This window comes from Paucilactobacillus vaccinostercus DSM 20634 (assembly GCF_001436295.1).
GTDB classification, from domain to species: Bacteria; Bacillota; Bacilli; order Lactobacillales; family Lactobacillaceae; genus Paucilactobacillus; species Paucilactobacillus vaccinostercus.
The window spans coordinates 57,672-173,014 of record NZ_AYYY01000061.1; the positions used below are offsets into that span (position 1 = coordinate 57,672).

At 45.3% G+C, this 115,343-nt stretch carries 110 protein-coding genes, 1 pseudogene and 1 other annotated feature (2 of these 112 cut by a window edge); of the genes and pseudogenes, 71 read left to right on the forward strand and 40 right to left on the reverse strand.

Annotation, left to right across the window (positions count from 1 at the left end; translation table 11 throughout):
- Positions 1-4: the 5' end (the start) of an NADP-dependent oxidoreductase gene (locus FC26_RS09160; RefSeq protein WP_157061185.1), read on the reverse strand. It extends 1,016 nt beyond the left edge of the window; the window shows 4 of its 1,020 coding nt (coding positions 1-4); its start codon is at positions 2-4; its stop codon lies off the left edge, out of view.
- A 415-nt stretch (positions 5-419) separates the two neighbouring features.
- Here FC26_RS09160 and FC26_RS09165 point away from each other — a divergent pair, with 415 nt between their 5' ends.
- The 4 genes from FC26_RS09165 to FC26_RS09180 all read left to right on the forward strand — a co-directional run bounded on the left by FC26_RS09165 (position 420) and on the right by FC26_RS09180 (position 2,284).
- Complete coding sequence (locus tag FC26_RS09165; protein WP_057779878.1) at positions 420-1,172, forward strand: class I SAM-dependent methyltransferase; 753 nt, start codon at positions 420-422, stop codon at positions 1,170-1,172.
- A 27-nt stretch (positions 1,173-1,199) separates the two neighbouring features.
- Positions 1,200-1,514, forward strand: coding sequence for a cupin domain-containing protein (locus tag FC26_RS09170; protein WP_057779880.1), 315 nt, complete (start codon positions 1,200-1,202; stop codon positions 1,512-1,514).
- A 15-nt stretch (positions 1,515-1,529) separates the two neighbouring features.
- Positions 1,530-1,859: a cupin domain-containing protein gene (locus FC26_RS09175; RefSeq protein WP_057779881.1), complete on the forward strand. Its 330-nt coding sequence runs from the start codon at positions 1,530-1,532 to the stop codon at positions 1,857-1,859.
- A 104-nt stretch (positions 1,860-1,963) separates the two neighbouring features.
- Positions 1,964-2,284, forward strand: a complete 321-nt coding sequence (locus FC26_RS09180; RefSeq protein ID WP_057779884.1) for a thiamine-binding protein — start codon at positions 1,964-1,966, stop codon at positions 2,282-2,284.
- Positions 2,285-2,397: 113 nt separating this feature from the next.
- Here the strand turns inward: FC26_RS09180 and FC26_RS09185 are convergent, their stop codons facing one another.
- From FC26_RS09185 to FC26_RS09200, 4 genes are all read right to left on the reverse strand, one after another.
- Complete coding sequence (locus FC26_RS09185) at positions 2,398-3,567, reverse strand: DUF2075 domain-containing protein (RefSeq protein WP_057779886.1); 1,170 nt, start codon at positions 3,565-3,567, stop codon at positions 2,398-2,400.
- Between the two features lie 125 nt (positions 3,568-3,692).
- Positions 3,693-4,280, reverse strand: coding sequence for a sugar O-acetyltransferase (locus FC26_RS09190; RefSeq protein WP_235809500.1), 588 nt, complete (start codon positions 4,278-4,280; stop codon positions 3,693-3,695).
- A 211-nt stretch (positions 4,281-4,491) separates the two neighbouring features.
- Positions 4,492-5,502 carry a LacI family DNA-binding transcriptional regulator gene (locus FC26_RS09195; protein ID WP_057779888.1) on the reverse strand — a complete coding sequence of 337 codons (1,011 nt, stop codon included), beginning with the start codon at positions 5,500-5,502 and terminating at the stop codon, positions 4,492-4,494.
- Between the two features lie 107 nt (positions 5,503-5,609).
- The gene (locus tag FC26_RS09200) at positions 5,610-6,293 is read right to left on the reverse strand and encodes an EAL domain-containing protein (RefSeq protein WP_057779890.1); all 684 of its coding nucleotides are present in this window, start codon (positions 6,291-6,293) and stop codon (positions 5,610-5,612) included.
- Between the two features lie 700 nt (positions 6,294-6,993).
- Between FC26_RS09200 and FC26_RS13235 the strand changes: the two genes are divergently transcribed.
- The 6 genes from FC26_RS13235 to FC26_RS09230 all read left to right on the forward strand — a co-directional run bounded on the left by FC26_RS13235 (position 6,994) and on the right by FC26_RS09230 (position 12,406).
- A complete protein-coding gene (locus FC26_RS13235; RefSeq protein ID WP_083483809.1) occupies positions 6,994-7,137 on the forward strand; it encodes a ketopantoate reductase family protein in 144 nt (47 codons plus the stop codon).
- 364 nt (positions 7,138-7,501) lie between these two features.
- Positions 7,502-8,164, forward strand: a complete 663-nt coding sequence (locus FC26_RS09210; RefSeq protein ID WP_057779893.1) for a Crp/Fnr family transcriptional regulator — start codon at positions 7,502-7,504, stop codon at positions 8,162-8,164.
- 3 nt (positions 8,165-8,167) lie between these two features.
- On the forward strand, positions 8,168-8,884 hold the full coding sequence (locus FC26_RS09215) for a nucleoside phosphorylase (RefSeq protein ID WP_057779895.1): 717 nt from the start codon (positions 8,168-8,170) through the stop codon (positions 8,882-8,884).
- A gap of 17 nt (positions 8,885-8,901) precedes the next feature.
- The gene (gene pnuC, locus FC26_RS09220) at positions 8,902-9,624 is read left to right on the forward strand and encodes a nicotinamide riboside transporter PnuC (RefSeq protein ID WP_057779897.1); all 723 of its coding nucleotides are present in this window, start codon (positions 8,902-8,904) and stop codon (positions 9,622-9,624) included.
- Complete coding sequence (locus FC26_RS09225; protein ID WP_057779899.1) at positions 9,624-10,829, forward strand: phosphopentomutase; 1,206 nt, start codon at positions 9,624-9,626, stop codon at positions 10,827-10,829. Before pnuC ends, FC26_RS09225 begins: the two co-directional genes overlap by 1 nt.
- A 209-nt stretch (positions 10,830-11,038) precedes the next feature.
- Positions 11,039-12,406, forward strand: coding sequence for a hypothetical protein (locus FC26_RS09230; protein ID WP_057779901.1), 1,368 nt, complete (start codon positions 11,039-11,041; stop codon positions 12,404-12,406).
- A 76-nt stretch (positions 12,407-12,482) separates the two neighbouring features.
- Here the strand turns inward: FC26_RS09230 and FC26_RS09235 are convergent, their stop codons facing one another.
- The gene (locus FC26_RS09235) at positions 12,483-13,199 is read right to left on the reverse strand and encodes a sulfite exporter TauE/SafE family protein (RefSeq protein ID WP_057779903.1); all 717 of its coding nucleotides are present in this window, start codon (positions 13,197-13,199) and stop codon (positions 12,483-12,485) included.
- 204 nt (positions 13,200-13,403) lie between these two features.
- Between FC26_RS09235 and FC26_RS09240 the strand changes: the two genes are divergently transcribed.
- The gene (locus FC26_RS09240) at positions 13,404-14,543 is read left to right on the forward strand and encodes a GGDEF domain-containing protein (RefSeq protein ID WP_057779905.1); all 1,140 of its coding nucleotides are present in this window, start codon (positions 13,404-13,406) and stop codon (positions 14,541-14,543) included.
- Positions 14,544-14,604: 61 nt separating this feature from the next.
- Here FC26_RS09240 and FC26_RS09245 read toward each other — a convergent pair whose 3' ends face one another.
- The 4 genes from FC26_RS09245 to FC26_RS09260 all read right to left on the reverse strand — a co-directional run bounded on the left by FC26_RS09245 (position 14,605) and on the right by FC26_RS09260 (position 19,739).
- Complete coding sequence (locus tag FC26_RS09245) at positions 14,605-15,738, reverse strand: chloride channel protein (RefSeq protein WP_057779907.1); 1,134 nt, start codon at positions 15,736-15,738, stop codon at positions 14,605-14,607.
- Positions 15,739-15,961: 223 nt separating this feature from the next.
- A complete protein-coding gene (locus FC26_RS09250) occupies positions 15,962-17,371 on the reverse strand; it encodes a C69 family dipeptidase (RefSeq protein ID WP_057779909.1) in 1,410 nt (469 codons plus the stop codon).
- Between the two features lie 235 nt (positions 17,372-17,606).
- Complete coding sequence (locus tag FC26_RS09255) at positions 17,607-18,290, reverse strand: SGNH/GDSL hydrolase family protein (RefSeq protein WP_235809501.1); 684 nt, start codon at positions 18,288-18,290, stop codon at positions 17,607-17,609.
- Positions 18,291-18,326: 36 nt separating this feature from the next.
- Positions 18,327-19,739, reverse strand: a complete 1,413-nt coding sequence (locus FC26_RS09260; RefSeq protein ID WP_057779911.1) for a sugar porter family MFS transporter — start codon at positions 19,737-19,739, stop codon at positions 18,327-18,329.
- Between the two features lie 447 nt (positions 19,740-20,186).
- Here FC26_RS09260 and FC26_RS09265 point away from each other — a divergent pair, with 447 nt between their 5' ends.
- The 3 genes from FC26_RS09265 to FC26_RS09275 all read left to right on the forward strand — a co-directional run bounded on the left by FC26_RS09265 (position 20,187) and on the right by FC26_RS09275 (position 24,337).
- Entirely contained in the window at positions 20,187-21,245 is a 1,059-nt protein-coding gene (locus FC26_RS09265) for a PfkB family carbohydrate kinase (protein ID WP_057779912.1), read from the forward strand.
- A gap of 231 nt (positions 21,246-21,476) precedes the next feature.
- Positions 21,477-22,778, forward strand: a complete 1,302-nt coding sequence (locus FC26_RS09270; RefSeq protein WP_057779915.1) for a glycoside hydrolase family 28 protein — start codon at positions 21,477-21,479, stop codon at positions 22,776-22,778.
- Between the two features lie 26 nt (positions 22,779-22,804).
- A complete protein-coding gene (locus FC26_RS09275; protein ID WP_057779916.1) occupies positions 22,805-24,337 on the forward strand; it encodes an MFS transporter in 1,533 nt (510 codons plus the stop codon).
- 267 nt (positions 24,338-24,604) lie between these two features.
- On the opposite strand, the gene FC26_RS09280 is transcribed toward FC26_RS09275, so the two are convergent.
- Entirely contained in the window at positions 24,605-25,417 is an 813-nt protein-coding gene (locus FC26_RS09280; protein ID WP_057779918.1) for a helix-turn-helix transcriptional regulator, read from the reverse strand.
- 227 nt (positions 25,418-25,644) lie between these two features.
- Between FC26_RS09280 and FC26_RS09285 the strand changes: the two genes are divergently transcribed.
- Positions 25,645-26,493 (forward strand): GRP family sugar transporter, encoded by an 849-nt coding sequence (locus tag FC26_RS09285; protein ID WP_057779919.1) that lies wholly within the window; start codon positions 25,645-25,647, stop codon positions 26,491-26,493.
- A 245-nt stretch (positions 26,494-26,738) separates the two neighbouring features.
- Here FC26_RS09285 and FC26_RS09290 read toward each other — a convergent pair whose 3' ends face one another.
- Positions 26,739-27,923 carry an MFS transporter gene (locus FC26_RS09290; protein ID WP_057779920.1) on the reverse strand — a complete coding sequence of 395 codons (1,185 nt, stop codon included), beginning with the start codon at positions 27,921-27,923 and terminating at the stop codon, positions 26,739-26,741.
- Positions 27,924-28,137: 214 nt separating this feature from the next.
- Between FC26_RS09290 and FC26_RS09295 the strand changes: the two genes are divergently transcribed.
- Positions 28,138-28,710 carry a uracil-DNA glycosylase family protein gene (locus FC26_RS09295; protein ID WP_057779923.1) on the forward strand — a complete coding sequence of 191 codons (573 nt, stop codon included), beginning with the start codon at positions 28,138-28,140 and terminating at the stop codon, positions 28,708-28,710.
- A gap of 104 nt (positions 28,711-28,814) precedes the next feature.
- Positions 28,815-29,582, forward strand: coding sequence for a Cof-type HAD-IIB family hydrolase (locus tag FC26_RS09300; RefSeq protein ID WP_057779924.1), 768 nt, complete (start codon positions 28,815-28,817; stop codon positions 29,580-29,582).
- 69 nt (positions 29,583-29,651) lie between these two features.
- Here FC26_RS09300 and FC26_RS09305 read toward each other — a convergent pair whose 3' ends face one another.
- On the reverse strand, positions 29,652-30,188 hold the full coding sequence (locus FC26_RS09305; protein ID WP_057779925.1) for a PadR family transcriptional regulator: 537 nt from the start codon (positions 30,186-30,188) through the stop codon (positions 29,652-29,654).
- A 121-nt stretch (positions 30,189-30,309) separates the two neighbouring features.
- On the opposite strand from FC26_RS09305, the gene FC26_RS09310 reads away from it, so the two are divergent.
- The 6 genes from FC26_RS09310 (at position 30,310) to pepI (ending at position 35,836) form a co-directional block, all read left to right on the forward strand.
- On the forward strand, positions 30,310-30,846 hold the full coding sequence (locus FC26_RS09310; RefSeq protein ID WP_057780314.1) for a phenolic acid decarboxylase: 537 nt from the start codon (positions 30,310-30,312) through the stop codon (positions 30,844-30,846).
- A gap of 134 nt (positions 30,847-30,980) precedes the next feature.
- On the forward strand, positions 30,981-31,679 hold the full coding sequence (locus FC26_RS09315) for a DUF2087 domain-containing protein (RefSeq protein ID WP_057779927.1): 699 nt from the start codon (positions 30,981-30,983) through the stop codon (positions 31,677-31,679).
- Positions 31,680-31,690: 11 nt separating this feature from the next.
- On the forward strand, positions 31,691-32,056 hold the full coding sequence (locus FC26_RS09320; RefSeq protein ID WP_057779929.1) for a GIY-YIG nuclease family protein: 366 nt from the start codon (positions 31,691-31,693) through the stop codon (positions 32,054-32,056).
- A 1-nt stretch (position 32,057) separates the two neighbouring features.
- Positions 32,058-32,723, forward strand: coding sequence for a CatA-like O-acetyltransferase (locus FC26_RS09325; RefSeq protein ID WP_057779931.1), 666 nt, complete (start codon positions 32,058-32,060; stop codon positions 32,721-32,723).
- Positions 32,724-32,898: 175 nt separating this feature from the next.
- Complete coding sequence (locus tag FC26_RS09330) at positions 32,899-34,875, forward strand: elongation factor G (protein ID WP_057779933.1); 1,977 nt, start codon at positions 32,899-32,901, stop codon at positions 34,873-34,875.
- 82 nt (positions 34,876-34,957) lie between these two features.
- Positions 34,958-35,836 (forward strand): proline iminopeptidase, encoded by an 879-nt coding sequence (pepI, locus tag FC26_RS09335; RefSeq protein WP_057779936.1) that lies wholly within the window; start codon positions 34,958-34,960, stop codon positions 35,834-35,836.
- 35 nt (positions 35,837-35,871) lie between these two features.
- Here pepI and FC26_RS09340 read toward each other — a convergent pair whose 3' ends face one another.
- The gene (locus FC26_RS09340) at positions 35,872-36,990 is read right to left on the reverse strand and encodes a GGDEF domain-containing protein (protein ID WP_057779938.1); all 1,119 of its coding nucleotides are present in this window, start codon (positions 36,988-36,990) and stop codon (positions 35,872-35,874) included.
- Between the two features lie 357 nt (positions 36,991-37,347).
- On the opposite strand from FC26_RS09340, the gene sufB reads away from it, so the two are divergent.
- Entirely contained in the window at positions 37,348-38,751 is a 1,404-nt protein-coding gene (sufB, locus tag FC26_RS09345) for a Fe-S cluster assembly protein SufB (protein WP_057779940.1), read from the forward strand.
- 43 nt (positions 38,752-38,794) lie between these two features.
- Here sufB and FC26_RS09350 read toward each other — a convergent pair whose 3' ends face one another.
- From FC26_RS09350 to FC26_RS09360, 3 genes are all read right to left on the reverse strand, one after another.
- Positions 38,795-42,214 (reverse strand): DEAD/DEAH box helicase, encoded by a 3,420-nt coding sequence (locus FC26_RS09350; RefSeq protein WP_057779942.1) that lies wholly within the window; start codon positions 42,212-42,214, stop codon positions 38,795-38,797.
- Positions 42,215-42,369: 155 nt separating this feature from the next.
- Positions 42,370-43,920 (reverse strand): MFS transporter, encoded by a 1,551-nt coding sequence (locus FC26_RS09355; RefSeq protein ID WP_057779945.1) that lies wholly within the window; start codon positions 43,918-43,920, stop codon positions 42,370-42,372.
- Positions 43,921-43,983: 63 nt separating this feature from the next.
- Positions 43,984-44,319 (reverse strand): ArsR/SmtB family transcription factor, encoded by a 336-nt coding sequence (locus FC26_RS09360; RefSeq protein ID WP_057779947.1) that lies wholly within the window; start codon positions 44,317-44,319, stop codon positions 43,984-43,986.
- Between the two features lie 175 nt (positions 44,320-44,494).
- Between FC26_RS09360 and FC26_RS09365 the strand changes: the two genes are divergently transcribed.
- On the forward strand, positions 44,495-44,773 hold the full coding sequence (locus FC26_RS09365) for an autorepressor SdpR family transcription factor (RefSeq protein ID WP_057779949.1): 279 nt from the start codon (positions 44,495-44,497) through the stop codon (positions 44,771-44,773).
- On the forward strand, positions 44,760-45,404 hold the full coding sequence (locus tag FC26_RS09370; protein WP_057779951.1) for a DUF1648 domain-containing protein: 645 nt from the start codon (positions 44,760-44,762) through the stop codon (positions 45,402-45,404). Before FC26_RS09365 ends, FC26_RS09370 begins: the two co-directional genes overlap by 14 nt.
- A gap of 58 nt (positions 45,405-45,462) precedes the next feature.
- On the opposite strand, the gene FC26_RS09375 is transcribed toward FC26_RS09370, so the two are convergent.
- The gene (locus tag FC26_RS09375; RefSeq protein WP_057779956.1) at positions 45,463-46,539 is read right to left on the reverse strand and encodes a DNA glycosylase AlkZ-like family protein; all 1,077 of its coding nucleotides are present in this window, start codon (positions 46,537-46,539) and stop codon (positions 45,463-45,465) included.
- Positions 46,540-46,691: 152 nt separating this feature from the next.
- On the opposite strand from FC26_RS09375, the gene FC26_RS09380 reads away from it, so the two are divergent.
- From FC26_RS09380 to FC26_RS09390, 3 genes are all read left to right on the forward strand, one after another.
- A complete protein-coding gene (locus tag FC26_RS09380) occupies positions 46,692-47,363 on the forward strand; it encodes a TVP38/TMEM64 family protein (protein ID WP_057779959.1) in 672 nt (223 codons plus the stop codon).
- Between the two features lie 145 nt (positions 47,364-47,508).
- Positions 47,509-49,377: a heavy metal translocating P-type ATPase gene (locus FC26_RS09385; RefSeq protein WP_057779960.1), complete on the forward strand. Its 1,869-nt coding sequence runs from the start codon at positions 47,509-47,511 to the stop codon at positions 49,375-49,377.
- Positions 49,378-49,438: 61 nt separating this feature from the next.
- Positions 49,439-49,780, forward strand: a complete 342-nt coding sequence (locus tag FC26_RS09390) for an ArsR/SmtB family transcription factor (protein WP_057779964.1) — start codon at positions 49,439-49,441, stop codon at positions 49,778-49,780.
- A gap of 69 nt (positions 49,781-49,849) precedes the next feature.
- Here FC26_RS09390 and FC26_RS09395 read toward each other — a convergent pair whose 3' ends face one another.
- On the reverse strand, positions 49,850-50,827 hold the full coding sequence (locus FC26_RS09395; RefSeq protein ID WP_083483811.1) for an aldo/keto reductase: 978 nt from the start codon (positions 50,825-50,827) through the stop codon (positions 49,850-49,852).
- 115 nt (positions 50,828-50,942) lie between these two features.
- Between FC26_RS09395 and FC26_RS09400 the strand changes: the two genes are divergently transcribed.
- The 3 genes from FC26_RS09400 (at position 50,943) to FC26_RS09410 (ending at position 53,907) form a co-directional block, all read left to right on the forward strand.
- Positions 50,943-51,359 carry a MerR family transcriptional regulator gene (locus FC26_RS09400; protein WP_057779966.1) on the forward strand — a complete coding sequence of 139 codons (417 nt, stop codon included), beginning with the start codon at positions 50,943-50,945 and terminating at the stop codon, positions 51,357-51,359.
- A 148-nt stretch (positions 51,360-51,507) separates the two neighbouring features.
- Positions 51,508-52,842 carry a branched-chain amino acid transport system II carrier protein gene (brnQ, locus tag FC26_RS09405; RefSeq protein WP_057780318.1) on the forward strand — a complete coding sequence of 445 codons (1,335 nt, stop codon included), beginning with the start codon at positions 51,508-51,510 and terminating at the stop codon, positions 52,840-52,842.
- Between the two features lie 222 nt (positions 52,843-53,064).
- Entirely contained in the window at positions 53,065-53,907 is an 843-nt protein-coding gene (locus tag FC26_RS09410; protein ID WP_057779967.1) for a histidine phosphatase family protein, read from the forward strand.
- 171 nt (positions 53,908-54,078) lie between these two features.
- Here FC26_RS09410 and FC26_RS09415 read toward each other — a convergent pair whose 3' ends face one another.
- Positions 54,079-54,645 (reverse strand): TetR/AcrR family transcriptional regulator, encoded by a 567-nt coding sequence (locus tag FC26_RS09415; RefSeq protein WP_057779969.1) that lies wholly within the window; start codon positions 54,643-54,645, stop codon positions 54,079-54,081.
- Positions 54,646-54,790: 145 nt separating this feature from the next.
- On the opposite strand from FC26_RS09415, the gene FC26_RS09420 reads away from it, so the two are divergent.
- The 11 genes from FC26_RS09420 to FC26_RS09470 all read left to right on the forward strand — a co-directional run bounded on the left by FC26_RS09420 (position 54,791) and on the right by FC26_RS09470 (position 64,086).
- On the forward strand, positions 54,791-56,308 hold the full coding sequence (locus FC26_RS09420; RefSeq protein ID WP_057779970.1) for an MDR family MFS transporter: 1,518 nt from the start codon (positions 54,791-54,793) through the stop codon (positions 56,306-56,308).
- Positions 56,305-57,048 carry a DUF4811 domain-containing protein gene (locus FC26_RS09425; RefSeq protein ID WP_083483812.1) on the forward strand — a complete coding sequence of 248 codons (744 nt, stop codon included), beginning with the start codon at positions 56,305-56,307 and terminating at the stop codon, positions 57,046-57,048. Before FC26_RS09420 ends, FC26_RS09425 begins: the two co-directional genes overlap by 4 nt.
- Positions 57,049-57,170: 122 nt before the next feature.
- On the forward strand, positions 57,171-57,779 hold the full coding sequence (locus tag FC26_RS12580; protein WP_157061167.1) for a helix-turn-helix transcriptional regulator: 609 nt from the start codon (positions 57,171-57,173) through the stop codon (positions 57,777-57,779).
- 126 nt (positions 57,780-57,905) lie between these two features.
- Positions 57,906-58,748, forward strand: coding sequence for an SDR family NAD(P)-dependent oxidoreductase (locus tag FC26_RS09435; protein ID WP_057779971.1), 843 nt, complete (start codon positions 57,906-57,908; stop codon positions 58,746-58,748).
- An 85-nt stretch (positions 58,749-58,833) separates the two neighbouring features.
- Positions 58,834-59,391, forward strand: a complete 558-nt coding sequence (locus tag FC26_RS09440; protein ID WP_057779973.1) for a sugar O-acetyltransferase — start codon at positions 58,834-58,836, stop codon at positions 59,389-59,391.
- 14 nt (positions 59,392-59,405) lie between these two features.
- The gene (locus tag FC26_RS09445; protein WP_057779974.1) at positions 59,406-59,909 is read left to right on the forward strand and encodes a MerR family transcriptional regulator; all 504 of its coding nucleotides are present in this window, start codon (positions 59,406-59,408) and stop codon (positions 59,907-59,909) included.
- Positions 59,910-60,145: 236 nt separating this feature from the next.
- Complete coding sequence (locus tag FC26_RS09450; protein ID WP_057779976.1) at positions 60,146-60,484, forward strand: hypothetical protein; 339 nt, start codon at positions 60,146-60,148, stop codon at positions 60,482-60,484.
- A 172-nt stretch (positions 60,485-60,656) separates the two neighbouring features.
- The gene (locus FC26_RS09455; RefSeq protein WP_057779978.1) at positions 60,657-61,379 is read left to right on the forward strand and encodes an ABC transporter ATP-binding protein; all 723 of its coding nucleotides are present in this window, start codon (positions 60,657-60,659) and stop codon (positions 61,377-61,379) included.
- Positions 61,379-62,530, forward strand: a complete 1,152-nt coding sequence (locus tag FC26_RS09460) for an ABC transporter permease (protein ID WP_057779980.1) — start codon at positions 61,379-61,381, stop codon at positions 62,528-62,530. Before FC26_RS09455 ends, FC26_RS09460 begins: the two co-directional genes overlap by 1 nt.
- Before the next feature lie 13 nt (positions 62,531-62,543).
- Positions 62,544-63,191 carry a TetR/AcrR family transcriptional regulator gene (locus FC26_RS09465; protein WP_057779982.1) on the forward strand — a complete coding sequence of 216 codons (648 nt, stop codon included), beginning with the start codon at positions 62,544-62,546 and terminating at the stop codon, positions 63,189-63,191.
- 166 nt (positions 63,192-63,357) lie between these two features.
- Positions 63,358-64,086: a DUF554 domain-containing protein gene (locus tag FC26_RS09470; RefSeq protein ID WP_057779984.1), complete on the forward strand. Its 729-nt coding sequence runs from the start codon at positions 63,358-63,360 to the stop codon at positions 64,084-64,086.
- On the opposite strand, the gene FC26_RS09475 is transcribed toward FC26_RS09470, so the two are convergent.
- A complete protein-coding gene (locus FC26_RS09475) occupies positions 64,070-64,975 on the reverse strand; it encodes a LysR family transcriptional regulator (RefSeq protein ID WP_338045569.1) in 906 nt (301 codons plus the stop codon). The genes FC26_RS09470 and FC26_RS09475 overlap by 17 nt on opposite strands.
- A gap of 138 nt (positions 64,976-65,113) precedes the next feature.
- On the reverse strand, positions 65,114-65,659 hold the full coding sequence (locus tag FC26_RS09485) for a DUF1697 domain-containing protein (RefSeq protein WP_057779989.1): 546 nt from the start codon (positions 65,657-65,659) through the stop codon (positions 65,114-65,116).
- Positions 65,660-65,902: 243 nt separating this feature from the next.
- Between FC26_RS09485 and FC26_RS09490 the strand changes: the two genes are divergently transcribed.
- The 4 genes from FC26_RS09490 (at position 65,903) to FC26_RS09505 (ending at position 68,797) form a co-directional block, all read left to right on the forward strand.
- The gene (locus FC26_RS09490; RefSeq protein WP_420835226.1) at positions 65,903-66,763 is read left to right on the forward strand and encodes a GRP family sugar transporter; all 861 of its coding nucleotides are present in this window, start codon (positions 65,903-65,905) and stop codon (positions 66,761-66,763) included.
- A 48-nt stretch (positions 66,764-66,811) separates the two neighbouring features.
- Positions 66,812-67,402 carry a pentapeptide repeat-containing protein gene (locus tag FC26_RS09495; RefSeq protein WP_057779993.1) on the forward strand — a complete coding sequence of 197 codons (591 nt, stop codon included), beginning with the start codon at positions 66,812-66,814 and terminating at the stop codon, positions 67,400-67,402.
- 82 nt (positions 67,403-67,484) lie between these two features.
- On the forward strand, positions 67,485-67,787 hold the full coding sequence (locus tag FC26_RS09500) for an ArsR/SmtB family transcription factor (RefSeq protein ID WP_057779995.1): 303 nt from the start codon (positions 67,485-67,487) through the stop codon (positions 67,785-67,787).
- Between the two features lie 62 nt (positions 67,788-67,849).
- The gene (locus tag FC26_RS09505) at positions 67,850-68,797 is read left to right on the forward strand and encodes an alpha/beta hydrolase (protein ID WP_057779998.1); all 948 of its coding nucleotides are present in this window, start codon (positions 67,850-67,852) and stop codon (positions 68,795-68,797) included.
- Between the two features lie 92 nt (positions 68,798-68,889).
- On the opposite strand, the gene FC26_RS09510 is transcribed toward FC26_RS09505, so the two are convergent.
- The 5 genes from FC26_RS09510 to FC26_RS09530 form a co-directional block, all read right to left on the reverse strand.
- The gene (locus tag FC26_RS09510; RefSeq protein WP_191978890.1) at positions 68,890-69,564 is read right to left on the reverse strand and encodes a YoaK family protein; all 675 of its coding nucleotides are present in this window, start codon (positions 69,562-69,564) and stop codon (positions 68,890-68,892) included.
- Positions 69,565-69,691: 127 nt separating this feature from the next.
- The gene (locus tag FC26_RS09515; protein WP_057780002.1) at positions 69,692-70,219 is read right to left on the reverse strand and encodes an LbetaH domain-containing protein; all 528 of its coding nucleotides are present in this window, start codon (positions 70,217-70,219) and stop codon (positions 69,692-69,694) included.
- Between the two features lie 19 nt (positions 70,220-70,238).
- Positions 70,239-71,141, reverse strand: coding sequence for a quinone oxidoreductase family protein (locus FC26_RS09520; protein WP_057780004.1), 903 nt, complete (start codon positions 71,139-71,141; stop codon positions 70,239-70,241).
- A 136-nt stretch (positions 71,142-71,277) separates the two neighbouring features.
- Positions 71,278-71,739 carry a MarR family winged helix-turn-helix transcriptional regulator gene (locus tag FC26_RS09525; RefSeq protein ID WP_057780006.1) on the reverse strand — a complete coding sequence of 154 codons (462 nt, stop codon included), beginning with the start codon at positions 71,737-71,739 and terminating at the stop codon, positions 71,278-71,280.
- A gap of 67 nt (positions 71,740-71,806) precedes the next feature.
- Positions 71,807-72,676 carry a LysR family transcriptional regulator gene (locus FC26_RS09530; protein WP_057780007.1) on the reverse strand — a complete coding sequence of 290 codons (870 nt, stop codon included), beginning with the start codon at positions 72,674-72,676 and terminating at the stop codon, positions 71,807-71,809.
- A gap of 126 nt (positions 72,677-72,802) precedes the next feature.
- On the opposite strand from FC26_RS09530, the gene FC26_RS09535 reads away from it, so the two are divergent.
- On the forward strand, positions 72,803-73,282 hold the full coding sequence (locus FC26_RS09535; RefSeq protein ID WP_057780010.1) for a YbaK/EbsC family protein: 480 nt from the start codon (positions 72,803-72,805) through the stop codon (positions 73,280-73,282).
- Positions 73,279-74,157 carry a DMT family transporter gene (locus tag FC26_RS09540; protein ID WP_083483814.1) on the forward strand — a complete coding sequence of 293 codons (879 nt, stop codon included), beginning with the start codon at positions 73,279-73,281 and terminating at the stop codon, positions 74,155-74,157. Before FC26_RS09535 ends, FC26_RS09540 begins: the two co-directional genes overlap by 4 nt.
- Before the next feature lie 375 nt (positions 74,158-74,532).
- Here FC26_RS09540 and FC26_RS09545 read toward each other — a convergent pair whose 3' ends face one another.
- The 5 genes from FC26_RS09545 to FC26_RS09565 all read right to left on the reverse strand — a co-directional run bounded on the left by FC26_RS09545 (position 74,533) and on the right by FC26_RS09565 (position 81,096).
- A complete protein-coding gene (locus FC26_RS09545) occupies positions 74,533-76,383 on the reverse strand; it encodes a sensor domain-containing diguanylate cyclase (RefSeq protein WP_057780014.1) in 1,851 nt (616 codons plus the stop codon).
- Positions 76,384-76,773: 390 nt separating this feature from the next.
- A complete protein-coding gene (gene nhaC, locus FC26_RS09550; protein WP_057780016.1) occupies positions 76,774-78,174 on the reverse strand; it encodes a Na+/H+ antiporter NhaC in 1,401 nt (466 codons plus the stop codon).
- A 504-nt stretch (positions 78,175-78,678) separates the two neighbouring features.
- Entirely contained in the window at positions 78,679-79,860 is a 1,182-nt protein-coding gene (locus FC26_RS09555; RefSeq protein ID WP_057780018.1) for an amidohydrolase, read from the reverse strand.
- Positions 79,861-79,865: 5 nt separating this feature from the next.
- On the reverse strand, positions 79,866-80,327 hold the full coding sequence (locus FC26_RS09560) for a threonine/serine exporter family protein (RefSeq protein ID WP_057780020.1): 462 nt from the start codon (positions 80,325-80,327) through the stop codon (positions 79,866-79,868).
- A gap of 1 nt (position 80,328) precedes the next feature.
- Positions 80,329-81,096 carry a threonine/serine exporter family protein gene (locus tag FC26_RS09565; protein ID WP_057780022.1) on the reverse strand — a complete coding sequence of 256 codons (768 nt, stop codon included), beginning with the start codon at positions 81,094-81,096 and terminating at the stop codon, positions 80,329-80,331.
- A gap of 460 nt (positions 81,097-81,556) precedes the next feature.
- Here FC26_RS09565 and FC26_RS09570 point away from each other — a divergent pair, with 460 nt between their 5' ends.
- Entirely contained in the window at positions 81,557-82,747 is a 1,191-nt protein-coding gene (locus tag FC26_RS09570) for an aminotransferase-like domain-containing protein (RefSeq protein WP_057780024.1), read from the forward strand.
- Positions 82,748-82,810: 63 nt separating this feature from the next.
- On the opposite strand, the gene FC26_RS09575 is transcribed toward FC26_RS09570, so the two are convergent.
- Positions 82,811-83,680 carry a LysR family transcriptional regulator gene (locus tag FC26_RS09575; RefSeq protein ID WP_057780026.1) on the reverse strand — a complete coding sequence of 290 codons (870 nt, stop codon included), beginning with the start codon at positions 83,678-83,680 and terminating at the stop codon, positions 82,811-82,813.
- Positions 83,681-83,787: 107 nt separating this feature from the next.
- On the opposite strand from FC26_RS09575, the gene FC26_RS09580 reads away from it, so the two are divergent.
- From FC26_RS09580 to FC26_RS09595, 4 genes are all read left to right on the forward strand, one after another.
- Positions 83,788-84,291: a GNAT family N-acetyltransferase gene (locus FC26_RS09580; RefSeq protein ID WP_057780028.1), complete on the forward strand. Its 504-nt coding sequence runs from the start codon at positions 83,788-83,790 to the stop codon at positions 84,289-84,291.
- A 163-nt stretch (positions 84,292-84,454) separates the two neighbouring features.
- Positions 84,455-84,952: a GNAT family N-acetyltransferase gene (locus FC26_RS09585; RefSeq protein WP_057780030.1), complete on the forward strand. Its 498-nt coding sequence runs from the start codon at positions 84,455-84,457 to the stop codon at positions 84,950-84,952.
- A 200-nt stretch (positions 84,953-85,152) separates the two neighbouring features.
- Positions 85,153-85,602 (forward strand): GNAT family N-acetyltransferase, encoded by a 450-nt coding sequence (locus FC26_RS09590; protein WP_057780032.1) that lies wholly within the window; start codon positions 85,153-85,155, stop codon positions 85,600-85,602.
- A 310-nt stretch (positions 85,603-85,912) separates the two neighbouring features.
- On the forward strand, positions 85,913-87,130 hold the full coding sequence (locus FC26_RS09595) for an MFS transporter (protein WP_083483815.1): 1,218 nt from the start codon (positions 85,913-85,915) through the stop codon (positions 87,128-87,130).
- Positions 87,131-87,179: 49 nt separating this feature from the next.
- Here the strand turns inward: FC26_RS09595 and FC26_RS12780 are convergent, their stop codons facing one another.
- On the reverse strand, positions 87,180-87,356 hold the full coding sequence (locus FC26_RS12780; protein WP_157061169.1) for a hypothetical protein: 177 nt from the start codon (positions 87,354-87,356) through the stop codon (positions 87,180-87,182).
- An 81-nt stretch (positions 87,357-87,437) separates the two neighbouring features.
- The gene (locus FC26_RS09600) at positions 87,438-88,004 is read right to left on the reverse strand and encodes a TetR/AcrR family transcriptional regulator (RefSeq protein WP_057780035.1); all 567 of its coding nucleotides are present in this window, start codon (positions 88,002-88,004) and stop codon (positions 87,438-87,440) included.
- 171 nt (positions 88,005-88,175) lie between these two features.
- Here FC26_RS09600 and FC26_RS09605 point away from each other — a divergent pair, with 171 nt between their 5' ends.
- The 4 genes from FC26_RS09605 (at position 88,176) to FC26_RS09620 (ending at position 93,711) form a co-directional block, all read left to right on the forward strand.
- On the forward strand, positions 88,176-90,839 hold the full coding sequence (locus FC26_RS09605) for a YhgE/Pip domain-containing protein (protein ID WP_057780037.1): 2,664 nt from the start codon (positions 88,176-88,178) through the stop codon (positions 90,837-90,839).
- A gap of 61 nt (positions 90,840-90,900) precedes the next feature.
- Positions 90,901-91,641: a peroxide stress protein YaaA gene (yaaA, locus tag FC26_RS09610; RefSeq protein ID WP_057780039.1), complete on the forward strand. Its 741-nt coding sequence runs from the start codon at positions 90,901-90,903 to the stop codon at positions 91,639-91,641.
- 54 nt (positions 91,642-91,695) lie between these two features.
- Positions 91,696-92,640, forward strand: coding sequence for a zinc-binding dehydrogenase (locus FC26_RS09615; RefSeq protein WP_057780040.1), 945 nt, complete (start codon positions 91,696-91,698; stop codon positions 92,638-92,640).
- Positions 92,641-92,751: 111 nt separating this feature from the next.
- Positions 92,752-93,711, forward strand: coding sequence for a zinc-binding dehydrogenase (locus FC26_RS09620; protein WP_057780042.1), 960 nt, complete (start codon positions 92,752-92,754; stop codon positions 93,709-93,711).
- 27 nt (positions 93,712-93,738) lie between these two features.
- On the opposite strand, the gene FC26_RS09625 is transcribed toward FC26_RS09620, so the two are convergent.
- Positions 93,739-95,562 carry a GGDEF domain-containing protein gene (locus FC26_RS09625; protein ID WP_057780044.1) on the reverse strand — a complete coding sequence of 608 codons (1,824 nt, stop codon included), beginning with the start codon at positions 95,560-95,562 and terminating at the stop codon, positions 93,739-93,741.
- 297 nt (positions 95,563-95,859) lie between these two features.
- Between FC26_RS09625 and FC26_RS09630 the strand changes: the two genes are divergently transcribed.
- Together FC26_RS09630 and mtlA are read left to right on the forward strand one after the other, a co-directional pair.
- Positions 95,860-96,540 (forward strand): EAL domain-containing protein, encoded by a 681-nt coding sequence (locus FC26_RS09630; RefSeq protein ID WP_057780046.1) that lies wholly within the window; start codon positions 95,860-95,862, stop codon positions 96,538-96,540.
- 25 nt (positions 96,541-96,565) lie between these two features.
- Positions 96,566-97,726 (forward strand): annotated as a pseudogene (mtlA, locus tag FC26_RS09635) (mannitol-specific PTS transporter subunit IIC); the annotation flags it as partial.
- 269 nt (positions 97,727-97,995) lie between these two features.
- Here mtlA and FC26_RS09640 read toward each other — a convergent pair.
- Complete coding sequence (locus FC26_RS09640) at positions 97,996-99,618, reverse strand: ABC-F family ATP-binding cassette domain-containing protein (protein WP_057780050.1); 1,623 nt, start codon at positions 99,616-99,618, stop codon at positions 97,996-97,998.
- Between the two features lie 223 nt (positions 99,619-99,841).
- Here FC26_RS09640 and FC26_RS09645 point away from each other — a divergent pair, with 223 nt between their 5' ends.
- From FC26_RS09645 to FC26_RS09660, 4 genes are read left to right on the forward strand one after another with little or no spacing between them, the layout of a single operon-like run.
- Positions 99,842-101,359: a hypothetical protein gene (locus FC26_RS09645; RefSeq protein WP_057780324.1), complete on the forward strand. Its 1,518-nt coding sequence runs from the start codon at positions 99,842-99,844 to the stop codon at positions 101,357-101,359.
- Positions 101,352-102,347, forward strand: a complete 996-nt coding sequence (locus tag FC26_RS09650; RefSeq protein ID WP_057780052.1) for a hypothetical protein — start codon at positions 101,352-101,354, stop codon at positions 102,345-102,347. Before FC26_RS09645 ends, FC26_RS09650 begins: the two co-directional genes overlap by 8 nt.
- Before the next feature lie 13 nt (positions 102,348-102,360).
- A complete protein-coding gene (locus tag FC26_RS13105) occupies positions 102,361-105,477 on the forward strand; it encodes an SbcC/MukB-like Walker B domain-containing protein (protein WP_057780054.1) in 3,117 nt (1,038 codons plus the stop codon).
- On the forward strand, positions 105,470-106,309 hold the full coding sequence (locus FC26_RS09660) for a DUF2399 domain-containing protein (RefSeq protein WP_057780056.1): 840 nt from the start codon (positions 105,470-105,472) through the stop codon (positions 106,307-106,309). The genes FC26_RS13105 and FC26_RS09660 overlap by 8 nt, the downstream gene beginning before the upstream one ends.
- Positions 106,310-106,342: 33 nt before the next feature.
- On the opposite strand, the gene FC26_RS09665 is transcribed toward FC26_RS09660, so the two are convergent.
- From FC26_RS09665 to FC26_RS09675, 3 genes are all read right to left on the reverse strand, one after another.
- Positions 106,343-107,665: an MATE family efflux transporter gene (locus tag FC26_RS09665; RefSeq protein WP_057780058.1), complete on the reverse strand. Its 1,323-nt coding sequence runs from the start codon at positions 107,663-107,665 to the stop codon at positions 106,343-106,345.
- Positions 107,666-107,700: 35 nt separating this feature from the next.
- Positions 107,701-108,783 carry an Ldh family oxidoreductase gene (locus FC26_RS09670; protein WP_057780060.1) on the reverse strand — a complete coding sequence of 361 codons (1,083 nt, stop codon included), beginning with the start codon at positions 108,781-108,783 and terminating at the stop codon, positions 107,701-107,703.
- A 53-nt stretch (positions 108,784-108,836) separates the two neighbouring features.
- Positions 108,837-109,074 (reverse strand) — a binding site (T-box leader).
- A gap of 105 nt (positions 109,075-109,179) precedes the next feature.
- The gene (locus tag FC26_RS09675; RefSeq protein WP_057780062.1) at positions 109,180-110,016 is read right to left on the reverse strand and encodes a YitT family protein; all 837 of its coding nucleotides are present in this window, start codon (positions 110,014-110,016) and stop codon (positions 109,180-109,182) included.
- Between the two features lie 141 nt (positions 110,017-110,157).
- Here FC26_RS09675 and FC26_RS09680 point away from each other — a divergent pair, with 141 nt between their 5' ends.
- The 7 genes from FC26_RS09680 to FC26_RS09710 all read left to right on the forward strand — a co-directional run.
- Entirely contained in the window at positions 110,158-111,054 is an 897-nt protein-coding gene (locus FC26_RS09680) for an EamA family transporter (protein WP_057780064.1), read from the forward strand.
- 13 nt (positions 111,055-111,067) lie between these two features.
- Entirely contained in the window at positions 111,068-111,883 is an 816-nt protein-coding gene (locus FC26_RS09685; protein ID WP_057780066.1) for a MerR family transcriptional regulator, read from the forward strand.
- Positions 111,884-111,943: 60 nt separating this feature from the next.
- A complete protein-coding gene (locus FC26_RS09690; protein WP_057780068.1) occupies positions 111,944-112,630 on the forward strand; it encodes a DUF554 domain-containing protein in 687 nt (228 codons plus the stop codon).
- Between the two features lie 226 nt (positions 112,631-112,856).
- On the forward strand, positions 112,857-113,519 hold the full coding sequence (locus FC26_RS09695) for an EAL domain-containing protein (RefSeq protein ID WP_057780070.1): 663 nt from the start codon (positions 112,857-112,859) through the stop codon (positions 113,517-113,519).
- A gap of 205 nt (positions 113,520-113,724) precedes the next feature.
- Positions 113,725-114,297: a sugar O-acetyltransferase gene (locus FC26_RS09700; protein WP_235809502.1), complete on the forward strand. Its 573-nt coding sequence runs from the start codon at positions 113,725-113,727 to the stop codon at positions 114,295-114,297.
- 17 nt (positions 114,298-114,314) lie between these two features.
- On the forward strand, positions 114,315-115,190 hold the full coding sequence (locus tag FC26_RS09705; protein ID WP_057780072.1) for an aldo/keto reductase: 876 nt from the start codon (positions 114,315-114,317) through the stop codon (positions 115,188-115,190).
- Positions 115,191-115,219: 29 nt separating this feature from the next.
- Positions 115,220-115,343 carry the start of a zinc-binding dehydrogenase gene (locus tag FC26_RS09710; RefSeq protein WP_057780073.1) on the forward strand. The gene runs 917 nt beyond the window's last position, so the window shows 124 of its 1,041 coding nt (coding positions 1-124); its start codon is at positions 115,220-115,222; the stop codon falls past the right edge of the window.

Below are 115,343 nucleotides of genomic sequence, written 5' to 3' on the forward strand. Positions count from 1 at the left end.
GCATGGTAGATTTCATGGGACCTACTCCTTAGTTAGTTTAATCGTTTAATTTGTTAAACGAATGATGGCTCAATATTAATTGAATGGTTTAAAAATGTCAACCATTAAAACTAATTTTTGATTGATTCGATTTCGTGACCATTAACACCGATGATGGGGCCAGATTTACTAATTAAAAGAGGGTAATGATAACACATTGAAAAAATTTTTTTAAAATCTAAGATTAATTCTAAATTAGAATTTGAGAAAAACCGAGTGCTGGTAATTGATATCTCTAGGATATTATTAACCAGCTAAACTAGCTTAGAAACACTCTAAAATAGTGTATTCATTACGTGTCTTTTTTATTCTAAAATCGGTTGAAATGATTAAAATATGATGTGATAATGAACGGACATTCATTGAAAAGGAGTGATTAAATGGCACTAGAACCAGGACATAATTTTTTGGCACGGCTAGGAAAGACGAAGCTGCGTCCCGGTGGTATTGAGGCGACTAACTGGTTGATCGATCAGGCCCATATTAAGGCAGATACGAAAGTTCTAGAAGTGGCCTGCAACATGGGAACCACCATGATGAGTGTGGCCCAGCATTACGGTTGTCACGTGATTGGTATCGACCAGAGTCCGGCAGCGATTGAAAAAGCACAAAAAAATATTGCAAAGGCTCATCTAGCAGACCAATTAGAAGTATTTCAGGGAAATGCGATGAAGTTACCCTTCGAGGATGAAAGCTTCGATGTCGTGATTAACGAAGCGATGCTCACGATGCTGAGTGAACGAGCCAAACATAAGGCGATTACGGAGTATTACCGGGTGTTGAAACATGGTGGCGTTTTGTTAACCCATGATGTCTGCTTGATGAAAGGGGATAGTCCGGAATTGATCCGTGCACTTGGCGAGGCCATTCATGTGCACGCGCAACCATTAACCAGTGGAAATTGGCAACGAGAATTCAGCGATGCTGGCTTTAGTGTTGAACAAAACTACGGGGCAATGACCCTGATGAATCCTGCAGGGATGATCCATGATGAGGGCTTCTTTCGTGCCGTTAAAATTGTGTTTAACGGATTAAAGCCACGTAATCGGCAACAGTTTTTTAAGATGTTTCGCTTTTTTAAAGGCCATCGTGATCAATTGGGGTATATCGCCAATTTTAGTCGCAAGCCCTAATCATACATAGATAAGGAGCATAATTTGATGGGAATTACAGAACTGAAGCTTCCTGAAATGATTCAGTATCGGGAACACCAAATTGCTAGTAAATCATTAACGAGAAAGTTGGGGATTGAGTTACCCTTCATGGTCTATGCCATGGATGCCGGTGAAAGTATCAGCAATGAACAATCAACGCTCACAAGATTGTTACAGGTGATTGATGGCATATTAACCATCCAAGTTGGAACGGTGCGTTATCAAGTTCCAGCTGGTGAAATGATGATGGTGCCGGCAAACACCTTGCACGAATTAAGGGCTGACCAACGGTGCCAATTTATGCAGTTTGAAACGAAGTAGGAGGGAAAATTAAAGATGAGCTTTATTAGTAAAATTGAACAAAACCAAGTAATTGATCTTAAACAACAGATTCCAGTTGATGAGGATCAAATTAACAGTCGGACCTTAGTTCAGCGTGATGATATGGGAATGACCCTCTTTTCAGTCGCAACTGACCAGGAAATTGGCGGTCATTCAGCCACTGGGGATGCCATGGTCAATATCCTGAGTGGGGAAGCAGAAGTCACCATTGAGCAGGAAAAGTTTCATGTTAAAGCTGGCCAGTCGATTGTCATTCCAGCTAATGCGCGTCATTCATTGTACGCGATCGAAGGCTTTCAAATGCTATTAGTTGTTGTTAAATAACCGGTGGAGTGCGATGATGAGGTCCGCTTTGCAAACATGGGTGTTATTCACATTTGGTTTCGTGCTATAATCGACAAAAAGTTAACCGATGGGGAGAGAGCAACATGGCAAATGCAGTAATGGCAATTCAGGTATTACCCGAAGCAGATTCAACGGAAGAATTAGTTCGGTTGGTTGATGTCGCAATCGCAGAAATCGATGCCAGTAACCTTTCGTATGAAGTTGGGGCATTTGAAACGACGGTTGAAGGAGACTTGGACGATCTGATTAAATTATTACATCAAATCCAAATCTCTGTGACTGAAAGTGGCACGGCCAGAATTAGCAACTACATCAAGCTGTCATATGCACCTGAGAAACATATTTTAACGACTAACGAAAAATTAGCTAAGTATCGGGAACACAATCAAGAACATGAAGGTTAATGCCGACAAAAAAGTCGCTGATGCGTAAAATCATCAGCGACTTTTTCTGACCATATTGAGTGAAATCAATTTGAGGTGGTCACAAAGTTTCACGTGAAACTTTGTGGTAAACATTATTGTCCGTTTTTATATAATTCCATTAAACGAGCACGTAAATCGTCGTCGTAGGCCGTGAGGTAGAGGCCGTACTTACCGCGCTTCATTAGTACGTTGAGCACGTTGGCGATGAATTCCTTGTATTCCTCACGAGAAAATTTGATATCTTTCCTTTTTTTGAAAATTTCCTTGTGGGAGTATTTTTCTGGAATGATGGTCATGGTGTCCGTTTGTTTATCGTAGCCAAACGATGGACCGATAATCATCCCCACGTAGTTCAGATCAAATCCTTGCAGGGTATAAATGGTTCCCACTTGGGTAATTGATCCCTCGCGCTTCGCCCAGTGTGTCCGCTGGGGATCCCATTCGTCCCAGGGGAGACTGAACGTATCCATTTCAACGTTGTGTCGGCCATCAATTCGTGGGAAGCCTGATGTGGCGACCACACGACTCATACCGACCTCTTTATTGCGTTGTTTGATTTTTTCAAACAGGGCCCCCGCCGTATTGAACATTTCAAATTCAAAGTCGCTGTTTTCGGGGAAGGCTTGCATTGGCTTTTCGGCCGTTAAATTATCCATCCAAGCGACCTGTTCATCACTAGCAACCATCCGGTACTGGAAGTTCATGTCAAAAGATTTGTGGGGATGAGTGCCAATGGTATCGTAAAGGAGCTTTTTATTCCAGTACATTTTGGACTGGAATACTTGATCAAAGTCGTAGACGGCAACGACGACCTTGGCTAAGCTCATCAGATCGGTCAGTTGGTTCTGACCGCGGTAATGCGCGTAAGGTTCTGACTTCGAGTAGAGCAGGTGCGCTTCGTCGACAAAGATCACGTCGTAGCGCTTGTGATTTTTTTGCGCATAGTTGATCAATGAGGTTGGGCGGCGAATGGCATTAACCTTCATGTTTGGAATTGATTCGGCAATATCCTGGTAGGCTTTGTACAATTCGGGGTGGTTGACCACCAGTGAGGTTTTATAGTGCTTGTCGGTCATGTACTGCCGCACGAGTTCCATTAGCACTACGGATTTACCGGTTCCGGCGGCTCCTTGAATAATGGCGACGGAGTGTGAGTCGCTATTGAGGCTTTGTTGAATATAGTCGTTAATATCTGTGATCACAGTTTTTTGGTCGTCTGACAAGTCATTGACAAAGAACTGCGCCTTTAAAATTTCATTCATTATGTGGACTCCTAAATTATTAGTTAGCGTTAGTTATTTTAGCACAGTTGGTGCTTGAGTGTTGGAAACAAAACAAAAGCATGCGTCAGTCAAATTCCGACACATGCTTGTTTCAAGTATTCTAGTTAGCCAATAATGTTGCCTTCAGCGTCCAATTGATGAATCATTCGGGCCGGATTGCCCGCAATGACCACGTTATCGCCAAACGACTTAGTAACCACAGCACCGGCACCGACAATGACGTTGTTGCCCAGGGTGACACCAGGAACGATCACGGCATCACCACCGATCCAGCAATTATCACCGATCTTGACGGCTTTTCCTGTGCCAATCCAAGATGTGCGCATTTTGACGTTCAATGGGTGACTGGCCGTGTAAATTTTAACGTGTGGGGCTAGGAGCGCATTTTTCCCGATCGTGATATCGCACGTATCGAGTAAGATACAGTCGAAGTTGGCAAAGAATTGTTCACCAACGTGAATGTTGTAGCCATAGTCGCACTTGAAACTAGGGCGGACAGTGACGTGCTCACCAGTCGAACCGAACAGTTGCTTGACGAGCTTGGTTTTAGTGGCTTCGTCTTCGAAGTCGGTATTGTTCAGTTGCGTGTATAGGCGCCGTGCCACGATTCGATCGTGCAATAGTTTGGGATCGTTTACGTCGTAGGGTTCTTCGTTCATCATATGGTTATATTCAATGTTTTCGTTTTCCATTATCAGTTCACTCCTAAAGTATATGTATGAAAGGGACGGTACCGTTCCCTTTGCACAGCCAGTAAAAATTTGAAAGCAAGCTCGAAAGGAGAAACGGACGAGGTACGTTTCAAATTAGTACAAACTAAAGATAGCGCAAAAATGGTAGGGGTTTCAATAAGGTTCATCTTTTGCTCGTTAGTTAAGCTTAGTTTAGTAATGTTGGCCCATATCAAAGGGAGCGTCGTTTGATGAGGGTCGTCGTGATTAATGACTTTTGGGGCAGCCAATCGGGGTGGGCAAACTGGTTGACGAGTTGCTGCAAGCCTTGCGTTGCCATTTGTTGGATATTGACGTGAATGGTCGTCAACTCGGGTGTAATGATGGTTCCGGCGAAGAGGTCGTCGAAGCCCATGATGGCAACGTCTTCGGGGACACGAATGTGGGCTTGACTGGCAGCTTTAATTAAACGCAAGGCAATGTAGTCGTCCTCGCAAAAGATGGCGGGCGGTAAGTCGCGGTTGACGAGCTCTTGAAAATTGATGCCGGTCGGATTGGTTTCGATTGGGGAAATGAAGTAGAAATCGCGATTGTCAATCTTGAGCTGAGCCTCTTCGAGTGCGGAGCGAAAGCCTCGCCGGCGGCCGTAAAAGTTAGCCATTGGTTTGTCGGAGGCGAAGTAACCAATTCGGCGATACCCCTGAGCAATGATGTGCTGGGCGGCTAAACGCGCGCCTTGGTAGTTATCCATGGTGATAAAATCAGCGTTGATGTCGTCGTAGGTGGTGTCTAGGAATACGACGTGCTTAATTTTTTGGTTGATAAACATGACTTGATCATGGGTCAGATCCGTTCCTAAAACGATGACTTTGTTCAAGCTCGTCCTGAGTTGGGGGAGCTTCTTTTTGAGATCGCTGGCCTCGATGGTAATGGTGGTAAGTTCACCTTGGAGACGGTCGACTTCCTGACTTAGCTCGTAAATGAGGCTACTGAAAAAAGGTAGGGCTTGGTAGTTATCGCTCACTACGCCGGTCGTCGTGATAGCTAATAAGGTGACTTCGCCAAAGTTGTTTGTCTGCATCCGTCGACTTTTGCGCAGTGGTGAATAATGGAGATCTGCCATAATTTTTTTGATTCGCTGACGTGTTGATTCACTGACACCCGGTTGCTCGTTAAGAACGAGTGAGACGGTGGCCTTCGAAACGTGGGCAATCCGCGCAATATCACTCATTTTGAGACTCATGTAAGACTCCTCCAATCTAGTAACGGTTAGTTAAGCTTAGTTTAGCTTATTATTGAAGATTTAGGTCAAAATAAAACCAGTTTTCGTTAAATTTCTCGAAAACTGGTTTAAATTGCAAAATCGGCCGCAATGACCATTTTATGTGGAATGCCGAAGTAGTAGCCTTGAACGATGTTGGGCTGGTAGTCACGGATAAACGGCAGATCAGCACGGCCTTCGAACCCCTCCAAGGCAAATGATTTATGTTGCTCCAACGCTAGGTTGCGCCAGAACCGAACCTGTTCTTGCATCTGACTTAGCGATTCTGTTCCACGGATATTTTGCAGCGCAAATTTATACTCGGAAACGTAGGGGGCTAGTTGTTGGATCAGCGCAATCTGATTAGTACCGGTGCCGACATCATCCAGACAAACGGGGATACGAGCATCGTGGAACCGTCGTGCTGCAGTCACTAACTGTTCGGTGGTGACAAGGGTCGTCCCCGAGCCAAGTCGTTCGGTGAGTTCAACGCACAGTTGAGCGTGGGTCTGATCCTTGATGGTGGCGAGGAGCTCACAGTATTGTGCTTCAACAAACTGGCGTTGATCGAGATTGAATGAAATAATTTTTAAGTCAGCAGGCATTGTTTGAACGGTGGCGTTCAATAGGGTCGTGATTTTAACCGGATCAAAGCGGCTGAAGTCGGCAGGAACGACCCACTGATCGTCAACTTGCTCACGAATGAATAGTTCATAGCCACATAGTTTTATGTTGTCGGTTGAAAATTTTGCTTGTCCCCAGCATCTGATCATAATTTTTCCCCACTTAATTCGATTTAAATGATTTTTCAATATTAATTAATATTTATGCATTATTATGTAATACGATAGAAAACCTTGAGTGCATTTTTAATAGACGTTTTAAAGCACACCTTAAAAATAACGTGTGCTGATTGAGCTTTATTAGTTATAGAAAGATTAATTGACCATTACTTATTTGAGCGATATAACGATTAAACAAACGTTGGTCGCTAATTATAGAATACGATTATTAATTGAATTGACAGTATTTTTTGAAAAATTATTTATCGAAAGTTATTCCTGTGACAACGTTGAAAACCAAAAATAATAATGATATTCTTAGGTTAATATTTTCAAGCTGATTTTAGACGCTTTCAGGTGTACCCTAAGGCGCCTATTTTTTTGATTTTAAATCGCCAGTAGTGCTCGCAAAAATAGTTCTATTATGAATAATTATTAATCAGGAAAAATATGGATCTTGTATAACTGCGGTTTGAATCGTATGATGAGACTCAAATGCGATCGTGTGGCGTCATGCCTTGATCGCGATTAAGATTTTTGATGGAGAGGATAGCGATGAGTTTGAAAATTACAGTGATTGGTGCGGGGGCAATGGTGTGAAAATGCTAAAGACGCCTGAAGATATGGTGGCGGTTATTCAGCGGGAAAGTTCTGCCGTTAACTCGCTTCATCGGTCCTTAATGTATCAAGTATGGTCAATAATCGTCCAACGGAAGTTGAATATACTAATGGGTATATTTTAAAGCGGGCCAAAGTGCACGGATTAATGGCCCCTAAACATGAACTACTGGTGAAACTGGTGTATCTTATGGAAGAAATGTGGCAGTATCGTTAAATTTTTTAATCAGTTGATTATGTGAAATACGAAATCGTGATATAAGTAAGCGTACGATAATCGGGTTACAGTACAAAACAGGTATTTAGATGATATTTGCAATTATTGTTTGGCGAGAGGCGTGTAAATGCCTCTTTTTTTGACGTTTTAACAATGATGCATAGATAGTATTATTGTATTATTTATATGAAATGATCCATATGTAATGAGAAATGTATAAGCAAAATACAAATAGGACAAATGTCCTAAATTAATTAAAATTAAGGATCATTTTTTGAAAGCGCATTCATTCGGCGGGTCATAATTCCTATTTAAAAAGATTAATTTCACATAAACTATAAGTATAGCGAAGGAGCTACTTATCATGATAAATGACGTCTACGCTGCAATTAAATCTAACGATAAAGTATCTAAACTTTTTAGAACTTGTCCATTAGAAATTCTCGATGGAATTGAAGTTAAGAATTTTGATATAGGTGAATTCAATCTTTTTCAAGGTAATAAGTATGATGATACCTATGTATTAGTTTCAGGAAAAGTAAAGGTTTACCTAATTTCTGGGGGTGGTAAGGAAGTTGTATTGGATGTTTATGATGCTGGGATGCTAATTGGTGAGCAAGAGGCAATTATTAAAACTGCATACAGTGCATCGATTTTAAATATTACACGAGTGGTAATGCTAAAAATCAATAATCGCAATTTTAGGAAGTGGATTGATTTAGATCATGTTTTTGCCAGTAATTTTATTTATAACTTATCTGAACAACTTTATCACCTTACTAAGCGTACGGAGCGTTATAGTTTGCATTCTGCGCTAGAGCAAACCGTTACGTACCTAATTAACGAATTACAAACTGGAGATCAAATTACACGTAAGCAGCTTGAATATGAAGTGGATACGTCATACAGGAATATAAATCGAATTTTACAAATCCTTGGTCAAACTGATGCAATTAAAGTTGATCGAGGCAATATTACAATATTAGATCATGCGAAACTCTACGATGTTTTAAGAAACGGGGAATAAAAAATGGAAGAAAAGCAACCACATACGCAATTAACTAGTGAAATTAATACAGATAGTGCAATTATTATGGGTGATCCAGCTCGGGTTGATAAGATTGCTAAGTTGATGGATAACGCACAGCCATGGGCTTTTAATCGTGAATATAAATCCGTAATTGGAGAATATCGTGGCAAACGAATTTTAGCCATGTCAACAGGGATTGGAGCACCTTCAGCTGGAATTGGTGTTGAAGAATTAAGCATTGTTGGCATTAAAAATGTTGTTCGTGTGGGATCAGCTGGTGCAATGCAAAAGGGCATTGATTTCGGTGAATTAATCATTGGCGAAGGAGTGGTTCGTGATGACGGATTAACTCAAAAGTATGTACCGAACATTTATCCAGCCGTGCCGTCATTTAGGTTGATGACGTTAGCTCGAAAGTATGCTCCTGATGCAATCTATGGCATTATTCGTTCACACGACGGCTTTTATATGGATGATAATGCTAAAAATGAAGCTTTTTGGTCAAAAAAAGGCATTGTTGGTGCTGATATGGAATCGGGTGCCTTAATGGTAATTGGTCGTCAGCGTCATTTAGAAACACTGTCAATTTTGAATAATGTGGTTTTATATGAGGGAGATTTGTCTGCCGGTGTCAATGATTTGGTAAGTGGTGATGATTTAATGGCAAGGGGTGAACTTGCATCATTGAAGTTGGCACTTGATATTTTAAGTGATTAATATGAGGAGGGATAATCATGGAAGCAAAACATCATGGTTGGTGGTTTAACCAGTTATTTACTAATTGGAAGAAATTTGAAGTTATTTACGTATCAGTTTTGATTGCTTTACAGGTAGTAGTTTATGCAATTGCTCCGGATACCGTAATTGGTATGGTGTCAGGCGTTACAGGTGTTTTATGTTTGGTATTTGGAATGAAAGGTCGAAAAATTTCATTCTTATTTGGTGTTGTTCAGTGTCTTTCAATGACTTATATTGCTTGGATTAGTCACGCGTATGGGTCTTTTGCTATGGATATTATTTATGTCATTTCACAACCAATTGGTTGGTTCATGTGGGGACGCGACGAAGCAACTCATTCATTTCAGCCTAAGACAAGACGATTAATTTTTGGTGGAGCGTTTATTGCTTGGGGAATTGGCTGGTTCGTTTTAGCTACATTACATGGTCAATTACCGTACTTTGATTCAATTAACTTTGTCGTAAGTATTATTGCTCAAACACTCTACGTTTTGAAATTTAAGGAAAACTGGTCGCTATGGATTGTTGTTAATATTGCTAACGTTATTTATTGGGGTGTTTTAACTATCCAAACACTAATTGGTGCTACAGATATTGGTTCACTTGGTGCCAATATGTCCCAAGTTGCATTACAAGCTGCACTGCTGTTTAATTCAATCTACGCCACTAAAGTCTGGGCGAGTGGTGAAGCTGATAATGAGGGTGGAGCTAATAAATAATGACAATAAACTCATATCAATTTAAACGTATTTTCGTGATTGTATTGGACTCTGTTGGGATTGGTGCAGCGGCGGATGCCTTTAAGTACGGTGATGAAGGATCGGATACATTGGGGCATGTTGGAGAATTTTTCGATGGTAATTTAAAACTACCCAACCTTGCTCGAATTGGTTTAAGTAATATTCGTCCTAGTGCGCCTATCAAAGGTGTCCCGTTTCAAGACAATCCAATTGGGTGTTTTGGCAAAATGGAAGAAAGATCAGTTGGTAAAGATAGTATGGACGGTCACTGGGAAATGATGGGACTACCTGTTTTGCAAGAACTATCAACGTTTCCAGCTGGATTTCCCGATGATATTATCGAAAAAATTGAAAAATTTTCTGGACGTAAAGTAATCGTTAATCGTCCATATTCTGGTACGCAGGTCATTCATGACTACGGCGAAGAGGAAATTCGTGATAACAGTTTAATCGTGTATACATCAGGCGATTCAGTAATGCAAATCGCCGCACATGAAGAAAATTTACCGGTGGAGGAATTATATACTATTTGCAGATACGCGCGAACGTTATTAAATGGTCCGAAGTATACCGTTGGTCGTGTTATTGCGCGACCGTATGTAGGATCAGATAAGAATCATTTTACGCGTACTTCTAATCGCCGCGATTTTAGCTTAGCGCCGACAGGAGTGACTGACCTTGTTAAACTCCACGATCAAGAACTATCAGTGATTGCAATTGGTAAAATCAATGATATTTTTTCAGGTCAGGGAATTGATGAAGCTTTTCATAATGAGAGTAACGACGATGGTATGAATCACATTGATGCGGTACTTCAAAAAGATTTTGTTGGCCTATGTTTTGCTAACTTGGTTGATTTTGATGTTTTATACGGCCATAGAAGAAATCCAGAAGGTTTTGGACAATTATTGATTAAATTTGATCGCAGATTAGGCCGTTTTATGAAACAAATGCATGATGATGATTTAATAATGATTACCGCGGACCATGGTAACGATCCAACATATAAAGGTACTGATCATACTCGAGAAAATGTTCCACTGCTTGCTTACTCACCAAGTTTAAGTAACGTTGGATCCGACTTGGGTGTTCGATTAACATTTTCTGATTTAGGAGCTACCATTTTAGATAATTTTGGTATTACTAACGAAAGTGGTGGAAATAGCTTTATGGATCAACTTTAAATGGTTAAAAAATACACTATACATTGAAATTATAATAAAAATAGTTTTTTACAGAACCGCCGTGTTACTTACCAAAATGGCCCTTACTATCAAAAAGATCAATATTCGATGATCAAAAAAGTATTGTATTATAAGATGACGACCGTGTGATCTGGAGCAAGATTGGATCAGCGAGGCGATTTTTTTGAAGGGACAGTTAGGCTAGTAAAATGGAATCTGGAATAAAATTAACCACGATTGAAAAAATTCAGCAGGGGATCGTCTTTACGGTCGCCAAGCTGATTCAAATTTTGCCACTAATGGCTTTAACGATGATCTATACGACCAACCAGTCGGCCGAAAGCTACATGCCGTACATTCTATTTTATACGGCGGTGAAAACAGGCCTCCTGCTGATCAATGGGTTCGGACACGTGCAAAATACGTTTGGGCTAATGCAGCTGAGCTTGATTATGAGTCTAGCGGCTTTATTGGTACTGAGCTTGTCGCCTTGGGAGTATCTCACCGACGTGGCGGCCTTCCTATTAGGATTAAGTGCCAGCGTTATTTTACCCACGTATGAGGGGGTGTACTACCACGAGCGGGTGGTGTGGAAGTGGTTTTTGCAAGGAGTTGAAATCCTAACATTATTTGTTACGAGTGCAGTTATTCTGACGCTTATTGCCATCGCCAGTCATTTTTCATATCGAAGTGTCTTTGCAATCATTACCGGTTTTGTGTTGGTGGGGCTCGTAACAATGATGCAATTTAAACCATTTGCTAAGCAAGTGGGTGAACCGCTTTTTGTACCACACACGCAATCTCTTCGTAATTTAGAGCTTTTCACTTGGACAACCGTGATGGTGTTTGGGTTACGATATCTACGCTTCTTTGATCAGTCATTTGTGTGGACGATCATCCTGGTAGCGGCGGTGGGACTCGTAACGCTCGTCAGTCGGGTTTTGATTTGGCGATCAAAAGTACCGGGACTGCCGTCGTGGACGGTGGTCAGTGCGATGCTTAATGGGGCTTATGAAACCTTTTTGATGTTGTATATTTTTCTTGCAGTTCACGGACAAACCGTGATGATTAGCGCTTACGTGGCCTATGGATTAGGCATGATGCTAGCTCAGATTGTTCGACGGCCACTTCAGCGTTCGTTTCGGGGAATGTCGAACCTTAAATTGCAGTTATTGTTTTTCGGCCTCGGTGCGTGGTTGACGATTTGGCCAAATACGCTATTGCTGGGGGCCTTTGTCATTAGCTTTTTCGGCAGTGCTAATAGTATTTTACTTAATCACGACGTTTACCTGACCGAAGTATCGACACCGGCGCATCGGTTGGTGGTCAAGTATCGGAGCACATACCTTGGAAGTATCCTCATGCAACTTGTTTTCATCGGTGGCATGATGGGCCTATCGGTTATGAGAGATGCAAATCTGGCCCAGATTATGTGGCAAATTAATGATGCAACTATCTCACCGGCGACGAGTCAGTTTGTGTGGTTAGTCGGGGTGGCAACGGCATTAGTTCTCACGATTTTGACGGCATGGGCCTACTGGCGACTGCCAGATGTTGATGAGAGATCACTGCAGTAAATTAATTTTTAATCAATATCAATCAAGTAAAGGGCGCGTCATCGATTCTAGTCGATGACGCGCCCTTATTTGTGAGTTAGAAAAATAGGTAGTAAATACCGGCCACACCAATGAAACGGTAGACCCACTTTCGAAAGGTGGCGTCGTCTAGCTTAGTCGCGATACGCGCCGCGATGATGGTGCCAATGCTCGCCGCGACCAGTCCAACCAGAATGTAGGGGATGTCGTGGGAAACGAGGATTCCGTTAGCGACCCGGACGCTATTGATGTAAAATACATCGATTAAGAAAAAGCCTTGGATACTGGCGGTGTATTCGGCAATCGAGTGTGAGCGGGACAGGAAGTAGACGGCCATTAAGGGTCCCCCGATCCCGAGAAGCCCGTTGAAAAAGCCGGAAATGATCATGAAGCATAGGGCGATATACCACGGGTATTGCCGGTCACTGGCGTTTTTTACAAACGTGAAGTAGAGGTAGAGTGCTGCGAGCAAGACCCCTAAGAAGACCCGCATGATGTGAGTATCGAGGACGTGACTGAGATGAACCGACCACGTTGCGACCGTCGCGTAGATAATGAATGGGACGATGATTTTCTTAAGATGAAAATCATGGCGGTAACGAAATGTTAGACCAATCATACTGGCGAGCATGCTGACACCGCCGATGCCGGCCGCTTGGTCAATTGGGAGAATCGAGGGGAAGAAAATCATCATGATGATCACCGCCCCAAAGCCGGTTAGCCCCTGTACCAAACCGCCCAGTAATGCGGGAAAAAAGATTAATAGCCAAGTCACGAGTTGGAGCTCCTTTATTATGAATTAGTGGTGCGTCTAGACCTAGTGTGGCGGATGAAGCTGGTGAGGTCAATGCTTAGCGTGTTAATCGGGAAAAAACGCCCCCGCGAAGCTAGAATTTAGCTGATTCGTCATTAATTATGATCAAATTGGAGTAAAATAACTGTATAAAGCGCATAAAAATATAATAAATGAGGGACAACTATGGCGATCAAGATAATAATGATCACATTTTGGACAGTTTTTGCGGCACTGGGATTTGCGACCATGTTTAATCTACTAGAGCATGTGGGCCGGCAGTACGCGAACCGGAATCACCTATTAGGTACGTTTCAACAGGAAATTCCGCTCACGATAGTTATCAGCGCCCTGATGTTGTTAATGCGGGTGATGAATAAGGACATTCACGCGCAGGATATGACGCAGTATTGGCTACTGGTCAGCGTACAGATGGTATTTGTGATTTATACGGATTTAATGGTTGAAAGTATTTGGACGTTTCTGACGGTTAAAGTTTTCGCGGCGATATCATTTGCAGGAACTGGTGCCATGACGGTCTTAGCCTGGGGGATTTTTGTGTTGGCGGGCTTATCCATTTTCTGGGAATCACGGTATACCCAAAAATGGTCCCAGAGTAGGCCCTTTCTCTTTGCGATCCCGCCGATGCTGCTCGACGCTGTTTTCTGGGGATTAATGTATGTTGGGTGGCATCCGACGCCGCTCACCATTATGGCCAACTATATTGGCTTCACCTGTGCAATGGTGGCCCTGTTTGCGAATAGTCGTAATCAACGAGCGGATCAACAAATTGTGGCGCGGCTAACGCATGAAACTCAGTTCGATGGGCTGACGGGCGTTCGCAACTGGACCATGTTCCAGCAAGACTTTAACCAAGCCTATGCCAGCGTCAAGGTGTCGTGGCCGTTAGCAATTTTAGCGATGGATTTAGATAATTTTAAGGGGATCAATGATACATATGGCCACCTAACGGGAAATGAAGTCCTCATTACGGCCGCAACCACCCTAGAAAAGTTGGTCCAATCGATCGATGCCGACTACCATCTCTATCGGACTGGTGGCGAGGAATTTGCGGTTATTTTGCCGCACACCGATCCCATGACCGCTAAAAAAATTGGGCAACGTTGCCAGCAAGCCATTCGGGAGCTGACAATTACTACAAAAGTTGGCCCGTTAAACTTAACGGCCTCATTCGGAATGACTCAGGCGCTCGATAAGGACCGCGACGCAACGGCCGTTTTCAAACGGGCGGATCAGGCCTTGTACCGTTCCAAACGGGCGGGACGGGATCGACTAACCATCAATCAAGAAACCTTGGTGGGCTAAAATTAATTAAAATTTGTGTTAATAAAACGGTCACAACCAGATAGCGGTTGTGACCGTTTTGCTATGGTAATAATAATTTGAGCCAACTCATGTGTGGCGCGAGGTAGCGTCGAATCAAAAATAATCCGGCGGTTAGGCCGAGACTGACGCTGAGGAGACTGGGTGGTAGAAACATGATGCTCATTACGCCACCCGCAATGAGGGGAGATTCTAGGATGACGGTGCCCATGCTAATCGCAAAGATGCCAATCAAAAAGATGGGATCGATCTGCGGTAGAAGCTGACTGAGGGCAATTCCCTGAGCGGTGGCGCAAAATAGGACCGGAAAAATTTCACCCCCGAGCCAGCCGGTATTCAGACAAATTGTGAGGAGGGCTAATTTAAGCAACGATTGAAGTAGTAAAAAGGCGATCGATTGGTGCTGCCAGCTAGTCGCTAGTAAATGAAAGTTGATCATTCCCGAAAAATTAATGGCCGGAGCAAATAAGGTGGCTAGGTAAATGGCGATTCCCCCGAGCGCAATCAAGCCGATATCGCGGGTGATTCTGTCCAGCACGATGTTGCGCAACAGCACCATGAGCCAGAGCCAGCACCGCCCGACAATCAGACCGAAAATAACGAGAGGCAGCAACCATTTTAGGTCATTGAGCTGCCAATTGGAGTGGCCGAGGTAAACGATGACCGACCGTTCGCCACCTAATTTGCAAGTTAGATAGAAACTGACAATGCCAATCGCTAAGTAGCTTATGGTCCGTGGTGACCACCAGGATTCAGAGCGGCGTGCTTTCCCCCGCGCCAGTAGGTAGCGGTGTGGGAGACTCATGGCCTTAATGGTCGCCCACCAACCGTCGTGCCAGTGGGCATCTAGGTAGCGACACTTATCCAGAATCCAGACGCCGTAGAGAACTGTGGAGCTGACAAGGGTCGCTTCAGGGCCCAAGCTGGTTCCACTGGTGAGAATGAAGGCGGGGATGATCATCTGGAGCAGGACGTAGCGGTAGTCGGCGGTGCCGGTATCGTGGAGTTCGATTTTGATAAACCCGAGTTTCTTTGGTAGGTAACCGGTGGTGCGCTGGGTGACATAGATGAGGGTCCCAATGATGAGTAACCAACCGGCGTTAAATAGCGGTCGAAACGTGGGTCCCGGCCAGATTTTTTCAATCAACCATCCCTGAAAGAGGTAGAAGGCCCCCAATAAACAGCCCGCAATGAGGCTACAAATTAGTCCGTAAATGTAAATGATGATTTTTTTGATGATGAGGGCCCCTTTACGATAATAAAAGTATAAACGATCGATATTCCAATTTTATATCGTACACGGATGTGATTTAGTTTGTCAAATAAGGGACCGCTATCAACAAAAAAAAACGGTCACTTCTGATAAGTCATTAGAAGTGACCGTGGTATGAAAGGTGATTTTAATCCGCGAGGTTGAAACGTAATTTCATTTTGGTGGCACTTAAGGCGGTCATTTTACCCAACAGTAAGTTAGCCTGTTCAAAGTAGAAGTCAGCCATTTGTTGATTTTGTTGTTCGAGGAATGCAGGTACATCCGCCGTGGTGGCGAGTTGTTGATCGTTGGTGCGCTGACGGTGCCGGCAAGTTGCCATGATGGTCTGTTCAAAGGCGTCTGCGAGTTCGCTAAAGAGCGCGTAGTTAGTATCACCGAGAATCGCGGTTGTTCGGCTCAGCCAGTAAATTTTTTGAAGGTCAAATGTGGTGCTGGTATCGCGGTAACAAGCAGGTGTATCGGTAACCGTCGTGTAGAAAGGCACGAGCGAGTTAAAGGTGTTGGGACCGAACGCTAGCCAATGAATCCCGGCAACGCTAGCCGGAACGTTGGGCCGAATTTGAAGAATATGCGTTTCCTGATTGCGATTAATCCCGATTGGTCGGAACTTGGTGCGTTCGCTTGCGGGACCATTACCATATGGATCGTAGGGCGTATCTTGGTAATGGGAACTCAGCAGCCATTTAACGTCCTCAATGGTAATTTTACGCTCAGCACGCATGATAAAAGGTAGGTCTTGGTCCGCGGGTTCGCGGTGTTGAGAGGGATTAAGGTAACGCTGTCCGAACCAGGTCCGGGGATTGTTGTAGTGGGCGTCTTTAATGGTCGCACTGCCGAAAATATGCCGTAGATTGATGTCATCAGCGTCGGGATTAAGATTATTTTGGGTGATTAAATCTGGTAAATCGGCCGCAAACAATGTGTTATCGCTAGTGAAGTCGTAATGATCGATGTTGAATCGATTAGGGGCGATAACGTAGGCGTCGTCAGGAATGCGAATGGCGGCCCAGTGATGGCCCCCGATGGATTCAAAATACCAGACTTCATCCTGATCCGAAAAGGCGACCCCGTTGGATTCGTAGGTCCCGTATTGTTCAATTAGCTGGCCAAGTCGCTGAACACCGTCGCGTGCGGAATGAATGTAGGGTAGGGTGATGGTGAGAAAATCTTCTTCGCCAATGCCGTTTTCTACGAGAGGATCGATCCCGAGAATGCGAGTGTTCGTGGTGCTAGTTTCAGTGGCCGTCATGGCGACGTTAGCGCTGTTAATGCCGGATTCGCCCCAAATACCAAACTGGGTATCGGCATCCGGTGTGGACGTATAGCGGAGCGGATTAGCGGGCAATGGGAAGTGAACAGTACTTTGAACGGCGTGGTAATCACGCGGTTGATCGGCCGGATTGATCACAACGAAGCGTTGGGGATTAGAAGCGTCGCTACCGCTGTCTTCATTTCGAGCAATCATAGTAGAACCGTCGATCGACGCTTTTTTGCCGACTAAAATGGTAGTACAGGAACCGGTTTTTCTTGGGTGCATGTAGGTCATCTCCGAGGTTTTTAATTTATACTGCCCATTTTAAATTAAAAATTGAATAAATACGAATATTAAAGTGATGCAGCCGTTTTGCAGAGACAATAAAAAACTATTACCCGATGATACGATAATAGTTTTTTCGACTGTTCCCGCCCGACACTCAGTCAATAACTGATTAGCGATTTCCGTGTGATAAATATCAATAATCAAGTTAAGCCCATAGCTCAGTGGAGTTTATTTAAATGAAACGCATTAAACCTTTATAAATTCTCTCTGCTAATCTTGCGTAGCCTTCATCAGAATAATGAAGGCCGTCAGGCATATATAATTTCCGTTGTTTAGCGTTAAAGGGAGAAATTCCGCTTTCGGCATACATGTCAATAACTGGCATTGCATAATAATCACATACAGTTTTAATCGCATTTACGTAATCCAATTGATAAAGACCTTGTCTGTTTTTATCAAGAGTTGTTGGATATTTTTTTGTTGGATGATGAAAGTTATTTTTCATTGGTGTAATGAAGATGATACTAGCACTGGGATATTGATCAATTAGTTCATGGGAAAGAATATTTAATGCACCGTAAAAAGTCCAAATATCTTTTGAACGAGGATCGCCTAAAGGGACATTGTGCTGAAAATCATTCACACCACCCATAACCACGATATAATCTGCATCAGTGCGCATATCATTAACGCGTTCAATAAAACTATCAGTTCGGTCTTCCGTTACGGCAATTCGTGATGCACATACCCCATAGTTTCTGACGTCTTTAAATTTTACTAATTTTTGAATGTGGTGTACCCAAGAAATATCTTCGCCACCGGTGTCCATGCCATTGTCACCCCAGGTAGTAGAATCACCAAAGCAATTAAGTATTTTTTCACTATAATCAAGATTATTACTGTCAAATTTATCCAAAACAGAAACGCCTCTTATCTCTACATATATTTATTTTTAAGCTTTTTTAGTTTTAAATTCACTTTCAATTTGCTCCAGTGATTTTCCAGTAGTTTCAGGAAGAACATGGCTGGCAAACCATCCCATAGCAATACAGAAAATAGCAAAGATAATGAATGTCCATGTTCCACCGATTCCTGCTAGCATTACTGGGAATAATTGGGATACAAAGTATGAAGCTAAGAACATTGTAAGTGATGAAAGGGAGAGTGCTCGGCCACGGATACTAGTTGGAAATACTTCGGAAACAATAATCCAAGCACCACCGCCCCATGATAATTCATAAAATGCGGTGTGAGCAAGAACACCGACTAAAATTAAAATATCAATCAAGGTATTAAATTTGTTGAATGCAAATACGACTGCTAGGAAGATCAAAGCTGCAGCCATTGCATAGCCACCACGAGATAATAGCTTTTTACGCCCAAGTTTGTCGATGTAGACCATAAAGATGGCAACGAAGATAATTTTGACGACACCAATCCCAATTGTTTCAATTAATGAAGCATTGACGCCGACACCAGTTTTTTGGAAAATAATAGGAGCATAATAACCGACAGCAATTGTACCAGTTAATTGTTGAAATGCTGCTGCCAATAATGCAATTACGAGAGCAAAGCGAATGCCAGGTGCGAACAGTTCACGAATTAGGCCCTTGTGTTCACTTTGAACTGATTTTTTGATTTCGGTTGCTTCATTTTGAGCATTAGAAGTTCCATTCAACTTTACTAAGATAGCTTCTGCTTTATCATTTTTCCCTTGTTTAAACAAGAATCGAGGACTTTCTGGAATAATAACAGTTAATACAAAAAATAGAATAGCAGGAATGGCACCTGATCCGAACATCCAACGCCAACCGACAGATACATTAAAAGCAGTAGAATTTAAATTGGCAATTGCAGCATTAACGCAGTAAACAGTCGTCATCCCAATAGCAAATGCTAATTGATTGCACCCAATCAGTGTGCCACGAATTTTCGCAGGAGCAACTTCTGAAATATATAGTGGTACGATTGTCGAAGCCATTCCAATCGCGATTCCTGATAAGATACGTCCGGTGATCAGAATAGCAACCGTTCCGGCAAATGCGAGTGTTAAACTTGAAATTGTAAATAAGGCACCCGCAATAAACATGACCCACTTACGTCCGATTTGATCACTTAAAAAACCGGCAATTAAGCATCCAGCCATGGCACCAAAGGCTAAAACACCAGAAACGAAACCGATTTCAGCGGTAGACATGGAAAAGTGAACACTAAAAAAATTCAGTGCTCCAGAAATGACCCCTTGATCGTATCCAAATAATGATCCGCCAATTGCAGCGATAATGGTGACTACGATAATATAGGTCAAGCTGGCTTTCTTTTGTTGGTTGAATGGAACCTTAGCCGAACTATTTGACTCATTCATAACTGTATCCTTCTTTCAACTTGAAAATATTGAACCGTGACCAACTGTCTTTTTGAATATAAGCGCTTACATTTGTCTGACACGTTTAACATACCACTAGAAAAAACAAGCGACGCAAAAATGCAAGCGTTTTCTAAAAGGCTGGCAAAAATACTTTGTTTTATTAATTGAAAGTCGCTTACATTGTAATTTTATTAAGCGTTCTCTGCTGGCTTGGGTTAAATTAGGACGGTAGTGGCACTTATTTAACAATGTAGTGCCTATTTTTTACAATTGACTGATGGACTATCTTTTATTTAAGTAACGATTAAAGAAAAAATCAAAAATGAGTTTCATGTTTTAAGGCAGTATTTATCCTGTGACGTTGGTATAATATTAGTGAATAATAAAGAAGACTAAAAATACAAATCAGTAAAAAATGGTATTTGCGAGAATGGGGATGAACATGTGCTATCACGTGAACAGCAAATTTTTGAATGGATAAAGCAGAATCCAATGATTAGCCAAAATGAATTAGCTGAATTAGCTGGAATAACGCGTTCTGGAGTTGCAGCACATATTTCAAATTTAGTGAAAAAGGGCTACTTACAAGGTAAAGGTTATATTGTGGCACCGGCTAGATATGTAGCGGTAGTGGGCGGTATCACGATGGATCAATTTGGCATTCCTGATGATGAGGTAATTCAAAAAAAGTCTAATTCTGGTGTGATACATTCGGATATGGGGGGACTGGGTCGTAATATTGCAGTTAATTTGACTAAATTAAATATTCCGAATTACTTTATTTCCGTATATGGGCACGATTCTGCTGGAGAAGAGTTTAAGAAGGATGCTTTAAAAAATAACTTAGATATAACGTATGCAAAACAGATTTCTGATAAACCAACATCGAGATACTTGTACATTAATCAAACAAGTGCAAAACGGATTTTTGGTGTTGATGATAGTCGTATCCACGATGAGATTACGCCTGCTTTTTTACAAGAACGGATAGATGTATTAAAAAATGCCGAAATGATTGTTGTAGATCCCAACTTGCCACAGGAGACAATAACGTGGATCTATAATACATTTAGACAACCACTATTGGCAGATTCGATTAATAAGGTAAAGCGACTGACCGCTGGAATTGAAGCACTGGACACCCTTGTACTAAATGCGGATGAATCTGAAACGATCACTGATATAAATGTGATCGATCAAGAGAGCGAAAAACGGTGTGCCGATAAATTGTTGTCAATGGGAATTTCTAATGTGTTTATTTATGATACGGAGGTTGGATTTCTGTATCAAACAAAAGAAAAGTCATTTTATTTTCCGATAACCTTGAAAAAGATTGTTAATGCGAATGGTGTTGGCGCTGCTGCAATCGCTGCAATCATATATGCACATCGAATGAATATGAATATCGAACAAACAGCAACTGCAGCGCAAAAAGCGGCGCAAGTTGCGATGACAACATATTTAAATGTTTATGAACAAATGAAACCAGATATTATTCAGTAATATTAATGACTGGTGTAAAAGCAGACTGAGAAATCAGTCTTTTTTTATGCTGCATTGTAAACATTTGTTTATCTAATTAAACAAATGTTTACAATACAAAAAATATATGTTATTCTTTGCTTGTGAAATGCAAGCGCTTACTTCTCAATAGTAATTTTATGACGTAGACGAGATATTTAGACCGGTCTAGCTAACCGGCGTAAGTAACGACTCGGGGAAAGCAGGAATTTTATGTTAATTATCAATGTTGCAATCTCAGATGATATTCAAACTGCAATTGATCAAATCGCAGCTGCCAAGGGCGGTAAACTAATTTTAGCTGCGGGAGAGCACCTGACGGGTCCCATTCAATTAACCTCGCATTTAGAAATGGTATTTGAAGAGGGAGCTAGTTTGAAGTTTATTGACGATCCAATGCTATATCCACCAGTGTGGACAAGGTGGGAGGGTGTTGAATGTTATGCAATGCATCCGTTAGTGTATGCCGATGGTGCTCAAGATATTTCAATTAGTGGTCCAGGGATAATCGACGGAGCAGGAGCAAGTTGGTGGGCTAAGTTTCGGATGATCGAAGCAGAAGATCGTACCATGCCACGGGAGGCTTATGAACTACGCCTTGCAAAGTTAAACCCAGACTATGAAACTCGGACGGGTGGTGGCGGTCGACCATCAACACAATTTTTACGACCACCGTTAGTTCAATTTTGGCAGTGTCAAAATATTGACTTAGACGGAATTACATTAAAAAACTCACCGTTTTGGACACTGCATATGGTGTATTCAAAGGATATTAGGATTAGTAATATGACGTTTTCCAATCCAGCGGATGCAATTAATACCGATGCAATGGATATTGATTCGAGCGAAAATGTAACCGTTACCAAATGTTTGCTGGATGTTGGGGATGATGGGGTGACCTTGAAATCTGGATCTGGTCAAGATGGGATTCGCGTTAATCGTCCCACTAAGAATGTTAAAGTGAAGGATTGCCGAATTTTGGCTAGTCACGGTGGTATTGCGATTGGCTCTGAAACGGCTGCTGGAATTAGTGATGTTGAAGTATCGAATTGTAGTTTCGAAGGAACTCGACGTGGAATTCGACTGAAATCGCGTCGAACTCGAGGCGGAACGATTGAAAAAATTAAATTACACGACTTAAAGATGGATGCTTGTTGGTGCCCAATATCATTAGAACAATATTTTGCACCGGGAGTTTTGCCAGATGAAGAACGAACAGTATTGAGTCAGGACCCACAACCGGTTGATGAAACCACACCTCATATTAGAAATATTGAAATTAAAAATATTGAAGCAACAAATATTCGAGCAACGGCGGCGTTTATTGTGGGGTTACCTGAGGCGAATATTAAAGATGTCACTATCGAAAACTTCAACTGGTCATTGGCTGATGCAGATCAATTATTACCAACAGAGCGGGCAGAGGAAACAGGTGGGCGTTTCCATGATGAAAATCGTGGTATCAAAACGATCAATGTTTCCAATCTCACGATAAATGGTAAAAAAATTGGTTAATTTAGGATAGAAAGCTGGAAGAAAAAATGGAAAAAGGGAAAAAGCGGTGGGTTTATACACCACATAAAATTTCAGTTTGGCGTTCCATAGGATATGGGATTAATGATATGAATGGCGCTTCTTGGGGCACGTTGGTTGGTTCATACTTGATGTTTTTCCTGACAACTTATGGGAAATTGTCAGCAGCATCTGTCGGAATGCTATTTTTAATTGGTAAGTTTTTAAATGCAATTTTTTCAATGCTGGCCGGATCGATTTCTGATCGACTGTATTCAACCAAGATTGGGCGTCGTTTTGGGCGTCGGCACTTGTTACTGTTGGTTGGGGCATTGTTAACAATTATTTTCTTCCCAATGCTGTTTATTGTGATGCCAGGTAGCTTTGTATGGTATTTAGTTGCGTTCGTAATGGTCGAAACGGCCAATGTTATTATCGGAACGTCATACGAAACACTTGCAACGGAAATGACGCCCAATGCTGATGATCGGGTGAAAATGTCATCAATTCGCCTATTCATCTCAGCATTTGCCACCTTCTCAGTATCGGCCTTACCAGCCACTTTATTAGCAGTGCTTGGCGAAGGCGCCCAGGCCTACACGATTTCTGGGATTGTCTTCGGAATTGTTTATGCAGTTGCAACGTTGATTACTTATCGCTCAACGTGGGAACATTCGCCTGAAGAAGTTGAAGCGTTTGAAAGTGCTAACCGGTCAGAAGATGATGTCGAACGAAATGGCTTTGTTGGCTCGTTGAGAGACTATTGGGAAATGCTTCGAAATAAGTCAGCACGGTACATGGTCTCAATATACTTCATGACATATTTTGCTAAAGATTGTTTTTCAACGGCCTTTCTGTATTACGTTGTGTTTGTTCTTGGACTGTCGCAAACGGTTGGTCAAGGCATTACATCATTATCATTTATTGGTATGCTGGTTGTCCCAGTTGCTGCGTTTATGTTAATTAAAACTAAGAATCCTAAGATTAATTGGTCGACTTCATTTACATTGATTTATGTTGTTATGGCTGGATTCTTTGCACTGTCATTGATGCATTCTAATTTGGGCAAGGGAAGTACAATTATTACGTTGATCGTGCTCGGAGTTCTGTGGCAAATTGGTCGTCAATTCTTGGAATATACCGCATGGCAAGTAATTCCACTGGTACCAGATGTTGATACTATTGTTTCAAGTAAGCTAAGAACTGGAACTTTCGCCGCGGTACAGTCATTTACACGTCAATTGACTGGTGCTTTGGGGTCTGCATTACTTGGATTTATTCTGCAATGGGGTGGATTTAAGTCTGGGGCATTACACCAAACAGTTCAGGCGCAAAATGCAATTTTAATTGTTTTGATTGTGGTACCGGTTATCGCAATAGCAATTGCTTGGTGGATGGTGGCACGATTCAACTTGAACCAAAAGACACATAAAGTACTGCATGATGAAATTGATCGTCTTCAAGCAGGCGGAAGCAAGGCAGATGTTGATCCAGATACCAAAGCGTTAGTTGAAAACTTAACGGGTTATAAATATGATCAGATCTGGAATCGTAATAATTAATTGATAGCTGTGACCTAGTATCCATCACTGATTGATGGACGGGAGATAATAGTATTAGGTAAATGAACACGGTCATTTACCTAATACTTCGAATGAACGTTGGATGGGGTTCATTTGACTTGATAGTTTATTATTCCAAAGAGTAACTCGTTAAGTTTCAATTGCTTAACTTAATGGGATTGTCACTCACTTTGCATCTTAATATTGGAATAACAAAGGAGCCCTGCAAATTCTTTTGCAGAGCTCTTTCGGTAAGTAAGGTTTTAGCTATGCCGTAATCAATAACGTGCGAAATCGCTGTGGGGAAACGCCGGCGAAGTTTTTAAAGATTCGCTGGAAGTAGTTAACGTTGGTAATGCCGACCATTAACGAAACTTGGGTGAGCGATAAATCGGGTTGGTTGATCAGTAATCGTTGTGCCTCACCCACCCGCCGAGACGTGAGGTATTTGATCGGTTTGATAGCCATATTTTCTTGGAATTGTTTATCTAGATAAGTATGACTAATCGCGAGTTCCTGACAAACCTTTGTAATGTTGATGGCGTCATGAAAGTGCTGATCGATGTAATTTTTCGCGCGTTGCACGATAAACGGTGTGGTCGTGGTCATAGTTTTGCCAGTTACGGCTTTTTCTTGAAAGTAGGGTACGAGACTGGTCAGAATTAAATTACTGGCAAGTTGATGGGCAGCAATGTCTTCTTGTTGAAGTAGTTCAAAGGCCAGCTGACCGATTCGAGTCATTGTATTAAATTCGGTTGCCGTAAATTGGAAGACTGGGTAGGTGGTACCAGCGATGAGGTTGGGTGTTCGAATGCCAATACAAATTGACGGTAGAATTGCGCCTTCGGAATGAAGACGACCGGCGTTAATCGCAACGGCATCTTGCTGAGTCACGTTAAAGTAACTATCGCGAATGAAGTACTGACCGCTCCCATCCATGACGAGCGATATTTCGGTGACCTGGTCGTGTTGATGCAGGCCACGGATATAGATTTCATCGTAGGTTTCGACTTTTGAGATGTAGGCGAGCGATGGCTGATGAGCCGCCTGTCGCTGCCAGTGGCAGAAAAATTGACGCATGTTTTGGTCACCCCTCTCAATTAAAATTTGAAAAATGAAAGTTTTACCGTTCTTCACGGGACGGTCCCTTGCTAGATCGCTATTTATAGTTGCAACTTATGAATAACCGCTTTCATTTTACAGTATATACTAGGAACATCATTAAAAGAAATCAGGTTTTTAAACGAAAATGAAAGCGGTTTTGCGTACTTAATTAATATAGCACGTAAAATGGGCGAGGTGGGCGTATGGCACTTTTAATTGGTTTGATTCCAGCCCTTTTTTGGGGGATTTATCCAGTATGGCTGAAGCGGTTGACGGGTGGTAATTTCTTGGAGCAGGTTTTAGGAACCGGGACTGGGATTTTTCTGTCAGCCGTCGTCATCGAAGTAGTTTTTCGGTTGCCTATTTCACCTCATGATTTTTTACTATACTTCCTATCGGGATTTCTTTGGAATATTGGACAGGTTGGTCAATGCTGGAGCTTTATGCGGTTAGGTGTGAGCGCAGTTATGCCCGTTACTACGGCCTTGCAAGTGATTGGTAATTCGTTGATTGGCGCGTGGCTATTCGGAGAATGGCACGGGTGGGCAGATAATCTGATTGGTCTGGGCGGATTACTCGTAGTCATTGCCGGCGTCTTCGTTTCCAACGGTCTTGTGCAGATGAAAAAGAGTGATTTGAGCGTTTATGTCGTCTTGTTGCTCACCTCGGTGGGGTACTGGAGCTATTCGGGGTTTCCCCACTTCGTGCATTCGACCAATGGTTTGGCCGGCTTTTTCCCGCAGGCGTTAGGCATGTTTTGTGGGGGACTACTAGCCTATCTCGTGGGACACAAACGGTTGCCGGTCAGTGATCGGTGGGGGCTGCGTAATATTACGGCCGGAATCGTCTTTGCAGTCGCGTCGTCAACCTATCTGATTTCACTGCGGATGAACGGATTGGTGAGTGCGTTTGTACTCACACAACTGAACGTGGTCATCGCAACGATCGTTGGGGCAATCGTGCTTCACGAAAAAACAGGGCGACAATTAATTATTACAAGTATCGGATTAGTTGTGCTGATTGCAGGTGTTTTTATCATGGTCAGTGTTTGATTCAATGGGTTGTCACGCAGCGGTACCACTAGCACCGTATCGTTGAATGGCAGGTGAGCATCGTGTTTGGTTGGGGATGTTCACACACTATCGGGCCTCTGGATCGGGCAGTATGCTTAGGCTGCTGGTGAACGGGCACTCAGGAAACTCACTTTGCAATGACTACCTAATACCGATAGCAACTAACAGCAAAGGCAATGCAGCCGGATAACTGCATTGCCTTTTTGAGTATGTTTCACGTGAAACTAAGCCAGGTGAGAATGATGGGTAAGAATGTGTTTGCCTAATTCAATGATTCCGATGAAAATGAATAAAAAGATAAAAATGGTGAAGAGAAGGCGATTTGATCCCGTCCCCATCATGAGTTTATCAATATAGGGGCACGAAAATGTTGCGGCATTAGTGCTCATCATCATTACCGTGGTGGCATCGTTGCCGTATTTTTTAGGAACAAACGAAAGACCAATGGAGAAGATGAACGGGATAAAGAAACCAAAACTGACACCGACCACGAGGGCACCAATCATGCAGGCCAACGCACTTTGGGCGGTGGCTAATAGAAGTGCTCCCAGTAACTCGATGACGATAGCCAGCAAGAGCGTGTTTTTTTGTAATCGATGGTAGATTCGACCGTACAGGGTGCCGGCAACAATTGTGCCAAGGGACATAATGACAACGGCACTCGAACCGGTCGATAGTGAACCAAAATGATTTTCAAGAACGTAAGTTGTGATTTTCACGGTAACCGTAACATAGAAAATCATCATTATAAACAGGATGAGCCAGTAGTATGAAAAGCTGGCAACGTCTTTGGTCTGTAATCGATGCTGAGGCGTTTCTTGCTCAGTTATTTCCTGAGCAGGGGTACCATATTGAACCTCGGGAACAAACAAAAAATAAAGGACGAAAATAAGGATACTGACAAAGTAGATCAAGTAGGCCATTCGCCAGTTAGCGACCATTAATAGAACGGTAACGATGAGAGATCCTCCGGCAGCGCCGAGACCCTGAAAAGTATTTTGATACCCTAATAATTTTTCGCGTTCACGGCCGTTGTAAAAGTAACCAATGAGACTGACGCAGAGGGCGTTAAACAGGCCAATTCCCGTTCCAAGGATGATGCGTGAATAGAATAGGACGGTAATATTCGTGGCAAAAACTGCTAGAAGTGTTGAGATTGCGACAAGCGCAAGACCGGTCAAAACGATTTTGCGGGTGCCCCATTTCTTGACTAAAAAACTACTAATGATAATGAACAGTGCCATTGTAAATGAAGTTGCGGTGATGGTAGATTCGGCCACCGATTGTGAGGTGCCTGGAAAGGACTGCAGAATGCCGGGGACGGTGGCTGCAACAGCGCCGGGCGCCATGGTGAGCAACGAAAGACTAAGAATTGAGACCGCGGTTAATTGATTAGTACGAGGTGCCATATTAAAGACTCCTATTCTAAAAAAATAATATATTAATTAGTTTATACCTTGAACTGCGCTTTAAGTAAAGGTTTAGGAAAAATTTGTCCGGATAAATTTGATAAGCAATTATTTGTGATTGATCGTTTTCATCTGTGGTCGTTAGAGTTAAAAGTAAGCTATGGTATAATTCTGGTGATTTATTCTGACGAACAACGATCAGAGGGAGGATTGTATGCAGACGAACGAAGAAATTTTTGAAGCAATTCGGCGGGATCCAGATAATGCTCAGTTTACGGAGCAGGGAATTGATCCGTTATACCATTTTGAAAAGGAAGCCAGTGTTTTGATTGTCAGTCAGGCCCCTAGTCGGTCGGCACAGGCAACGAAAACATACTGGCGAGATGCATCCGGCAACCGGTTGCGAGAGTGGATGGGTGTGACAGAAGATGAGTTTTACCATTCAGGTAAAATTGCGGTGGTCCCACTAGATTTTTACTATCCGGGCAAGGGGAAGAGTGGCGATTTACCGCCACGAAAGGGATTTGCAGAAAAATGGCATCAACCACTCTTGGAGTTGATGCCCAACGTTCAGTTAACACTACTAATTGGGATGTACGCACAAAAATATTACCTACCAAATCGCAAAAAAACGCTCACCGAAACGGTTGCACACTATTCGGAGTATGCCCCCTACTTTCCGATTGTGCACCCATCACCGTTAAATTACGGTTGGATGAACCAACATCCGTGGTTTATGACGGATGTGCTACCGGATCTGCAAGCCCAAGTTCGTGCCTTGTTATAAAGTTGGCTGTCTGGTGTCCTAATATGCAATGACGAAGGTCGTAAATTGCGGTAGGATAGAACAGTTGAAACAAATCCAATTAAACTCATTACAAGGAGGTTCCCATGTACCGAGGAATTGTCTTTTTCGATCTTGATCGGACACTGCTAAATAATGAAACGCAGGTTGAACCAGAAGTGGCGTCCGCCATGACGCAGCTCCGGCAAAATCAAATTTTACCTGTCATTGCCACGGGACGGAACCTGTATGAAATCAAAGATATTTTACAGGTGACTCAAATCAATACGATTGTTTCTGGCAATGGTGCTAACGTGCACCTTGAGGGACGTGATATTTATCGGCATCCAATCGACAAGCAGGTAGTGCGACGGTTGATTGCACGAGCAGATCAACTAGATGACGCAGTATCGGTCATGAATGATCATGCTTACAGTATTAGTCGGCATAATGAAGTCGCAGTCCAAAACTATCATTACATTAATACGCCACTTCCCGCTGCGGATGCGGCTCGATTTGTGACTGAAGAGGATGTTTTGATGATGGTCATTAGTACCGTTGGTCATGATGAGGCGTACGCTTCATTTGAGCGGGAGTTTAATATTTGCCGCAATACGCCTTACAGCGTTGATGTGGTGGCTAAGGAGATTTCGAAGCAATCTGGAATTAAGCGTCTATTGCAGGAATTTGAACCAGAAGTACCAACCTATGCCTTTGGTGATGGGTTGAATGATCTTCCCATGCTTCAATTTGTTGATCATCCAGTCGCAATGGGAAATGGGCTTCCAGAAGTGAAGCAAACGGCTGAATTTGTGACGACGGATAATATTGATCATGGTATTGTAAACGGATTGCGACACTTTAACTTAATATAAATGATATGTTTCACGTGAAACATACAAAAATGGACACCCAAACTAAATTGGGTGTCCATTTTAATTACGTCAAATTTGCTTTAACGCATCGTTAAGCCAGTCGTAGTACTCTGTTTCACGGCTGACTGCATGACTAAGAATCAGGTAGTGGCCAAAGTTGGCTGGATCACCACCGTCGGGAAATTTCTTTGATAGTTGATTTTTAAGGTGAGTTAATTTTTCGGTGTGGTATTGGAGTTGTTCTTCTAACATGGTTGTCAGCCGCGGATCAGTTTGATCGTGAATAAAATATAGTTTTAAAACAAATTCGTCTTTACCGTTAGTTTGATTAATGGTTGGTTCAGCAATCCAAGCCGTCAACAGGTGTTGGCCGGCCGGCGTAATAGAGTACCGTTTGCGTTCCAACTTCTCACCGCTAACTTCCATGGTGTGCGTGAGATACTGTTTTTCTTCCAGTGTTTTAAGTTGGGGATAGATTTGACTGTGCTTAGCCGACCAAAACTCACCAATATCATTATCAAATGACTTGGTAAGCTCGTAGCCGGTCTGGGGGTGGTCATTGATCAACCCGAGGATGATGAACTGTAAAATATTTTTTTGTGCCATTTTGAAACTTCCCCCTTGACGTTTTGGTGAAATCATTATATCATAATCACGTTAACAAAAACATGTAATTAATTACATGTTCATAATTAAGGAGGAACCCAATATGGCAGATATGAATAACATGAATAAAACGTTTAAGACACTTGATGATTTTTTAGGAACTCACTTCATTTATACGTACGATAACGGCTGGGAATATGAATGGTACGCTAAGAATGATCATACGGTTGATTACCGCATTCATGGCGGCATGGTAGCTGGCCGTTGGGTAACTGACCAAAAGGCAGACATCGTTATGTTGACGGAAGGAATCTATAAAATTTCATGGACGGAACCAACCGGAACGGATGTTGCGCTAGACTTTTTGCCAAACGAAGGTAAGATGCACGGAACGATTTTCTTCCCTAAGTGGGTAGAAGAACATCCAGAAATTACGGTTACCTATCAAAATGAACATATCGACGTGATGCATGACGCGCGTGAAAAGTACGCCACCTATCCCAAGCTGGTTGTGCCAGAATTTGCGAAGATCACCTACATGGGTGAAGCTGGGCAAAACAACGATGATGTCATTAGTGAAGAACCATACGACGCAATGCCAGATGATATTCGTAATGGCAAGTACTACGATGAAAACTACAAGCGTTTGAATCGTTAATTTTTTCAATTAAAGGCCGCAATCGAAATCGGATTGCGACTTTTTTTGTGTGCTAGTTAAGATTTCTGTTTACTAAATCAGTAAACACACGTATAATGTTTATTAATTTAGTAAACATAGTGGACGGTGAGAAAATGGATTTACTAGCGATGACGTTAGCGGAATTGAAACAGGGCTGGCACGTTGAAACAGACGACTATTGCTGCAACTACTGTAACTATCGGTGTCGGCTACTGTCGGATATTCAGCAACACGTTGCTGACCAGCATCAAGGAGCAGACTTGGTTCACGATACGACCCGGTACAATACACTGACGGATAAGCAACAACGACTTTTTACACTTTTTGCGGCGGGAAAACGAGATAAGGAGATTGCAGAAGAACTACAGCTAAGTCCGTCTACTATTCGACACCAAAAATTTACGTTTCGTGAACGAGCTAAACAGGCTAAGTACTATTTGGCGACCTTTGAGAAAACTTTTTTTGCGGATAGTAGTGCAGATCGATTGCTGCCAATTCCACCGACTACTGAGATTATTGATGATCGATTCGCAATTACTGAGGCTGAGTATGCGGCGATCACAAAAAAGTATTTCAAGTTTACGACTGGTACCTTGCGGTTAAGTCAATGGCCGAATGGTGAGAAAAAGATCGTGGCAATTCTACATCGAATTATTGAAGAAGTGGCCCGCGATTATCGATATTCCGAAGCAGAAATTGACCAATTGATTCAACCAATTTACTTTGATTATGCAATTGTCAGACGGTACTTGGTTGATTACGGATTCATGGCACGGACACCAGATGGTACGCAGTATTGGCGAATTTTTTAGGAGATTACATGATGGATGCACAGCGAAAAAAAGAATTGATGCAAGCTTATAAAGTGGCTCCAACATATTATGGGGTGATTCAAATTACAAACCGACAAAACGGTAAGATTTTTATTGATACGGTTCCCAATATTAAAAATCGGTGGTTTTTTTACCAGACAAATTTGAATAAAAATTTCTATCGAAACACGCCCTTACAACGTGATTGGAATGAACTGGGAGCAGATCAGTTCTCGTTTCAAATTTTATGGAAAAAAGAAAACGATGATGTCATGAATATGCATGACGAACTGAAGCAATTAAAACGGGAATGGTTGCTAAAATTGCAACCATTCGGTGAACGTGGCTATAATAAACGACCGCTTGAAAGGAATTAAAATGGATAATTTTAAGGTGCTTGATCTCAATACCTGGAATCGACGTGATTATTTTTATTATTTCACTAAAATGATGCCAACTGCATACTCAATTACGATTGACATCGATGTTACCAATACCTATCAATATTTAAAAACCCGTCATTTAAAATTTTTCCCCAGTTATCTATATATCACAACCCGATTACTCAAGGATCAACCAGAATTTTTGATTGGCGAGCGAGATGGTCAAGTTGTGCAGTACGAGCAACTACATCCCAGTTTTAGCCTTTTTCATGCCGACGATCATAGCATTTCCAATCTATGGGTAATGTTTAGTGATCAGTATCAAACGTTTTACGATCGCTATATGGCGACAACGGATCAGTATCATGACCAACACGGCGCAATGGTGCAGTCTGATCCAGCGCCAGTTAATAGTTTTATGATCGGGACGATTCCGTGGCTTTCGTTTAACAGCTATACACCGTTACCTTTGCAGCCACTAAAGACTTACTTTCCGATTATTCAATCGGGACAGTTTAAGGAAATCGATGGTCGCAAAATGATGCCATTATCGTTTACGATCCATCATGCCGTCGCAGACGGCTATCATGTTAGTCAATATTTGAATCGATTGAAGACGGCCTTTGCGCAACCTGAGCAGTGGATCACGATAGAAGCTTAAAGAAAATTATTTCGTATTCGCGTCTAGGTGAATCATTTCCATCATTATAGTGATAAATTTCTGTGACGCATAAAATTGAAGTTACCAAGTAATCCTACCAAGCCCACGATCATTTCGTTGATTGTGGGCTTGGTTTTGCCTAGAATGGTGATATAACCAATACGGAGGCATAAAAATGAAACATATCACAGTTGGGATTGTGGCCCATGTCGATGCCGGTAAAACGACATTGTCAGAAGCGATGCTGTATCATTCGGGACAATTGCGAAAACTGGGACGAGTTGATAAGGGTGACGCCTTTCTAGATCCAGATGATTTAGAGAAGCAGCGTGGCATTACGATCTTTTCCCATCAAGCAAGCTTACAATACGATGATCTTGATCTAACCATGTTAGATACGCCGGGACACGTGGATTTTGCGGCTCAAACAGAGTCAGTCCTTAGTGTCTTAGATTATGCCATTTTAGTCATTTCCGCGACGGATGGTATTCAAGGCTATACAAGGACGATTTGGCGGCTACTAGCGCGCTATCAAGTCCCTACCATGATTTTTGTTAATAAAATGGATGCCAACGGGGCCGACGCAGCTCAAGTTATGGCCCAATTGCAAACGGAGCTTTCGGCTGGCTGCATTAGCTTTAACACCACTGAACAGGAATCGACAATTCCGGCCGCGTCGTATGAAGAAATGGCGCTACAAGATGAAACGGTGTTAGAAGCTTTCTTGGAAACTGGGACGCTGGCCGACAATGTGATTCAAGCACTGATTCGAAAGCGACAAGTATTTCCATGTTACTTTGGTTCAGCACTTAAACTCTCAGGAGTGAAGGCGTTGATGACGGGACTGGCTGATTGGACAACGGAAATGCCGACGACGGCAACGTTTGGTGCCCGCGTTTTTAAAATTTCACACGATGATAAGGGAGAACGACTTACATGGGTACGAGTGACTGGTGGGACGCTACACAATAAGGCAGTTCTGCTGGATGATCAAAAGGCCAATCAACTGCGAGTATACAATGGCGCAAAATATATTATTTCCCAGGAAATACCGACAGGTGGTGTTTGTGCAATTACCGGCCTGACGGATACATATCCGGGACAGGGAATAGGTGCTGAAACCGATGCAGCACGGCCGATGATGCAGCCAGTTTTAAACTATGCGGTAGATCCTAAGGACTATGATATTCATGCCTGCTTAGATGCACTGCGCGAATTAGAGGATGAAGACCCACAGCTACACGTTTCTTGGTCGAGTCACTTACAGGAGATTCGAGTTCAGATTATGGGAACCGTGCAGTTAGAGATTTTACAACAACGATTACGGGATCGCTTTAATCTGGAGATCGGTTTTGGGGAAGGCAGCATACTGTATAAAGAAACCATTACTGCGGCGGTCGAAGGCGTGGGACACTTTGAACCGTTACGTCATTATTCAGAAGTTCATCTATTGCTGGAGTCACAGCCAGCGAATAGCGGGGTTTCTTTCGCAACCAATTGTAGCGTCGATGTACTGGGTAAAAACTGGCAACACCAAGTTTTGGCTAGTCTAAAGGCTAAAGAGCATATTGGGGTGTTAACGGGAGCACCGATTACCGACATGAAGATGACGTTGGTGACGGGGCGATCACATATCAAACACTCCGAGGGTGGTGATTTTCGTGAGGCCACATGGCGTGCGGTTCGTCAGGGATTGATGATGCGGCGTGCCAGTGATCAGTGCCAACTGTTGGAACCCTGGTACCAGTTCCGGCTAGAAATTGGTGCCGATCAAGTTGGACGAGCCATGAATGATATTCAAAAAATGACCGGGACTTTTGAAACACCAGCTGCTGGAGCCACCAATCAGGCCATGGTGGTATTGACGGGGACGGCACCGGTGGCGGAAATGCAAGATTATGCGCAAGAAGTCCATGCTTATACGCACGGTCAAGGCCAGTTAGAATGTTTGGTCGATGGGTACCGACCCTGCCATAATGCGGCTGATGTGATTGCGGCCGCGGACTACCAGCCCGTATCCGACCTTGAAAATACACCAGATTCAGTTTTTTGTGCCCATGGCGCTGGCTATCCGGTGGCATGGGATCAAGTACCAGCGGCGGCTCATCTACCCTATGTTTATACGGCCGATCAATTGGCACATATGAATTAGGTGTAAATGTCCGCTTGTACTTCGGGTTAGGAAGCGTACCATTGATTAAGAACTTATATTTTGTCAAAGGACTTGATGATTAGTGAAAATTGAAGAAGGCTACATGCCGTTTCACGGCTTTCAGACATACTACCGGATTGTTGGTGAACCGAATCCTGATAAGGCACCTCTGTTACTGATTCATGGTGGCCCGGGATCATCACATAACTACTTTGAATTAATGGATGACTATGCTGAAACGGGTCGGCAACTGATTATGTATGATCAGGTTGGCTGCGGTAAATCGTCACTACCTGACGATCCAGTCGTTTATGTAAAGGAAACCTGGGCGAATGAATTGATTGCATTGCGTCAATATTTACACCTAGACGAGGTTCATATGCTGGGGCAGTCTTGGGGTGGAATGCTGGAAATGTATTACCTGACCGAATTTGATCCACAGGGAATCAAGAGCGTGATGATTGATGGTTCTCCGGCTTCAATCAAGCTATGGACGCAGGAACAGCATCGATTAATTTCGTATCTAAGCTACGAGGATCGAGAAGCGATCGCGGAAGCTGAGCGGACGGGTAACTTTAGTGGTCCCAAGTACTTGGCTGCTAACGACCGGTACATGGAACGGTACTGCTGGGATGATCCAGATGAAAATTCACCAGAACCATTGCGGCGGCCCACGAATGGCAAGCGGGCAAGCCTGATTGCGGAAGGGCCAAATGAATTTACTGAAAATGGAACAATTAGTGACTTTGACGTGACGGATCAATTGCACAAGATTCACGTCCCAACATTGGTCACAAGTGGGACTGATGATTTGTGTACACCACTGGTTGCGAAATCCGTATATGATCATATTCCAGGCGCTAAGTGGCACCTATTCGCTAATAGTCGGCACTTGGCGTTACTTGACCAACACGATGAGTTCATTGGCGTGCTTGATCAGTGGCTCCATGATAATGATTAAAAAAAGCCTCAGAATCGGTTGATTCTGAGGTTTTACTATTTAATGGACTGGCCTTCAATGGTGACGCAGTCGCGACCGTGATGCTTAGACTGGTATAAATAATGGTCAGCGCGTTTGAAGACGGCAGTTGAGCTACCGTCTTTACTACGAGCGACTGCCATCCCAAAGGAAGCGGTAATTCGAATAACGGTATCGTCTTGTTGAACCTGAGTATCACGAATGACCTTTTGACAGCCAAAGAGAATTTCTTCCGCCCGTATCCGTTTGGTATCTGGTAAGATGATGGCAAATTCTTCACCACCCGTTCGATAAAATTGATAGTTTAAATTTTGACTTTGAAGGTAGTGCTGGACTCTTGTCGAGATGGTTATGAGCACTTGATTACCAGCTAGGTGGCCGTATTGATCGTTAATTGATTTGAAGTGGTCAATATCTAGTGTGATGAGAACCAGGTTGGGAGATTTAGCTAACCGAGCATAATGTTCATTGAAATCGTATTGAAACATGGGCCAATTACGAGCTTGGGTGAGACCATCATACTGAACTTCATGATTTAGCTTAGCGAGTATTCGCTGATCTTTTTGTTGGTATTGATCGTAATCAAGCAATGCGAGATAGGACCAGATAAAGGCAAACAAGTTAACGCAGGTACCGCTAACTGATAATGCATGCTGGCCGGCCATGTGGTAGGCGACTGCCCAAAATAGGGTGCCAACGATAATCGGAAGTCCTAAGTAGAAAAAGGGGTGTTTTTTTAGGTAGCTTTGGTACCAGCGAATATTATAAACAATAATCATGGTTAGTAGATAGATCGGGGTCGTTATCCAGGTCATTGCACCATCTGAGATGAACATGAGGGTGCCAAAGAGTTGCACGACAATAAATCCTGCGAGGGTGGGCACAAGGATGGTACTGTACACCATAATGATAACTTGCAGGTTAATAAAGACCCAGAAAGTATCGACGGGGGCGTTGGAATGCAGGATTCGGAGCAGCAGTAATATGAGGCAAATATAAATAATTTGCGGGGTATTACGACGAACGGCGCTTAAACTTTTCTTCTCCGCCATATTTTTGCGCGTTCCCGCATCAATTTGGTTGTACACCGTCATAAAGCCTAAAGTGCTGATAATCGTTAAAAAAATATCACTCATAAAATTTATAATTATAGGAAACGCCCCCTTTGTTATCGCCAGCTAAACATGATTAGTATCAGCTAGTTTATACGTATCGTCAACCACCACGGCATCATTAATGATGAAATGCTATAAATGAGTGCACAATGAGAATGAACAGAAGTATATAAAATTAGTATTATTAATTGTCAAATCAAGTTTTAAAGCGTTATAATTTAATCTAATTCTAATAAATTAATAGACTATAAGATTGGAGGCTGGGGGCCAATAAGTTAACTAGCGAGTTTAAAATAATCTTTTTCATTACATATTAAATTAAGTTCTGCGCGTACATATTTTGTGACTGTCACAGATCACGAAAGGAATTGTGAAAAAATGACTGAATTAAAGGAAATTTTAGATGATCGCCCATATGAGTTTGGGTTTCATGATGATATTGACCCAGTTTTTACCACCAATCGGGGGCTTACCGAAGACGTGGTTCGTCAAATTTCTCGCGAAAAAGACGAGCCCGAATGGATGCTGGAGTACCGATTAGCAGCTTTTCACGTTTACGAAAAGATGCCGATGCCGTCGTACGGTCCGGACCTAGATGGACTAGACCTTGAAAACATGAAGTACTATCAAAAAATGACCGACAAAACATACGGAGACTGGGATGAGGTGCCCGATGATGTGCGGGAAACCTTTGATCGAATTGGCATTCCAGAAACCGAACGCCAATATCTGAGTGGGTCGGCCGTGCAGTACGAATCCGAAGTTGTGTATCATCATATGCGGGAAATGTTTGAAGAAAAGGGCATTATTTTTACTGACATCGATTCGGCGCTGAAGGAGTATCCAGATCTTTTCAAACAGTGGTTTGGCAAGTTGGTGAAGCCCACGAATAATAAATTTGCGGCGCTAAACGCGGCCGTGTGGTCGGGAGGAAGCTTTATCTATGTGCCTAAGGGTGTGACGCTTGATCGACCGTTGCAGTCTTATTACCGGATGAATACCGAAGGATCGGGGCAGTTCGAACGAACACTAATCATCGTCGACGAAGGGGCCCATATCGAGTATGTTGAAGGTTGTAGCGCATCGATCTATAGTCGCGATAATCTGCACGCGGCCGTGGTTGAAGTGAACGTTTTGCCCAATGCCTACTGCCGGTACACGACGATTCAAAATTGGTCGAATAACGTTTATAGTTTGGAGACTAAGCGTGCCCAAGCACTAGAAAATGGGGTTATGGAATGGGTTGATGGTAATTTTGGGTCGAAAGTCACGATGAAGTACCCATCTGTTTACCTGAACGGACAGGGGGCCCGGGGCACTATGCTGTCGATTGCCGTGGCTGGTAAGAACATTGATTCCGATACTGGGGGTCAGATGATTCATAATGCCAAGAACACGTCGTCATCGGTGGTTTCAAAATCGATTTCGAAGGATGGCGGTGCGGTGGACTATCGCGGTAAGGTCCGTTTTAATAAGGGATCGGACGGCTCGTTTGCCCACGTTGAGTGCGACACGATCATCATGGATGATCAATCGTCGAGTGATACGGTACCGTTTAACGAGATTAAGAGTGATAATGTTTCGCTGGAACATGAGGCGAAGGTTTCAAAAATTTCGGAAGAGCAACTATACTATCTGATGAGCCGGGGCATTTCGGAAGCGAAAGCCACGGAAATGATCGTCATGAGCTTCATTGAACCCTTTACGAAGGAGTTGCCAATGGAGTATGCCATCGAATTGAATCGTTTGATTGGGTATGAAATGGAAGGATCAATTGGATAAGACAACTAAAATGGACCACGCAGAGATGCGTGGTCCATTTTAGTTACTGAATTCCTAATATTAATTTAATTTCATCGTCCGTTAGTGAGCCCTTATTTTCGGTACCACTGAGAACTTGATCGACGAAATCACGTTTCTTTTCCTGTAATTTGTAAATTTGTTCTTCAATAGTCCCCTTAGTGATCAGTCGATAAACATCAACTTGATTCTTCTGTCCGATCCGGTGTGCCCGCGCCGTGGCTTGGTCTTCCACTGCGGGATTCCACCAGAGGTCGACTAAAATTACGAGGTCGGCGCCGGTTAAGTTTAGTCCCGTACCACCAGCTTTTAGCGAAATTAAGAAGATGTTTTTCTGCCCTGCATTAAAGGCATCCACCATTTGCAACCGATCCTTGGGCTTGGTATCGCCCTTTAAAACGTAAGCGGAGAGGTCGTTTTGGTGAAGATGCTGCTCGATAATATCGAGCATGCTGGTAAACTGCGAGAAAATTAGCACGTGCCGCTCACTATCGACCGCCTGCCGGAGAATTTCATCGAGTTGCTCCAGCTTACCAGAGGTTTCTTGGTAGTCGTCCATGTAGAGGGCGGGGGTGTCACAAATTTGCCGCAGGCGTGTAAGCCCCGCTAAAATTTCAATCTTGTTTTTGACAAACCCGTCGTTTGAGAGGCCGCGGACTTTAACCTGCATCTGTTTCAATTGCGCCAAATACACCGTCTTCTGTTCCTTTGTCATCTCGTTTGTGAGGTTCGTTTCAACCTTTGGTGGCAGATCGTGAAGGACGGTTTGCTTTTCACGCCGCAGGATAAATGGTTTGACCCGCACCGCAATTTCGGCGGGGGATAATTTTTTAAAGGCCTTTTTACTTTGTAAGAGTCCGGGCATCACTAAGGCAAAAATTGACCACAGTTCTTCCGCCCGATTTTCAATGGGAGTCCCAGAAAGGGCAAATGTATTTTTAGGGGTTAACTTACGAAGACTTTGGTTGGTTTTCGTACCCCCGTTTTTGACGAACTGGGCCTCGTCTAGCACCATGTAATTCAGATCCCGGTGTTCGTACAAATCGATATCACGACGAGCACTGTTATAGCTCGTAATAAGAACCTCGATCGTGGGGTCTTGAATCAGTTGCCGGCGATCTTCCTTGGTACCGTCGACGACCGCAACCCGAATGGCGGGGGCGAATTTTTTGAACTCTTCGAGCCAGTTATAAATTAGCGAAGCCGGTGAAATAATCAGGTCAACACGCTGGTCGCTAAGATGATTATTCAAGAAAGTAATCATCTGGAGCGTTTTTCCCAGTCCCATTTCGTCAGCCAAAATACCACCAAAACCGTGTGAATCAAGCATTTCAAGCCATTTTACCCCGGTAATCTGGTACGGCCGGAGCGTCGCGTTGACAGGGCGTTCATGACGGATGTCGAATGCTTCGGGATGGGCGAGATCATGGGTGAGCTTTTGAAACTGAGCGTCGAATTCCGCCGTATCATTCAGCGCAGCCTGAACGGCTAGTGCCTGGGCGGCGTGAAGGTGTACCTGACCGTGGCTAATTTGACCCTGAGCACGAATATTAGTGAGGGCTTTGCTGACTTTTTGCAGCCGATCGTCGAGTAAGACGAGTGAGCCATCAGCGCGGGTAACGTATGGCCGATTCGTATCGAGTTGGTTCAAAATCTGATCAACTTCGGTTTCATCAATCCCGGTAAACGAGAAGTTAACCGATAGCAGGCCCCCGTTTTCACTCACGTTAATTTGTGGTGTCAGCGCTGCTCCGTCTTGGAGTAACTGGTCGAGTTCGTCTGAGGTAGTTACCACCCCGTTGAGCCGGAGATTGGGTAATTCGGCAACGAAAAATTGGTAGAGTGTTTCGGGATCCGCAAAGGCTTTGCGCCAGTCCCGACCGACCTGTATGAATCCCAGAGATTCGAGGTACTGTCGGGCCTGTTGTTCTTTATCAATATTGCGTTGTTGGCTATCGAGTTGATCCGCGTCATAGCTCGGCACCAGTTTGCCATCGTAATCGTAAGCCAGCTTGAGCACGATCGTTTGATCGTCTTTATCGAGGTCAAAATGGGGCTCCATGGTGGCTTCCGCCATTTCCGCGGGGGCATTAATCCGGCCAATTTGAGCGAAATATTTGAGAAAATGATGCAGACTGCCGATTTCCAGATTCGTGAAATGGAGATGGGTATTTTCGAGTTGACTGTCATATTCATAGCCCAGAGCGCCCATTGAACTACCATGAAGTAGCAGATTGCTGATGACCCCAAATTGAAGTGCGGTTGCTTGGTAGAACTGATTGCCGACGATGATGATTCGATCGGCCGGAACAACGGTATCGTATTCTTGGCGGAACGAAAGATCAAATCCGTCATCGGTTTGGTCAACGGTGGCTTCGAAAATAGAGTTATCGGGCTTGAACGGGACGACCTGGACGTCACTAAATGAATGCTCGTCGTATAACGAACTAAATTCAAAGGTGGTTAACTTAGGAATGAGTTGCGCCAACCGTGCTAGCGTTCCCGGATTGAGAAGCAAATGTTTACGGCGCTCGTTTTCGGAGCCGTTAAATTTTTGCGGTTCGATTTCCTGACTCGCTGTCAGCGCTGAGAGAAGTTGCTGCTCCGCTTCCGGAAATACCTTGGGTGAAAGACGGAAGCGCCGTTTACCCGACGTCTGGTAGGTTTCTTCGCGGGCGTAACTCTGCAAAAATTCGGTGGCGTTTGCGACCATGTAAAACTTATGGTCGGCTTGATCGGCCACGCGCAAGCGTATAAAGAAGCGATTTTCCTGGTTTCCCCATGCCTCACCATATGCGCTAATGGTCAAGGTCACTTCGAGTTCTAGTGGCCGAAGACTCCCGCCGTCGAGGGGCTGGAAGTATTGTACTTCAGGGAGATCAAGCTGTTCTAAAAATTGAATGCCGCTTGATTTTTGTTCCCGGTGGCGAGCTATCTTAGGGGCCGCGAATCCAACGTCAGGAGTGTCATCAACCAGTTTGATGTTGGCTGGATTGGTGAAATAAGTCGGCCATGCGTCTGGGTCAGCACGGAGCCGGTTGTAGTCTTCTTTGTGTCGGTAGAGGTACTGAGCGAATTCGGGATGTGCCAAAAGTTGTTGTTCAAACTGCCGACTGGTGTCGACGTAGTCACTGGGAAATTTTTCTTGAAAGTTATCAAATAGATCGACTTCTTGAAAGAGTTTTTCGATTGGGCGGTGCTGTGATTTGAGTAGCCGGACAACTGCCGCGATGTGCTTACAGTAGCCATGATCGGGAAAATAGGGACACTCACAAAAATCGTTGTCGGCATCCACGCCAACCGTGACACCGTAAGGGCTAGTGCCGAACACGGTTGCCTCAACCGCCCGACTTTGGTTGTTAATGTAATCAATGCGGACGTTGCCCTCTTGCGCGATCTTTTTTCCCCGTGTCCACATGATGCTTGGCATAATTCTTTTCGCCATTATGATTGATTCCCCGCTTGTTAGTTAATAGGAAAAGTTTAACACATTTGGGAAGCTCAAGGGTACGGATGGGCACTAGTAATGGTGTTTCACGTGAAACATTTGCGGGTGGTGAAACACAAACGGACCGTGAGTGAGCCCACCGTCCGTTAAAATTAGTGCGTTTTATGATCTCGAATAAGAATCGCGCTGGCTGCAGCACCGATAATCATTAAGATGGCGATTGTCATTAGCGTATCTTGCATGCCGACTTTAAAGGCTGTGTAAACCACGTGTTTCACGTCACCAAAGATGGGGAGCTGTTTAAAGACGAGCGCTTGTTTATTATCAAAAATTTGGTTTCCGGCATACGCACCGGCCTTTTTGAAAAGATGTAATAGTTGGTGACCGTACTGTGCAGGAAGACCGTTAATTTTCAATAAATGGGTCGAAAGATGCTGGTTATAGCCGGCGGTTAATCGAAGCCCTAAAATGACGACCCCAAAGGAAATGCCGACCTGACGGAAAACGTTTAAAATTCCTGATGCCATTCCCGTGTCTTCGGCAGCCACCGCGCCCATGACGGCATTGGAAATGGGAGGACTGACAAGGGCGTTACTAATTCCAAGCAGAACAAAACCGATGATCAAAGCCGTCCACTTGAAGGGAACCTGAACGAGGTGATCGATAGTAAGCACTCCCGCGGCCCCGATTAGCATGGCAATGGTGATCAGCCACCGATTACCAAACTTGCCGGCGAGAATTCCTGCCACCGGTCCGACGACAAGGGCAAAGCCACTAATCCACAGCATGCGCACCCCGGTTTCAAACGCAGAATAGCCCATGTAGTTTTGCATCAAAATAATGAGGTAGGTGAAGCCTCCGTAAAGGCCGGCTCCCAGCGTAAAAGCTGCAATGTTGGCGCCGACAAATGAAAGCGACCGGAACAGTTTTAATTTCATCATTGGCTGTTGTGTGCGTGTTTCAACGATGATAAATAGGATAAGGGCCACCACGGCGAGGGCAAATAAGCTGGCGATATGCCAATTGGTCCAGTCGTACGAGGTGTGATTTTCCTTAGTAATCAGTGCAAGAATTGCGCCAAAGATCATGATGATGCTCAGCAGCATGCCCCACCAGTCGAGCTTTTCATTTTGTTGGTGCTGCGTGTCAGTGATCACGAAAATACCACAGATTACTGCTAGAGCTCCAATTGGAAGGTTAACTAGGAAGATGGAACGCCAACCAAACGCGGCGACCAGTGATCCGCCAATTAGTGGGCCGGCCGCGACGGCTAACCCGACTGCACTACTCCAGATGCCAAGGGCCGCGCCCCGTTGCTTAGCAGGGAAGGCTGCCGTCACAATGGTGAGGGAGAGTGACATCATTGCGGCGCCCCCGATCCCTTGAAAGCCCCGAAAAATATTAAGCCAAAGGCCATCTGTGGCAAGGCCACTGGCTAGAGAGCCAACCGCAAAAATCAGCAGGCCAATAATGAAAACCAATTTACGCCCCCAAATATCACCAAGCTTTGAAATTGGGAGAAGCATGACAGCGTAGACGAGGGTGTAGGCGTTGAGAACCCACTGCAGGGTGGTGAATTTGACATTCAAATCGCTTTGAATATCCGGCAGGGCGACATTGACGATGGTGATATCGAGCATCGCCATGAAGACAGCGAGACTGACAGTTCCCAGTACCCACCATTTTTTTGAAGTTGATTGCATAGGTAAGACTCCTTTGTATTCTTTAGTGCGTCCGAATGCACATATAGTCCAAGAAAAGAGCACTCATTTCCGGTTGAGGGACATCAGTGCTTTCATGTTATCGGCGGTCACCGAAAACTTATCCGCAACGAATTCGACGTTGACTTGATAGTAAACTTCGCGGCCGTCTTTGCGCCGTTCAACTGCCCCAAAGCGATGGAGCATATCGAGATGGCGAGAAATAACGGATCGATTTTGCGGAAAATTTTCGGCAATCGCGCCAATGGTCATTTCGCCATTGCTGGCCAAAAAGACGATTAAATTACTTCGAACCGGATCAAAAACAGCACGGAAAAAGGGAATATCAATTTTTTCCTCGATGAGTTTTTGACAGTCCGCTGGATTATATTGTGGTTTCATCTGCATCACCTGTGAGTATTATATGTGCTTTTACATGCATATGTCAATTTGAAATCGAAGTTATTTGCGTATTTTTGATAACCTATATTGAAAAATATCTAAATAGGTTTGCCGTCACGATCAATAGCATGCTATAATCTATTTAGAAAATATTCTAAATAGGAGGGGTAACCGTATGGCAATGGGAACGACGCTCAAGGCAATTGCAGATCCGGTGCGACGACGAATTTTGGAACTATTGAAGACGCGGAGTTATTCGGCGGGGGAGCTTGCGACACAGTTTGATCTCAAGCAGGCGACCGTTTCCTACCATTTAAAACTCCTGAAGGAAGCCGGACTGATCACGGAACGGCACGAGAAAAATTTTATTTACTACGATTTAAATACGAGTGTGTTTGAAGAGGTACTCGGTTGGATTTATAGCTTAGGAGGGCATGACGATGAGAGCAAATAAATGGCGTGTACTAACCATCACCAGTGTGATTATTTTAGCTCCTATTTTGTACGGGCTCAGTCTGTATGATGAGTTACCTGCCAGAATGGCGATTCATTTTAATATCAATAATCAACCCGACCAGTGGGCGGCCAAGCCGTTTGTCCTGTTTGGGCTCCCGATTTTACTGCTTGCGTTGCAATGGATTTGCGTTCTCATTACGGCTGCTAAAACCAAAACGCAGCCCCCGGCCCCACGATTGGAACGCGTCGTTTATAGTATCGTCCCCGTGATCAGCGTGGTGGTGTACATCGTGACGATTCAGTTTAGTCTCGGTGCAGTAACCGATATTCGGCGCATTATCTTGTTACTGATTGGGCTGGTGTTTATTGCCCTTGGGAATTATTTTCCAACGGTTCCAGTGGAAAGTCAGTGGTATGTTAGTCATCCCCATCCCCGGATCAACGATCGTGATCTCTGGCGCAAAATGAGCCGCCAACTCGGATACGCCTTTGTGGTTGGTGGTATTTTAATGATTGTGACCCTCTTTTTTGCGCCACTAGTTTCGGCCATTTGTCTGGTGCTCGTGATTGGCTGGATTTTGGGTCTTTCCTTATATAGTTGGTACAAGAGTCGCCGAATTTCGTCGTAATTATTAAACGGACGTCCCCGATATTATGGGGGCGTCCGTTTTTTGTAAACACAATTAGTTACAGTTGTGTTGATATATCGCCCACAGTCTGGTTAAAAAATTGTGCAATGTGGGTGAAGGAGGCACTTATCCGTTGTTGCTGAGTTGCTGTGAGGGGGTGCCAGGGGAAAAGGGTGAAATTAATCTTGCGACCCTTAAACTGAAATTTCCAGGTACCAGCAACTTGCCCGTTGATAATCATGATGGGGTTGAGAATGCCATTCAGGGTCCATAAATCAGACTGGTGCTCGGGCGTTACGAGCCACTGTTTGTCCACGTAGCCGGTCATGGTGGTATCATAACCACTTGTTAGGAGCAGTTGATCCGTACTTTGATCGACCAACTCGGCGAGGTGGGTGGCTGAGACTGGTTCGGTCATGTAGAGGCGATATCCGTGGTAGTCAATGGGCACCCACTGCGATTTCAACCGCTCCCAGACAGGGCGTACGAGGGCGGCGCGAATGCCGGCCCATTTGACAAAATCGGCCATTTCAACGGGACCAAATCCGGCGACGTAGCGCGGAATCAGTTGTTCAAGTGCGGCAGTGGGTGATAGCCCGCTTGGCGTAGCCGCGTGAATGACATACTTCGTGGTGCTGGAAGCCGGATCAAAGTAGGCACCGCCCCGATTCGTAATCGTTTGTAAGATGGCGTAGCGGAGCTGATTGGCTAGTGGTTCCTTGGTAGCATCGTCTAAAAAGGCGTTAACCTCCGCTTTGGTGAGCAGTGTCTGTTGCGAAAGGTAGGCTTGGAGATCCGTGGCTAGGTCAAGAATCAACTGTTTTTGTCCAAGGTAGTAGGCAGTCGGTAGCTGTTCGTGTGACCGTGCGGCAATAACCATTTCCCAGTCCGTGTAGGTCAAGAGTTGGTGGGTCCAACGTTGCGCCCAGCTCCGGACAACGGGTTGGCGTTGGTAAGTCTGTTGTAAATCGGCCACGGTGGCGTGCAGGGTACGCAAGGCGATGCCAACCTCTGTTTGACGTGGTTGTTGCGCCTGCATTCCGATCGTTGTGGTTAGGAGTTGGGCGATGTGATCGGTCGGCTGAAACTTGCCTTGATGATCTAGGCGTAGTAAGAAGAGTTCAGATGGTGTCATGGAGGTGTCCTTTCGGGAGAATTAGTGCTCATAGTATAGCACGGCCGTTGATGGTGACGGGGACGATCATAGATAAAAATTGAGCCAACTGATCCATTCGAGTGGGAGTTCTGGTACACTTGATCTAATTGACAATCAAAGGGGGGAGCACTATGAGACTGAGTCGGAGACAGCGACTCGCGATTGTGGGTGGCATTCTGGGCGTTGTGTTACTGGGACTGCTAGTATGGCACTACATTCCGGCGTTACGCTTAATTGGAAGCGAACAGTTTAGCCGTCGGCATTTTATTCAACTATTTCGCGGTCGGGGGTGGGTCGCTGTGGTGCCCATTACGCTGCTAGTGACAGTGGTCACCATGATTCCCGGCGCACCCAGTTCGGTGGTCGCGATTCTCAGCGGCGTGTGTCTCGGAGCCCCCTTGGGATTTGCGGCCAATGTGGTCGGCATTAGTCTCGGCAATTCCATTGGTTCCCGCTTCATTCACCGCCTTGAAGATTTACGGAAGAAGCAAAAACAATCCCGTATTTTGGACGATCTACTGAAAATGCGACACCCGCGGATTGGCGTCATGCTGGGCTATGCCGTCCCGTTTATTCCCAATGTATTGGTGCACTTTGCGGCTGGCAAACTCCAGATTGAACGGCGCTCGTGGGAGTTGCTCATTTTGATTGGGAGTGTTCCGACGGCCTTCTTCTACGCGTTTGGCGGGGATGCGGTTTTGCACCTGAAGCTCAGCCGTATCATTATCGCGGCCGTTGTGATTGGTGCTTCTGCCGGTCTTATCTGGCTTATCCACCGCGATCGAAAAATAACAACGCAATAGACTCATCAGTTAGCTAGTTCAATGAGCTAATTGGTGAGCTTTTTTATGGTTTACGTTGACTTTGACGGCGAAGTTGCGTATATTATGGGCATACAAATGAACGACTGCTCATATGTGCAAAAATGAATGTAAGGGGGTTCATAAAATGAGAAAATACGCACCACTTTGGCTATACTTTGTTGGCCTCGGGCTGTTTTTAATCGCCTTGCTGTTGCCGACATCGCTAAACCTGGTTCAGATCATTTTAATGGTTTTGACAACTTTCGTGGCCGGTTACCATGTGGCTTGGGAAGGCATCGAAGAAACCATTGAATGTACCAAGCAACGTCATCGCGTGACCCTCAATATTCACGTCTTGATGTTTGCGGCGGCCCTCGGTGCCATGGTAATTGGGAGTTTCACGGAAGCGGCCCTTTTGATCTTGATTTTTGCGGGTGCTCATTTTTTGGAGGAGTACGCGGAGAACAAGAGTCGCAAGGAAATTACATCGTTACTCAAGATGGCCCCTGTTGAGGCCCGTCGGTTTAACGCACAGGGTGAAATTGAAGTCGTTGGTGTTAGTCAGCTTGAAATTGGGGATCGACTCCAAATTCTGAATGGCGCTCAGGTACCGACGGACGGAACGATTAGTCAGGGAATTGCCAGTATTGATGAATCATCAATCAACGGAGAAAGTATTCCCCGTGAAAAACAGGTGGGGGACCCAGTCTTTGGTAGTACGATTAACGGTAATTCCACGTTTGAGATGACCGTAACGAAGACCAGCGACGAGACGGTATTTGCGAAGATTATCACGATGGTGGAAGCCGCGCAGGCCTCGCCAACGAAGACGGCCACGATGATCCAAAAGTTTGAACCGATTTACGTTAATATTGTGATTGCTTTACTGCCGGTTGTCTTGCTAGCCGGTCCGTATCTGTTGCACTGGAGCTGGACGACCAGCTTTTATCGAATGATCGTCTTCCTCGTTTCCGCTTCACCATGCGCGTTGGCAGCTAGTGCTGTTCCTGCCACGTTGTCGGGAATTTCGAACCTAGCTCGTAACGGCGTCCTTTTCAAGGGTGGTGCCTTCCTATCAAATCTGGCACAACTCAAGGCGATCGCGTTTGATAAGACGGGCACACTCACGCAGGGAACGCCGGCCGTGACCGATCATTATTTCAGTGACACGGTCGACCAGCTTGCATTAACGCAGGTTATCGTAGCAATGGAACAGCAAAGTAACCATCCGCTGGCTGAAGCGATTGTGACCGGATTCAGTGAAGTGACCGAGCTCCCAACACTGACGTCGGAAAATGAGGTTGGCCGTGGGTTAACGGCACACTTTGAAGGGCACACCTATGTGATTGGAAAGCCGGGGCGGTTTACTGACGTGGCACCGGAATTTCTCAGTCGGTTTGAAACGCTTGGAAAGCAAGGGAAGACGGTGGTGTTTGTCGCGGTAGATGATCAAGTGGTCGGGTTAATCGCGATGATGGATCTGCCAAAAGAAAGTGCCAAGGAGGCGATTGCCTACTTCAACCGCCACCAAGTAGAAACGGTGATGATTACCGGCGACGCCCAGCATACGGGTGAGGCGGTGGCGCAAACACTGTCGATTAAGCGAGCGATTACTAATGTGTTACCCGAACAAAAGGTTGATGTCATTCAACAGATGCGTCAGACGGCCCAGCCGATCGCAATGGTCGGCGATGGAGTCAACGATGCGCCTGCCTTAGCAACGGCCGATGTCGGGATCGCGATGGGTTCGGGAACTGACGTGGCGATTGATGTTGCAGACGTGGTCCTTGTTGAAAATGATCTTTCGCGACTCACGTACGCTCACCGACTTTCGAACAAGATGAACCGAATCGTCATTGAAAACATTGTCATTGCAATGTCGATTGTTGCGTTATTGATAGTACTCAACGTCTTGCAGATTACGGACATTGCTTGGGGCGTTGCGGTGCACGAAGGGAGTACCCTGGTTGTTATTTTAAATGGGCTGCGGCTCCTGCTGGTCCGGCGAAAATAATTTTTCCAAATGAGACGAAGTTTGGTAAACTATGGCTAGTGCAAATGAGGAGAACGGCCTAATGAACGATGATAACCAAAAAAAGAATACAGAAATTGAAATTCCTGACGATACGGAATTACAAACGATTCTCAATGTTTTCAAAACGATGAGTGATCCTACCCGCATGAAAATTATTTTAACCATTGCTAAAAAACCGATCACAGTCACCGAGATTGCCAAAGCATTATCGCTGGAGCAATCAACGGTATCGCACCAATTACGGCAACTTAAACAAGAGCGACTGGTCATTGGTGATCGATCTGGTAAACAAATCTTTTACCGGTTGGCTGATGATCATGTTTTACAAATCTACGCGCTCACGAAAATCCATATTGAAGAAAAACACGCACTAGGGCATTAGTGTTTCACGTGAAACAAAAAAATCCCGGCAGACTAACTGAGTTAGTCCGTCGGGATTTTTGATTACAGCTTACCAGAGATATTCAACGGGATTTTTAATATATTTATCGTAAACGTCACGCACGATGGCCATTTGATCATCGGTGAGCGCTGGTAATTCAGCAGCAGACGTGTTGCGCTCGATTTGTGAAGCCTTGCTGGCTCCCGGAATCACAGCGCTCACGGCATCATACATTAAGATGTAACGTAGTGCGATGCCGGCCAGATTGTCAGTGTGCAAGCGTTCTTTGAGTTCCTGAGCGGCGGTAACACCGGTATGGTAGTCAACGCCGGAGAAAGTTTCACCCTTGTCAAAGGCGGCACCATCCCGGTTGAAGTTTCGGTGGTCGTCTTTTTCGAAGTGGGTGTCGTCGGTAAATTTACCGGTTAAGAGGCCGCTAGCAAGCGGTACCCGAGCTAAAATTCCGACATTGTTTTTCTTTGCGAGGTCGAAGAAGAGGTTGGCGGGACGAAGACGGAACATGTTGAAGATGATTTCAACAGATGAAATGTCGTAGTCCATGGCTTTGATAGCTTCTTCCACGCGTTCCACGCTCACACCATAGTTGAGAATTTTGCCTTCTTTTTTCAAGTCATCGAGGGCTTGGAATGTTTCGGGCGCATAGTAGGTCATGATGGGTGGGCAGTGTAGCAATACTTGATCGAGACTATCGAGTCCCATGTTCGTTAAGCTTTCTTCAACATACCGCCGTAAAAATTTGGGACTGAAATGTTCTGCCGAAAGCGGCATTTCTTTGCGTCCAATTTTCGTGGTGAAGTGGACGTCGGGATGCTTTTTAACGAAGGCGCCCACGGTTTTTTCACTGTGACCGTCTTGGTAACCGTCGGCGGTATCAAAAAAGTTAACGCCATGATCGTAGGCGGCTTCGAGGGTTTCCTCGGCGTCTTTAGGATCAAATGGGGCGCCCCATTTGCCTCCAAGTTGCCAAGTGCCAAGTGAGACTTCACTGATCTTAAATCCGGTTTTTCCTAATTGACGAAATTCCATTATAAAAACTCCTTTATGGTAATTTGACTGGTTAATTGTAGCGCTTGCATTTAGTATATACGTTGAAGTATGCTTCAAGTAAAGTAATTAATCAAGAAAAACGGAGAATTAAAGAATGGAAACTTATACGATTACCGAAGTCGCTAAAATGTACGACTTGGCACCCTCAACGCTACGCTATTACGAACGGATTGGCTTGTTACGGGATGTGGATCAGGAGAATAATCATCGAATCTACAATCGACAACATCTGGACAAGCTGAACAGTATTTTGTGTTTCAAAAATTCAGGAATGTCGATGAAAGAGCTACAGGTGCTGTTGCAGTACAAAGAGACCGGTGATGATCTCAATCAAATTTTAGACCTGTTGAATGAGCATAAGGAAAAAGTGGAAACCCAATTGGCACAGTTACAAAAATATCAACAACACATTACGCAAAAGGTGGCCTTCTATTCCGATATTAAAACGGCGGAAGAACACCACATGACGTTACCGGACTGGAACGATTATAAGCCAGATTATGAGGTTTAATGATTATATACAACTAATAGTAGATGAAATTATGAGAACATCATGAGATCCGCCGATAAATTGTGTTCACCCATAATGAAGATTGCTAAAATAACGAAGTTAGGATTGCATGTTCAATCCAGTTTAGTTATGGGTGGGAATAAAAATGATGAATAAAAAATTAAGCGGCCGTGACATGCTGTTTATTGGTATGATGCTTTTCGGCATGTTTTTCGGTGCCGGAAATTTAATCTTTCCGGCCTTTGTTGGGCAGGAAGCCGGTACTAATTATTGGCCGGCACTAATTGGGTTTCTAATCTCAGGCGTGGGGTTACCGCTTTTAGGGGTGGCGGCTATTGGGATCACGAAAACCAACGGGGTCTTTAGCCTGGCACATAAGGTCAATCGAGCCTACGCCTACGCGTTTACGATCCTTTTATATCTTTGTATTGGCCCGCTCTTCGCGTTACCGCGATTGGCATCGATCTCATATTCGGTGGGGCTAACCCCCTTTGTGTCGGTACATCATCAGGGTGGCGGACTGTTACTCTACTCGGTAATTTTCTTTGCGGTGGCCTGGTGGTTTGCCCGTAAACCATCAAAAATTATGGTATACGTCGGCAAGGTACTCACACCTGCATTTCTTATATTATTAGGCATTTTATTACTGATGGTTCTGATCAAGCCGTTGGGGCATGGTCAGGCAGCAGCTGGGAGCTATGCGAGCGTCCCACTGGTGGCCGGATTTACGGCTGGCTACTCAACGATGGATGCGCTAGCCGCACTAGCATTTGGCATTATTGTTGTGAACGCCATTAAGGGCCTCGGTGTGACGCAGCCTACACAAATTGCCCGCGATACGATTCGGGCCGGTGGCTTAGCAGTCCTGCTGATGGCGGTCATCTATGGCCTGTTAGCCCTACTAGGACGCAACGCTCTGGGACCCTTTGCCCGCGCTGAAAACGGTGGCCCTATTTTAGCCAACGTGGCGCACGCATACTTTGGTGATTTCGGTAACGGGCTGTTAGCGGTGATTGTGATTATTGCCTGTCTCAAAACGGCAATCGGATTGATTACAGCGTTTGGGGATACATTCAAGGAACTATTCCCACGGGTGCCGTACCAATTGCTGATTGGAATTGCCAGTGTGGTGCCACTGATCTTTGCGAATGTCGGGTTGGAGCGGTTATTGGTAATTTCGACACCAATTTTATATTTTATCTATCCGTTAGCAATCACATTAATTTTACTCGGACTACTGTCGCCAATTCTTGGTGAATCGCGGTGGTTATTCGGAACCGTGACCTTATTCACCATTTTTCCAGCGATCTTTGACGGCCTGAACGCCATGCCAGCTAGTTTGCATACTGGTTGGGTAGCGACACTATTGCACATTGGCAATTGGTTACCCGGATTCAGTATGGGGCTAGGTTGGACAGTCCCAGCTTTGATTGGGTTAGTACTGGGACTCGGATTACAACGAGTCTACCGTCAAACAAGATAATTAATATTTAGCACGATCAACGAGGAGTTTGTTGATCGTGCTTTTTTGTTATTCTAATCGTTATATGCTGCTGATGTTAATAGGATGAACAGTAAATGATGTTGAATAAACGTTGATATAACAATACGTAAAAGGGTTTACTTTTTTATTGACACACCGATATAAAACGCTTACATTTAAATTGCTGCTGAGTGATTCAAATCAAAAAAGGGGAGTATTTAGATGTTGAATTTGGTGAACAAGCATTTTGGAATTAAGATCGTCACGACGTTTGCTGGCTTATTAGCTGGTGGTGTAATTTTCGGAAGTCAGGCACCGACGACTCAGGCGAGTTCGAACAAAACGGTGACGATTTACCTGACCCGCCATGGAGAAACGACTGGGAATGTGATGAGCCGGGTCCAGGGATCTAGTGATTTTCCACTGACTAAAAATGGAATTGAAGTGGCTAACGACTTGGGTAATGGCCTCAAGGGGGTTCATTTCAAGAGTGCGTATACTGGCAATCTGACGCGTCAGGAAGTCACTGCCGATCACGCGCTAGATCATTCTGGCAACGATCAAGTTAAAATCCATACAACTAAAAACCTTCGTGAAGGGGGTTACGGAAGTTTTGAAGGCGATAGTATTCAAGCCGATAACAATAAAATTGCCGGTGTTTACGGTTATGCGAACGGCGATGAATTCATGAAGCAAACGGGTAAGGATTACTGGAATAAGCTTCAGAACGCCTACTATAAACTGGATCAAGAAAACTCACAAAATACAAAATTAGCCAAAAGCGATCGGGCTGAAAGTTCAACCCAAGTTCAAAATCGAATGCAAAAAGAACTGACACATATTGCCAAGACAACCCAAAAAGATGGGGGTGGTAACGTGTTAGTGGTGAGTTCGGGAATGTCGATTAACGAATACCTATCGACATTGAATACCAAAAAGTACACGGGAGCACCATTGAAAAATGCAGCCGTTACGAAGCTAGTTTATAAGAATGGCCACTTTACTATTCACGGCGCCATTGGTTCTTTGCACTACGTGAACAAGGGTGCCGACGAAACCAAGTAAATCGCAATTATTCAGCTCAGCGGCATATCTGTGAAATGTCGTTACCACGGTTGTCTGTTCGACAAACCGGCAATCAACCTGCGGCATTTCTAAAAGCTCATCGCTTAGGTGATGGGGAATTTAAATTTACACACACAACACAGAAGCGTTTGATCGTTGATCGGACGCTTTTTAATGACGATATTTTTGAACGGTATCATAAATACCGTGGTCAATAACGGAACGCAGCAAGATTAGTGTTTCGGTGAGGTTAATATCATCTGTGCCGAGAACCCAGGTTTTGAGGGTGTGAATCACCATTGTAATGAGGAGATCACTGAGAATAGTTAATTCGGTGTTGGGTGTTTCATGCCGGAGAAAAAGTTGCTGAAAGTGTGAACTCATTTCTCGTTTGAGGCGTTGCTCGAAAGATGGCATGCCGTGTGGACCAAGTAAGATACTGAGAATGGGGCGGTTAGTCTCAAAAAAATGGGCTGCCTGTGCCAATACCTCGTCATTGAGTTGAGCACTGCTTGGCGGGGCTGGCCGGGAGGTGATGGCTGATAGTACCTGTTGTTCAATTTGATCGAGAAGGTCGTATTTGTCATCGAAATAACGGTAAAAAGTACTTCGATCGAGAAAGATCGGCGTCACCAGGTCGTTCACGGTAATCTTTTCAAAATCGGTTGTCGCCATATTATCAAGTAGCGAGTCAATAATTTGCTGGCGAGTATGATCCGTTTTACGAGTATATTTCATCAAAATGCTCCTTTTTGTTATTTATCATACAGCAAAATCATATATTGTGTTGGATTTTCAACATTTCGTTTTATTTTGTGCTGGGGTCTTTCTCAAAAACCGATTAGAATAAATTCTCGTTATCTATATACGAGGAGGGAAAGCAATGAACACAACTAATCATTATGATGTCAACGGGAAACCCTATCATCGTGGACTAATGCTAGCCTTGTCGCTGTTTGCAACTTTTGCTGCAGCACTAATGCAGACATCACTCGGCACGGCCTTACCACGGTTGATGACGGTGTTTGACATCAATTTATCAACCGCACAACAAGCGACAACTTGGTTTATTCTGGCAAGCGCCATTATGGTACCCATTTCATCATTTTTAATTAAGAAATTTTCGGTTAACCAGTTATCCATAATGGCCTATATCTGCTTAGCATTGGGAGTCGCAATTTCAGCGTTTACACCGGCACAGCATGATATGTGGCTACTCTTTGTATTTGGTCGAATCATTGCGGCCTTGGCCGTAGGGGTGATGATGCCACTACTACAAATTATTATTGTCAATATTTACGACGCGCAAGAACGTGGCACTGCGATGGGGCTGATGGGACTCGTTGTTGGGATGGCACCGGCACTCGGCCCAACTTTGACAGGGTGGATTTTGGATCAAAATCACGTCATTTTCGGTTTAACGATTTCTAACTCATGGCGGACGATATTTTATCTGCCACTGGCCGTTATTGTGATTGCAGTGGTGTTATCTCCATTTCTAATCAAAGATGTGATCAAAAAAGAAGATGTATCGCTCGACTGGCTATCACTCGTTTTATCCAGCGTCGGGTTTGGGCTCTTCTTACTGGGATTCACGAATGTTTCGTCAGATGGTTGGGGAGATCTTGCAACGGTGGTCAGCCCGATCATGGGGGGTGTTTTACTCATTGGTCTGCTTGTTTGGCGCCAGTTAAGATTAGAAGACCCATTTTTAGATGTACGGGTTTTTAAGTCTAAGCGTTTCACATTGACCACCCTCGCGATGGTGCTTTCGACAATGGCGATGATGGGGGTAGAAATGATGCTTCCCACCTATCTACAAAATGTTCACGGATTATCGGCATTAGATTCCGGTCTCACCTTATTGCCGGGTGCCTTATTGATGGGCCTGTTTTCGCCAATTGCGGGCAAGCTCTACGAAAAGGCCGGCATTCAGCGGCTAACAATTGCGGGATTTAGTATCTTAGCAATTGGGACGATTCCGTTTGCCTTCATCGATATTTCGACAACGACGCTTACAATTGTGGTGATGTACGCACTACGGATGATTGGTATTGCGTTGGTATTGATGCCACTGACGACTGAAGCGATGGCTGCTTTACCCATTGAAAAGGCAACGGATGGTACGGCGGTCAATAATACTGCACGGCAAGTGGCTTCCTCCGTGGGGACTGCAATTTTGACCTCGATTACGCAAAACGTCATCAATCAAAATGAACCGGCAAAACATTTGAAAACATTGAATCCACTCAAATATGCGGATCAATATTTGAATGCGTCGATGGACGGATTTAGAGTGGCCTTTATTGTTGGTCTTGGTTTTGCGATCTGCGGGTTAATATTAGCCTTTTGGTTGAAAAGCCATTCACAACGAGTAACTGATGGGGAGGGAGCAGCATGATTATTTGGGTTATTATCGCGCTGGCATTGATCTTAATTGGAACGATAACGCTGATTAATGCGCGAGCGTTGCGTTGGATTAGCAGTCTCATTGTCGCTGGTCTACTGCTACTAGCCGTTGGCGCGGTTAGTGCGAATATGTCATCGCACTGGGGCATGCGTGTTGAAACAATTACGCATACCAAAAGAATTTACTCGGCTGGCAGCAAGCAGTCGCCCGTGAGCCTCCTCATCACAAAGCAGGTTGGGACGATTTCAGGCCGGTATGTCATGATGTATAAAACCCATGCTGCCGACGCTAAAGCCGCCGCGCACTTTGTACCCGATACGGATGATACGATTAATGCTGTTAAACAGAAGGCAACGTATCGACGGCGTAACGTTAAGCAGGCAGCGGTGACGACAACAACCAAAAAATGGGTTTGGCAATCCAAAGCAGCTCAATTTTGGTTGCAGGTGGGTGACAGCCACAACCAACTAATTAGTCGACGTTCTGTTGTAACTGTGCCACGGGAGACGTGGTTAGTATTGACAACTTCCCAGGCAAAACGCTTGGGCGCTGTGCAAACAAAAATGACGACGAATCAAGCGCAAACGGCACAATTGAAAGTTGTAATTGGGCAAAAGGTTGCCCAGTATCAACAACAGCATCCAACCGCGAGCCAGCGGCAAATTGAACAATACACAAACCAGCAAACCGCCAAAGTAACGATTCAACAACTTAAAAAATTACTCGACTAGGAGATTAGTGACCATGCCAAGATTCTCAGCTAACCTATTTCCCGGGAAATAGACTGGCAACCGTTCTGAGCTAGTATAATGAAATTAACCTTGATACGGTACAGTTAGGGATGGTGATAGAGATGAAAATTGGAGATCAATTAGTTTTGGCACGAAAACGCCAGCAGTTAACTCAACAACAGGTGGCCGATCAAATTCATGTTGCACGGCAGACAATTTCGAGTTGGGAAACCGGTCGAAGTTATCCGGACATTGCGAGTTTAATTACTTTAAGTGAACTCTATCATACGGCCCTTGATGATTTGTTGAAGGGGGATCAGGCAATGATTGAGGATCTGAAGAAAAAAGAAGCAGAATTAAAGCAGTCACGGCAAATTTACTGGGCGTCACTAATGGTGGATATTCTGCTCGTGATTGTGCTCGGAATGGCAGTGTTAAAAACGCGATCTTTTGAGTTAGGGTCCGGCCAGATTTTAATGATTAGCATGATTACTCTCGCTAATTTAGTGGTTTTGATGAATGCGACGAGTCGGTATCGTCAGTTGACTAAGCGGCAACCGGTCGCGGCAAGCCACTATGGCATCACGCTACTAATCATCCTAATTTTGGTGAATGGCGTCGCGATATATTGGCGAGGATTGGATGCATGGACGGCTGGGGTCCTTACCGGCACTAGTGTGGCGGCCGTGGTCGTATGGCTATCCGCGTTGCTCGGGCGAAATTCAAAATAATTTTAGGCTCGTTAGTTCTTGTTAAAGACAGGAATTAACGAGTTTTTTTAGTTCACCCGTTGACTTTAACATATGTTCAACTTGTAGACTGAAGGTGTTATTAGTTGAAAGGAAGTTAGAGCACAAATGAAAAAAACATGGATGATAACAGGTACATCGACTGGATTTGGCCGGTCACTAGCAACTTATTTAGCGCAACAGCCGGATATTAATTTAGTGGCGACTGCACGTCATACGGCTGATCTTACTTATTTAGATCAGTATAATCGGGGCCAAATTTTGAAACAGTCGTTAGATGTGACGCAGCCTGAGCAGATAGAACGAGCAGTTGGTAGCGCAATGGAACAGTTTCAACGTGTTGATGTGCTGGTGAACAATGCTGGTATTGGGTACTTTGGTAGTTTTGAAGAAAGTGATCTCTTAGATGCGAAGCAAGTATTTGATGTTAACGTTTGGGGATTGGTGAATATGACTCGCACGGTTTTACCGGTGATGCGACACCAAGGCACAGGAACCATCGTTAATTTTTCATCAATTGGTGGCTTATATTCATTTCCAACGCTGGCTTTTTACCATGGTAGTAAATATGCAGTGGAGGGGATCAGTGAGACGATTGCCAAAGAAGTGCAAAATTTAGGAATTAAAGTCATGCTGGTTGAACCAAGTGGGTTTCGTACTGATTGGGCTGGTCGCTCCTCACATAAGATGCTACCAACACACAGCGATTATGCGCCACTTAAGCAATTTATTGAAGATAATGAAAAGGGGGCGCACCATGAACCCGGAGATCCCGATCGTGCGGCACGCATTATTTACGATCAGGTTATGAATCATCAAGCAACGTTGCCGTTGCGTCTTCCTCTGGGAAAATTTGCGGTTGATACGGCCATTGAAAAGTATTCGCAAATGGAGCAGTTGTTTCAGGCCAATTATGACTTATCTGTTTCGGCTGATCAGCGCGAGAAGTAACCAGAATAGTGCTGGAATGATCAAATTCCAGCTTTTCTTTTAGAAAGTAGTTAAACTTGAATTAATATTAAAGGAGCTTAAGATAATGACAGAGATGGATAAACTAAGAGCAGGCGATTGGTACTATTTTTTAGATGCCGAGGTTGCTACACAAAAGGCGCGGGCCGCAAGACTTTGTCAGGAATTTAACCAAATTTCGGCCACTGATCCGCAACAACAGACCGCTAAAATGCGTGAAATTTTGGGATCTGCTGGCAATAACCTTTCAGTTCAGGCAACTTTTAATTGTGATAATGGTCAAAATATTCATGTTGGAAATGATTTTTTGAGTAATTACAATCTGACAATTCTGGATATTGCACCTGTTACAATTGGTGATCACGTTATGATTGGTCCCAACGTCGATATTTATACGGTTAATCATCCGTTAACAGCGCAGGGACGGCGAGATTATTTGGCCCGAGCACAACCAGTCACGATTGGAAATGATGTTTGGATTGGCGGAAAGGTCACGATCAATCCTGGAGTTACCATTGGGAATAACGTGGTGATTGCTTCGGGGGCGGTCGTGACCAAAGATGTTCCAGATAATCGGGTTGTTGGTGGTGTCCCCGCGCGCGAATTGGAAAAACTGGTGGAATAAAGGAGAAATGAAACATGTATTCAATTGGAGATGTCGCCAAAATTATGGGGATTAATACCTCGGCTTTACGTTTCTATGATCGTCAAGGATTGTTACCATTTGTCGCTCGTGATCAAGCTGGCCGGCGAGTGTTCAAGCAAAATGATTTGAACTTTATCGAGGTCATTGACTGTCTTAAAAAAAGTGGTGTTCCCGTAAAAGATATTGGGCATTTCATTCAGTTGTGCATGCAAGGCGATGGGACGTTGAAAGCCCGTTACGATTATTTAGATAAAGAAGAGCAGATGCTGCAGAACCGAATTGTGGAAATGCAACATCAGCTCGCTTTTTTGCGTTATAAAAAATGGTACTATAAAACTTCGGTGGAGGCGAAAACAGAGGCGATCCACTTTGCACCGGGAACCAAGAGTGTTGATGAGAGGACGAAGCAGCTCTATGATGAAGAACTTAAGCATTGTACGGACTTACGTCAGCTAATTGACCTCCCCAAAACGGATAACCAGGATGATATCGAGTAACTAAAATTGGAATCATTAATGGTAAATGCGACGTAGACAAGGATCTGTATTAGTACTGGTAACGATGATTGAACACGATCTAAGTGACGTGTGATCGACAATTTCCGCAAATCGTGACGAACGTCTTGTGTCACGGTTAGTGAACAGGTAGTATTCTATTATGTAAAAATCGGGTTAATGAGGGATATGACCCTGATAATTGCGGACACTAAGCGTCACTATTGGGAGGACGACACATGTTAGACGAAGAAAGTAAGGTAACCCCAGCCGAGATTTGTGGGTGGAACTGGGGCGCCTTTATGTACAATATTTTTTGGGGTATTGGTAATAAATCGTATCTACCCCTGCTGTGCTTAATTCCAGTTTTTAATTTAGTTTGGATTTTTGTATGTGGTTTTAAAGGCAACGAATGGGCTTGGCAAAAGGGCAATTATCGTGACATTGAAACGTTCAAAGCGGTTCAGGCAACGTGGAATCGCGCAGGGCTGTTTCAATTCTTACTGGCCATTGTCGGTGTACTGTTATATGTTTTCGTGTTTGCAGCAGCGATTGCTTCACTTTCGAGTGCCTATTAAAAAAGACGTATTAGTTGGTTTGAATGCCGGCTAATACGTCTTTTTTGTCGCAAAGGTGGGGATCTTTGCAAGGAGTTTAGTTGAGAAACTATTGACGAAATAAAAAAGTGAGTATATACTCACTTTAAAAGGTGAGTGATTAATCACTTATATCGAAAATGGAGGAAGAGCAATGGCAAATGCAATTATTGAATTAACTCATTTGGTGAAAAAGTTTGGGAAACAAACCGTGCTGGAAGACATTAATTTGACTGTTCAGTCCGGTGAGATTGTGGGCTTGATTGGGCCATCGGGTGCTGGTAAATCAACGGTTATCAAAACAACGTTGGGGATGGAAGTCGCTGACGGTGGAAGCGCCAAAGTTTTCAATGAGGTAATGCCGAATCGAGAATTACTGAGTCGAATTGGCTACATGGCCCAAACAGACGCGTTGTACGAGTCACTTTCAGCGCGGGAAAATTTAAAGTTTTATGCCCAAATGAAGGGAATTGCGAAGGATGAGATCAAAACATCGATCGCCCATGTTGCGCAGGTTGTTGATTTGACAGAGGACTTGGATAAGCGGGTCACGAACTATTCTGGTGGGATGATGCGACGTTTATCATTAGCCATCGCGTTGCTTGGTAATCCAGAACTATTAATTTTAGACGAACCCACGGTCGGGATTGATCCTGCTCTGCGGCGTCAAATTTGGAAAGAACTCAATCACATTCGTGACGAGGGCCGTTCAATTTTGATCACGACTCACGTGATGGATGAAGCGGAACTGGTCGATAAGGTCGCGCTACTACTCGGTGGTAAGGTGATGGCGTTTGATCAACCAGACGTGTTGAAAGCACAGTATGAAGCTAAGTCGATTGAAGACGTCTTTTTGAAGGCGGAGGGGGTCTTATAATGCGTACAATTGCAATTATGAAGCGGGTACTGAAAGAGCTATTCCGCGATAAAAGAACGTTAGCGTTGATGTTTGTTGCACCGATTTTTGTATTATGGCTGATGAGCGTTATTTTTACGGCCAACTCAACGACCAGTGTCGATATTGCCACAGTCAACGTTTCCAGCAGTTTGAATACAACGCTAGGGGATGTGAAACACGTCGACGTGCATACTTATAGCACGCAGGCCAAGGCCAAGACGGCACTAAAGGATGATAAGGTGGACGCCATTATTCACAAAAAGGGCAGTGATTACAGCCTGACATATGCTAACACGGACTCAAGTAAAACCTCAGCCGTGAAAATGGCCTTTAAGACGGCATTGACGGCTACTAATGTGAATGGTATGAAGCAGCAATTAATTTTGGCGAAGGCAACCATTGCTAAATTACAAAGTACGCTACCGGCCAGTGCCCAGGCACAACTGGCAACGACGACTAGTCAGACCAACCAATCAACGGCCGCAACGCCTAAAATTACCAACCACTACGTATACGGGGATGCTGATACCGGCTTCTTTGATAAGATGTTACCAATTTTAATGGGTTTCTTTGTTTTCTTCTTTGTCTTCCTTATTTCGGGGATGGCGTTGTTAAAAGAACGGACGAGTGGAACGCTTGATCGCCTACTAGCAACCCCCGTCAAACGGTCTGAAATTATTTTCGGATACATGGCCAGTTACGGTATTTTGGCGGTGATTCAGACGATCGTGATCGTATTGGCAACGGTCTGGTTACTGGGGGTCGAAGTTGTCGGTAGTATGATTGGTATTATCGTGATTAACCTGGTTTTGGCACTGGTCGCCCTCTCATTTGGGATCTTCCTCTCAACGTTTGCACGGTCCGAGTTCCAGATGATGCAGTTTATTCCAATTGTGGTCATTCCACAGGTTTTCTTCTCCGGCATTATTCCGATGGATTCCATGGCTAGCTGGATTCAAGATATCTCGTACGTGATTCCAATTAAGTACTCCGGGGATGCGGTGACGGCCATCATGATGCAAGGAAAGAGCATCCTATCACTAGGATTAGATATCGGAGTTCTATTGATTTTCTTGGTCGTTTTGACCATACTGAATATTAACGGTCTCAAGCGTTATCGAAAAGTTTAAGGGATGACAACACATGAAACAGGAAATTTTTGCGAGCTATAAGGATTGGCTCAATGAACAAAAAATGCCAAAGGGCAAACGAGCTGCACTGCTGGCGGCACTGGATCTATTTGCGAAGAACGGTTATGACGGCACGGCCACGATGGAGATTGCCAAACAAGCCGGTGTCAGTCAGGCAACTATTTTTAAGTATTTCAAAACAAAGGATGATTTGCTAAGGGCCATCATGATTCCGTTTGTAAATAATTTGCTGCCGGATTATAAGGATGATTTTTTGGATGCCATTCCTACTGAACCGACTATTCGGCAAATGGTTCATTTTTTCATCAACAACCGGTACGAATTTTTAAAGCAAAATTCGGAAGCCATCATGATTTTCTTCAATGAAATCATTACTAATGCGGAAGTACGGACGCTGTTTATCCAATTTGCCCAGCAAACGGAACCACAATTTCTAGAAGTCATTTATGCTAAGCTGACACAAATTGGAACTTTACGGTCTGGAATGACGCCAATGGCGGTTTTTCGAACCATTGGGGGGCAATTATTGACCTACTTTTTCCAGCGAGAAAAGTTATTGCCATTTGTCGCCGCCGATGAGGCCGCAGATCTGGCTTTGATTGAAACGATTGTTGTGCATGCTATCAGTACTGAAGAATAAGGTGTTTCACGTGAAACATTGTGCCTCAAAAAAGCTCACCATAAACGGTGAGCTTTTTGAGTGATTACTATTTTCCAATTTGGAATAGGTTGTGCCAATAACTGAATTGTTCCGACTTAGGTCGCTCTGTAAAATTAATCGTATTGAGAAAGAGGAGGAACAAAGCATGCCAATTGGTGTAATTGTCAATTCGTTATCGATCTTATTCGGAGGAATTTTCGGTGCGATCGGTGGAAAATATATGAGCGACGACTTTAAAACGAATATTAACATGATTTTTGGTGCCTGTTCGATGGCGATGGGGGTATACGCAATTGCCCCAATGAAAAATCTGGCAGCCGTCATTTTTGCGACCATTATCGGGACCGTTTTGGGACTGGTCATTCACCTTGAAAAACATGTCAATAACGGTGCGATGGTGATGCAACGAGGAATTTCAAAGGTCATCAAAAATACGAATACGTTAATGTCAGATATCGAATTCAGTGCCGAACTCGTAACTGTGATTGTCCTATTTTGTGCTAGTGGAACGGGAATTTACGGGTCACTAACGGAAGGAATGACGGGTGATACATCGATTTTGATTTCAAAATCTGTGTTAGATTTTTTCACCGCAGCGATTTTTGCGACTAATCTAGGATACGTGGTGTCCGTTATCGCGGTGCCCCAGTTTATCATTTTTGGCGTCTTGTTTGGCATCGCGGGATACGTTTACCCATTGACGACTCCCGCAATGATTTTAGATTTTAAAGCGGTCGGTGGATTGCTGATGCTCGCAACCGGATTTCGCATGATTAAGGTTAAAATGTTTCCAACTGCAGATATGATTCCAGCGATGATTCTGATTATGCCTATTAGTTGGATGTGGACGACTTGGATCATGCCTCTGTTATAGGATTATCTTGAGGCTGATGTTGTTGGCAAAAATCCCAGAATAGTTGGGTCGCTGTTGTATGATGATCTTTGCGTTTCACAAATGCGAGGGTGCTTGTAACGGTCTCTTCGAGTGGTCGCATGACAACGGACGGGAAGTCGTAAAGATCCATTGATTTTTCCATCATAATGGAAACACCCATGTTGCGATTGATCATATCGAGAATTAGGTCAATCCGCTTTCCTTTGTAACTAATTTTCGGCGAAAAACCGGCCTGTTGAGCCATTGCAAGGATTGGATCGTACAATTGGGTCAGTTCATCGAGCAGTAAGAAAGGATCATTTTTTAACTCTGTTATGTTGATGGTTTCCTTTTGAGCTAGGGGATGCGTTTTGGGAAGGACGACCACAAACTGATCGGTGGCACTGAGCAGAACTTCATATTGGTCCGGTAGTGGTGTGAACAGCCGCAGAAAAATAATGTCAGCTCGTTTCTGATCAAGTGCGTTGATGAGTCCTTGCCCTTCGTCTTCCGCAAAGGTGAGATTAATTTTAGGATAAGCCTTTTGGAACGCGGGCATTAAATTAAAAACTTGATAACGAGAGATGGACGGAATAGCCCGAATATTTAGGGTGAGCTGTTCATCTTTTTTGTGTTGTTGGAGTTGGGTTAATAATTGTTGCTCATCCGCAATTATTTTCTGAGCGAGTGGTAGTGCGAGTTGTCCGGCCTCGGTGAGCGTAATTTGACGATGTTCACGCGAAAAAAGTTGGGTGTCGAGCCCCTTTTCTAGGGATTGAATATGCTTAGAAACGGTTGCTTGAGTGATAAACAAATTTTCCGCGGTTTCGGTATAGTTCAGGGTGTGGGCGAGGTCGATAAATGTTTTGATTTTACCGGTATCGATAATGGGTCACCTCCATATAGCATTCATTATAACCTATTTATTTTAGTGAAAAGTGGTGTTGGCGTAGAAGGTATGCATCAAGCTTTTCTCGGTAATAATTCTAAATAGCGGGCTGCTTTGGGCATATTAACGTCAATGTCATCATTCGGTCGCCGTCCGCTGGGCCAGCAGTGCCGCCAACTTGATGGTCGTGTTGCGGTTACGAATGCTGACGAGCTTGTAGTACGGTTCCGGTAACATTTTGGCGTAGAGCGCGCGGGAGTAATTGACTTTTTGTGGCGAACTCCAGAAGATAACGTGCGGGGTGATGGTAATCTGGTCGTACGCCGTCGCCTTGGCCTGGATCAGCGCGTTGTACTCGGGTTGGTATCCCGGTAGCTTGAACAGCGCGTTGTGGCGAATGTCACCGGGGGCACCCCACCAGTCGGGTGCGGCGGCTACGAGTGACCGGTAGGTGGCACTGGGGATGACGGTAAAGCTAACGGGCCAGTCGTAGTTGGCGGTCAGCACCTGGGCAACCTGTTGCATGACGTCGGGGTGGGTGCTGGTGAAGAGCACGTTACCGCTGTTGATGTAACTTTGCACGTTGGTGGCTCCCGCCGCCGCGAGCTGGGCGCGCAGGTCGGCCATAACGACACGACTGTTGCCGCCGACGTTCACCCCGCGTAGTAATAATAGGTAGTCCATAGCTTGCCTCGATTCCGGCAACTGCAGTGGCAGTCACCTTAAGTTACTGTGAATTATAGTCATATTGTGCGTGCACAACAATGGGTATGCGTGTTCATTTAGATAGATAGAACGGGCACGCTTGGAAAATTGATTCTGTAACTTAAAAAGTGACTAATTATGCTAGAATCCGTTTACATTTTTATGCAAAACGCATATGCTAATGACTAATATTGTGAAAATGCGGAACAGGAGATGCCTAATTTGAGTTTACTAATGTTACTATTACCGGCGCTAGGATGGGGGCTTTTACCACCAATTGTGTCAAAAATTGGTGGTCGGCCCGCTAACCAAATTTTTGGAACGGCCCTCGGACTACTAATTGCTAGTATTGGGGTATTTGCGGTTGTGCATCCAACAACGGATGCTAAAAGTTTTATCATGGCGTTACTCGCAGGGGCCTTTTGGATTATGGGGCAGGTCGGCCAGTATATTGGCTATCAAAAAATTGGTATTTCCCGAACTATGCCGATTTCAACTGGATTCCAATTAATTGGAACGGCATTAATTGGTGTTTTTATTTTTGGTGAATGGTCAACAACGGTCCAACGAATTGCCGGAGTTTGTGGCATTATAATGTTAATCATCGGTATCTGGTTTACGTCAATCACAGATCAATCGGATGGTAAGGGCAGTCGCGGTGTTATTTTACGAACAATCATCATGTTATTGTTTACGACAATTGGATATTGTATTTATGAATCAATTCCTAAAGGGTTAGAAAACTCAGGATTGGCAATTTTTTTACCTGAATCTTTGGGGATGTGTCTGGGTGTTATCGTGTATCTAATTTTTAGTCATCAACTCGATGCATTTAGGCAAAAAACGAGTTACCTGAATGCAATCGGTGGTCTGGTATTTTCGATTGCGGCCGTATCATATATTTTTTCGGTGCGCGATAATGGCGTGAATACTGCCTTTATTGTTTCTCAAGTTTCTGTCGTTATTTCAACATTGGGTGGGATGCTCGTAATGCATGAGCATAAGAGTCACCGAGAGATGGTCTTGACGGTGCTGGGATTAGTCTTAATTATTGCAGGAGCATTTACGACATCGCTATTCTAAGTGATAGTTCCACGTGAAACATATTTTGAATTTAAAGGGGTCCAATCAGTGATTGAAAATCAAACGCTTGCCTTCGATCAAATCGAAGAAAATGAAACCTATCAAAATTGCCATTTTACTTTTTCTAATCGGCCGATTCGCTTGATGGACGTGACATTAAGCGGATGTACCTTTGATCAACAGGATTTTAGTACGGGAGAATTTGTCGATTGCCAGTGGATTAACTGCGAATTAGCGAATACCAATTTTGCCAACTGTGTGTTTTACGACAACCGGTTCACAACGTGCTTGCTGACGGGGGTTGATTTTAGTAATAATGACTGGAAACAGGTCGTGGTAGAAGCGTGTAAAACCGACTATTTTAATGTTTCGGGTTCTCGATTAACTAACTGTCAATTCAACCATAGTCACATGATCGCATCTTATTTTCAAGAAGTGACCGTCAAAAAAGGACTCGTATTTGATCACTCGGAGATCGATCAGACCGATTTTACGGGAACTGCAATGACTGGAATTAATTTGGCAGATAGTCAATTTAGCGACTTAATGGTTACGCCGGCGCTCCTACGGGGGTGCAAGATTAATGCTTATCAGGCAGCCTTGTTTGTGGCCCTGATTGGGATGGAAGTTGTGGACTAGTAAAAAAACGTGTTGACAAGTTTGAACGCGTCCATTAATATAAACGCATGGACGTTCAACAACACTCAAGGGAGGCCTCCTCATGAGTCAAACCACAGTTAAATTAATGCAAGAATGTGCGCCGGTTTTTAATCTATTGCAGGATCACCGCCGCCTTGAAATCTTGAATATTTTGTTTGATCATCCCGATCTCAGCGTTTCTGAACTGGCCGCATCGCTAGAATTATCACGGCCGGCCGTATCGCACCACCTAAAATTGATGCTTGACCATCAACTGGTGCGTGTTGAGCAGCGGGGAAAAGAAAGATACTACACTGTCAATTTGTCACCATCGCTAGAGTTATTACGTCGATTAGTGGCATCACTCGAAAAGGACATCTCGTAATAGATGTCCTTAACTTAAAATCAATACGTTCACACGTTTAAACTCGTAGAAAGGAATTAACAATGAAAACCTATCAAAATAATGCCGCTTGGGGCAAAATTGCAGCTTATTTACCAAAGAATTACCAATTCAACCCGACCACGAAACCGGTTGAAGCATTCTGGGAATGGCATAAGAATCAAATTCATCTAGATACATTTCGAAATCCAGATGCGCCAGTTAAAATTATTTTACTGCATGGTGTTGGGACTAATGGCCGGCAGATGTCGACGATCTTAGGTAGTCCACTTGCGCAAGACGGATTAGAAGTGGTTTCGATCGATATGCCATTGTATGGAATGTCGGTGATTAATCAGCATGATCCAGTGACCTACGCCGATTGGGTGCAATTGGGCAGCGATTATGTTGATTACGAACGGCAGCGTGATGATCGGCCGATTTTTCTTTACGGGCTATCTGCTGGTGGAATGGAAACCTATCATGTGGCAGCCAAAAATCGGCATGTTGCTGGTATTATCGGCATGACGTTTTTAGATCAACGAGATCAACGCGTTCGAAACCGAACAGCTCATAATGTCTTTTGGGGCCGTTATGGGACACCGTTAGCTCATTTGTCGGTGCAATTGGGATTGGGGTCGCAGACAATTAAGATGGCGACGTGTTCATTGATGTCAGCACTGTGCAATCAACCGGGATGTCAGGCGGAATTGATGGCTGATACTACCTCGGCAAGTGCTCGAGTTCCCTATGCTTTTTTGGATAGTTATATGAACTATGTCCCCGATATGGAGCCGGAAAATTTTGATGTTTGTCCCGTTATTCTGACCCAGCCAGGGATGGATCGGTGGACACCGTTAGAATTGAGCACCCCATTTTTGGCTCGGCTACAACATGTAAAAGTCGATCAGGTTATTTTGCCAGATGGCGGGCACTATCCGGTAGAAGCCCCCGCACTGGCGAAGTTGCACGAAGCGACATTGCACTTCATTCAAGCTAATCAAAATGGATAGAACGGGCTTCGGAGAATCCGCACGAAAGATTGTCAAAAAAACTGCCGTCATTTCAAAGTGAAATGGCGACAGCTTTTTGATTGATCGCAAAATTAGCGATTATAAGAATGATGCCCGATTAGCATCATCCATGCACATAATAAAATTGCGGCCGGAACTAGGATACTCAAAAGATGTAGCCAGGGAGCAGTAAGGGCAATTAAACAGGCCCCGAGGCCAAAAGTTAGCATGATTGCACCAGTGGCCTTCAATTTTTGAAGCGCCTGAGAATCGTGATAGACAAGTGCATCAATGGTTGTTTCAGCTAATGTCCGCAGGTTGCCGGTCATCATCAGTGGTGTGAATGGACCGCCATTGAGGCGACGAAACTCTTGCAGCTCTGCCGCCGCAGCAAAGGACAACAGGACGGTCACTAGTACGCTAGGCACCAAGTTGGCTACCAGTGCGGTCAGAAGTAGCAGGCCGCTTTCATAGGCCAGCACCCACTGTTTTCGAACGGGATCGGGTTGCGTGAAACGGGGCTGCCTTTGCCATAGGCGAATGAGGATCGTTCCCACAAAAAAGGCTAAAATAGAAATAACATAATGAAGACTGGTACTAAAGTCGCCTTGGCCCAAGTTAACACCCAGCAAAATTAAGTTCCCGGTTTGTAGTCCGGCAAAGACTTCACCATGAAAGAGATACGAGTACGCATCAATGCCGCCAGCGGCCATGGTGAGCAGTGCCCCGAATGACGTTTTTTCGTAAATTGGCATAGATTGATTCATCAGAATTCCTCCTGAAACGTTATTGTACCACTATAACACTGGCATAATTGGGATGCACTAAAGCATGCTCGGGGCAATGTGATCTACGTTACGGGCGCATTGAGTTGAATAAGGCCGGCGGTGGCACCTAGTTTGCAGTTTCGGATTTAGCGATGAGAGCTTCGCAGGCGGTAATGATGGCGTCGGGGGTTGGCATTGGATTGTGAAAGACGAGATCGTAGGTGTCATCTTTTGGCTTAATGCGGTTGACCCCGTAGGCTACGCTGTTGGCGGGGACGTCCTTGGTGATGATGGCACCGGCACCGATGACGGAATTAGCCCCGATAATGATTGGACCCAGTACCTTCGCGCCATCCGAGATGACGACGTTAGGACCAATGACGGGATTACCCAGGTTTTCCCATTGGTTGGTGATCTTGTTGAACTTCATGTTTGAACCGATGGTGACGTTTTGGTAAATCACGGTGCCGGTATCGATTTTGGCAGCCGCAATGATACATCCCTTCGCATGATGCGCAAACATGACGGATGGGTCGATGTGAACGCAGTTGATTTCACAGCCATAATCGTGTTCTAAGCGGGTAGCAGCTTGCTGACGAACGGCGGGATCGGGATCGAAACAGTTTTGGTGGAACAGTGTGTTGAACTCTGACATATAAATCATCCTTTCAAGGTTAGTGGTTAAAGGTTACCAGCACGCGACCACGACTGTGTGAATCGTGTGCATAGTGTTGAGCTTCCTTAGTTTGAGTGACGGGAAAAATACGATCAATTGGTGCAATGAGGTCATGGGTAGCGAGTTGGCGAATAAAAGTTTGATAATGGGCAGGATCAAACTTTTCGTGAACAAATTGGAATGGTGTGTGGGAATCATAAGTCATGAGCGCGATGGAAACGATACTGGCATGACCACAGTGCGTGGTGATGGCGTCTAGCAACGCGGAACTACCAGCGATGTCGATGATTAAGGGATCGTCGAGCTGCGGCAATGTTTCAGGCGTATAACTCGTGAGCGCTGGTAGTTGTTCATGGAAGTAAGCTTGACTACTAGGCGAGACAACTGGGTACAGATGATGCGTGGTTGGACGGAGCATTTGTAGTAAGTACAGGCCGATAACCGAATTGGCCCCAGTAATGATGATGTTGGTTGCAGAATGTTGCTCAATGGCTTCTTTAAGGGCGAGGGCCGTTCCGGGTCCGGCAGTTAGTGCCGCCGCACTTTCATCACTTACATCATCTGGGAGTGGAAAAATAAAAGCTGGATTTTCGGATAGCAGATATGCGCTGTACGAACCAGTGGGATTCATGACTAGGACGCGATGGTGCAGCAAGGCCGCATCACGGTCGCGACCAACAGCGACGACCTGACCTACGGCACCGATACCAATCGTTCGTGGCAGGCTGGTGAGTTGTTCGCTGGTGGCATGGGCGTTGGTTTCACGTTTCCAGTCAGTTGGTACGACGGGTAAAGTCGTTACTTTAATTAGAACGCCGTGGTTTGTAAGCTTGGGCTGTGGGATATCGCGGTAGACTAAGCCGTCGATACCGTTAAAATTGGTTTGCATAATGGCAAGCATAGGGGTCTCCTTTTGAAAGTAAAAAATTGATTAGTTTGTTTCTCTGGAAACAATATTATCATATAATGTTTCCATGTCAACAAAAAATACTTAAAAAAATAACCAGGATGATCAAAGTTGATGATCCTGGTTACCATTATTGAAGGTGGTGCTGTTCAATTTCATGATCGAGATGTTGGTTATAACGGTCTAAAAAGGCGAGGACTGTCTGTAACTGAACGGGATCGGTTTGGTCGAAAACAGGTTGATCTCGTTGCTGAAATTCTTGATCGAGTTGTTCATGCGTCAGGAACACGCCCCGTCCCTGAGGGGTAAGCCGAAAGTAGATTTCTTTTTTATTATCGGGTTTCTGGTAGCGTTCGATGAGTTCGCGAGCCATCAATCGCTTGGTGAGCTTACTGACGGCTCCGCGCGTTACAAACATGGCATCGGCAATTTTGGTGACGTTGACGTCCTGATGTTTCCCGATGAATTCGATGGTGTGCACCTCGGCGGGCTTAAATCCCTTGAGCTGAGTTTCAAGTTGGGACTTACTGAGCAGTGTGATTTTATCGAGGAGGGTCGTTAGACTGGTACGAAATTGTTGCTGGGCATCCATAATAAATGAGCTCCTTTTGGTGTAATGACTGAAGCTAGCATAGCAGAGGTTTGTTTCCAATTCAACATTATTGTGCGGCGGGTGCGTGGCGTTTAAGAAATTGAACGACCTCGTTAGCGGCAATGGATAGTTGCTTGCGTTGGCTGAAGGCAATTGAAATATGGCGGGTTAATGGTGGATCAAGGGGGACCGTTTGAATATGGTAATTGGTGCGTCGCGTGATCATTTCGCCGAGAACGCTGATTCCAAGGTGATTTTCGACCATCGCCATGATGGTGTAATCGTCTTGGGTAATGTATTGAATATCGGCGTGGATATGGTGCTGCTTGAACAGTTCCAGTACACCCCGTTTTTCGCCCTCGGTGAGCATGATGACGGGGTGCTCTTCAAACCGTGCGAGGGGGAGGCTGGTGTAGTGGCTGAGTGGACTATCACTGGGAACGATGGCGAGCATGTCATCATCAATAAAGGGGATGGTGGTGAGAGCTTTTTTGGTTGGCAGCGCGACAAAGCCAAAGTCGACGGTACCAGCAAGAATCCACGATTCAATCTCGGAGTAGTCACCAGTGAGTAATTCTAAGCTGATATGGGGATAAGCTTGTTTGAGTTGCTGCATGAGGGGAGCCAAAACAGCGGTTGAGACGCTGGAAAAGGTGCCAATGCGGACTAGGCCAGTTGTCAGGCCAGTCAGGCGGGCGGCCTGATCATTGAGTTGCTGAAAAGCGGTGGCGAGCTGTTGGATATAGGGGAGTAATTGGGACCCGTCGGATGTTAGTGAAACACCGTGGTGGTTGCGATTTAAGAGGGTCATCCCCATCTCTTTTTCCAAGGCGTTGACCGCTTGGCTGACGGCCGATTGCGAATAGTTTAGAAAGGTGGCTGCCTTGGAGAGACTTCCCAGTTCGATGATTTTTAGAAAAATAGCGTACTTATTCATTAGCGATCCTCCCAATAATATAAGATAATCTTATTTTATAGTTCAGTATTTTCATCTTCACTTATTTAACTGAGTATAGCATACTGGGAAATACATAATTATTACTTTTAGAAGGAGTTCCTACATATGTCATTAGCAAAAGTTACACACTATTTTCAGCAGTTTAATTTGCAAGATCGAATTACTAAGTTTGATGAGTCCACGGCCACGGTCGATGAAGCGGCGGCCGTTTTGCACGTCAAAGCACGACAAATTGCGAAAACGATGGCGTTTAAATTAAAACAACGCGCTGTGGTCGTGGTAACGGCCGGCAACGCACGGGTTTCTAATCCGAAGTTTAAGGCCATGTTTGGCGAAAAACCGCACATGGTTCAGCGCGATGTTCTGGAACAGACAATTGGTCATCCAGCTGGCGGCGTGTGCCCGTTTGCACTTCAAGAAGGGGTGGACGTTTATTTGGACGAGAGCTTGAAAGCCGATGAAATTGTTTACCCAGCCGCCGGCACGGCGAATACTGCCATTAAATTGAGTCTGGGCGAGCTTGAACAGTACGCCCATCCGCGTCAGTGGGTGGATGTGGTCAAGGATTCTGAGGGACAGCAATGAGCCGCAGGAGTGCCTTCTGGCTGATGTTGATCGTGACCGCAGCTTGGGGCGCGTCGTACATGTGGATGAAACTAGCACTCACCGGGGTCGGACCACTATCGTTAGTTGGGTGGCGGTTTGGCACGGCTTTTCTGGCCACAATCATCGTCTTTTTTCGGGTCTTACGGTGGCCGACGAAGGCAGAATGGCGGGTCAGTCTCATTATGGGAACGATGCTGTTTAGTATGTTTGCCCTTATTATGCTGGGGCTAGAAACCACGGATGCTTCGACCGCTGGATTTTTGATGAGTACGACGACGGTATTTGTGGCTGTATTAGAAGCGCTCATTCACCGGACATGGCCGCGGCCGATGACGATCATGACCATTCTCGTCGTCATGGTCGGATTGTACCTGCTGGTGATGAACGGTGGCGGGCTTAAGTTTAGCGGTGGGGCGCTATTTTGTTTAGGATGTTCGATTCTCTACGCAGTCTATATTATGTATTCCGGCCGACTGGCCCAGCGCCAATTAGCAACGCTGACTGTCAGTGTTTGGCAACTGGGCGTGGCCGGTGTGGAGGGCCTGGCGTTAGGCGCGTTGGTCGATGGTGTCCAGTTACCGACGACGGTTGGCCAATGGGGAGCAATTTTGGCGCTTGGTCTGATCTGTAGTGCCTTTGGATTTGTCGCCCAAACCAAGGTGCAACACTATTTACCACCGGCAACGGTGAGTTTGATTTATACGCTGGAACCAATTTTTTCGGCGTTGTTTGCGTACTTGATGCTGCACGAAATTATGACTACTCGTCAATGGCTGGGGGCCGCGTTAATTTTCTTCAGTGTCATGGTTTCTGAACTGGTTAAGATTCATCGGCCAGCTATCCATCAAAATTAAGCCTTTACTTTAAGCGCGCTTCAAGCGTTATGCTAGGACGGTAGCGTGGTAGCAGATACTTCTGCGCTTCATCGAACTAGGTCTAATGGCTGTGATCTGGAGAAATTAAATGGGATTTGAAACCGATTATTCGATTTCAAATCCCATTTTTATTGGTGGACTGACACAGTGGTTTTATATCGTAAAAGTGCAGAGGAGACACAAAAAGCCTGGTGATTTCAATTTCACCAGGCCCTCTCTTTTCGGTATCAGCTAGTTAGCCATCCGGTCCGTAGCTGATGCCTTAAGACAATTTCCATTTGCCAAAAAGCATCACCTCCTTTTTTGATTGGCTCAAAGATACACCGGTTGTCGGGGGATGTCAATCGAAAGCCATTAAGAAACTTGAGGCAGGTGGGGCTTGCCAAAAAAGTAACCCTGAACATACTTAATACCGAGTTCATTAACGGTTTGCATATCCTGTTCAGTTTCGACCCCTTCCAAGATAAAGAAGAGGTTTTGATCGACCGCGATGTCATGCCAGAACCGGATCCGTTCGTTCATTTGTTCGGTATCGTTGTCCTTACGGAGATTTTGGATCGCGAATTTAACGCCGGTCACGTACGGCAAAATATCCTTAACGAGTTCGTACGAATTATCAGAACCCACGTCGTCGATTTCGATGTAGACGCCGCCGTCATGATAAATTTGGCTGATGGCGCGCATGGTGGCGAGATTGGGAACTTCAATAATTTCGACGACGAGCACGTTAGGCCCGTCAGCCGACTGGTTGAATGCGACTAATTTATGGGCAATGGCGGAATCTGCGAATTGCGACATGGTGAGGTTGATGCTCAGCTTGTGCTCGGGATTGGTTTGTAGCACCCGCTTCATGAGGTCAATTTGGGTATCGACCGAAATATCAAAGCTGGGCGGGAGGACCCACCGTTCGTGGCTCTGATCATAGCGCCGTAGTAACAGCTCATTACGAAAGAGCGTGTGGTCGGGAACGTTGACGACGTGCTGAACAAAAAAGGTATGGGTGTTTAAGATCTCGGCCTCTGAGTTGAACTTAGGCAGTACCCGTCCTTCGATGGTAATCGAGTCACGGCCCGCCCGTTTGGATCGGTAGAGATTTTCATCGGCCCGTTTGTACAGGTCCTCGACGTCTTGATCGGTCGCAATAATTTGCGTGACCCCCACGGAAATTGTAATGTCGATGCGCTGATTATCAAATTCAAAGTGGGATTTACGGACGGTATCAATACAGTTACGCAGGACTGCGGTGACATCTTGTGGTGTGTGATCGAGAAACACGAGGATGAATTCTTCGCCACCGGTTCGATAAAGTCGAAAATTAAGCTTTTCTTCATCCAAGACGTCGCTAATTAATTTGGCGAAGCCCACTAGGACGTTGTTGCCCGCTAAGTGGCCGTAGTTATCGTTAACCTGTTTGAAATGGTCAATGTCGATCGCCACAAAGGTGAGGGGGGTATGGTCTAGTTTCGCGTTTTGAAAAATATCGGTAATTTCATGTTGGTAGCTGGCGTAGTTTTGGACGTCTGTGAGCGCGTCGTAGTTGACCATTTTTTCAATGCGCCGGTTTTCGATGATTTTAGTATGCGTATCTTTTTGATAACGAAAGGTGAATACGGCCATAATCGCGTACATGATTAGCGCTTCAAAGCGAAGCAGTGGGGTAACCATCATTCCCGCCGAGTGGTAGGGAATGGTTAACCAAAACACGATGCCAGCGGCCAGCGTGGTTCCTAAAAAGCCCGCCGCGTTGTAGTGGAGCTGCTTTTGCCACAGGCCGATGATGGCGGCGACCACCAAGACCCCGACCATGCCAATCAGGTAGCGCCAACTTTCAAAGGCGCCCATGTAGTGCATGGAGACAATCATGGCAATCCAAACTGCGCGGATTAAGTATTCTCCGATATTGATCCCGTCATCAAAGAGTGACAAAACTAAGATGAACAAGCCAATGTTATGGTACATAACGGCGTTGTTGCCGACAACGTAGCCGATAAAATGTAAAATGCTACCGATTCCCAGCGCCGTAACGGTAATGGCGATTCGACTGAAGACCTTACGGCGCCGACTGATGATCGTATTATGAAAGGCATTTTGCCACAGCCCGGTAGAGAAACTAAGGTAACCGGCGGTAAAAAAACAAGCAATCACCAGTTGTACAATCCAAACGATCAATGGTGATTGCGCAAATTTCATGTAACTCATATCCATTATTAAGTAATCCCCCAACTAACAGCGCACTATTCAGCATTGTACAATGCGCATCCAGTTCTCCCAGTGAACTAATTAAACCGGCTAACTTTTTAATAGTATCCATTAAAAAGTTAAAGATTTAAGAATACAACAATTGTAGACCAGTTAACACAAGGTGAAAAGACCTTGCGCTCATAAATATCTCATATTTTTTTAATTAATAAGTTGATGATAAAAACGCCGTAGCTCAATGATAGTATGAGCTGCGGCGTTTTATAAAGCTGACATTGAATTCATATTAAATGAGTTATTAACCCATAATAGGGCGTTAATGGTTATCAAACGAATCGATTTTGATCATTAGATAACATGATCGTTATAACGATCAGCATTTACTAAAGTTACATGTTATTCGGCTACCGTGGCGGATTCAGGAGTGGCAGCTAGCTTATGCAAGCCGATTCCGGTGATTCCACTCAATAGTGAAATTACGGGGCACAATAGGTTAAAGAAGGCGAATGGAAGGTAGTCGATGGTGGGCACGCCTAAGGTGTTGGCGATGAAAACCCCGCCGACGCCCCATGGCACGAGGTAGTTGATCATCGTACCGCCATCTTCGAGCACCCGTCCTAATGCGGAACGATCAAGGCCACCAGCAATAAAGGTTTCCTTGAAGGAGCGGCCAGGAAGGATGATCGAAAGAAATTGTTCACCGACAAAAATGTTGATCCCGATGCAGGCGGCGAGGGCGGCGCTGATCAGTTTAACCGTGCTAGTTAGTTTCGTGGCCAGAGGGATCATCACGGCACTAATGAGACCGAAGTTGACGAGCAGGCCCCCAAGCGAGAGGGTCAGCACGATCAGGGCCACGGTCGGCATCATGCTAACGATTCCGCCTCGCGATAAAAGCAGATTTACCTCGTCATTGGTTGTTTTGGCAACGAAGCCATTGGTGATAATGGCACTGGCTTTGGTGATGGATAAATGTGGATTATCAAAAAACATCATGATTGCGGAAACGAAGACGTTGAGCAGCATCGTTGGAATGGCAGCCATCTTAAAGGCGGCACAAACGAATACTAGAATGATCGGAATTAAAGCGATAATTGAAATGTTGAAGTTCTGATTGAGGGCGGCCACGGTGGTGTTAATCTTTGCCATATTAGCATGGTTGTGGCCGATGCCGAGAGCCGCAAAGGCGATGGTTGAGATGGTGGCGGCTGGAATTGTGGACCAGAGAATGGTCTTCATGTGGGCGAATAAATCGGTGTCGACTACCGCGGCGGATAGGTTGTTGGTTTCGGACAGGGGCGAGAGTTTATCACCAAAGATTCCCCCAGCCACAATACAGCCGGCCACCAGTGCGGGGTTAAAATTCATGGTAATACCAATGCCGAAAAAGGCGATCCCAACCGTTGAAACAACGGTGAAACAGCTTCCGACGGCCGCACCAACAAGGGCGCACACGAGAAAGACGGCGGGAAGAAACCACTGAGCGCTGATGGCCTTAAACCCAATTACCATCAAGGTGGGAATTGTGCCGGCGGCAATCCAAGTACTGATCATGGACCCGATCAAGATGAAGATCACAATGGGGATGATCCCCTTATCAATCCCATCTTTGATGCCGGCATTGATATTGTCCCAAGTGAGACCCTTAAACTTGGCCCAAAAAATGGTGACGGTAATCGCAAGAAGCACCGGTACCTGTGGAGAAAGGCCTAATCCGATTACCCCGTAGCCCATGATGGCCAAAATGACAATTAGGACAATCGTCGCCTCACGTAAACTTAACTTAATCTTTTGCATAACTAATGAACTCCGTTTCTCTAAATTTGGGTATATAAAAATCGTCCCTATCGCAATTAAATGCAATAGGGACGATTAGACTAGACCGTGGTACCACCCAAATTGTGTGTTCTTTATCCACTACGACACGGACAGGCTGCCCGGAATTTTAATGTCGCATAAAACACACCACTCACTAGAAGATAATGGATTCTAGTTATTAACCATCGTCATCGTATTACGGTATTTCGCCTCACTTACCCTGATTGGTTCGCAGCAACCACCAACTTCCTGACACCCAGATAAGGAACTACTTCATGTAATTTGACTTTAAATATTTAGTAGCAGTATATAGCGCCAAAATCAAAAATGCAAGTTTTTACAAAGTTAAAAACTGATTGTTATATCATGGATAACTAATAATTATTTTTTTTCAACTTATTATTGGTGGCCTACTCGTTTCGATTAAACGACTTTAATCTAAAAAAATGCGTTTGAAGCTGATCTGCTTCAAACGTATTTTAGTTAACTGAGATAGTTCAGCGTTGCCGTTCCAACTGCCTTACCGGCAATTAACAGGGCATCTTCATTCATAAGAAAATCGGGACTGTGGTGGGGATGGTTAGCGCCATCAGATGTTTGACAGCCAACGTAGAAAAAGGTACTTGGCGTATCTTGTGCAAAGTAGGCGAAGTCTTCAGAAGGATCCTGCGGGCCACAATCGAAGATTTTAGTAACTTCCGGTAGTTGTGCTTGCTTGATGCTATCGATGGTTTGGGCCGTGAGGGTGGGATCATTGAAAAGCACTGGATAGTTATCGTCGTAGTCGATATCGGCATGGACACCAAACATGGCTTCCATGCCATGGGCAATCTGCTCGATTTGATGCCGAACGGTGGTCCGGGTGCTTTCTTTCATGATCCGGACGTCTCCTTTTAGAGTCACACTTTCCTTGATGGCGTTGAATGAGCCAACACCGTCGAAGGAACCGATGGTCACGCTGGCGGTATCAAACGGATCAATCCGACGGGAGACTACTGTTTGTAGAGCGGTGACGAAATAAGAACCTGCCACAATTGCGTCGTTGGAAAGGTGCGGCATTGAGGCGTGGCCCCCTTTACCGGTAAACGTAATCGTGAAGTTTCCCCGACCAGTTTGGGTTTCGTTTAGATGGTACCCAATCGATCCGGTGGGCATAGAAGTCATGACGTGGACGCCAAGAACGTTATCGACATCGGTTAGGACACCGGCTGCGAGCATTCCCTTAGCACCACCGGGAGAGACTTCCTCGGCTGGCTGGTGAATAATGCGAACACTACCTTTGAGTTGGTCTTTTAACTCAATGAGTGCCTTGGCGAGCACCATCATATAGGCGGTATGGGCGTCGTGCCCGCAGGCATGCATTACACCGGGATTTTGAGATTTGAAGGGTAACTCATTATCTTCTTGAACGGCCAGAGCGTCGAAATCGGCACGTAAAGCCAGTTTCTTTCCGGGATGACCACTATCGATATCCACTGCAAATCCGTAGCCTTCACCGTATTCAGTGACAGTGCAATCAAGGTTCTGGTAAAACGCTTTGATGTAGGCGGCTGTCTTAACCTCGTGGAACGAAATTTCGGGGTGTGCGTGTAAATGACGACGAATGCGAATCATTTCCGGTTCGGCGGCCTCAAGTTTGTGCATTAATTCTGTTTGTAGATCCATTATGATCATCCTTTCTTATTTGACGTGGCAAGCCAGCGTTGTAACACGGGTTTAAGTTGGTAAAAAATCGCTTCGGCAATCACGAAACCAACGGCGAGGGCCATCGCGATAGTCAGAGTTTTGAGAAGATTTTGTTCGGCGCTGCCATTGAGGCCGAGCGTAAAATCTTTAAGGCTCATGTAGATGATGGCGCCGGGAACTAGGGACACAAGGCAGGGAATGTAGAGGAGGTTGACGGGCGCTTTGATCCACATAGCAGCCGCGTTGGCGAGCAATCCAATCGTCACTGCCGCAAGCAGATTGGGCATAATAATGTTGCTGGTCAACTGACTGGTTATTAGATAAACGATCCAAGCAATTGCACCGGTCAATCCAGCTGGGAGGAGGGTGCGACGGGGGACGTTGGTAATGATGCCAAAGCCGACGGTGGATAAGAAGCTAAAGATAAAGCCAATTAAAAGCCGCAATTTAAGCGCCTCCCATCAGTAACCGGGCGAGGGCGCCGCCAACAATGACGCCAGCGCCGATGGCACCAGCCACCATGACGGCGTCAACGGCCCGAACAAGGCCCGAAATGGTATGTTTACCAATAATTTCGCGGAGTGAATTAGTCACGGCGACCCCGGGAACTAGTGGCATTAGGGCACTAACAATGATGTTGTCAGCACTATTGGCGAGTCCACTGAGTTGCAGCCCCACAGCTAAGCAGCCAATCACTAAGCCCCCCACACCGACGCCAATGTAGGGTGTTTGGGAGTGGCGACCAATCCATTGGGTTGCAAGGTAGCCGCAGATACCGACGATGAGGGCAAGGCCTAAGTCAGACCAAGTAGCTTGAAAAAGGAGCATGGGTGCGACAGAGACTAGTCCGGCGCCGAGAATTTTTTGCCACCATGAAAAGTCGATGACCCTTTGATCAATGGCGGTGACCCCGGCTTTGAGTTGGTCGTAATTGATTTGATGATTCGTGAAGCGGCGTGAGAGGGTATTAATCTCATCGACCTTTTGGAGATTAAAATCCCCAGTGCGGACCTTTACTAAATGGGTGGTAGGATCGCTATTTGAGTCCACGAAGATTGCAGTCATCGTTGCATGACAACTGAGATCGATGCCGGCGGCCTTTCCGATGTATTCGACGGTGGTTTCAACCCGGGGTGTTTCAGCGCCGTTTTCGAGCAGGATTTTGCCAACTGTTCCACAAAGATCGATGATATCCGTTTGAATTGTTGCGGGCACACATTTCACCTCCAAAACAAAAAACGGTCCCCTGCTAAGTATCTGCAGTGACCGTTTATGAATGCCGTATTAAATTAACAAAATTCATTATAAGACTAAAGAATCAGATTTGGCAACCAGAACAGGTTAAACGATGTTAGAAACGGCCTGGTAAGTTCGCTAAGGTGTATTAAAAATGCCATTTTTAGGTGACTTTGAAATTTTTTCACGAGTGGATGACTAGTAACCACGCGGTTTTAACTAGTTATAATTTAAAATCATACCGTTAAACGCGGTGTAAGTTGTATAATTATAATCAACCACTCACATTAACGCCAGTAAATGTTAATACATTAAAAAATAATGTGATTAAAATTGACGATCATGGGAGTCGAACTACATAGTATTGGACAAGTTTTCTGTTGCTAAGGTCAATTAGTTAATATGCCGAAGCGAATATACATCAAAGGAGAGTATTAAAATGACATATCATTTTTCAAATCGTGTTCCGAAGTCGGATGTTGATCCCGTGGGTGACATCCTAAAAGTTGCTGGAGATCCAAAGGTCATGTCGTTTGCCGGCGGATTACCGGCTCCCGAACTGTTTCCCGTGGAACAAGTTAAAAAGGCGGCTGATGCGGTCTTTGATCAAAAAGGGCGGGCAGCCTTGCAGTACGGATCATCTCAAGGGGTTCCAGAGCTGCGTCAAGTCATTTTGGACCGGGTCAAGGTCGAAGGTATTGAAACCGATGCCGACCATGTGATGGTGGCCACCGGCTCACAACAATCGATCGACTTGACCGGGAAGATGTTTTTGGATGAGGGGAGCGTTGTGATCGTTGAGGATCCAACGTACCTGACCGCCGTTGATGTCTTTCGCTCGTACGGTGCCCGCTTTGTGGGTGTGGCAATGGATGAAGAGGGGATGAAGATGGACGCCTTGGAAAAGGCACTCCAAGATAATCCTGAAGCACGGCTTATCTACACGATTCCGACTTTTCAGAATCCAACTGGTCGGACGATGACACTGGCCCGGCGGCAAAAATTATTGGCACTAGCTGAGAAATACGACGTAATGGTGCTAGAAGATAACCCATACGGGGCAATCCGTTGGGAAGGTGAGAACTTACCATCCCTGAAGTCAATGGATAAAACCGGTCATGTTATTTACATGGGCACGCTATCGAAAATCTTGGCTCCCGGCCTTCGGTTAGGTTGGGTGGTGGCAGAACCCGAACTTATCAAAAAGTACACGATGATGAAACAATCCGCTGACTTACACACGGACAGTTTGGCACAGTACATCGCTGCCGAGTACTTTGCTCAAAATGATATTAACGAACATATTGCAACGATCACGAACTTGTATCACAAGCGTGAACAGATTATGATGGCTGCTATCGACAAATATTTCCCAGCTGGCGTGAAGCACAGTAACCCTGAGGGGGGCATGTTCTTATGGGTCATGGTACCAGGGGTTGATGATACGCAAGTCTTATTTGATGCCGCCCTTGATCGCAATGTCGCAATTGTGCCTGGTGATCCCTTCTTTGGGAATGAAACCATCCCCGGAACGTTCAGAATGAACTACTCTAACACGCCGGAAGATAAAATTGAAGACGGTGTTAAACGTTTGGCCGAAGCAATTAGTGAGGTTATGGCGCAAAATTAAAGGTTAGTGAAAAAACATTCCTCTATCAGGAATGCTTTTTTTATCACTAACGAAGAATAGCATCTACAATAAACTAGCCTTATGAGCGATGATTTCATCGATGAAGTACCGACTAGCAATTGGTAGACTGGCTGTGTCGCGAAAACCAATGGCGAGGTCACGATTTAAAATAGGGTTTAATGAGCGTGTTACGATATTAAAGTGTGTGCGTTGAAGTACCAGTTTAGGTAAAATGCTAATTCCGAGACCGGCCTCAACCATGGTCATGATGCCATAGTCGTCATGGATGCGATAACGAATATGGGGCTTTAGATGGGTATGTTCAAATGCACGAAGAGGCTCATTGAAATGCCCCTCTTCGAGTAGAATAAAGGGTTCCTGACTTAGATCGGTTAAGGTTAAACTGGTCTTGGTGGCGAGCGGACTACCCGGGGAAAGGACAGCTAACAATTCATCTTGCTTTAGCTCAATTGTTTGGATACCAGTAACGGCCGCAGGGGAAGTAAACCCAAAGTCAACAACACCAGTTTTGATCCAGTTTTGAATAGAATTGTAGTCGCCCTGATAAAAGACAAAATCGACGTGTGGATAACGAGCTGTAAATGTTTTAATTAGTTGTGGAAGCCAGTGGCAAGTAATGCTCGAAACAGTACCAACTCGGATAACACCGGTATCGAGCCCTTTGATTTCGGTTGCTTTTTCCTGAACGCTGTTAAATGAGCGGATGGTTTGTTCAATGATGGGGTATAGTTGTTGACCCTCAAGAGTTAAACTAACCCCGTTTTTTGACCGGTTAAGGATTTGAATACCATATTCTGTTTCTAACGACTGCATCATTTGACTAATGGATGATTGTGTATAGCCCAGAGCCTGAGCAGCTTTTGTGAAACTACCAAGTTCGATAATTTTTTCGAGCGCTAAAAAACGATTCATTGATTAGATCTCCTAATAATTTAATAAGTAAGATTAATTTAACTTATTTCAATGCTCAGTATATACTAAATTCATGATAATTTTAGATAACTTTGGAGGACGGATTCATGACAGTTCATTTTCAACCAGCGCAGTTAGCTGATCTCGACGAAATTATGGTGATCGAAAATAGCGGATTTACCGCGGACGAAGCGGCTAGTCGTGATAGTATGCGAGGACGAATCGAACAAATCAGTGACACGTTTGTGGTTGCTAAAAATGATGCCGGGGCGGTTTTAGGCTATATTGTTGGCCCTGCGGATCAGCAGCGTTATATTGCGGACGAACTCTTCGAAACGACGACCCCTAATCAGGCAGGTGATCGTTACCAAACGGTATTGAGCTTGGCCGTTAGCCCAGATTACCAGAAACGGGGAATCGCTGGACAATTATTGACCGAATTAGCTCGGATTGCCCGTGCTCAGAATCGTGACGCCATTACGCTGACCTGTTTGGAACGGCTAGTCCCTTTTTATGAGAAAAACGGGTATCAAAATGAGGGCGTATCGGCTTCTGTGCATGCAGGAGAAACGTGGTATAACATGGTGTTATTGTTAGCTGCGGCTAAGTAACAATTAAATGACAGCATTGAGTTGATAAAACAGCCGGTAAGGTCAAGAACGGCGCGGTCTGACACAAAAGTACAAAAGACATACTGGTGTGATCTTTAATTCCACTGGGGACTAGGGTAGAATAATTTGGTACCCTATTCCAATTAACGAAGGAAGATTAACAATGAAAGCACAATTTGAATATGCAACACAAGAAGATTTAGCTACGATTACCGCCATTTATAATCAAATCATTCCGTCACGTTTGGCAACTGCCGACCTGGAACCAGTGACGGTTGCATCAAAACAGGCGTGGTTTGACGCCTTCAATCACGAACAACGCCCGATTTGGAAAATTATGTTGGATGGTAAAATCGCTGGATGGGTCTCTGTGGAATATTTTTACGGCCGGCCGGCTTATATCCATACCGCCGAAATTAGTATTTATATCGACGAAAATGCGCGTCATCAAGGCCTTGGTCAGCAATCGCTTGATTTTGTTTTTAGCCAATTAAAAGCGCTCGAAATTGATACCTTAGTCGCCTTTATTTTTGGTCACAATAAGCCTAGTCTGGGACTCTTTAATAAAAATGGGTTCTCAGAATGGGGCCATTTACCAGCTGTTGCGCTGATGGATGGTCACAAGCGTGACCTAAACATTTTGGGCCGTCATTTCGACTAGGTTTGTGTTTCACGTGAAACAACGGTGTCTAAATCATGGTTGTGTTACCCGTTAATTGGTGTATAATTCAAAATATTAAAAATTAAATGGCCGTGTGTCGTCCCCGGATGGCGCACTAAGGGCACTAAGTCGATCTCACTAGGGCACCGTTAGCGGTGAGAGATCGGCTTAGTGCCCTCTTTATTGGAGGAAGAAAGTCGATGAAGGATTTAAAGCTAGTAATCAAGACAACTGCAGAGTTAACCAGTGCAGAATTACTGATGATTTTAAAAGAGCGGACGCGGGTGTTTGTGGTGGAACAGCACTGCCCGTATCAGGAAGTGGATGATCAGGATGATGAGGCATGCCACGTTATGTTGCAAGACCACGGTCAGTTAGTGGCCTACACGCGGATTATCAAACACCTGGATGGTATTAATATGAGTTTTGGCCGGGTACTTGTTGTGATGGCGTATCGCGGACAACAACTGGGCCGACAAATTGTGGCAGAAACAATTAAAGTGCTCAGGCAACAATTTCCGGGAGCCCCCATTAAAATTGCGGCCCAGAGTCGCTTACGTGATTTTTATGGCTCATTTGGGTTTCGACCCGTCTCTGACGTCTATTTAGAAGACGATATTCCGCATATTGATATGCTGTTAGAAAATTAAAAAATGATGAGGGATTGACGCGACGATAGATCTATGTTTTAATCAATCTATAATCAAAAGGGAGAAATACAATGACAACTCAACTAACCCAAGTTAATGCGTTTTATTTTGGCTATTACTTTAGTTAGCGTCCGTAGCTTTGCATGCGGACGCCATCCATCGCGTTCGCGTCTAAAGCTTAGCCGTATGTTGTCGTGCCAGCTAGACGTGAAAATCTAGCTGAAATTGTCATTTTCCACACGGAGTAAATGCAGCCAGCTAGATTCAATCTAGCTGGCTTTTTTCTTACCCAAAATAGGAGTGATCGGAAATGACAAAATCAACCAAACGAACTTTAGCGATCTGTTTGTACCTCAATTACCTCGTCCATGGCTTCGGTCTAATTATATTAGCGCAAAATATGCAAGCCTTGGGTCACCTGTGGGGAGTCCCGTTGGCGACTGTTTCTTACATGGTCTCAGGGATTGGTATCGGCCGGTTACTAGCTTACTTCACGTTCGGGTATCTCTCGGATCGCTTTGGTCGTAAATTTTTGATCTACTTGGGGATTTTGACCTACATGATTTTCTTTTTGGGCATGCCATTCGTGCAAAATATTCAACTGGCATATGGCCTAGCAATCTTAGCTGGGGTAGCCAATTCGGCGTTAGATTCGGGAACGTATCCCACGTTCATGGAGATGGGCGGTAAGGAGAGTGCCTCAAACGTGTTTATCAAGGCGTTCATGTCGATTGGTGAGTTTATTTTGCCGTTGCTCGTTGCGACTTTAGAGACGCGGCAGCTATGGTTTGGGTGGTCATTCATTTTACCCGTTATTTTGTTACTGGCAAACTTGGGATTGCTGACTCGGGTGACGTTCCCGAAGCGCAATCAGGCCGACCACACGAGCATCATTCGACAGGGCCGACTTTCGAAGGCTAAACGGCGACTCGCAACCGTGGCACTGTCAGTTTACGGGTACACAACCATGGCGGTCATGATCTTATTTACGCAGTGGATTACGCTGTATGCGACAAAAGAGCTGGGATACAGTTCGTTAATTGCGCACGGGTTACTGTCGCTTTACAGTGTTGGGTCCATTACCGGCGTCGTAATCGTGTTTGCCATGTTACGGCGACAGGTTTCAGAAACGGGATTGTTGGTGATCAACAATGCGCTATCTTTAGTAGCCTTGGTGGTGATCTGTAGTGCTACAACGCAATGGCTTTCGGCGGTGGCTGCATTTGTCTTTGGTTTTACGGCTGCCAGCGGCATGATGCAGGTCGCACTGAACCTGTTTTTGCGCTTATACCCAACGCACAAGGGAATTGTTACCGGCACGTACTTTACGTTCGGCAGCATTGCGACGTTCACGGTTCCAATCGTAACGGGATGGCTGTCAAAAACAAGCATTGCTTACGCGATGGAGTTTGATATTTTGATTGGCGTTGTGGGGTTGGTTATGGTGATTCTCGTGGCGCTTGTCATGAGCCCTCGATCGCTCAGTGTTGGTCTTTGGCGACCCGCAGTACGTCATGTTAATCGATAAATTTAAAAAATGAGACCAGTTTACCGTGATAGTAAACTGGCCTCATTTTTTAGTGCATGCAGCCGTGACTAGCTAGCCACGACGCCCCAAGATGATGGCTGCCCATCATTGAAAATCCCATTGTGTGGAACGCAACTAACCAGAGAAGTAATAACAGAGTGATAAAAATTAAAAACAGTAGTAACAGTAAAACTAGTTTAGTTGACCAAGCATGATTTCCATTCATCCGATCAGGTCCCTTCTATCTAAAAAGCAACGTGATTCGACTCTAATATAAGTCAAAGTGATTTAAATGGGAAGTGCAACGCTAAATAAAGGAACTTAATCCGCTTTTGTTGAGGCGAATAACGTAGTTACGGAGCTGATCTTGGCCGATGAGACCGGGTTTACGTCTAGAAAGTTGCAAAATAGAGAGCGTATTGTTGGTCAAGAAGTGCGCGATGATGGCCGCATCTTGAGCGCTAAAATGATAGGTATTAGCCAAGATATCGGCTAGTTGATCGGTGACGTTACGTGTAATGCGCTGAGTAAATTGGCTATAATCATCATTTGATAAAATGGTGCGCGCAAAGGCGTAGTGGTGATTAAAAAGGGAAATTAGGTGGTCAAAAAAATAGCCATTCTGCTCTTGAATAACATCGTCAAACGGCCGTTCCTTTAAAATCGCAACGAGGTGGTTGGAAATCTCTGTGACGTAGGCATCCAGCAAATTATCGATAGAATCGTAGTGAAGATAAAATGTTTTACGATTGATTCCAGCAGTATCTGTTAGGCGTTTCACGGTAATTTCTGACAGCGGGTGTTGTGCAATTAATAATTCGAACGCTTGGCGGATGGCGCGTTGGGTGCGGATGATACGTTTATCGGTTGCCATAATTAGAATTCTCCTGTCGGTTGCTACCCAATTGGTGGGCAGATGTGGCATATGCCCCAGAATTGGGTAAGTTGGTGTTGCCAATGAGAGGGAACCTCTCTATAGTGACTTAATACTCACGTGGTTATTATGCCCCATGTGTGGATTAAGATCAATATGGGAGAAGAATAAATGATTAAGACAGAATGGCGTTACATGTTACAGCATAAATTCTTGATTGTCGCATTATGTGTCGTAGTTCTCATTCCCTCGATTTATGCGGTCACATTTCTTAAATCGATGTGGGATCCGTATGGAAAATTGGCCGATTTACCAGTGGCAGTGGTTAATCATGACCATGCGGTGACGTATCAGCACCGGCGATTAGCGGTTGGAAAACAGTTAACCCAAAATCTCAAAAAATCGCAAAACATGGACTTTCAAATCGTCAAATCGGCCGATCAAGCTCACCGGGGGCTAAAAAACGGGCAATACTATATGGTTGTGACAATTCCGGCGAATTTTTCAGCTCACGCCACAACGTTATTGGACCAACACCCACAGCAAATGGTGCTTCATTATGATACGAGTGCCGGTCATAACTATGTTGCGGCCAAAATGACGAGTGCGGCAGCAACTAAAATTCAGACGCAGATTAATCGGGAAATTACCAGGACTTACGCAAAATCCTTGTTTGCATCTATTAAGAAATTGGACCGGGGGATGCAATCTGCCGGAAATGGGAGTCAAAAAGTGACCAACGAAATTGTAAAGTTACAAACCGGCAGTCAAACCATGACGACTAATTTAGCGAAACTAGCCCAAAGTTCGTTAACCCTTGCAACTGGTAGTCGGCAAGTGACTACTGGAATCCAACAATATGTGGGAGGCGTTCAACAAGCGCAGGCTGGGACTGGTCAGTTAGTGACTGGATTAGACCAATTATTAGCGAAAACAGCCCAGTTGCAAACCGGCAGTGAGCAATTACGCAATGGCGCCGCTAGCTTAAAGAGTGGGGTTAATCAGTATGTGGGAGCGGCTACTCAACTGGATACGGGGACACAGCAGCTGAACACGGGTGTTCAAAATTTAAACACTAACGTGACATCTCTGAGCCAAAATATTGGCCAACTAAATCAAGGTACAGCAACGTTAACCACTGGACTGCAGCAATTAGCTAATCGTAGTCAGACGCTGAGTACAGCTATTCAGCAATTGGCAACAAACCAAGGCCAGAGTATGACGACCACACAAAAACAACTCACGCAACTCTCACAGGAGCTGGCGCAGTTAAATGACCAGTCCCAACAAGTCCAGCAGGTCAAAACAGCGCTGACCAAGTTGCAGGCGGCGGTCACAACCTTGAATCAACAACAATCGCAAAGCACATCATTAGCACAACGGGTTGCCCAAACGGCCGATGCACAGCAACTAACTGCCAGCCAAAAACAGGCAATGGTCGCCGTAGTGTCCGACAACCAGCAATCGACAACTGATACAACTGCCATTACAAGCGCAATGGCGGCCTTAAACGTCGCAATTAATGATCTCACCGCCACCGCCACGGTCAATACGACTGCGGTCACGGCTAACATCGCTCAAATTAAGCAGTCGCAAAATACAACGGCCCAGCAGTTAAACCAGTTGGCGACTGGGGCCACTAATTTGAATGATGGGTTATCGACTGCAGCTCAGCGAATGCAAACCGTTCATACGGGAACGACGACGCTAGCGCAAACGATACCGACGTTGATCGCTGGAATTGGTCAACTTGCGGATGGATCCCAGACACTAGCAACAAAGACGCATCAATTTGCACAATCTGGAACGCAACTCTCAAGTGGCGCCCAAAAATTGAGTGCAAGCATGACCGGATTAACCGCTAAGTTACCAGCGTTTGTGAACGGGGTTGGTCAATTAACCACGGGAAGCCATACACTGGCAAGTGGCTTAACACAATTGGTAACTCAAGGTGGTCGGCTTCTTACTGGTGCCCAGCAGGTGAGTGTTGGGAATCAAACACTGGCAAGTGGTGCTGGTCAACTCGCAACTGGCTCACAAACATTGGGCGCTGGAATAACGCAACTCGGCCAAGGATCGGCTCAATTGACAACTAGTCTTCAGAGCGCGGCTCGCAAAGCGCATTTAACAACCAACGCGCAAACTAATCGGCAGGTTGCTTCACCAGTGAAAACGACCCACACAGAGTTAGATCGAGTGGCTAATAACGGAACTGGAATGGCGCCATATATGGTTTCGGTTTCCTTATTTGTCGGGGCATTAGCACTTAACTTGCTTTTTGACCTTTACTCACCACGAAAATATCCTAAGACGGCATGGAGTTGGATGATCAGTAAATTTAGTATTTGGGGCCCCTTTGCGGTTGGTGAAGCTCTGATTGTGTATGGGTTGCTTTGTGGAATTGATGGTCTGAATCCTGTTCATCAGGCGGCCACATTAGGCATTATGATGCTTAGTGCGCTAAGTTCTATGGCACTAGTGACCTGGCTCAACCTTGTGTTTGGCCGTATTGGGGCTTTCTTTAGTATGGTCCTGCTCGTGCTACAATTGAGCGGGTCTGCCGGAACGTATCCAATTCAATTGTCGAACCATTTTTTCAAAATGATTCATCCGTACTTACCAATGACCTATAGCGTAAACGGGCTTCGTAAGACATTGATGATTGGGTCTTCAGCAATTCCTGAAGCCACTATTTTGACGGCAATTCTCGTCGGGTTGTTAATATTAATTTTGTTATTCTATAGTCGGCGGCATGCACGCTTAAAAGCCATTGACTTTGATGATCCAGATGCGGTTAAGGCGACGCAGGGCAGGTTAACTTCGCGAATGCAATAACTGCTTCGCAAGAAAAATTCAATGGTATAATTGGGCTAATCTTAAGTAACAGGAGTTGTCCATGAAAATTATAATTGCGCCCGCGAAAAAAATGACGGTTGATTCAGATTCGTTGCCCATTTTGAGCCAACCGACGTATTTAGATGCAACGCGTCAGATTTTACAAGCATTGCGTCAATTGACGTATGACGAGGCCAAAGCACTGTGGCACTGTAGCGACAAACTGGCGCGTCCCAACTACGACTGGTTGCAACAGCTAGACGTCACACGGCAACTTAGTCCGGCAGTGTTGGCGTACACCGGTATTCAATATCAGTACATGGCGCCCGATGTGTTTACACAACCAGCGATTGATTATGTTCAGCACAGCCTGAGAATTTTGTCGGGTTTTTACGGTATATTACGGCCGTTTGATGGAATTGTCCCGTACCGACTGGAGATGCAGTCGAAGTTGCCGGTGGTCGATCAGCCTAATTTGTACGACTTTTGGGGATCACGGTTATATGACGATTTGTATGAAGACCACGAACCGGTGATTAATTTGGCGTCGAAAGAGTATGCTAAGGCGATTGAAAAATATTTGCGGCCCCAAGATCAATTAATCACCATTACGTTTGGAACGCTGCAGGATGGTCGACTTAAGACCCGAGCAACGTTGGCTAAAATGGCTCGTGGAGAAATGGTGCGGTTCATGGCAGAAAAACAGGTAACGACTGTTGCGGCACTCAAGCAATTTGATCATTTAGACTATAGGTATGCGGCGGAGCTTTCAACGGCCGATCAGTTAGTCTTTGTCAAATAGTTTCACGTGAAACAAGATGGTAGTGTCACGTTGTTCAATCAATGGAGGAAAAAAATGCGTGCAGTAGTTATTCATCAAGCAGGAGCTCCACAACAGTTAGCCATGGAAGAACGTCCGGTTCCACAACCCAAGCCGGGGTGGTCGGTCATTCGAATTCGGGCATTTGGGTTAAACCATGCGGAATCCATCACGCGCCGAGGCGGCTCGCCGAGCGTTCAATTTCCACGAGTAATCGGTATCGAGGCCGTTGGGGAAGTTGCCGCAACGCAATCACCGGCATTGACGGTGGGAGAGCGGGTGACAACCCTGATGGGCGAACTTGGTCGTCAGTTCGATGGCAGCTATGAAGAATACGTTTTAGTGCCAGATACGCAAATTTACCCGTTGCCGCTATCGGGAGATTGGGCGCAGCTGGCTACGATTCCTGAAAGTGGGTACACGGCGTGGGGATCGATTAAAAATTGTCAGATTGTGGCGGGACAAAGTGTACTCGTACGCGGTGGTACGAGTACGGTCGGTATCGCGGCAATTCAGTTGATGACGGCCATGGGAGTTCACGTGACGGCGACGACTCGCCGGGCTGAAAAGAGCGCCTTTTTGAAGCGCCAAGGAGCCGAAGCAGTCGTCTTAGATGTGGCTGGGAAACTGCAAACAACGGCTAATTATGATGCGATCATCGAATTTGTGGGCGAAGTGACGCTACTCGACTCGCTAACCCATTTGAAGCATCCGGGAGGCTACCTCAATGTGACGGGGGAACTCGCAGATCAATGGACCCTCGATGGCTTTTCGTCATTTAACATTCCATCGGGGTCTTATTTGACGAGTTTCCAGTCTACCGACATTAATCGACAATGGTTGGCAGAAATGATGCAGTTAATTGCAGATAAACACCTCGAATTTCCAATTGGCGCGCAGTTTACACTAGATGAAATTGTGGCGGCGCACGAGCTCTTGGACGCCGGAACGGCCGATGGCAAAATTGTGGTGACGGTTTAACGGTCCGTAGTCGATGAATGATGCCTCCAACGGTACTAAAATTGAAGGTCACGAACCGAACTTCTTGCTTTTGCGGGCAGCGATAAGCGATTTTTGGAGGAGGTAATGGGCATGCGCGCGCTATATTTTAACAAATTTGGGTCAGTTGACGTATTGCGATACGGCGAGTTGGCCGATCCAACTATTACTGCTAGTGATGTTTTGGTGCAAACAACCTATATTGGGCTTAACTACGCGGATATTTATCGACGGCGAGGAACGTACCACATTGAATCCCACGATCCTTATATTGACGGGTATGAAGGTGTGGGAACGGTGGTAGCGGTCGGTGCTGATGTTACCCACGTTGGTCTGGGGGAACGAGTCTTGTTCGTGGATGTGCCACTGGCAAATGCGGAATTGGTGCGGGTGTCTGCCGATCATATCATTCAGGTCCCCGACTCACTCAGTGATCAGGACGTGGCCAGCATTGGCTTACAGGGCCTGACTGCGGACTTCTTAGTGCACGATTTGGCGCAAAATGTCGCGGGTAAACGTGTCTTGGTTCACGGTATTAGCGGTGGGGTGGGGCAATTATTGGCCCAGATTCTGGTCGCACAAGGCGCCGAGGTAACTGGAATCGTATCGACACCGGCCAAACAACGATTGGCACAATCCTTGGGAGTCCAACAGGTATTTTTACGGAATACTGACTGGTCAACTGCGTGTGTGGCGACCTTCGATCTGGTTTTTGACGGCGCCGGTGTGACGTTACCCACGAGCCTACGAGTACTGAAGCATCGCGGTCGCGTTATCTTTTATGGCATGGCGGGGGGCAACCCACCGGCCATAGACCCCGTGGCGCTGCTAGCGGAATCTAAGAGTATTTTGACGGGAGACCTGTGGGACTATTTGGACAGTTTTGCGGCGCGCCAGACACGAAGTCAGCGACTGTTTCAATATGTGGCCCGGCAACAGATTAAGCTTAATCCTTCCACAATCATGCCCCTTGCTGCGGGAAAAGCGGCCCATCAACTCTTAGAATCAGGAAAAAGTACCGGCAAGATTTTGCTCCAACCGGAATCTAAATAAGTGACGAAAAAAGCACGCTGTGATTGTTCACAGCGTGCTTTCAATTTTGGTACCTTGAACAAAGTTAATACCGGGTAAATCGGCAACGAGATCTAACGACGATTGTTGATCAATATGACTGACGGCAAATTGTAAGTGATAATCTTGTGCAAATTGATACCAGTGTTGGAAGAGTTGGTGACGAGCAGGATCCTGTGTTTCGTGACCGCTGAGGATAAAGTGGAGACCCTTGATGCGCGGGGTGTATAAAATCGCTTGTTTTAAATCAAGCACGTTATGTTGAATTAGCCAAATATCAATCGGTGTGTCGAGATCAGTGAGTGGTGGTAGTAGGTCGATGAGATGCGGATCGGTGAGCTGAATGATCAAACGTTCGGGACCAAGATCGCTTTGACTGAAGGCGATCAGACTGTTAATGGCATCAGAGTTACTGACGTCGATTCGTGAAAGTGGCAGTGTAACGGTTTGACAGCGACTAGTTTGCAGGTATTTTTTCAGTAGCGAAATTCTAAATTTCATTGAGATACTGGTGGGATTAATGATCTCCCAACGGTGGGTTTGGTCATTGCGTTCTTTGAGAATTAACCCATCCGCGACGAGGGGCTTCATCGGGGACCGGAGATCATAGACGCTTTCACCAAAGTAGGCCAACGCGTCAAGGTTGCGTGCCATTTTGACGAGGTAGGTCATTGAATCAATGGAAATGGTTTGACGGCCATTATGTTTGCTGTGGTATAGGCTATGATCAGCGCGCTGGTAAACATCTTGAAACGAAGTATCATCGGGTGCACTGTTCGTAATGCCGACCGAGGTGGTGATATTGATGGTATGACCGTTGTACATGAAGTCGTGTTCACTGAGCTTCGACCAGCATTCAGTGATAATTTCAGCAGCCGTGTTGGTCGAAGCATTACGAAAGATAACGACAAATTCTTCACCACCAGAGCGGTAAAGTTCTTGATCACAACCATATTTTTTTAAGGTGTTATGTAATAGATCGGAAACACCAATGAGGACGGTATTACCCGCCAAGTGTCCAAATCGATCGTTAACCTGTTTGAAGTAATCAATGTCGATTGAAGCAACAACGGTGTTGGTACCTGCTAGCTTGGCGTTTTGAAAGCGACGTTCAATATCGGTCGTATAGGCCGTGTAATTTTTAGCTTGTGTGAGTGGATCGTAGTAGGCCAACTTTTCGATGGCATGGGTTCGCTTGTTTTGACGATTTTGATAGTTCCAGTAAAGCGAAATAAAGAGTGAAATGACCAGCACCATTAGGGTCGCTCGGATAAGAACGACGTTGGAAACAACCACGTCAGTAAAGTCTGTTTCGGTAACTTTATGGGGAAATGATAGCCAGAACACACAACCAATGAGGGTTAATAGCATAAAGCTAATGACCGGATTGTGTCTGATTTGGGCGTGAAAACGGTAAATGATCAGGAGAATACACACTAGAAATAAAATTGAGGCGACCGCAATCGATGAGCTGATATGGTCTAGCTGGTGAATCACCCAGAAAACGCCGATACCACAACAGCGTAAAAAGTATTCGAAGCGATTAATGTGATCATCAAACAGCGGAAAAAGGACGATGATGAGACAGACGTTGTGGTAAAGCATTTCACCGTCAACGGCATACAAGCCGGCGGTGTGGAAAAATAGACCTGCAAAGAGAATGAAACCGAGCATGCCAATACGGTAGTGAACCTTAGTGTTGGCACTGCTGTGGCCCGCGAAGGCCCGTTGCCAGAGGTGTGTATAGTAGACGATTAAGCCCTCGCTAAAAAAACTCACAAGGAGAATTTCGGCGAACCAATAAATTATAATACCCGGACTTACCGTACTCATAGGTGTTGAGGACCTCCAACTTTACGTATATCGGTTTCGTACATAAAACCATAGAAGAGTATACCGCACCAGTTCGTGAGCGATCAAGCGCTTACGAGAAAAGAAACCGACGTAAAAAGACGACGATACTTATCCGGAAGGACTTTCTTTCTGGCAAAGGTATGCTAAAATTAAGCAAACAAGAATAGTACGAATAGTAATAATGTTCGTCAGCATTCGAACAATTAGCAGATAATAGAACCGTAAAAACGGTTAACTATGGAACAACAGCTTGATAGACAGGCGGAGGTAATTTTTATGTTGCGTTTCTTTGGCCAACCTAAGTATGCAGATAAAGAATTATTCGGCTATGAACTATTTTTACGAGAAAAAGTGGCAGGCAATTGGCAGTTCCCGAAGAGCTTTAGCCAGATTCATGGGCATGAATTTAGTCAATTATTGGCGGCGACACTGGCACTGATGTCGACTGATATTCAATTAGTATCGATCAATTTGGATCGGGAACAGTTTATTGAGGAAGCCTACATTTGCGAGTTGGGACGGGTACAAGAAGCGTATCCTCAAATTCAAGTTGTGGTTGAGCTCACTGAACATGATGGCAAGGTGACCAACCGGCAACTGATTGATGCGGCCGCGCGCTATGTACAATCCAGAATATGGATTTGTTTGGACGACGTTGGAACCGGCGACAACCAAATTAGTTTTGTGCAACAAATTGATCCGTACGTCAGTGAGTACAAATTTGCCCTGCAAAACTTTCATGGTAAAAAAGACTATGCGACGAGTGTCAGCCCGTATCTTCAGTTTTGGCGTGAGCAGGCAGCCCTGCACCACAAATTTTTCGCCATTGAAGGATTTGAAAATGCGGTTGATCTCAAAATTGCGCAAAACTATCATGCTGATATTAAACAAGGGTACTACTTTGGTCGACCACACGAAATCGCAGCGCAGTCAACGCTACTGGTGGCAGATCACTAATCTGATGAACTAGGAACAAAGGCGAATGGTAAATGATAAATTAACACAGTTAAAAGTTCACGCTCAGCACGTCGGTGATCGCCTGTCTGCGATGGTCTTGCCGAATATCGGGGCGTTTATTGCGTGGGGCCTAATTGCGGCGATCTTCAATAAAACCGGATGGTGGCCGAACGCACATTTAGCAACCCTTGTTGGACCGATGAGCCATTATTTGTTACCCCTACTGATTGCATATTCCGGGGGTTCGGCCATCGCTAAACATCGGGGTGGCGTTGTCGGCATGATTGCAACGATGGGGCTGATTGTCGGTTCATCCATGCCGATGTTTATCGGAGCGATGATTATGGGCCCGCTGGGTGGCTGGATTATCAATCGGTGGGATCGCCATGTCGAGCGACGGATTCCACAGGGTTTTGAAATGCTGACAAATAATTTTTCGGCAGGCATTATCGGCATGGGATTGGCACTGGTCGGATATGTACTCATCCAGCCGATTATGTTGCTGGGAAACCGTTTGTTGGCAGCTGGGGTGGACCATATTATTCATACGGGCCTATTACCACTCGCTAACATTTTGATTGAACCTGCCAAGGTACTTTTCTTAAATAATGCGATTAATCAAGGGATTTTAGCACCGTTGGGCACTCAGGCGGCTTCGGTGAGTGGCCAATCGATTTTATTTCTACTTGAAACTAATCCAGGCCCGGGACTCGGGGTATTACTGGCCTTTTCCGTTTTAGGAAGGGGTGTTTTGCGGACGTCAGCCTCTAGTGCCATTATCATTCAATTTTTGGGTGGCATTCATGAAATCTACTTTCCATTTGTTCTCATGCGGCCGCTTCTGTTACTGGCCGTGATTGCGGGAGGCGTATCGGGAACTTTCACGTTTACCTTTTTTAACGTTGGGTTGCGTGCGATCCCGTCGCCGGGATCAATCATTTCGATTTTACTAATGACACCTAAGGGGCTTCATAATTTAATTGGGGTGCTGGCAGGTATTCTAGTGGCGACCGTTGTCTCATTTGCGCTCTCGTTGGTCATTTTGCAATGGTATCAAAGCAATCGACGCAGTGCATTGAGCGGTAGGATTTCTACTATTCAGCCCGTTAAGCGGGTGATCTTTGCTGATGAAGCGGGGATGGGCACGAGTCAAATGGGCCGGCGAATTTTTGAGATGAAACTACAGGCTGCAGGATTGGAAATTCCGGTTCAGCATGTTTTGATTCAAAATCTAGTCGACGAGTCAGATGTGATCGTCATCACCCGGCAAAGCTACGCTAAATGGGTAACGAAGAAGATGCCACAGGCGTTGCAAGTGGTAGCCGTGGATAACTTCTTTAACGCGCCGCAGTATGACGAACTGATTAAAAAGCTCCGGCCAGAGAAGATAATTTAAATTAATATTTCCTGGGAAATAAAAAGGTCGCTCACAATAATGTGAACGGCCTTTATTGATTAGTAAATTGTTGCGATCTGATCTTGGACGGCTTGGTGGTTAGTGAATTCGTCATAGGTGGTATCAGCACGGTCGACGACGCCCTTTGGTCCTACTTCCACGATGTGGTTAGCGATGGTTTGGATAAATTGATGGTCATGACTGGTGAAGACCATGGATCCTTTAAAATCAATCAACGCATCGTTCAAACTAGTAATACTTTCAAGATCCAGGTGGTTGGTTGGATCGTCAAGGAGAAGGACGTTAGCCTTACTGAGCATCATCTTAGAAAGATAGCTCCGCACCTTTTCGCCCCCGGAAAGGACATTAACCTGTTTTAAGACATCATCGCCCCGGAAGAGCATTTGGCCTAGGAAACCGCGGAGGAAGGTATTATCACTTTCTTCTTTGGCGGCAAATTGGCGCAGCCATTCCAAAATGTTGAGACGGTCATCATCAAATTCAGGGTTTAAGTCCTTAGGCATATAGGCCCGGTTAGTCGTAACTCCCCACGTGATGGTACCTTCGTCGGGTTCCATCGCGCCCGCAATGATTTGCATCAAAATACTTGCGGTGACATCGGATCGAGAAATGAACGCGGTTTTGTCGCCGGGACGTAAAATGAAGCTAACGTTGTTGAGAACTTTGACACCCTCGATCGTTTTGCTAACATTTTCTACCCGTAATAAATCGTTGCCTAACTCGCGTTCTGGTGTGAACTTGATGAAGGGGTACTTACGGGAACTGGGCTTAATGTCATCAAGGGTAATTTTATCGAGTTGCTTCTTACGCGACGTCGCCTGCTTGGATTTTGAGGCGTTGGCGGAGAAACGAGCGATAAATTCTTGCAGTTGCTTAATTTGTTCCTCTTTTTTGGCGTTCGCTTGCGATTTCAACTTGAGGGCTAATTCGGAACTTTGCATCCAGAAGTCGTAGTTACCAACGAATAATTCGATCTTGCCAAAGTCCACGTCACACATGTGCGTGCAGACGGCATTCAAGAAGTGCCGATCATGGCTGACCACTAAAACAGTGTTTTCGTAGCCGGCAAGAAAATCTTCTAGCCAACTAATGGTTTGGGGATCAAGTCCGTTGGTTGGTTCGTCCAACAGCAAAATGTCGGGCTTGCCGAATAGGGCTTGGGCCAGCAAGACCTTGATTTTGTCGTTCTCAGCAAGGTCCTTCATCAAACTTTGGTGAAGATCTTCGCCAATACCCATTGATTGGAGAAGTTGGCTGGCGTCGCTTTCGGCGTTCCAACCATCCATTTCGGCGAATTCGCCTTCTAGTTCGGCAGCGCGAATCCCGTCAGCATCCGAGAAGTCGGGTTTGGCGTAGAGGGCATCTTTTTCGGTCATCACTTCGTAGAGGTGATCGTAACCTTGCAAAACAGTATTCATGACGGTTTGGTCGTCAAATGCAAAGTGATCTTGCTTCAAGCTACTCATTCGCTCGTTAGGACCCATCGAGACGTTCCCGGTGGTCGGTGCTAGTTTACCTTCGATAATTTTTAGGAAGGTTGATTTCCCTGCACCATTGGCACCGATGATTCCGTAGCAGTTACCGGGCGTGAATTTTAAATTGACGTCGTCGTAGAGTTTACGATCAGAAAACGTCATGGATACGTTATTTACAGTTAACAATCTGTTACCTCGCTTTATTCGTGTGAAATTTTAAGTGGCTGATAATCGTCATCTTATCTTATCAGATAACGTGAAGTGGGACAAATCAGATTCTGAAAAATGTTAGATTTTTAATCTTGCGTATTTCATTAGGTTAGGCACGACAATGGGATTAATCAACCGTTAAACTGATGGTATACTAGGAAGGATTGCATTTAAATTGATGACGAAGGAGACGAGTACGATCGCAGTTCAACTTTCAGATGATTTAAGAGCCCTTTTATTGGCGAGCAACCTCGGATTAAATAAAAATCATCCGCTCGCGGGGTGGAATTTTCTCACCATTTTATACCATGATGGTGCTAGTAGCGCGGTACCCATTACTAAAGATTTTCTTCTTCAGAAATATAATCACGATTATCGTGACTTTAAGGGCCACGAAGACCCGATCAAAGATGAAACGATGAAACACATTATGGCTGTCCTGACGGGACCGGCCGGCTTGGTCGAAGTTTCACCGCGCAAGGTGCGCGAGCGGATGCGTAACGGATTTTATCATATTCACCAGTCGTACGTGTACCGCATTACGAGTAGTGGAATTGAATATCTTAAAATGATGCAACGGGTCGTGGATGCCGAAAGTACCGTTACGGCTAACACGAACCGTATCGACGAGTATTGTCAGCTCGTTGCCCGGCTAAACCAAGCAACGGAAAGCGCCGAAAGTACCCAATTTTACAATGATTTTCATAACATGGTGACGGCTTATGATGATGTGATGAAGGGCATGCATAAGTTGGACGAAGATCTCGATGAGCTCGCCAACGATTTAGCCTTCCAACATGGGAGTGAAGAGGCCCATCATTTACAGGTCATGTTAACGGATAAAGCAGTGCCATCATTTAAAAAGATGCTAGCGACTGGGAAACCGATCAAGGCAATGGCTTACTCGGAGCACTTCATCGAACGGGTCGCTCGGAGTCAGCAGGGGAGCGATGATTTGGATACGGCGCATGCGATTGAAGACACGGCCAGTATGCTGCTACGATTTAACCGAACGAAAGACTACGTCAAACGCCAAATGGCTCATTTAGCGATGAGTTTTGAATCAAACGAGAGTGCGATCGATACGAGCTTGGATTCAATGTACATGCTCTTTGGCACGATTATGAATGCTGTGAAGTTGCTCGGGCGCGAATACGAACATGTTAAGAGCCAGACGGTGGATGTGAAGGCCCTAACGGATCAAATTGATGCTTTGATGACGCATTATCAGACGCTACGGGTACCAACTCAGATTCTCCGGCACCTGCCCATGGATCGGCAGATTGAAGATCGCAGCGATCTATTGGATGCCACCACGATGGGACCGGTGACGTATACGGCGGATGAAAGTAAGCAACAGGTCGCCACCGAAGCCGACAATCCGGTGGTAGCCAATGACCAGTTTGATGAACAGGCGCAGACGGCCGGTTTAGCTGAATTTCAGCGATTGGTCATGGTGGATGAGGACACGCTTGTCGTGGATCATGACTTAGAATTTCAGACGGTGGTCGCACGCGATGAAGTCATGCGATTATACAGTGCGACGGGCTACGACTCGTACGCGGGGTTCGCACCATTTGGGCGACCGATTAAAGCGGCGCGACTGATGCCAACCGCGCAACCAATTCGCCTGCACTGCGTTAATGAACAGTTTAGCGTTTTTTTGCCGGGGGGCTTTACGGTTGATTTCCAAAGTGAGGAGCAGGTAGATGACTGATTTAACGAGTTCGGAACGCCTAGTGATTAACCAGCTATTTGATCATGGAATTTTCACAAGCACGGTGACGCCGAAAATGACCAATAAAATGACGGACGCGATTAAGGCGGTCAAACGACCGCTAGTCCAGCAACATATCAATACGTATCTCAAACAGTTGGTTGGAAGTGGTCCAGATAACTATCAAAATAATTTTCTCTTTTTCATTGGCAGTAACCAATTAGACGAAGATCATGTCCACGTGTTGCTCGCGACCCTTAAGGCGGTGATCAACTTACCAGAACTTAAGGGACGTGATGCCGATCGCGCGGTCGCGACGCAGTCGATTATGCGGCAGGTTCATAGTGAAGTGCCGAATCTCAGTGAAAAACTGATTTACAAGATGATCACCGACTTATTCGTGACGCGCTTGGAACTTTTTAAGCCCGATATTCCCGAAAATTTAAGTGGCGAAGAAACCCAAGAAGTGGAGGAGTACTGGGATGTGAGCCCTGATTTCAATTACATTGCGCAATGTATCGTCAATTATTTGATGGCGCAAAAGGATACCCCCAAGTTAACGGCGGTTCAGCGTGTTAACCGCGCGTTGATGATCAAACGCTATATTAGTGCGAAAACGGATCCGGGATTATGGCCGACTTTAGTCAGCAATAAAAATGACGTCGCTGAGCAATGGGCCCAGCTCCAACGCTTTGACCTTGAATGTGGTAACGACTATGCGTTGCTACTCGATCGAACGCACCAGCCAAGCAGTGCCCGGCCCTTTGTTTTGGCAATTGCTGTGGCTCATTCGCTCGGAGCGGGGATTCCAGCCGCCCACTTAAATCAACGGATCAAACAGATTAACCACTCGGTGTTGCCCGATCACGTAGTGGCACCGGGGCTGGTTAGTCAGGCCTTAGAAGATAACGCACTGGCGTACGAACGGGGCGGATTTGTAATTCCATCCCCCCTCGTAAAGCGATTTAGTGCACAAAAAACGGAATAGGAGTTGAACAGTCGTGCCATTTAATCAGCAATTAATTCCAGTTAGTTTTCACCTTCGTAATTTTAATAAGTACCACCAGCTCGACCTACCAGCTTCCAAGAACGGTAATTTAACGTTGATTGGTGAAAACGCGGTTGGAAAGACGACGCTCGCCAACTGCTTTTTCCCAATGCTCATTGATGGGGCTATCTCGACGCCTTCCTTTAACCCTGCTAAGGGGACCGATAAGTTGGGACAATCGATTAACCCGCGTAATAGTGCCCGTGATACCCGTAACTTTGAGGGGATGCTCCTCGGCTGGGGCGCCGGTGCCATGAAAGTCCGGACCGGCTATAGCTACATTTTGTGGCAATCTGATCAGCGGCAACTCATCACTGGGATTGGTGCCTATCGTGCCCAAGGGGCGACACGGAAACCAACTTGGTGGTTCGTAGCCAGTCAGGAAGGGCTCGAACCTAAATTAGAAATTGTGACGACGGATGATGCCGGTAAGAGTCTGGGTCGCGACGAATTTATCGCCCAGAACCGGCATCTGGGAGAACAATTGAAGGTCTACGATCGGGCTGAGGATTATCGGGACTACGTGGCCAACCACGTCTACGGATTTACCAGTGAGGCCCTCGGGAAGTTGGCCAATGTATACCGCCTTCTGGCGTCACCAATCTTGACGGCGGGGAATGCGAAGTTTACCCCAATTCGGGAAGCGCTCCGAACCGCGCAGGAAGGGATTGACCCGCAGGTAATTAACGATGTCGCTGAAAGTCAGCGTGAAGTGAACCGGATGAACGGGATTCTCACGCGGGTTCAGCGCGCTCAGGATCGGTTGCAAAAGCTGCAACAGGAACTTTTCTGGCGTAACCTCAATCATTTACAAGAACTACGACTGCAACCCTATAGCGAGCGTCATCACCAGTACGAAGATCATCGCAAGAAGTTTGAAAGTACGGGAGATCAGATTCAACAGCTAAGTACCCAACAGCAGTTGACCAGTCAAAACCTCTTGGATACGCAGACGCAGTTAGCAGCGATGCAAAAACAAAAGGCCGAGCAGGAGTATGTCATAGAGCGTAAGCACCAGTATGAAAGCCAGATCAGTCAGGCTAAGCGCGAACTGGATAAGTATCGTAAAGAGGCGCGGCATAAGACGGCTTTGCAGCACCAGTTGGGCGAACTGACGCAGCAGTTGACCAAACTAAATCAGCAGGCGCAGGAACTAGATGAACGCCAATTAAAGCCGCTTCAAGCATCGCTAGACGCCAAGACGGCGAATTTGCAAGAGTTAGCCGCCATGGTGGCAGAAGTGACGGTAGCCGGGACGCAGCACCAGCTAGCACAGTATCTGCAATTGATGCAGCAGCTGATCACCAAACATCGGTCACTGACTGAGATGATCGACCATCTTGACGCCAATATGAAGGTGGTCGACGGGATGCAAGGGGATCTGGATATTCGGATTGATCAGCGGCTTACTAATCCGATGACGAGTCGTGCGCGGGGACATTTGCACGAAGATAACCGGGAGATTCACCAAGCTGGAATGGCTAAAATGAATGAGCAGTTCATCGCGTTGAACAAGCAACGAGCAGATTTGATTGTCGATCATGGCGATCTTAAACGGCTCCTCGGTCATCAGGAGCGCATTAACGAGTTACAAACGATTAACTCGCAGCTCCAAACCTACTTGCAAGATAGTGATGCGGTCCAAACGCAGATTAAAGAACGCACGATTAAGCAGACGGGCCTTGATGAAGAGTTGGCTCAATTAAACCGGATGATGGATCCGAACTTTAATATCGACGATCAAGAAGCCCGGATTAAGGAGTTACAACGCCAGTCCGATGCGCTGAAGATTGATCTGCAACTGGATGTGCGGATGGCCGAAACGAGTATGGCGCTGCAAAAATTTACCACGGACAACAATACCCTGATCAAAAAGATCAGTGAACAACGCGGGATTCAAAATGAGTCCCAAGCGGCGATGGGGGAAGATGAACAGGTTCTAGCAGACATGAAAGCGCAAATTTCTCGGGCATTAACGGCCCTCACGCCGTATATGGCAGATGGCCAGCACCTGACCAACGTGGCGGAGGCCGTCGCCTTTGTGCATGCGAACGGCAGTCGAGTGCGTAATAGTAATTATGCCGGCATTAGTGCTCAGGTTAGCCGGTTGATTCATGATAATGATAATAACGGTGTGGATCAATATGCGTTGGACAACCTATTTGAAGAACGTGGCTATACTGAAATGGTTGGACTAATGCGGGGCAAACGGGTGGCACAAAATGGTGATATGGTTACCGTGACGTTCGATATTGCGGAAGCCCAGCGATTGATGCAGGCTGATGAAAAGGACGTGCAGCAGTCACTAGAGACGCTTACCACGGGGAATAATCTCGCCCAGATTGTGTATACAGAAGCTGTCATCGATCGAATTGCCAGTCAATACCGGCTAATCAATGAATACAACCAGATGTTGGCAGAAGGTGGTCGAGCACAAAAAATTCATTTGAAGGTGACATTACGGCCGGATACGGTGACCCAGACCGTCATCGATGAAGCCCGTGATTTGCAGCGGGAAGAACGGCCTGCGTTGCAAGACGAGATTGCCCGCCGGTTGGAAAAACTAGCGAATAATCCCGATACCGCGGATGATGACGATGAATTTTATCGGGCTGCACAGCTGAGCTTGGATACCCGGCAGTGGTCGAACTTTGTGGTCCTCATCAAGCGGCGTCAAAACGGAGACTATGAAGAAGTGGATGACAAATTTGTGCAATCCGGTGGTTCCGGTGCCGAAAAGTCCCAAGCGATGGTTCTACCGTTGTTGCTAGTGCCTAAAATGGTCCTACAACGTGCGAGCCGGCCGGACGCTCCGGGACTCGTCATGTTTGATGAGTTCGCGGATAAGCTGGATCCGGAGACGGCCAAAGCCTTTGCCAACACGATTACGAACTTTGGGTTCAACTTCATTGCGACGATGCCAAGCGGTGCGCAAAATAAGATCTTGGCCGACGGTGTCGAAAACATTGCTTACGACGTGATTGCACCGCAAACGCAAGATGACGGGCGGTTCCATAAAAATATTGTCCGACCAGCCCTTATCTGGCAAATGGCGCGGGATCATGAGTAGCTATCAAGATGCTTATGAAGCGCAAACGGGCCGTGTTGCACCGGCACAAGCCGCGCAACTAGATGCGTTATTTGATAAGATGGTGCGTCACGAATTATTACCACCGCGCGGCCAACAAGCTGTCGACGCTGGATTGACGGCGCACACATTGAATGATGCGCAGGAGAATCCAGCGCTGTACCAGTACTACCGCTGGATGGTGACGACTTATTTTGGCAACCAGCCGATTGATGAATTACCCGCACAACTGATCGGCAGGTCGTTAACCTGTGCCAATATTTTTCAGACAACGCTCCCACAACCGCTCACGTTGAACGTCTGGCAGATGACGGCAATGCAAGACTTTCCGCTAATGACCGACCGAGCCGTGATTGTGGAAAATAACGGTATTCTTATCTGGCTGTTGCATCGACATCCCAACTGGCCGTTGATTAATCAGGAAGGTAATAACTTTAATCAGCCGTCAGTGAAGATGATGCAGACGCTGGAACGACGGGGGCTGGCCTATACGTACCTCGGAGATTTGGATACTGACGGTATTGAAATTGCGGATCGGTTGTACGGTAAACTACAGCGAACCACCATCGAGGCGTTCACGGCACTGCAATCCCCGCTCACCGTGGCGAAGTGGGTGACGTTGTACGGCAAACCGCCGGTATCGGCACATCGCACCCGTGCTGGTCAGGTACAACAATCAATTTTTCAGCAGGAGCTGAATACGATCCATTTGCTCGGTAAGTTTGTGGAGCAAGAGCAGCTCATTCAACAGTACGAGGCATTGATTAGCCAGTGGCTCGTTAAAAAAACACCGTCATCATTCGATTCGAAATGATGACGGTGTTTTTGTTTGGTAGCTTTAATGAGGTTATTTGACCTGTCGAACTTGATGTCGATAGAGTGCCCAACCCATGATTGCAGTTAATACGTCGGCAACTGCTTGAGCCCAGATAATACCGTAATAACCGAACCAGAGATTACCTAAAACGATGGCAATGGTGAATAAAACGCCTTGCCGTGAAATAGACATTGCGAGGGCATTGAATGCTTGAGCAGTGGACTGGAAAACGGTTGTGTAAACTAAAATGGCACCGCCAAACGGAGTTGTAATTAATAGGATTTGCAGAATTTGAGTACCGTAATGAATAACGGCCGGATTGTTCAAGAATAGGCTCACGAGCCATGGGGCAATCAAGATCATTAGTGCCGCCACGATTAGGGCCCACACAACTTCAACAAGTATATCGAAACGGATAATCTTTTGCAGGCGTTGATGGTTCTGAGCGCCATAATTATACCCGATCAATGGCTGTGCCCCAAAGGCAAAGCCAACCATGACAGAATTCACGATTTGCGAGACCTTAGTGGCAATTCCAAGTGCTGCCACCCGATCAGCACCGTAGTGGGCAAGGTAATTATTGAAGACGGCAGTTTGATAGCTGATCATTAGGTTGGTGATTGAAGCTGGGAGTCCAATTACCAGAATTTGCCAGACATCTTTTTTGGCCAGTGAAACCTCATGCCAGTTGACGTTAATGACTTTGCAGCGTTGCCGAATATATTGAATGAGAATAATATCAGTTAACGCGTAGCCCAGGAGGTTAGCAAAGGCGGCACCAGCAGCACCCCAGCCGAAAACAAGAATGAAGAGCGGATCAAGGATGATATTGAGGGCGAGACCAGCAATCATGCCAATCATATTTTCGGTTGCTCGTCCCTCCGTGCGCATTAGGTTACCAGGGATGATGGAAATGGTAACGAGTGCGGCGCCAATATTAAAAACTCGGTAAAATTGAGCAGCATAGGGATAAGTCGCTGTTGTTGCACCTAAGGCTGTCAAAATGGGATGCTCAAAGATCAACATTAGGCTGGCTACGATGAGACTTGAGAAAATCCCAGTGTAAAAGCAATAACTACTTACATGGCGGCCCAGTTCATGGTTTCGGCGTCCAAGGAGTCGAGAAACGTAGGCACTTCCACCAAGACCAAAAATATCGCCGAGGGCAATCATGAGGTTAAACAGTGGCGTGCACAATGATACGCCTGCAACCAAAGCTGTGTTTTGGGTCATTGAAACAAAAAAGGTATCGGCGACGTTATAGATCATACTAGCTAACATACTCAAGACGACGGGCATGGCAAGAGTAAAGTAGGCCGTTTTGATCGGCGCTCGTTCAAATAAATCTTCCACAGAAATCCTCCAATGTGGGTGTCATAGAATGAACATTAAAGGGCTTGCGGTGCCGATAAATGACATTGTGCAGCAATTTCGGCAAGTTGGTCGGCGGTGGTGTCATCGATGCTGACACCATGAACCTTATTTTCATCGTAGTGCTTGTATTCGCGGTCGCCTGGAATCATGATCTGGGTTCCGGGCTGATGATCGAGGTTGCGAATTCGAGTGAACATGCTTTGAGCGTTGGCCTTGAGGGTTGCTAAATCGCCAAAGAATGACGGATCAAGCACCATGAAGAACTGACTGAAATCATGTTTACCCGTGTTGGTATCGGCCGAAATTGAGCCCTGAGCTAGGATGCCGGTCAACAATTCTACGACCAGTGAGTTACCAAAACCTTTGTAGTTCGAGTTTTCCTCGGAGTTTCCCCCGAGTGTCAAAACGCCACCACCGGGTTGTTTTTCGGTGAAGGCAACTGCCGATAAGATGTCTTCGGCCTCATTAGCGTCCTTGACCACTTGACGATCACCATCAATGGCCCACTCACCAGGAATGGGGTCGCCCTTTTTGGCGAGAACTTGAATTTTACCACCCGAGACAACGGAAGTGGCCCCATCGAAGACAAACGGGTGGGGTTCACCGGGGAAGGTAAAGGCAAAGGCGTTGGATCCCAGAAAGGCATCCTTAGCGTTAGTCGGCACGACGAGGGGACGCGTATTGGTATTAGAAATACCAATTAGTCCCGCTTCGGCCGCCATGCGAGAGTAGTAGCCAGCCGTACCGAAGTGGTTAGAATTACGAATAACGGCTGTGGCCACAACCGAATTTTTGGCCTTTTCAATCAGTTTGGTCATGGCAAGTGCCGAGGCAATGTGCCCCATATTTTGGTTCGCATCAACGAGTAGGCTGGTAGGAGTTTCCTTTAAAATAAGGGGCTCATTTTGTGGTTCGATGGTATGGTCTTTAATCATGTTGATATACCAAGCGAGTCGTTGAATTCCGTGCGAAGAAATTCCCCGGAGATCGGCATCTACCAAGGTATCTGCGAGTAACGCACTGTTGTCTGGCGTAAAGCCATATTTAGTAAAGACTTGAATTAAAAACTCATTTTCTGATTTAGCACTGATTTTCATGCTGTGCATCCTTCTTTCTCATATTTAATAAAAAATCGTCCCTATGCAATTTGCATAAGGACGATGACGATGCAACCGTGGTACCACCTTTGTTTACGGTCTTTTACGGACCGCCTCAGTCTTCTCCCATGAGGGAAAAGAGGCGCAAGATAACGGTTGCCAAGCGGGGATGTAGCGTGAACCCATCCCGATATTCTGAGCTCATCTTCACTTAGTCCAAATCACATTCTTGCACCAACCGAATGCTCTCTACTGATCTGACTTAGCTACTCTTCTCATTAACATTTAATGTATTAAGACTAAAGAAAAAACTAACCCAGAATCAGAAATTTGTCAAGACGGGCCATTAAAATATCCATAACCACAGGTTATGGATGCGTTTAAGACAATTGAAAATCAGTTGATACTCCCACCGTGAACCTCTGTCGCTTCGGTCACTAAAACGAAGGCGGCTGGATCGTAATGGTGAACGTGGTCGACTAAGTGGCGAAAGTCGCTTTGTTCCACGACGACCATCAGCATTTCGCGTTCCTGACCGGAGTAGCCACCGACTACTTGATGAATGGTCATTCCGTAGTCGGTTTTATCGAGCAGGCTTTGCTTAATGTCAGCTAGGGTGTGGTTGCTCATAATGTAAACCGCCTTTTTTCGATCAAAGCCGGTTTCAACGTAGTTCATGACGATGCTGGTGAGTCCCACAGCGAAAACGGCGAGGATAAAGGCTTCGATACCAGAAACGGGGATGTTGAAAAGGCAGACGACAAAGTCGATGAGAAACAGTCCAACAGCAGGCTTAATGTTAAAGTAGCGTTTGAGAATCATTGGTGGAACGGTCGTACCGCCGCTGGAAGCATCGAGACGGTAGTTTAGCGCCACGCCAAAGGCGAAGACGATACTACCGACGATGATTGCAAGGAGACGATCTTTGACAATCATTGTTTGCGGCGTAATGGCCAGTAAGACGGGGAGCATCAGACTGCCTAGTAAAATCCGTCGGGTTGTCCCTAAGTTTAGCAAGACGGCTGCCAGAATTAACATGGCGACGTTGATGACGAGCGTCGTCCAGCCTAGTGCAATTCCAAAGGTTTCTTGCACAAGGATGGCAATCCCAGTAGCGCCCCCGGCGGCCACGTTATGTGGTGCGTAAAAAAGATTAATACTGATCGCGATAATTTCCAGAGCCACAAGCATTAATCCACCACGCACCAGCGGAAATTTAAGGTATTTATCCATAGGTCACCTCTCATTTTGACGATTAGTAACAAGTTATATTGTTAATTATAACATATCGCCGGTAATTCCCCGAATAAGGGCCATCCAATAGTTGAAATACTATATAATAGGGAAATGATAACGAATCGATGGGGTGAGAACTTGAAAAAAATTGCACCACTTTTAATTGGTCTGGGCGCGATCAGCTACGGAATTCCCGGATCACTCTTTGAGCTGGCGAATCATCAAGGAGTTACGAGTGGAATTTTGTTGGTCATGACGTTTTTAATTTCCTGTGTCATCTTTAATTTGGTGGGGATTGTGGTACCACGACATCAGCGACATGCTCACAGTCACCGTCAGGCTTGGATCGTGATGCTATCGGGGACTTCGATGGCGTTCACGAATACGTTCTACATTATGGCGTTACAGTACATTTCGGTTGCCGTAGCGGCCGTCATGATGATGCAATCGGTATGGCTGTCAATCGTGTTGGCGGCGATTGCGGATCGGGTATGGCCCTCGCTAATGCAGTTACTGAGCGTGCTCGTTGTTTTGGCGGGTACGGTGATGGCCGCGGGGCTGTTGCCACTGGACGGTCACGTATCACTTTTCGGAATGGGGCTGGCCTTTTTGGCGGCCCTCGCATACGCGGTGACGATTCAATTTACCGGTGGGGCGGCCAGCGATTTACACCCCCTCACCAAGGCGCGCCTCATGAGTATTGGGGCGTTGGTACTCGTGGCGGCCATTTGGGGGCCCACGATTGCGCCGTCTGCTAACTGGGGCTTAGCCTTGAAGTGGGGCGCGATCACGTCGTTTTTTGTGATGGTCTTCCCACTGACCAGCTTTTCATACTTCATGCCGTATCTGCCAATGGGAATCGGCCCGATTCTATCATCGCTGGAGTTGCCGGCTTCGGTCATTTTTGCATTTATCTTGCTGCGTCAGACGGTCACGCCGCTTCAAATGGTGGGAGTGGCGATCATCATTACGACGGTGATTGTTACTAATTGGCTTCAAGTACGCCATCGGCAACAGCAATCGTGGCTGAAGTAGGGGAGGTGAGTTCGTGAAAAATCAATTTCAAATTGGTGAAATGGCGGCTATTAATCACACAACCATTAAAACGCTCCGGTATTACGATCAGATTGGGTTATTCAAACCACGCTACGTGGATCCGCACACCGGGTATCGATATTACGAAGCCGAACAGTTTGAACGGCTGAATACGATTCAGTATTTGAAGACGATGGGGTTGTCGCTACGGGAGATTCAAGTACACTTGGATAACCGCAGTATCGACGATTTTCAGGAGCTATTGGCGAACCAAGAGGCTGAGATTGATCGGCAGATTCGGACCCTCCAATCCATCAAGCACCGTTTTAAACACCGGATTGAAGATTTAGAAATTGGCCGCCACCATCCACCGCTTGGTCACCCGCAGCTTGAAATGGTACCCGAGCGTCGGGTGATTCGCTTGGATCAAGTCATTCGTACAAATGATGAGTTAGAGGTGGCCCTCCGGCAGTTAGAAAACCAAGCCGAATTACAGGCGGTTATTTTCATTGGTGGGGTGGGGCTGGTCATCGAGCAACATGAACTGGCTCAGCACCGGTTTGATGAGTACCACGGAATTTTTGTGTTAGTGGACGAAACGACGACCTCATCACTCGTAGCGACCATCCCCGCCGGTTGCTACGCCAGCATTTACCACAACGGCAATCATACCCAATCGGCGCAGTATTACGATCAATTGTTACGCTACGTGGCCGATCAGCGCAAGACGGTGGCGGGGGATGCGATTGAGCGCACGATTATTGACCAGTACGTTTCTCGTGACCCGCAAGATTACTTGACAAAAATTGAAATTCCAATTAAGAATTGACCCTCCACCTAGTGGAGGGTTTATTCTTTTAACCAGAAAACGAATGGGGGAACGGCATATATGATTGGAACAATTTTTAATACCGCAATGATTATTGTGGGGAGCTTGATTGGCAGTCTGTTTAAACGGGGGCTGAAGGAGTCCTATCACCGAATTTTAATGCAGGCCCTCGGGCTGGCGGTGGTGTTACTGGGAATCAATACCACCATTACCCATATGGCGGATAGCAAGTATCCGGTGCTCTTCATTGTGAGCTTGGCATTAGGAGGGCTGATTGGTCAGGCGCTTAATCTGGAAGCCCGCTTTAATCGACTGCTGAGTCGGTTTTCAGGGAAAAATAATTTAGCGCAGGGCTTGTCGACGGCCGTTTTACTGTTTTGCATTGGAACTTTGTCAATCGTCGGACCGATCGAAGCAGCGTTGCGCCATAACAACACGTACCTCTTTACCAACGGAATGCTCGATGGCATTACTTCCATGGTGCTGGCTTCGACATTTGGGATTGGTATTATGATAGCGAGTGTGATTTTATTTTCATGGCAGGGAAGCATCTATGCCCTGTCGCTCCTAATGCAGGGTGCGATTAGCAATGATCTGATCACTGAATTATCGGTCGTGGGTGGCATTTTAATTTTAGCCTCGGGACTTAATATTTTAGAGATCAAACAAATTAATACTGTGAACCTCTTGCCAGCGCTAGTGATGCCGGCGATTCTCTTACCCATCATTCATTTAGTGATCGGCTAATCAGTGGTTAGTTGGTTGAACAAAATAATTTAAAACTTTATTAGTTCAAGGCATTGATTTGATCTATCGCGATGATTTACAATAAACACAATAAGTCGGAAGTAGTTAAATAGAAAATTCTGATATTGCAATAGCAATCCGCTCAAGTTCGCAATTTGAACATACGACCCGCACATGAGAAAGACATGTCCGGGTCGTTTTCTATTCTAAATGGGGAGACATCGATATGTATAGCTTTTATGGACAACCAAAATTTAAGATTAATGCCCAGCAACCGATGGGTTATGAGCTATTTATTCGTGAGTGGACTGCTGGGCAGTGGCAGCTTCCCCAAAATTTCAACACGATTACAAGTACAACTCTGGAACGCTTATTGTGTCAGGTGATTAAAAAAATGCCCGCTAACATTGAAATGCTGTCCTTTAACCTGGAACAAAATCAGTTTATTCAACCCGAATTTATGGCTATGGTCGCTAGGGTTCAGCAACAAACGTCAATTCGAATTTTCACGGAATTGACGGAACGGTTAGCACCGGGTGTCAGTGAAGCAGAAATTATCGCGGCAGCCCAACGGTTTCATGATCAGGGATTGCTGGTCTGCATTGATGACGTCGGTACCGGTCAAAACACTCCCAATATGGTACTGAAAATGAATGCGTATATTGATGAATATAAGTTTGCTTTTCAAAATTTCCGGCCCTTTGAACATATTGCGGAGATTGCCGATGAGCTTGATTTTTGGTACAACCTAGCGCACCGTGAACATAAGATGTTGGCGTTGGAAGGCTTGGAAACCGAAGAAGACTTAGAGACGGTCAAGCGTGATTATCCGTGCGATGTGATTCAGGGATACTATACTGGCCGACCAGAGTTTTTGGTGCAAGATTAGATGTTTCACGTGAAACAAATTTAGACTGACAAATGTTGATTTGTCGGTCTTTTTTTGGCACGTAAGTATTTAGATTGCGTATGGATGGTAATTCAACATAGGCATTAGACATGTTGGCGTGCTGTAAGCTATGCTTTATCTGTTGAGAACGGCACGTATTGTGCATTCTTAAATTTGTTAACGAAGTGATTGGTAGGTGGATTTGTTGGGAGTCACAAAAGATATTCTGAAACAAGCGAGAGATGGTGGAATCATTGAATTTGATCACACTAATTACAGTCAAATTGACACAATAGTTGAGCAAAACGCTGAATTAACAACTCTATTTAATAATACTTACCATAATGCAGATGGAAGACGAGAGTTACTTAGTAAAATTTTTGGCTATAATCTGCCAGCGACAACTACCATTAACGCACCGTTTAATACGGACTTTGGCCGACATACGCGGGTCGGCGAGCGGGTATTCATTAACAAAGATTGCCTGTTCGTGGATCTGGGCGGTGTGACCATCGAGGATGATGTGTTGATTGGGCCACGGGTGACGCTGATTTCAGTGAACCACGTGGAGAATCCCAGTCAGCGCCGCAATTTGATCACCAAGTCGGTGCATATCAAACGGCATGCCTGGCTCGGGGCCAATGTGACCGTGCTCCCCGGCGTAACGATTGGTGAAAACGCAATCGTGGGCGCTGGTTCGGTCGTCACGAAGGATGTGCCTGATAACACGGTTGTCGTTGGCAATCCGGCCAAAAAATTACGCATGACCAATGTTTAACGAGGGAGGAATTTTAGATGAACGAAAATGAATTCGTCACCTTAGCCAACGGTGTGAAAATGCCATCAGTTGGGTTTGGTGTGTTTCAGGTTGATGATTTATCACAGGCCGAATCGGCGGTTACAGCAGCTATCAAAACCGGTTATCGCTTGATTGATACAGCGAGTTCTTACAAAAATGAGGAAGCTGTTGGGCGTGCTATTGCTAAATCCGATATCGCCCGCAAAGATTTGTTCGTGACTACTAAGGCGTATATTCAGCAAATGGGCTATGAGCAAACGATTCGGGCATTCTATGAATCACTGAATAAACTCGGTTTAGACTATCTAGATTTGTATCTGATTCATATGCCATTTGGTGACTATTATGGTACCTGGCGGGCGATGATTGACCTGTACCAAGCTGGCAAGATTCGGGCCATTGGCGTTAGCAATTTTGACGCAGCCCGTCTGATGGACCTGAGTTACAATTTTGACGTCACGCCAATGGTCAATCAAATTGAGCATCACCCGCATTATCAGCGCCTTTCGGAGTTAGCAGTAATGCGTGATTTGGGGGTGCAACCGGAAGCGTGGGCACCATTTGCGGAAGGCTTAAACGGGATGTTCGACGAACCACTATTAAAATCGATTGCGGCGAAGTATGATAAGTCTGTCGCACAGGTCATCCTGCGCTGGAATCTACAACAGGGAGTTGTCGTGATTCCAAAGTCGGTTCATGAAAATCGGATGATTGAAAACCGTGATGTGTTTGATTTTGAATTAACCGATGCCGAGATGGAACAGATTCAAAGTTTAGACGAAGGTCAGCCGTCAATGCTTGATACCACTAAACCTAGCGAAGTTAAGCGAGTTTACGATTATTTAAATAATCCGGTACTCACTAGTTTGTAATTGTCATAACAGGTAAGGAGCGAATCAAAATGAAAAGTACGTTATTTGTAAAACCAGGTGAAGTCACTATTAAAGACATTGAAAAGCCGACCATTCAGGCCGATGACGATGTGATTATCCATGTCGTACGGACCTGTGTTTGTGGCTCTGACT

Bases quoted from the DNA above. Each gene is read 5' to 3' on its own strand.
- FC26_RS09165 (WP_057779878.1), top strand. From the start codon at position 420: ATGGCACTAGAACCAGGACATAATTTTTTGGCACGGCTAGGAAAGACG.
- FC26_RS09170 (WP_057779880.1), top strand. From the start codon at position 1,200: ATGGGAATTACAGAACTGAAGCTTCCTGAAATGATTCAGTATCGGGAA.
- FC26_RS09175 (WP_057779881.1), top strand. From the start codon at position 1,530: ATGAGCTTTATTAGTAAAATTGAACAAAACCAAGTAATTGATCTTAAA.
- FC26_RS09180 (WP_057779884.1), top strand. From the start codon at position 1,964: ATGGCAAATGCAGTAATGGCAATTCAGGTATTACCCGAAGCAGATTCA.
- FC26_RS09185 (WP_057779886.1), bottom strand. From the start codon at position 3,567: ATGAATGAAATTTTAAAGGCGCAGTTCTTTGTCAATGACTTGTCAGAC.
- FC26_RS09190 (WP_235809500.1), bottom strand. From the start codon at position 4,280: ATGGAAAACGAAAACATTGAATATAACCATATGATGAACGAAGAACCC.
- FC26_RS09195 (WP_057779888.1), bottom strand. From the start codon at position 5,502: ATGAGTCTCAAAATGAGTGATATTGCGCGGATTGCCCACGTTTCGAAG.
- FC26_RS09200 (WP_057779890.1), bottom strand. From the start codon at position 6,293: ATGATCAGATGCTGGGGACAAGCAAAATTTTCAACCGACAACATAAAA.
- FC26_RS13235 (WP_083483809.1), top strand. From the start codon at position 6,994: ATGGTCAATAATCGTCCAACGGAAGTTGAATATACTAATGGGTATATT.
- FC26_RS09210 (WP_057779893.1), top strand. From the start codon at position 7,502: ATGATAAATGACGTCTACGCTGCAATTAAATCTAACGATAAAGTATCT.
- FC26_RS09215 (WP_057779895.1), top strand. From the start codon at position 8,168: ATGGAAGAAAAGCAACCACATACGCAATTAACTAGTGAAATTAATACA.
- pnuC (WP_057779897.1), top strand. From the start codon at position 8,902: ATGGAAGCAAAACATCATGGTTGGTGGTTTAACCAGTTATTTACTAAT.
- FC26_RS09225 (WP_057779899.1), top strand. From the start codon at position 9,624: ATGACAATAAACTCATATCAATTTAAACGTATTTTCGTGATTGTATTG.
- FC26_RS09230 (WP_057779901.1), top strand. From the start codon at position 11,039: ATGGAATCTGGAATAAAATTAACCACGATTGAAAAAATTCAGCAGGGG.
- FC26_RS09240 (WP_057779905.1), top strand. From the start codon at position 13,404: ATGGCGATCAAGATAATAATGATCACATTTTGGACAGTTTTTGCGGCA.
- FC26_RS09250 (WP_057779909.1), bottom strand. From the start codon at position 17,371: ATGCACCCAAGAAAAACCGGTTCCTGTACTACCATTTTAGTCGGCAAA.
- FC26_RS09260 (WP_057779911.1), bottom strand. From the start codon at position 19,739: ATGAATGAGTCAAATAGTTCGGCTAAGGTTCCATTCAACCAACAAAAG.
- FC26_RS09270 (WP_057779915.1), top strand. From the start codon at position 21,477: ATGTTAATTATCAATGTTGCAATCTCAGATGATATTCAAACTGCAATT.
- FC26_RS09275 (WP_057779916.1), top strand. From the start codon at position 22,805: ATGGAAAAAGGGAAAAAGCGGTGGGTTTATACACCACATAAAATTTCA.
- FC26_RS09280 (WP_057779918.1), bottom strand. From the start codon at position 25,417: ATGCGTCAATTTTTCTGCCACTGGCAGCGACAGGCGGCTCATCAGCCA.
- FC26_RS09285 (WP_057779919.1), top strand. From the start codon at position 25,645: ATGGCACTTTTAATTGGTTTGATTCCAGCCCTTTTTTGGGGGATTTAT.
- FC26_RS09290 (WP_057779920.1), bottom strand. From the start codon at position 27,923: ATGGCACCTCGTACTAATCAATTAACCGCGGTCTCAATTCTTAGTCTT.
- FC26_RS09295 (WP_057779923.1), top strand. From the start codon at position 28,138: ATGCAGACGAACGAAGAAATTTTTGAAGCAATTCGGCGGGATCCAGAT.
- FC26_RS09300 (WP_057779924.1), top strand. From the start codon at position 28,815: ATGTACCGAGGAATTGTCTTTTTCGATCTTGATCGGACACTGCTAAAT.
- FC26_RS09305 (WP_057779925.1), bottom strand. From the start codon at position 30,188: ATGGCACAAAAAAATATTTTACAGTTCATCATCCTCGGGTTGATCAAT.
- FC26_RS09310 (WP_057780314.1), top strand. From the start codon at position 30,310: ATGAATAAAACGTTTAAGACACTTGATGATTTTTTAGGAACTCACTTC.
- FC26_RS09315 (WP_057779927.1), top strand. From the start codon at position 30,981: ATGGATTTACTAGCGATGACGTTAGCGGAATTGAAACAGGGCTGGCAC.
- FC26_RS09320 (WP_057779929.1), top strand. From the start codon at position 31,691: ATGGATGCACAGCGAAAAAAAGAATTGATGCAAGCTTATAAAGTGGCT.
- FC26_RS09325 (WP_057779931.1), top strand. From the start codon at position 32,058: ATGGATAATTTTAAGGTGCTTGATCTCAATACCTGGAATCGACGTGAT.
- FC26_RS09330 (WP_057779933.1), top strand. From the start codon at position 32,899: ATGAAACATATCACAGTTGGGATTGTGGCCCATGTCGATGCCGGTAAA.
- FC26_RS09340 (WP_057779938.1), bottom strand. From the start codon at position 36,990: ATGAGTGATATTTTTTTAACGATTATCAGCACTTTAGGCTTTATGACG.
- sufB (WP_057779940.1), top strand. From the start codon at position 37,348: ATGACTGAATTAAAGGAAATTTTAGATGATCGCCCATATGAGTTTGGG.
- FC26_RS09350 (WP_057779942.1), bottom strand. From the start codon at position 42,214: ATGGCGAAAAGAATTATGCCAAGCATCATGTGGACACGGGGAAAAAAG.
- FC26_RS09355 (WP_057779945.1), bottom strand. From the start codon at position 43,920: ATGCAATCAACTTCAAAAAAATGGTGGGTACTGGGAACTGTCAGTCTC.
- FC26_RS09360 (WP_057779947.1), bottom strand. From the start codon at position 44,319: ATGAAACCACAATATAATCCAGCGGACTGTCAAAAACTCATCGAGGAA.
- FC26_RS09365 (WP_057779949.1), top strand. From the start codon at position 44,495: ATGGCAATGGGAACGACGCTCAAGGCAATTGCAGATCCGGTGCGACGA.
- FC26_RS09370 (WP_057779951.1), top strand. From the start codon at position 44,760: ATGAGAGCAAATAAATGGCGTGTACTAACCATCACCAGTGTGATTATT.
- FC26_RS09375 (WP_057779956.1), bottom strand. From the start codon at position 46,539: ATGACACCATCTGAACTCTTCTTACTACGCCTAGATCATCAAGGCAAG.
- FC26_RS09380 (WP_057779959.1), top strand. From the start codon at position 46,692: ATGAGACTGAGTCGGAGACAGCGACTCGCGATTGTGGGTGGCATTCTG.
- FC26_RS09385 (WP_057779960.1), top strand. From the start codon at position 47,509: ATGAGAAAATACGCACCACTTTGGCTATACTTTGTTGGCCTCGGGCTG.
- FC26_RS09390 (WP_057779964.1), top strand. From the start codon at position 49,439: ATGAACGATGATAACCAAAAAAAGAATACAGAAATTGAAATTCCTGAC.
- FC26_RS09395 (WP_083483811.1), bottom strand. From the start codon at position 50,827: ATGGAATTTCGTCAATTAGGAAAAACCGGATTTAAGATCAGTGAAGTC.
- FC26_RS09400 (WP_057779966.1), top strand. From the start codon at position 50,943: ATGGAAACTTATACGATTACCGAAGTCGCTAAAATGTACGACTTGGCA.
- brnQ (WP_057780318.1), top strand. From the start codon at position 51,508: ATGAATAAAAAATTAAGCGGCCGTGACATGCTGTTTATTGGTATGATG.
- FC26_RS09410 (WP_057779967.1), top strand. From the start codon at position 53,065: ATGTTGAATTTGGTGAACAAGCATTTTGGAATTAAGATCGTCACGACG.
- FC26_RS09415 (WP_057779969.1), bottom strand. From the start codon at position 54,645: ATGAAATATACTCGTAAAACGGATCATACTCGCCAGCAAATTATTGAC.
- FC26_RS09420 (WP_057779970.1), top strand. From the start codon at position 54,791: ATGAACACAACTAATCATTATGATGTCAACGGGAAACCCTATCATCGT.
- FC26_RS09425 (WP_083483812.1), top strand. From the start codon at position 56,305: ATGATTATTTGGGTTATTATCGCGCTGGCATTGATCTTAATTGGAACG.
- FC26_RS12580 (WP_157061167.1), top strand. From the start codon at position 57,171: ATGAAAATTGGAGATCAATTAGTTTTGGCACGAAAACGCCAGCAGTTA.
- FC26_RS09435 (WP_057779971.1), top strand. From the start codon at position 57,906: ATGAAAAAAACATGGATGATAACAGGTACATCGACTGGATTTGGCCGG.
- FC26_RS09440 (WP_057779973.1), top strand. From the start codon at position 58,834: ATGACAGAGATGGATAAACTAAGAGCAGGCGATTGGTACTATTTTTTA.
- FC26_RS09445 (WP_057779974.1), top strand. From the start codon at position 59,406: ATGTATTCAATTGGAGATGTCGCCAAAATTATGGGGATTAATACCTCG.
- FC26_RS09450 (WP_057779976.1), top strand. From the start codon at position 60,146: ATGTTAGACGAAGAAAGTAAGGTAACCCCAGCCGAGATTTGTGGGTGG.
- FC26_RS09455 (WP_057779978.1), top strand. From the start codon at position 60,657: ATGGCAAATGCAATTATTGAATTAACTCATTTGGTGAAAAAGTTTGGG.
- FC26_RS09460 (WP_057779980.1), top strand. From the start codon at position 61,379: ATGCGTACAATTGCAATTATGAAGCGGGTACTGAAAGAGCTATTCCGC.
- FC26_RS09465 (WP_057779982.1), top strand. From the start codon at position 62,544: ATGAAACAGGAAATTTTTGCGAGCTATAAGGATTGGCTCAATGAACAA.
- FC26_RS09470 (WP_057779984.1), top strand. From the start codon at position 63,358: ATGCCAATTGGTGTAATTGTCAATTCGTTATCGATCTTATTCGGAGGA.
- FC26_RS09485 (WP_057779989.1), bottom strand. From the start codon at position 65,659: ATGGACTACCTATTATTACTACGCGGGGTGAACGTCGGCGGCAACAGT.
- FC26_RS09500 (WP_057779995.1), top strand. From the start codon at position 67,485: ATGAGTCAAACCACAGTTAAATTAATGCAAGAATGTGCGCCGGTTTTT.
- FC26_RS09505 (WP_057779998.1), top strand. From the start codon at position 67,850: ATGAAAACCTATCAAAATAATGCCGCTTGGGGCAAAATTGCAGCTTAT.
- FC26_RS09510 (WP_191978890.1), bottom strand. From the start codon at position 69,564: ATGAATCAATCTATGCCAATTTACGAAAAAACGTCATTCGGGGCACTG.
- FC26_RS09515 (WP_057780002.1), bottom strand. From the start codon at position 70,219: ATGTCAGAGTTCAACACACTGTTCCACCAAAACTGTTTCGATCCCGAT.
- FC26_RS09520 (WP_057780004.1), bottom strand. From the start codon at position 71,141: ATGCTTGCCATTATGCAAACCAATTTTAACGGTATCGACGGCTTAGTC.
- FC26_RS09525 (WP_057780006.1), bottom strand. From the start codon at position 71,739: ATGGATGCCCAGCAACAATTTCGTACCAGTCTAACGACCCTCCTCGAT.
- FC26_RS09530 (WP_057780007.1), bottom strand. From the start codon at position 72,676: ATGAATAAGTACGCTATTTTTCTAAAAATCATCGAACTGGGAAGTCTC.
- FC26_RS09535 (WP_057780010.1), top strand. From the start codon at position 72,803: ATGTCATTAGCAAAAGTTACACACTATTTTCAGCAGTTTAATTTGCAA.
- FC26_RS09540 (WP_083483814.1), top strand. From the start codon at position 73,279: ATGAGCCGCAGGAGTGCCTTCTGGCTGATGTTGATCGTGACCGCAGCT.
- FC26_RS09545 (WP_057780014.1), bottom strand. From the start codon at position 76,383: ATGGATATGAGTTACATGAAATTTGCGCAATCACCATTGATCGTTTGG.
- nhaC (WP_057780016.1), bottom strand. From the start codon at position 78,174: ATGCAAAAGATTAAGTTAAGTTTACGTGAGGCGACGATTGTCCTAATT.
- FC26_RS09555 (WP_057780018.1), bottom strand. From the start codon at position 79,860: ATGGATCTACAAACAGAATTAATGCACAAACTTGAGGCCGCCGAACCG.
- FC26_RS09570 (WP_057780024.1), top strand. From the start codon at position 81,557: ATGACATATCATTTTTCAAATCGTGTTCCGAAGTCGGATGTTGATCCC.
- FC26_RS09575 (WP_057780026.1), bottom strand. From the start codon at position 83,680: ATGAATCGTTTTTTAGCGCTCGAAAAAATTATCGAACTTGGTAGTTTC.
- FC26_RS09580 (WP_057780028.1), top strand. From the start codon at position 83,788: ATGACAGTTCATTTTCAACCAGCGCAGTTAGCTGATCTCGACGAAATT.
- FC26_RS09585 (WP_057780030.1), top strand. From the start codon at position 84,455: ATGAAAGCACAATTTGAATATGCAACACAAGAAGATTTAGCTACGATT.
- FC26_RS09590 (WP_057780032.1), top strand. From the start codon at position 85,153: ATGAAGGATTTAAAGCTAGTAATCAAGACAACTGCAGAGTTAACCAGT.
- FC26_RS09595 (WP_083483815.1), top strand. From the start codon at position 85,913: ATGACAAAATCAACCAAACGAACTTTAGCGATCTGTTTGTACCTCAAT.
- FC26_RS12780 (WP_157061169.1), bottom strand. From the start codon at position 87,356: ATGAATGGAAATCATGCTTGGTCAACTAAACTAGTTTTACTGTTACTA.
- FC26_RS09600 (WP_057780035.1), bottom strand. From the start codon at position 88,004: ATGGCAACCGATAAACGTATCATCCGCACCCAACGCGCCATCCGCCAA.
- FC26_RS09605 (WP_057780037.1), top strand. From the start codon at position 88,176: ATGATTAAGACAGAATGGCGTTACATGTTACAGCATAAATTCTTGATT.
- yaaA (WP_057780039.1), top strand. From the start codon at position 90,901: ATGAAAATTATAATTGCGCCCGCGAAAAAAATGACGGTTGATTCAGAT.
- FC26_RS09615 (WP_057780040.1), top strand. From the start codon at position 91,696: ATGCGTGCAGTAGTTATTCATCAAGCAGGAGCTCCACAACAGTTAGCC.
- FC26_RS09620 (WP_057780042.1), top strand. From the start codon at position 92,752: ATGCGCGCGCTATATTTTAACAAATTTGGGTCAGTTGACGTATTGCGA.
- FC26_RS09625 (WP_057780044.1), bottom strand. From the start codon at position 95,562: ATGAGTACGGTAAGTCCGGGTATTATAATTTATTGGTTCGCCGAAATT.
- FC26_RS09630 (WP_057780046.1), top strand. From the start codon at position 95,860: ATGTTGCGTTTCTTTGGCCAACCTAAGTATGCAGATAAAGAATTATTC.
- FC26_RS09650 (WP_057780052.1), top strand. From the start codon at position 101,352: ATGACTGATTTAACGAGTTCGGAACGCCTAGTGATTAACCAGCTATTT.
- FC26_RS09660 (WP_057780056.1), top strand. From the start codon at position 105,470: ATGAGTAGCTATCAAGATGCTTATGAAGCGCAAACGGGCCGTGTTGCA.
- FC26_RS09670 (WP_057780060.1), bottom strand. From the start codon at position 108,783: ATGAAAATCAGTGCTAAATCAGAAAATGAGTTTTTAATTCAAGTCTTT.
- FC26_RS09675 (WP_057780062.1), bottom strand. From the start codon at position 110,016: ATGGATAAATACCTTAAATTTCCGCTGGTGCGTGGTGGATTAATGCTT.
- FC26_RS09690 (WP_057780068.1), top strand. From the start codon at position 111,944: ATGATTGGAACAATTTTTAATACCGCAATGATTATTGTGGGGAGCTTG.
- FC26_RS09695 (WP_057780070.1), top strand. From the start codon at position 112,857: ATGTATAGCTTTTATGGACAACCAAAATTTAAGATTAATGCCCAGCAA.
- FC26_RS09705 (WP_057780072.1), top strand. From the start codon at position 114,315: ATGAACGAAAATGAATTCGTCACCTTAGCCAACGGTGTGAAAATGCCA.